Genomic DNA, 109,957 nt, shown 5'->3' on the forward strand with positions numbered 1-109,957 from the left:
TGCCCGGCGCAGACATCGCCATTGTCTATACGGGCCTGCGTGCCGGTGAAAAATTGCACGAGAGCCTGTTCTACCACGACGAAAACTGCCAGCCGACCGTCCATCCCAAGGTGATGGAGGCCGGCGTGCGTGAGTTCTCGGCTGACATGGTGCTTGGCAACGTGGCGGCGCTGCGCAAGGCCATTGCTTCCTATGATATCGAGGCGATGCAGCAGATCCTGACCGCCACCATTCCCGAGTTCAAGCCGATCGAGGAGCCTGGAGTGCCCAGTACCTCGGCCAAGATCGTGCCGTTCCCCACCAAAGAAGCTGGAAGGATTCATTGATGAGTGTTCGTATCAAAAAGGCGGTGTTTCCCGTTGCAGGCCTGGGGACGCGCTTCCTGCCTGCGACCAAGACCGTGCCGAAGGAGATGCTGCCGATCATTGATCGTCCGTTGATCCAGTACGCGGTGGATGAAGCCATCGAGGCTGGTTGCGATACGCTGATCTTCATCACCAACCGCTACAAGCATGCGGTGGCCGATTATTTCGACAAGGCCTACGAGCTGGAGCAGAAGCTCGAGCGCGCCGGCAAGACCGAACAGTTGGAACAGATCCGCCATGTACTGCCCAAGGGCGTGCGCGCGGTATTCGTGACCCAGACCGAGGCGTTGGGCCTGGGGCACGCGGTGCTGTGTGCCAAGCCGATCGTCGGAGATGAGCCGTTCGCGGTCCTGTTGCCGGACGACCTGATCTGGAATCGTGGCGACGGCGCGCTCAAGCAGATGGCCGATCTCAACGAGGCATCGGGGGCCAGCGTCATCGCGGTGGAGGACGTGCCCCACGAGAAGACCGGCAGCTACGGCATCGTCGCCACTGACAAGTTCGACGGGCGCAAGGGGCATATCACCCAGATCGTCGAGAAGCCCAAGCCGGAGGACGCGCCCAGTGACCTGGCCGTGGTCGGCCGTTACGTGCTGAGCCCGAAGATCTTCGAACTGCTTGAGTCCACCGGGACCGGAGCGGGCGGGGAAATCCAGCTGACCGATGCGATCGCGCAGTTGCTCACCAGCGAGCAGGTGGATGCCTATCGGTTTGAGGGCACCCGCTTCGACTGCGGCACGCATCTGGGGCTGGTCGAGGCCACGGTCCGTTTCGCGCTGGAGAACCCGAAGCTGGCCGGCCCTGCGCGCGAAGTCATGCAGAAGATGCTGACCGAATAAGCCCCGCGCTTGCAGGGCGTCGACCTTCAAGGTTGACGGGCAGAAGGGCAGCCACTGGCTGCCCTTCCTGCTTTCTGCATCATGCGAAGCATCAGGGCGTTGGTTTCAGGGCATCACGTCGATGCGCACAAAAAAAGGGCGGCCCGCGGGCCGCCCTTTCGGCGTCATCCGGCGAGTTGGATTACAGCGACTCGAAGATGCCGGCAGCGCCCATGCCGGTGCCGATGCACATGGTGACCATGCCGTACTTCTGCTGGCGGCGACGCAGGCCGTGCAGGATGGTCGCGGTACGGATCGCGCCGGTGGCACCCAGCGGGTGGCCCAGGGCGATGGCGCCGCCCAGCGGGTTGACCTTGCTCGGGTCCAGGCCGCAGTCGCGGATGACCGCCAGCGACTGTGCGGCGAAGGCTTCGTTGAGCTCGATCCAATCCAGCTGGTCCTGGCTCAGGCCGGCCTGCTTGAGCGCCTTCGGGATTGCGGCGATCGGGCCGATGCCCATCACTTCCGGGCGCACGCCGGCGACGGAGAAGCTGACGAAGCGGGCCAGCGGGGTCAGGCCGTAATCCTTGATGGCCTGTTCAGAGGCCAGCAGCACCGCGCCGGCGCCATCGCTCATCTGCGAGGAGTTGCCGGCAGTGACGGAGCCACCGAACTGGCCGTTGCGAAACACCGGACGCAGCTTGGCCAGGCCTTCTGCCGAGGAATCAAGGCGCGGGCCTTCGTCGGTGTCGGCGAGCTTGGTGCGGGTAATGATGCGCTTGCCATCGGCCAGATCAGGCAGGTGCGAGATGATCTCGTAGGGGCTGATCTCGTCCTTGAACTCGCCGTTCTGGATCGCGGCGATGGCCTTCTGGTGCGAGGCCAGGGCGAAGGCATCCTGGTCTTCGCGCGAGACCTTCCATTCCTCGGCGACCTTCTCGGCGGTGATGCCCATGCCGTAGGCAATGGCGGTGTGGTCGTTGTCGAACACGCTCGGCGCCATGGCGATCTTGTTGCCCATCATCGGCACCATCGACATCGACTCGGTGCCGCCGGCCAGCATCAGGTCGCTATTGCCCAGGCGGATCTGGTCAGCGGCCATGGCCACGGCCTGCAGGCCGGAGGAGCAGAAGCGGTTCACCGTCTGCGCGGCGATGGTGTTGGGCAGGCCGGCCAGCAGCACGCCGATGCGCGCCACGTTCATGCCTTGCTCGGCTTCGGGCATGGCGCAGCCGATGATGGCGTCGTCGATGCGGTTGACGTCCACGCCCGGGGCCTGGGCGACCACGCTCTTGAGCACGTGGGCGAGCATGTCGTCCGGGCGGGTGTTGCGGAACATGCCCTTGGGCGCCTTGCCAACCGGGGTGCGGGTGGCGGCGACGATGTAGGCGTCCTGGATTTGCTTGGTCATTGCAGTGATCTCTTCAATAGGTGTGAGCGTGAGGGCGGGCGAGGGCGACGCGGTGGCGTCGCGCCTAAAGCACGCTCACTCAGTTCCGCAGCGGCTTGCCGGTTTTGAGCATGTGCGCGATGCGGGCCTGGGTCTTCTCCTGCTGGGCCAGTTCGACGAAGTGCTTGCGCTCCAGGGTGAGCAGCCACTCTTCGTCCACCAGCGTGTTGCGGTCGACCTTGCCGCCGCACAGCACGGTGGCGATGCGCTCGGCGATCTCATAGTCGTAGGGGCTGATGAAGCGGCCTTCGAGCATGTTGACCAGCATCATCTTGAAGGTGGCGATGCCCACGTCGCCGGCGACGCGGATGCGGCGCGCCGGCAGCGGCGGACGGTAGCCGCCCTCGGCCAGTGCAGTGACCTCGGCCTTGGCGATGTGCAGCAGCTCGAAGCTGTTGAACACGACCTTGTCGGTGCCGCGCATCAGGCCCAGCTCCTTGGCGTTGACCGCGGAGTTGGAGACCTTGGCCATGGCCACGGTTTCGAAGGTCTTCTTCAGCTCGGCGAACACGTCGCCGTCGGCACCGGCGGCCTGCGAGGCGCGCACGGCGATTTCCTTCAGGCCGCCACCGGCCGGGAGCAGGCCGACGCCGGCCTCGACCAGGCCGATGTAGCTTTCCAGCGCGGCGACCGACTTGGCCGCATGCATCTGGAACTCGCAACCGCCGCCCAGGGCCAGGCCGCGCACCGCGGTCACCACTGGCACGGTGGCGTACTTGATGCGCTGGCTGGTGCGCTGGAAGTTGGCGACCATCGCCTCGAACTCGGCGATCTTGCCGGCCTGCAGTGCGCCCAGCGCACCGGACAGATCGGCGCCGGCGGAGAAGGGCTCCTTGTTCTGCCAGATCACCACGCCCTTGAACTGCTTCTCGGACAGGCCGATGGCGTGCTGGATGCCGTCCAGTACCTGGTCGGAGACGGTGTTCATCTTGGTCTTGAAGCTGATGACGCTGATGCCATCACCGTCGGTCCACAGGCGGATGCCGTCGTTCTCGAACACGGTCTCGCCCGGAGCGAACTTCTCGCCGAGCAGCGCATCCGGGAAGCGCTGGCGCTGGTACACCGGCAGCGACGAGCGCGGCACCAGTGCATTCTGCGACGGGCTGTAGCTGCCTTCGGCGGCATGCACGCCGTCTCGGCCGTCCAGCACCCAAGCCGGCAACGGGGCATTGCTCATGCTCTTGCCGGCGGCGATGTCCTCGGCGATCCACTGCGCCACCTGCTTCCAGCCGGCGGCCTGCCAGGTCTCGAACGGGCCCAGCGACCAGCCGTAGCCCCAGCGGATGGCCAGGTCCACGTCGCGCGCGGTTTCGGCGATGTCGGCCAGGTGGTAGGCGCTGTAATGGAACAGGTCGCGGAACGTCGCCCACAGGAACTGGGCATGCGGGTGCTGGCTTTCGCGCAGCTTGGCGAACTTCTCGGCCGGGTTCTTGATCTTCAGGATCTCGACCACTTCCGGCGCGGCGGCGCGGTCGGCCGGACGGTAGTCCTGCTTTTCAAGGTCGATGACCATGATGTCCTTGCCGATCTTGCGGAAGATGCCCGCGCCGGTCTTCTGGCCCAGTGCACCCTTTCCGATCAGCGCGCCCAGCCATGCCGGCGCGGCGAAGTACTTGTGCCACGGGTCGTCGGGCAGGGTGTCGCCCATGGTCTTGATGACATGCGCCATGGTGTCCAAACCGACCACGTCGGAGGTGCGGTAGGTCGCCGACTTCGGGCGGCCGACCAGCGGGCCGGTCAGGCCGTCCACTTCGTCGAAGCCCAGGCCGAACTGCTGGGTGTGGTGGATGGTGGACAGGATCGAGAACACGCCGATGCGGTTGCCGATGAAGTTCGGGGTGTCCTTGGCGTACACCACGCCCTTGCCCAGGTTGGTGGTCAGGAAGGTTTCCAGGCCTTCCAGCACCGACTTGTCGGTGGTCTTGGCCGGGATCAGCTCGGCCAGGTGCATGTAGCGCGGCGGGTTGAAGAAGTGCACGCCGCTGAAGCGGTGGCGCAGTTCTTCCGGCAGCACGTCGGCCAGCTTGTTGATGCCCAGGCCCGAGGTGTTGGAGGCCAGCACCGCGTGTTCGTTCACGAACGGGGCGATCTTCTTGTACAGGTCCTGCTTCCAGTCCATCCGTTCAGCGATGGCCTCGATGATCAGGTCGCAGTCGCGCAGCTGCTCCAGGCCCGAGTCGTAGTTGGCCGGGGTGATGGCTTCGGCCAGCGACTTGGACGCCAGCGGTGCCGGGCTCAACTTGCCCAGGTTGGCGATGGCCTTGAGCACGATGCCGTCGGCCGGACCTTCCTTGGCAGCCAGGTCGAACAGGACGGTGTCGACGCCGGCATTGGTCAGGTGGGCGGCGATCTGCGCACCCATGACGCCTGCGCCCAGGACGGCGGCGCGGCGGACAAGCAGGGAATTGGACATATCGATAAACCTTTGGTCTGCGATGACGGGTGGATCAGGTAAGGGACGAATCCGGCGTACGTGCGCTTGCACGGAAACCGGCTTCAGCGAAATGGATCAGTTCCTGCGCGGCCTTGCTGCGGTGGGCGGCCTCGCTGATGTTGTGCGGGCGCTTGATCAGGCCGAAATCGGCCATGGCGTAGGTGAGCGCGCCGGCCAGGAAGTCCAGGCGCCAGTACAGCTCTTCCTTGCTCAGGCCAGGCACGCAAGCGCCGATGGCCTTGCCGAACTCGCGCAGCACGTGGCCGTAGTGGTCGGACAGGAACTTGCGCAGGTTGTCGTTCTTCTCGGCGTAGGCGCGGGCGATCACGCGGACGAAGGCGCCGCCGCTCTGGCGGTCCTGTGCCAGGGCCAGCGCCGGTTCGACGAAGGCCGCCAGCACCGCGCGCAGGTCGCCGGGCTGGCTGCTGCGGGCCTGTTCCAGCTGGCCCAGGCGGGCGGCGGTCATCTCGTCCATGCGGCGGCGGAACACTTCATTGACCAGGTTTTCCTTGGACCCGAAGTGGTAATTGACCGCCGCGATGTTTACGTCCGCGTGACTGGTGACCTGGCGCAGCGAGGTACCGGCGAAGCCGTGCTGGGCGAACAGTTCCTCGGCCGCGCCGAGGATGCGGTCCTTGGTGGAGAAGCTGGCAGGTTTGCCCATGGTGGTCACAATCAATCAAACGATTGTTTGGATCCTACGCCCGGCCGGGCGCCTCGGTCATGCTGCGTCGCAACATCATTCACGTGGCGCTGTGCAAAGGGCCGGGGCACCCGGTAGAATTAGCCACCGCAATTCAGGCTAAGCCCGCGTCCGCACGCGGGTTTTTTTCATGTACCCTCGGGCCGACCGGCCCTGAACAACCGGAGAATTCCCATGGCGCTGGAGCGCACCCTTTCCATCATCAAGCCCGACGCCGTTGCCAAGAACGTGATCGGCGAGATCTACGCCCGCTTCGAAAAGGCCGGCCTGAAGGTCGTGGCCGCCAAGTACAAGCAGCTCTCGCGCCGTGAAGCCGAAGGCTTCTACGCCGTGCACCGCGAGCGTCCGTTCTTCAACGCCCTGGTCGAGTTCATGATCTCCGGCCCGGTGATGATCCAGGCCCTGGAAGGCGAGAACGCCGTGCTGGCGCACCGCGACCTGCTGGGCGCCACCAACCCGAAGGACGCTGCCCCGGGCACCATCCGCGCCGATTTCGCTGATTCGATCGACGCCAACGCCGCCCACGGTTCGGATTCGGTCGAGAACGCCGCCATTGAAGTGGCCTACTTCTTCGCCGCCACTGAAGTGGTTTCGCGCTAAGCAGTAAAGAAGGTTGAAGCCGTGAACGAGGTCGTACAGACACCCGCCATCCAGCCGCTGCCGAAAACGGCGCCGACCGCTGGCAAGCAGAACCTGCTCGACCTTGATCGCGCGGGCCTGGAGAAGTTCTTCGTCGAAACCCTCGGCGAACAGAAGTTCCGTGCCCACCAGGTGATGAAGTGGATCCACCACCGCTACGTCACCGATTTCGACCAGATGACCGACCTCGGCAAGGCGCTGCGCGCCAAGCTGCATGCCCATGCCGAGGTCGTCGTCCCCAATGTCGTGTTCGACAAGCCCTCCGCCGATGGTACCCACAAGTGGCTGCTGGCGATGGGTGTGGATGGCAAGAACGCCATCGAGACCGTCTACATTCCGGACAAGACCCGCGGCACGCTGTGCGTGTCCTCGCAGGTTGGTTGCGGCCTGAACTGCACCTTCTGCTCGACCGCCACCCAGGGCTTCAACCGCAACCTGACCACCGCCGAGATCATCGGCCAGGTATGGGTGGCCGCCCGCCACCTGGGCAACGTGCCGCACCAGATGCGCCGTCTCACCAACGTGGTGATGATGGGCATGGGCGAGCCGCTGATGAATTTCGACAACGTCGTGCGCGCCATGAGCATCATGCGCGATGACCTGGGCTACGGCCTGGCCAACAAACGCGTGACGTTGTCCACCTCCGGCCTGGTGCCGCAGATCGATCGCCTCTCGGTCGAGAGCGACGTATCGCTGGCCGTGTCGCTGCACGCGCCCAATGATGAGCTGCGCGAAACGCTGGTGCCGCTCAACAGGAAATACCCGATCGCCGAGTTGATGGCGTCGTGCGCGCGCTACCTGCGCGGCAACAAGAAGCGCGATTCGGTGACCTTCGAATACACCCTGATGAAGGGCATCAACGACCAGCCCGAGCACGCCCGCCAGCTGGCACGCTTGATGCGCCAGTTCGACAACGCGGTGCAGGCCAAGGATTCGGGCAAGGTCAACCTGATCCCGTTCAATCCGTTCCCCGGTACGCGCTACGAGCGTTCGGACGAGGGGCAGATCCGCGCCTTCCAGAAAATCCTGCTCGACGCGCAGGTGCTGACGATGGTGCGCCGTACCCGCGGTGACGACATCGACGCGGCCTGCGGCCAGCTCAAGGGCCAGGTGATGGACCGCACCCGCCGCCAGGCCGAATTCAACCGTCTGCTGGAAGCACAGGAAAACGGGGATGCGCGGGCCTGACCGGCTGCTCCTGCTGGCGGTCGTGGCGCTGCTGCTGGCCGGCTGCGGCGAGCGCAATGCGCGGATCGGCAAGATCAAGGGGTACAAGCCGGTCGCGCCGGTGTACGAGGTGCGCGATGACGCGCAGACCCGCAAACGGATGAAGTACGACGAGCTGCTGGGCGTGGCCGGCGACCGCTTCGGTCGCGGTGATCTGGAGGATGCCCAGAAGTTCGCCCGCTCCGCCCAGAAGCTGGATGCCTCGCGCCCGGAAGCGTTCACCGCGCAGGCGTTGGTGGCCTCGCAGCGCGGCCAGGACGAGGAGGCCGGCGCACTGTACCGCAAGGCCGCCGAGCTGGCGCCGAGCCGGGGCGCGGAGCTGAACAACTACGGCGTCTGGCTGTGCTCACACGGGCATCCGGCCGAGGCGCTGGTCTGGTTTGACCGTGCCCTGGCCGATGCGAACTACGGCTCCCGGGCCGAGGCGCTGGCCAACGCTGGTGGCTGTGCGCTCGATGCCGGCCAGAACGAGCGCGCCGAGGACAACCTCCGCCAGGCGCTGGCGTCGGCGCCGAACAACGCCTACGCGCTGGAATCGATGGCGCGCAACGAGGTCCTCCATGGGCGCTATTTCGAGGCCCGGGCCTTCTACCAGCGGCGTTTGGCGGCTGCGCCGGCCACGGTTTCCGTGTTACAACTTGCCATTCATATTGAAGAGCGGCTGGGCGACAGGAGTGCCGTCGGTCGATTCCAACAGCGGTTGCGCGAAGAGTTCCCTTCGGACGCGGCCTCGAAATCCCAGGGCTGATGCATTGTGATCAATGATCCGGATGTAAGCGCTTTCGAAAGTGCGGTGGGATGTGGTGAGCGGCTCCGCAAGGCGCGCGAGGGTGCCGGGTTGTCGCTCGAAGCGGTTGCCAGTCAGTTGAAAATGCCCATTCAGGTTGTGTCCGCGCTGGAGTCCGAGCAGTGGGATCGCCTGGGGGCGCCGGTGTTCGTCCGTGGCCAGCTGCGCAGCTATGCGCGCCTGCTGAAGGTGGACCTGGGGCAGTTGCTGGAGCAGGCGCGGATCGCGCCGGTCGAGCCGCCCAAGCTGGTCAGCCATACCCATACCCCGCCGATGAAGCGGATAGCCGAGAACTTGGGCCGCCGCGCGGTCTATGTGGTCATCACCGCCGTGCTGGCCGTGCCGATCTGGTACGTGGTCAGCAGTACCACCCGCAGCGCACCGCCCAGTACCGCGTCGCTGGACGTGGTGCCGCCCGCCGCCACGACGGTTGCCGCTGACCCGGCGAGCGCCGCCGCGTCGCCGGCTGCCGCGCCGGCGACGTCAACGGCACGGCAGGAAGGCCCGTACCTGGCCTCGATGGCGCCCATTGCCCGGCCCGCCGCGGCGGCATCGGCGCTGACGTTGAACTTCAAGGGCGACAGTTGGGTCAACATTTCCGCACCGGACGGTGCCACGGTCGAGAAGGCCCTGGTCCGCGCTGGTGAAACCCGTAGCTTCAACGCCGGCCAGGTCGGGCACATGGTGCTCGGCAACGCGGCCGAGGTTGAGGTCCAGCAGGCGGCCGGGAGCGTCGATTTGACGCCCTACAAGCGCGGTAATGTCGCCCGCTTTACGGTATCCTCTGACGGTTCCGTGGCGCCGGTTTCACCCTGAGGCAAGGCGCCGATCAATACAACAAGGCTCCCCGGCAGGGTGGGCGAGAGTACGCATGGCGATTGACGACCTGCTCGACGAGCACGAACAAAGCGAACGTGTCCGCACGTGGCTGCGCAAGAATGGCGCCGGAATCTTCGGCGGAGTGGTACTCGGCATCGGCGCCATCGCCGGCTGGCAATGGTGGCAGAAGGACCAGGTCGGCAAGCTGGCTGAAGCCAACGTCCGCTATGAGGCGGTGACCCGCAGCCTGCAGTCCAGCAAGCTGGACGAGGCGGCCAAGGAAGTCGCTGCGCTGGAAGGCGGCAAGGCCGGCATCTACGCCGACCTGGCGTCGCTGGAGCTGGCCAAGGCCCAGGTCGAGGCGGGCAGGAACGACGACGCGATCAAGACGCTGCGCGCGCTCAAGACCGAAGGCGAGTTCAAGACGCTGATCGACCAGCGCATCGCGCGGCTGCTGATCGAGACCGGCAAGGCCGGCGAGGCGCTGACCCTGATCGGCAACGCCGAGGACAGCGCCAGCCTGGAGATCCGCGGTGACGCCCAGATCGCGCAGGACAAGCGTGATGAAGCGCGTGACCTCTACACCAAGGCATTGGCCAAGCTTGACGTGGCTGCACCGCAGCGCCGCCTGCTGGAAACCAAGTTGATGGATGCCGGCGGCACGGTGGCCGATCCTGCGGCGGAGAAGATCTGATGAAGCTGAAGTATGTTGCAGGCGTGGTGCTGGTCGCGATGACCCTGACCGGTTGCTCGACCGTCAAGGGCTGGTTCGCGGGCAAGGACGCGGCGGCCAAGAAGGCGCTGGAACCGGCCGAGCTGGTCAAGTTCGAGCCGAGCGTACGGGTCGACCGCATCTGGTCGACCGGCGTGGGCAAGGGCGAGGGCCGCATCGGCGTGCGTCAGGCGCCGCTGGTGCACGATGGTCGCGTCTATGCCGCGGCGGTGGAAGGCGGCGTGCATGCGCTGGACCTGCAGACCGGCAAGGAAATCTGGAAGTACGTCCCGGCCAAGGAAAAGAAGCAGCCCAAGCTGCGTCTTTCCGGTGGTCCGGGCGCGGGTGACGGCCTGGTCGTGATCGGCACGCTGGACGGGCAGGTGATTGCCCTGGATGCGGCCAATGGCAGCGAGAAGTGGAAGGCCAAGGTGCCGGGCGAAGTGATCACCGCGCCGGCCGTCGCGCAGGGCCTGGTGTTCGTGCGCAGCAACGATGGCCGTACCACCGCCTTCGATGCCGCCACCGGCGAGCAGCGCTGGTTCAATTCGCAGGAACTGCCGACGCTGACCGTGCGCGGCAACGCGCCGGTGGTGACCGGCCCGGGCGTGCTGTTCATCGGTAACGACGATGGCACCCTGAGCGCGCTGGCCATGCAGGACGGCCGCCCGCTGTGGGAACAGATGGTCGGTACGCCGGAAGGCCGCACCGAGCTGGAGCGCATGGCCGACGTGGACGGCGCACCGGTGCTGGAAGGTAATACGCTGTACGTCACCAGCTTCAAGAACGAGACCATGGCGATCGAAGGCCCGACCGGCCGTCCGCTGTGGTCGCGCGACCATGGTGGCGCTGGCGGCGTGGCGATTTCGTCGGGCAACGTGGTGGTGACCGACGGCAAGGGTACGGTTTACGGCCTGGACAAGAATTCCGGTTCGGCCATGTGGTCGCAGCAGGCGCTGGCGCGTCGCTCGGTCACCGGTGCCGCCATCCAGGGCGACTACGCCGTGGTGGGGGACTACAAGGGATACGTGCATTGGTTGCGGCTGAGTGACGGTGAACTGGCCGCGCGCGCGAAGAGTGGCGGTGACGCCCTCCTGGCGCAGCCGGTCGTCGCCGACGGCATCCTGCTGGTGCAGAACGTTGATGGAAAGCTGACCGCATTCCGGTTGGCCCAATAAGGAGTAAACGCGATGCTGCCTTTGGTCGCCCTGGTAGGACGGCCGAACGTCGGCAAGTCCACCATTTTCAATGCGCTGACCCGTACGCGCGATGCGCTGGTCCATGACCAGCCCGGGGTGACCCGCGATCGCAACTACGGCGTCTGCCGCTTGGACGAGGACAATCCCTTCCTGATCGTCGATACCGGTGGTATCGCCGGTGAAGAGGAAGGGCTGGCCGGCGCCACCGCGCGCCAGGCCCGTGCCGCCGCCGGTGAGGCGGATCTGATCGTGTTCGTGGTCGATGCCCGTGATGGCACCTCCGCGCTGGATGACGAGATCCTGTCGTGGCTGCGCAAGCTTGCGCGGCCCACGCTGCTGTTGATCAACAAGATCGACGGCACGGACGAGCATGCCGTGCGTTCGGAGTTCGCCCGCTACGGGTTCGGCGAGATGCTGATGATCTCGGCCGCGCACCGTCAGGGCATCGATGACCTGGTCGAGGAAATCATCGAACGTCTGCCCGAAGAAGGCACGACCGAGGTGCTGGACAACGACCCGAACCGCATCCGCATTGCCTTCTGCGGGCGCCCGAACGTGGGCAAGTCGACGTTGGTCAATCGCCTGCTGGGCGAGGAGCGCATGATTGCCTCCGAAGTGCCCGGCACCACCCGTGACTCGATCTCGGTGGACATGGAGCGCGACGGTCAGTTGTACCGCCTGATCGACACCGCCGGCCTGCGTCGCAAGGCGCGCGTGGAGGAGGTGGTCGAGAAGTTCAGCGTGGTCAAGACGCTGCGCGCCATCGAACAGGCCCAGGTCGCGGTGCTGATGCTCGATGCCAGCGAAGGCGTGACCGACCAGGATGCCAGCGTGCTGGGTGCGGTGCTCGATGCCGGTCGTGCGCTGGTGATCGCGATCAACAAGTGGGACGGGCTGACCGACTACCAGCGCGAGCAGGCCGAAACGCTGGTGTCGCTGAAGCTGGGCTTCGTGCCGTGGGCGGAAGTGGTCCGGATCTCGGCCAAGCACGGCTCGGGCCTGCGCGAGCTGTTCCGCGCGGTGCACCGCGCGCATGCCTCGGCCACGCATGAGTTCAGCACCAGCGAGGTCAACAAGGCGCTGGAAATCGCCTACGAGACCAATCCGCCGCCGAGCATCCGCGGCCATGTCTCCAAGCTGCGCTACGTGCATCCGGGTGGCACCAACCCGCCGACCTTCATCGTGCATGGCACGCGCCTGAAGGAGCTGCCGGATTCGTACAAGCGCTACCTGGAAAACTTCTTCCGCAAGCGCTTCAAGCTGGTGGGCACGCCGGTGACGTTCCTGTTCCGGGAAGGCGCCAACCCGTACGAAGGCAAGAAGAACGTACTGACCGAGCGGCAGATCAAGGCCAAGCGGCGCTTGATGAAACACGTGAAAGGCAAGAAGTGATGCATCGGAAGGCGACCGCAAGGTCGCCTTCCGCGTTCAGGGCCCCCTGGGAGCATCCTTTGGCGCGAGGCAAGGATTCTTCCGTGTGCAGGTCTTGCGGTCCGCGGGGCGCTGGCTTTGCGGCCCAGGCCGCTCCTGCGGGGGTTGTTGGCCGATAATCGGCGGATGAGCATTCGTGAATTGACCCCGGAACAGGCCCGTGAACGGCAGCGGCAGGGCGCGTTGTTGTTGGATGTGCGCCAGGCGCACGAGCGCGCCGGCGGGATGGCGGAGGGGGCCCTGGGCGTTGCCAAGGACGAACTGTTGGCTGCGCCGGGCACCCACCTGCCGGTCCTTGATCGGGAGATCGTGCTGATCTGCCAGAGCGGCAGGCGCTCGGCCGATGCGGCATCGGTGCTGGGGGCGCTCGGCTATACGGCCGTGGCCTCGGTCGCTGGCGGCACGGTGGCCTGGCGGACGGCCGGGCTGCCACTGGTACAGCCGCAGATGGACGCGGCGGACCGCGACTTCTACGACCGCTATTCACGTCACCTGCTGCTGCCGCAGGTAGGCGAGGCGGGCCAGCGGCGCCTGCAGCAGGCGCGGGTGCTGGTGCTGGGCGCCGGCGGGTTGGGAGCGCCGGCCAGCTTCTACCTGGCCGCGGCCGGGGTGGGGCACCTGCGCATCGTGGACCACGACGTGGTCGAGCGCAGCAACCTGCAGCGGCAGATCGTCCATGCCGAGGCGGCGGTGGGCGTGGCCAAGGTGCTCTCCGCGCGCGAGCGGTTGCTGGCCCTGAATCCGCATGTCGGCATCGAGGCCGTGCAGGCGCGGGTGAGCTCGGACAACGTCGATGCGCTGTTGCAGGACGTTGACGTGGTGCTGGATGGTTCGGACAATTTTCCGCTGCGCTACCTGCTCAACGATGCCTGCATCAAGCACGCCAAACCGCTGGTGTATGCCGCCATCGAGCGTTTCGACGGGCAGGTGAGCGTGTTCGATGCCGGGCGCCAGCGCGGCGTGGCGCCGTGCTATCGCTGCCTGTTCCCGGAGCCGCCACCGCCGGAGTTCGCGCCGAACTGCTCCGAAGCCGGGGTGCTGGGCGTGCTGCCGGGCCTGGCCGGGGTGATGCAGGCCACCGAGGTGCTCAAGCTGCTGCTGGGCATGGGGGAGCCGCTGGTCGGGCGATTGTTGCGCTTCGATGCGCTGCAGATGCGCTTCCGCGAGAGCCGCGTCAGCGCCGACCCGGATTGCCCGGTGTGCGCGCCCGGCGTGCCGTTCCCGGGCTACATCGACTACGCGGCCTTCTGCTCGCACCAAGGCTGACCACGCAGCGACCGCCAGGCGCGTGCGCCGCTGCATCCCGCTTGCACAGGATGTGCTTTATCGTGTGCCCTCCAGATTGGGAGTAGCAACATGTCAGCCGAGTCCTCGACGGAACTTGTGAAGGTCGTCGCCCTGCTGGGTGCCGCCGTGGTGGTGGTCCCGCTGTTCCGGCGGCTGGGGCTGGGGTCGGTGCTTGGCTACTTCGTGGCTGGCCTGGCGATCGGCCCGTTCGGTTTCGGCTGGTTCTCCGACCCGCAATCGATCCTGCACGTGGCCGAACTGGGCGTGGTGATGTTCCTGTTCGTGATCGGGCTGGAAATGCGGCCCTCGCACCTGTGGAGCCTGCGCAAGGAGATCTTCGGCCTGGGCACGGCGCAGATCGTGACCTGCGCGGCGGTGTTGACCGGCGTGGCCATGCTGTTCGGCTACCGGCCGCAGATCGCCTTCATCGCCGCGGCCGGCTTCGTGCTGACCTCGACGGCGGTGGTGATGCAGTTGCTGGCCGAGCGCGGTGACCTGACCCTGCCCTCGGGGCAGAAGATCGTCTCGATCCTGCTGTTCGAGGACCTGCTGATCGTGCCGCTGCTGGCGCTGGTGGCCTGGATGGCGCCGACGCAGGCCGGCGTGCATGAAGGTTCGCGCTGGGTGGGGGTGGCCATCGGTGCCGGTGCCATCGTCGGGCTGGTAGTCGTGGGCCGCTACCTGCTCAATCCGTTGTTCCGCATCCTGGCCGAGGCCAAGGCGCGGGAAGTGATGACGGCCGCCGCGCTGCTGGTGGTGTTGGGGTCGGCCCTGCTGATGCAACTGGGCGGGCTGTCGATGGCGATGGGTGCCTTCCTGGCCGGCGTGCTGCTGTCCGAATCCACCTTCCGCCACCAGATCGAGGCCGACATCGAGCCGTTCCGCGGCATCCTGCTGGGCCTGTTCTTCCTCAGCGTGGGCATGGCCCTGGACCTGTCGGTGGTGGTGGCGAACTGGAAGCTGATCGCACTGCTGGTGCCGGCGATGATGGCGGCCAAGGCGTTGTGCATCTATGCGGTGGCGCGGGTGATGGGCAGTGACCACCGGCAGGCGCTGGACCGTGGCGTACTGATGGCGCAGGGCGGTGAGTTCGCCTTCGTGCTGTTCGCCGCCGCCGCGAGCGCGGGCGTGATCGATGCACCGATCAACGCCAACCTGACGGCGGTGGTGGTGCTGTCGATGGCCCTCACGCCGCTGTGCATGCTGGTGTATCGCCACCTGGTGAAGGAGGCGGAGGTGTCCACCGATGGCGTGGAGGCCGCCGACGGGCTGAGCGGTGCCGTGCTGGTGATCGGCTTCGGCCGCTTCGGGCAGGTGTCGAGCCAGTCGCTGCTGGCGCGCGACGTGGACGTGACCATCATCGACAACGACATCGAGATGATCCGCAGCGCCGCCGACTTCGGCTTCAAGGTCTACTACGGCGATGGCACCCGGTTGGACGTGCTGCGCGCGTCCGGCGCCGAGACCGCCGCGGCGATCGCGGTATGCGTGGACGACCGCGGCGCGGCCGACCGCATCGTCGAGCTGGCCATGCATGAGTTCCCCCAGGCCAAGCTGCTGGTGCGCTCGTACGACCGCGAGCACTCGTTGTCGCTGATCCACGCCGGCGTGGACTTCCAGATCCGCGAGACCTTCGAATCGGCGGTGGAGTTTGGCCGGGCGGCGCTGCTGCAGCTGGGCGTGGAGGAGTTCGAGGCGGACCTGGTGGCCCAGGAGATCCGCCGCCGCGATGCCGAGCGCTTCGAGCTGGAGATGGCCGGCGGCGTCGGGGCCGGCGTTGGCCTGCTGTACGGCAACACGGCCGGGCCCAAGCCCACGCCGTTCACGCCGCCGCGCCGGGAATCGCGCACGCTCAATCCCGACGCGGTGGCCGGGGCAGGGCAGGAGGAGGGCGATGCGGCCCGGTAATGGCGTGGATAGGCGCAGGCGAGGTGTCGCGCCTGCCGTAATCGGGGACAATACGCTTCCCCGCCATCGCCCCCACGCCCCATGACCGTTTCCGCCGCACCCGCGCAGACCTCCCGCATCCTTGACGGCCGTCGTATCGCCGAAGAACTGCTCGACGACCTGAAGGTCCGCGTGGATGCGCGCCTGGACGCCGGGCGTTCACGCCCGGGCCTGGCCGTGGTGCTAGTGGGGGGCGACCCGGCGTCGGCGGTGTACGTGCGCAACAAGCGCCGTGCCGCCGAGAAGGTGGGCATCGAGGCGTTCGATTACGACCTGCCCGAAGGCACCAGCGAGGCACAGTTGCTGGACCTGATCGACCAGCTCAATGCCGACCCGAAGATCCACGGCATCCTGATCCAGCTGCCGCTGCCGGGTATCCCCGACGCCAGCCGGCTGATCCAACGGATCGACCCGGGCAAGGACGTGGACGGTTTCCACCCGCAGAACGTCGGCCACCTGGTGCTGCGAGAGTTCGGCCTGCGCCCCTGCACCCCGCGTGGCATCACCACGCTGCTCGGCCACACCGACCAGCCGGTGCGCGGCCGCAATGCCACCATCGTCGGCGTCAGCAACCACGTCGGTCGTCCGATGGGGCTGGAGCTGCTGATCGCCGGCTGCACGGTGACCAGTTGCCACAAGTTCACCCCGAAGGACGTGCTGGAACAGGCCGTGCGCAACGCCGACATCCTGGTGGTGGCGGTGGGCATCCCGCAGCTGATCCCCGGTGAGTGGGTGAAGCCGGGTGCGGTGGTGATCGACGTCGGTATCAACCGCCTGGAGGACGGCCGCCTGGTCGGTGACGTGGGCTTCGAGGCTGCCGCGCAGCGCGCCAGCTGGATCACCCCGGTGCCCGGTGGGGTGGGGCCGATGACCGTGGCGACCCTGATGCAGAACACCATAGAGGCCGCTGAAGCCGCGCGCTGATTTCGAGCGGGCGCTTGCCCCTCGCCAGCCCTCCCTTCGCGCCCGCGGCGCTGGGGAGGGAGCCGGTGCCAGACGCTGCCGTGACCTGATCCAAGGCAGGAACCACGCCTTCCCTTGGCCATGGGCGCAGGGACGAAGAGAGGGAAGGGCTTTCCCCCACGGACGCCTGAACATCCCCTCCCGGACGCGACACTGCGTCGCACCAGCCCCCTGACATCGGTCCCCGAATAGGGGTAAAATGTCGCGCTTCCCCACAAATCGGGCACGCCGATGCTGCGCATCCAGGCTGAAGCACTCACTTACGACGACGTCTCGCTCGTCCCCGCTCACTCCACGATCCTGCCCAAGGATGTCGACCTCGGCACGCGCCTGACGCGTGACCTGCGGTTGAAGTTGCCGATCGTCTCGGCCGCCATGGATACCGTCACCGAAGCCCGCCTGGCGATTGCCATGGCCCAGCTCGGCGGCATCGGCATCATCCACAAGAACCTGACCCTGGAGCAGCAGGCCGCCGAAGTGGCCAAGGTCAAGAAGTTCGAGTCCGGCGTGATCCGCGACCCGATCACCGTGGGCCCGGAAACCAGCATCCGCGACGTCCTGGCACTGACCCAGGCGCACAACATCTCCGGCGTGCCGGTGGTGGGCAGCGACGGCCTGCTGGCTGGCATCGTCACCCACCGCGACATGCGCTTCGAAACCGAGCTGGACGACCCGGTCCGCCACATCATGACCAAGAAGGATCGCCTGGTCACGGTGAAGGAAGGCGCGGCCTCCGATGAGGTGCTGCAGCTGCTGCACCGCAACCGCATCGAGAAGGTGCTGGTGGTCAACGATGCGTTCGAACTGCGCGGCCTGATCACCGTCAAGGACATCCAGAAGAAGAGCGACAACCCGAACGCCGCCAAGGACGCCGCCACGCGCCTGCTGGTCGGTGCCGCGGTGGGCGTCGGTGGCGACACCGAGCGTCGCGTCGAGGCGCTGGTCGCCGCCGGCGTGGACGTGCTGGTGGTGGACACCGCGCATGGCCATTCGCAGGGCGTGCTGGACCGCGTGCGTTGGGTGAAGAAGACCTTCCCGAACGTGCAGGTGGTCGGCGGCAACATCTGCACCGGCGAAGCAGCGCTGGCGCTGCTGGATTCCGGTGCGGATGCGGTCAAGGTCGGCATCGGCCCGGGCTCGATCTGCACCACCCGCGTGGTCGCCGGTGTCGGCGTGCCGCAGGTGACCGCCATCGACCTGGTCGCCGAAGCGCTGCAGGACCGCATCCCGCTGATCGCCGACGGTGGCATCCGCTACTCCGGTGACATCGGCAAGGCACTGGCCGCCGGCGCGTCGACGGTGATGATCGGTGGCCTGCTGGCCGGTACCGAGGAATCGCCGGGCGAGACCGAACTGTTCCAGGGACGCTCCTACAAGAGCTACCGCGGCATGGGCTCGCTGGCCGCGATGGAGAAGGGGTCCAAGGACCGCTACTTCCAGGACGCCGCCACCGCCGACAAGCTGGTGCCAGAAGGCATCGAAGGCCGCGTGCCGTACCGTGGCCCGGTCGGCGGCATCATTCACCAGTTGATCGGTGGCCTGCGTGCGACCATGGGCTACGTCGGTTGCGCCACCATCGAGGACATGCGCACCCAGCCCAAGTTCGTGAAGATCAGCGGCGCCGGCCAGCGTGAGAGCCACGTCCACGACGTGCAGATCACCAAAGAGCCGCCGAACTACCGCGCTTGATGCGGTAAGCAGAAGAGGAACGAGGACGCTGTCCCGTTCCTCTTTCTCTATCCGCCGTTCGTTTTGCATTGCCTCCCGTTTTCATTGTTCACTTGCCGGGCTTTATGACCAACATCCATAACGACAAGATCCTCATCCTTGATTTCGGCGCCCAGTACACGCAGCTGATCGCGCGTCGCATCCGCGAGTTCGGCGTGTACTGCGAGATCTGGGCATGGGACCACGATCCTGCCGAGATCGCCGCGTTCGGCGCCAAGGGCATCATCCTGTCCGGTGGCCCGGAAACCACCACGCTGCCGGGTGCGCCGGCCGCGCCGCAGGAAGTGTTCGACAGCGGCCTGCCGCTGCTGGGCATCTGCTACGGCCTGCAGACCATGGCCAAGCAGCTCGGCGGTGGCACCGAAGCCGCCGACCAGCGCGAGTTCGGCCATGCCGAAGTGAAGCTGCTGGGCAACGACGGCCTGCTCGGTGGCCTGTCCGACCACAACGGCGAGCCGCGCCTGGATGTGTGGATGAGCCACGGTGACCACGTCACCCACGTGCCGCCGGGCTTCGCCATCACCGCCGTGACCGACCGCATCCCGGTGGCCGCGATGGCCAACGAGGACAAGCGCTGGTACGGCGTGCAGTTCCACCCGGAAGTGACCCACACCAAGCAGGGCTCGGCGTTGCTCAAGCGCTTCGTCACCGAGATCTGCGGTTGCGCCACGCTGTGGACCGCGGCCAACATTATCGACGACCAGATCGCCCGCGTGCGCGAGCAGGTCGGCAGCGATGAGGTGATCCTGGGCCTGTCCGGCGGCGTTGACTCGTCCGTCGTGGCCGCGCTGCTGCACAAGGCCATCGGCCAGCAGCTGACCTGCGTGTTCGTCGATACCGGCCTGCTGCGCTTCCAGGAAGGCGACCAGGTCATGCAGATGATGGCCGAGAACATGGGCGTGAAGGTCGTGCGCGTGAATGCCGCCGACCGCTATTTCAAGGCGCTGGAAGGCGTCAGCGACCCGGAAGCCAAGCGCAAGATCATCGGCAACCTGTTCGTGGAGATCTTCGACGAGGAGTCGAACAAGCTCAGTAACGCCAAGTGGCTGGCGCAGGGCACGATCTACCCGGACGTGATCGAGTCGGCCGGTAGCAAGACCGGCAAGGCGCACGTCATCAAGAGCCACCACAACGTGGGCGGCCTGCCGGAAGACATGAAGCTCAAGCTGGTCGAGCCGCTGCGCGAACTGTTCAAGGACGAAGTGCGTCGCCTCGGCGTCGAGCTCGGCCTGCCGCGCGCGATGGTCTACCGCCATCCGTTCCCGGGCCCGGGCCTGGGCGTGCGCATCCTGGGCGAAGTGAAGCGTGAGTACGCCGAGCTGCTCGGCAAGGCCGATGCGATCTTCATCGAGGAGCTGCGTGCGGCGGACCTGTACGACAAGACCAGCCAGGCGTTCGCGGTGTTCCTGCCGGTCAAGTCGGTGGGCGTGGTCGGTGATGCGCGTGCCTACGAGTGGGTGATCGCACTGCGTGCGGTGGAGACCATCGACTTCATGACCGCGCACTGGGCGCACCTGCCGTATGACTTCCTCGGCCGCGTGTCCAACCGCATCATCAACGAGCTGCGTGGCGTCTCGCGCGTGGTCTACGACATCTCCGGCAAGCCGCCGGCGACGATCGAGTGGGAGTGAGTTGAGCAACAAGGGCGCCGCAGGGCGCCCTTGTTGCTTCTGCGCCTTGGGAATGGGCGGTCCGGGGCTTCATCCGGTGCAGCGCGTATGCAAGGATCAACGCTTGGGCGTGCGGAGGTCGGACATCCGCAGGCATGAAGAAGTGGAGCGCGTGCGGATCGGGCGCATGCACCGTGACAAAAGAGTGGTGGGAATGAAAAGGACGTTGCCAGCGACGTTGGACGCGGAGCAGAAGAAGGTGGTCAAAGCAGTGACGGCGCAGGTCCATGCGGCGGCGTTGAATACCGATGCCATTGACCGGGCAGCCTGCCGGGCGGTCATCGAGAAGGCATATGCAGCGATGGGGTTGCCGGCACCGACGGTACGCTTCTTCGACAGCCCGCAGGCCAGCATGCGCCATTTGCGCGAATTGGCGTCCGGAGGAATGGGCGAGCCGGCACCGCTGGCGGCGGACTTCAGCCAGTTCACCGGCGACATGGACGAGCTGCAGGGTTTGCTGGCCTCGATGGCGTCGGTGCAACCGCGTGGCCTCGCCGAATGGGGTGAGGAAGTGGAGTTGCCTGCTGGTGACTTGGAGCGGGAAGTGATCCAACCGTTCACTTGGGAGGCTGGCTGGGAGGGCCTTGCCGGTGCCGTGGACAAGGCGCTGGGCAGACTGATCCATTTCGAGCACGCGGTCACCGAGGCGTTGGAAGCTTCATTGCAGGACGGGCGCCAGGAATGGCTGTTGTATTCGGGCGGTGCGGCGCATCTCTGGGGCGGTGCCGAGGCGCTTGGTCGTGCGCAGGCACTGGTGGCGCTGGGCATGCTGGATGAGGAACCGCCGGCGCTTGCCTTGGGCGGCGAAGTGTTGCGTAGCTGCGGTTGGGTGAACGCCTTCGAAAAGCTGTGCCTGGTGAGTGAGCGGCCAGCGTCGCTGTCGCTGCAGGGTCAGGCACGGGACCGGCAGGGGCTGCAGGCGCACGTGACCTGGCGCGACGGTGAAAGCAGCACGTACACCTACCGCGATTAGGGGCCGGGCGGCGGGCGGCTGACTCGGCCGGTGTCCGGGGCGCTGAACCCGCCCGCTGATATTGTCCGGGCGCTATCGCACAGACCGTTCAGGTGACCGGCAGCACAGGGGAGTCGTCAGTGCCCAGGTGCCTGATCAGCAGCTCGGCAAGGGCCCGGATCTTCCGGGCCGGATGGGCGCAGCAGGTAGATGCCACCGCAGGTACGGGGTAGTGCGGCATGGCCGCCACCAATGCCCCCGTAACCAGCGCCTGGCCGACGAGGAACCTGGGCAGGCAGGCGATGCCGAGCCCCGCCATTGCTGCCGCAGCCCGCGCCGCGCCGTTGTCAGCCCTGAACCGACCTTGCGCAGGCACGCTGATGACGCGTTGGTCGCTCATGAAGCGCCAGGTCTCCACGCCCTGGGTCAGAAGCTGATGCGCGGCCAACTGCTCAGGTGTGGTCGGCGTGCCATGCTCACGAAGGTACTGCGGGCTGGCGACCAGGCTGCCGTCGATGGGGCGATCCGACGTGCGATGAGGGTGGAATCGTGCAACGTGCCGATCCGGTTCGCGCAATCGAAGCCTTCGCCCAACAGGTCAACGAAACGGTCGCTCTAGCTGGTGAGCACGCTCAGGCGTGGGGGCGCAAGCCACAGGCGCCCGTGCACGCGGGTGGTTGTGGGGCAGGTCAGATGGCTGCGGTGTCCGGGAACACCCGCTCGCTCAGGAAATCGACCAGCGCCCGCAGCTTGGGCGAGGGGTGCTTGCTGGCCGGCCAGAGGATGTGGAACACGCCGGTGGCGCCGATGGCGTCTTCCAGCAACGGCAGCAGGCGTCCGTCGGCCAGCGGCTCGCGGATGGCGAAGTCGGGCAGGTAGGCGATGCCCAGCCCGCGCAGCGCGAAGCACAGCCGCGTCTCGATGTTGTTGCAGACCATGGTCCGTGGCAGTTGCAGTTCGCCTTCGGCGATGGGGTGGCGCAATCCCCAGGTTTCCAGCTTGCCGGTGTTGGGGAAGCGGTAGTGCAGGCACTGGTGATGCAACAGGTCGGCCGGCGTGCGCGGCGTGCCATGGCGGGCGAGATAGGCCGGTGAAGCCACGACCTGCAGCCGGAAGGCACCCAGGCGGCGTGCCGACAGCCGCGAGTCGGCCGGGGCACCGGTGCGTATCACCGCATCGAAGCCCTCCTCGATCACGTCCACCATGCGGTCGGTGAAGTCCAGGTCCAGTTCGATGTCCGGGTAGGTGCGCATGAACTCGCCCAGTACCGGCAGCATCAACGGACTGACCAGGGGCAGGCTGATGCGCAGTCGCCCGCGCGGCGCGCCGCTGGCCTGGGACAGCTCAAGTTCGGCGGCTTCGATCTCGGCCAGGATGCGCCGGCTGCGCTCCAGGAACAGCGCGCCCTCGGCGGTGAGGGTGACGCTGCGCGTGCTGCGGTGGAACAGGCGTACCCCCAGCTTTTCCTCCAGGCGCGCGACGCTCTTGCCGATGGCCGAGGCGGAGACGCCCAGTTGCCGCCCGGCAGCCACGAAGCTGCGGGTCTCGGCGACCTGCACGAACACGACGAAGCCGTTGAGGCTGTCCATCCCTGCTCCCTGACGTGGCGTGATTGCGGACGTTTGTATCCACACAGCGCGGAAATTTAGCCCACTTTTTCCCGAATGGAAGGATTTCTATCGTCACACCTCCCCCAAGCAGTGAGGTGTTTCCATGACGATGACGTCGTCCTTGCCATCGCCAGCCCCCGACCGCTCGCCGCTCAGCGCCCCCGTGAAGGCCGTCGTTGACCAGGCCATCGCCGAGCATCGGCTGGTGGGGGCGGTGGTGCTGGTGCGCCGGGATGGGCGCTGGGTGCACCGCCAGGCGGCCGGGATGGCCGATCGCGAGGCGGCGCGGCCGATGCAGTTGGACACGATCTTCCGGCTTGCTTCGGTCAGCAAGCCCATCGTGTCGATGGCGGCGCTGCTGCTGGTTGCACGTGGGCAACTGGACCTGGACGTGGACATCCGTCGATGGCTGCCGTGGTTCCAGCCTCGGTTGGCCGACGGACAGCCGGCCGTCATCACGCCCCGGCACCTGCTCAGCCATACGGCCGGGCTCGGCTATCGCTTCTTCGAAGCAGACGCGCAGGGGCCTTATGCACGGGCCGGCGTGTCCGACGGCATGGATGCGGTCGGGTTCGGCCTGGACGAGAACCTGCGCCGGATCGCCAGCGTGCCGTTGGCCTATGCCCCCGGAGCCGGATGGGGGTACTCGTTGGCCACCGATGTCCTGGGGCGGCTGGTTGCACAGGTGCACGGACAACCGCTGGCGCAGGCGGTCCGTGCGTTGCTGACCGGCCCGTTGGAGATGCGCGATACCGGTTTCGTGGTGGACGATGCCGCGCGGCTGGCCGTGGCCTATGTGACTGACCAGCCGGTGCCGCATCGGCTGGGCGAGGGCGAGGTGGTCGCCCCGTTTGAAGGCACGGTCGGCATCCCGTTCAGTCCATCACGCGTCCTGGACCCGATGGCATTCGCATCCGCGGGTGCCGGCATGGCGGGTACGGCGGGCGACTTCCTGCGCTTGCTCGAGGCGCTGCGCAGCGAAGCGCTGCTGCCGCCCGCGCTGCTGGACGAGGCCGGGCGCGACCAGACCGGGGGAGCGGAGGTGGCCGGTGCCCCCGGGTTCGGCTTCGGGCTGGGCTTCTCGGTGCTGCGCGATCCGTTGCTGGCGGGCTCGCCGGAAAGCCCCGGGACCTGGCGCTGGGGCGGCGCCTACGGGCATTCTTGGTTCGTGGACAGGCCGCAGCGATTGAGCGTGGTCGCTTTCACCAACACCCTGTACGAGGGCATGTCCGGGCGTTTCGTCGCCGATGTGCGCGATGCGGTATACGCCGGCATTGGCGGTGCCCGATGAAGGCCGGTCCGCACGACCGCCTGCCGCTGGCGTCGCTGCTGGCGCTGGCCTTGGCAGGGTTCATCACCATCCTCACCGAGGCGCTGCCGGCCGGCCTGTTGCCGCAGATGGCGCAGGGGCTGGCGGTGTCGGAAGCCTGGGTCGGCCAGACCATCACCGTCTACGCCCTGGGCTCGATGATCGCCGCGATCCCGCTGACCACCGCCACCCAGGGCATGCGCCGACGGGCGTTGTTGCTGGCCGCGATCGCCGGCTTCGCGCTGACCAACGCGGTCACCACGTTCTCTTCGAACCTTGTGCTGACGATGCTGGCGCGCTTCGGCGCCGGCGTGTCGGCAGGGCTGCTGTGGGCGTTGTTGGCAGGCTATGCCACGCGCATGGTGCCGGCGTCGCAGAAGGGCAAGGCGATCGCGATTGCGATGGTCGGCACGCCGTTGGCGCTGTCACTGGGAATCCCGGCGGGAACCCTGCTGGGCCAGGTGCTGGGCTGGCGGACCTGCTTCGGCATCATGAGCGTGCTGGCGGTGTTGTTGATGGCCTGGGTACGCCTGCGCCTGCCGGACTTCCCCGGCCAGGACAAGGGTCGAAGGGCATCGCTGCGGCAGGTGTTCACCTTGCCGGGGGTGCGGCCGGTGCTGCTCGTGGTGTTGGCTTACGTGCTGGCGCACAACATCCTGTACACCTACATCGCGCCGTTTCTGGCACGTGCGGGCATGGCGGCGCGGACGGACCTGGTGTTGCTGGTGTTCGGCAGCGCATCGTTGTTTGGCATCGTCGGCGTGGGTCTCTGGATCGACCATCATCTGCGCCTGCTCACGCTCGCCAGCACGGGGCTGTTTGCCACCGCTGCGCTTGCACTGGGAGTCCTGGGCGACATGCCCGTGGTGGTCTACGCCGCGGTGGCGATCTGGGGGTTGGCGTTCGGAGGCGCGGCAACCCTGTTCCAGACCGCGCTGGCGACAGCCGCCGGGGCGGCGGCCGATGTGGCGCAATCGATGCTGGTCACCACCTGGAACCTGGCCATCGCCGGCGGCGGCCTGATCGGTGGCGTCCTGCTCACGCACGCCGGGGCGGGGGCGTTTCCACCGGCCGTGATGATGCTGCTGGCAGTGGCGGCTTGGCTGGCCTGGCGGCAACCGGCGGACGCCTGCGCACGCGTCGCCTGACCCGCGCGGGGCGCGAGGAATGCGTCGCGACAGCGTGGCAATCCATGCAGTGCGGACACCGCCTCGCCGCGTCAGGCGGGCCCGGCTTCCGGGGCGAATTCGGCGACCAGCTGCAACCAGGCCTGGGCGGCGGCGGACAGGTATCCGCCGCGACGCCAGGTCAGTGCCATCTTCCAGTCCAGTTCGGGCGCGTCCAGCGGCACGACGGCCACGTCCGGACGTGGCCGGGCCACGGCGATCATGCGCGGCAGCAGGGCCACGCCCAGGCCGGCGGCGACCAGGGCGATGATGAAATCCGGTTGGCCGCTGCGGGTGGCCTCGCGTGGCGTGAAGCCGCGCGCCAGGCAGGCCTGGACGATGCGGCGGTTGAGCATGAAGCCCTTTTCGAACAGCACGAACGGCACCTGCGCCAGGTCCTGCAGCTGCAGCGACGGCCGCCGTGCCAGCGGGTGCGCCTGCGGCAGCAGCGCGACCAGTGGCTCGGTGCGCACGGCCTGCCATTCCAGGTCGTCGGCCACGGGCAGCAGGCTCGCGGCCAGCTCGATCTCACCGGCGCGCAGGCTTTCCTCCAGGGCCTCGCTGCCTCGCTGCTGCACGTGCAGTTCGATCTGCGGGTATTGCTGGCGGAAGCGTGCCAGCGCGGGCGCGAACAACACGTCGCTGCCCAGCGAGGCCAGGCCCAGGTGAAGCGCGCCTCGTTGCAGGCCGCGCAGTTCTTCAAGTTCGCGCAGCATGTCCTCGCGCTCGCCGAGCAGGGCCAGGGCACGCCGGTAGACGATCTGCCCGGCGGGCGTCAGCCGCACGCCGTGGCGGGAGCGCTCCAGCAGGGTTTCACCCAGCTCATCTTCCAGCTGGCGGATGGCCTTGCTGACCGTGGGCTGGGTGGCGAACAGGGTCTCGGCCGCGGCGGAGAAGCCGTCCCGCCGGACCACTTCGACCAGCATCCGGAGTTGGCGGATATCCATTCTTAATTGGAATTCATTGGATTCAATCAATTCATTTTAATTATGCAATGGGCAGGCGTACACAGGAGGGCATGGATACCTTCCTTGTTTCCCTGCGCCGCCACCGGGCAGGCCTGCGGCGTGGCTTCCGGCGCAGCCGAGTGCTGCAGATCCTGGCGCTGGTCGCGGTCTGGCTGCTGGCCGATGCCCTGATGCGGCAATGGGGCGTGCCGGTGCCGGGCGGCATCGTCGGCTTGTGCGTGCTGTTGCTGGCCTTTGCACTGGGCTGGTTGTCACCGCGTACCTTCAGCGGCGGCGCGCGCTGGCTGCTGGCCGAGATGCTGCTGTTCTTCGTACCGGCGGCGATGATCCTGCTCGACAACCGGCAGATGTTTGGCTGGCTGGGCCTGAAGCTGCTGGTGGTGGTGGTCGGCGGCACGCTGCTGGTGATGGCGGCCACGGCGATGACGGTGGAGCTGCTGTTGCGCAGGGGCCAGCGCGATGAACATTGACCCTGGGTTTGCGCATCCGGCGCAATGGCTGTGGCCGGTGTTCTGGGCCGTGGCGACGATCGTGGCCTACCTTGGCGCCAAGCAGCTGTACCGGCGCAGCGGTCGGGCATGGGCATCGCCGCTGATCGTCGCGCCGTTGGTGCTGCTGGCGCTGGCCTCGTTGCTGCATGCCAGTTACCACGACTACCTGCGCGGTACCCATTGGCTGATGGCGATGCTGGGTCCGGCGACGGTGGCCTTCGCGGTGCCCATCCACGCGCAGCGGGCCTTGATCGCACGGCACTGGAAGGTGCTCGGTGCCGGGGTGCTGGTGGGCAGTGGCATCGCCATCACGGCCGCATGGTGGATGGCCACCGCCCTGCACCTGTCGCCGGAACTGCGGCTGAGCCTGGCGCCGCGTTCGATCACCACGCCGTTCGCGATGGACGTGTCCGGCCGCATTGGCGGCATCCCCGAGTTGACCGCGGTGTTCGTGATGATCACCGGCATCTGCGGTTCCCTGTTCGGGCAACTGCTGCTCAAGGTGCTGCCGGTGCGCAGTGCGATGGCGCGTGGTGCGCTGTTCGGCATGGGCGCGCACGGCATGGGCGTGTCCAAGGCACGCGAGCTGGGGGAGAGCGAAGGCGCCATCGCCGGGCTGGTGATGGTGATGGCCGGCTTGGTCAACGTCGCTGCGGCACCGCTGTTGGCAATGCTGCTGTAGGGCTCATTCGATGGGCTTGGCGGCGGCGCTGGGCGACTGGGTGGCGGCACGGCGCGCCAGCACCGCCTCGCGGTGGGCGATGTAGGCATTGGAGCCGAGGATGATCAGTGCGCCGATCACGGTCCAGCGGTCCAACGCCTGGTCGAACAGCAACCAGCCCAGCAGCGTGACCAGCGGCAGCTGGGTGAAGCTGATCGGGGTGAGTGCGGAGACTTCGCCGAGCTTCAGGGCGCGCGTCCACAACAGCTGGCCGGCGGTGCCGAGTACGCCGGTGGCGACCAGCCATGCCCAGGCGATGGCGCTGGGCCAGACCCAGACGAACAGGGCCGGCACCAGCGACAGCGGTACCCAGAATACGTAGGTGTAGAACACCACGGTATCCGGGCCGTCGACGCGGGTGAGTTGCTTGATCTGGATGGCCACCAGCGCGCTGAGCAGGGCCGCCAGCACCGCGATCAGGCTGCCGGCGGCGAAGCCGTTCGAGCCGGGGCGCACGATCACCAGCACGCCGATGAAGCCGGCGATCACCGCCGCCCAGCGCCGGAAGCGCACCTTCTCGCCCAGCCACAGCACCGCGGCCAGGGTCACGAACAGCGGCGTGGAATACGACAGGGAGATGGCCTGCGCCAGTGGCAGGTGGCCGATCGCCCAGAAGCCGCACAGCATCGAGGCCAGGCCGATCGCGCTGCGCATGAAGTAGCGAGGCAGCTGCTTCGTGCGCAACGGGGCATGGCCCGGCCGCAGCAGCATCGGCAACAGCGCCAGCAGGCCGAAGCCGTTGCGGAAGAACGCCACTTCCTGGGTGGGCACGTAGCGGGTGGCGTAGCGGATGGCGATGGCCATCAGGCCGAACGCCATCGCGCTGCCGAACATCAGCAGCGCGGCGCGGACGGGGGCGGGCTGGGGGGCGATGGCCGCAATGCGGCTCACCAGCGTGCGCCGATGAGCCGTGGTTCCGGCTCGATGGGGACGCCGAAGGTCTCCAGCACCGAAGCCGAGACGCGCCGCGCGAAGGCCAGCAGCTGCGCGCCGCTGGCGGTGCCGTGGTTGACCAGCACCAGCGCGTGGTTCGGCGAGATGCCGGCATCGCCGTCGCGCTGGCCCTTCCAGCCGCAGGCCTCGATCATCCACGCGGCGGAGACCTTGCGGTTGCCCGGGTCATTGCCGGGAAACACCGGCAACTGCGGGTAGTGCTGCAGCAGCACGTCGACCTGTTCCAGCGGCAGGATCGGGTTCTTGAAGAAGCTGCCGGCGTTGCCGAGCACATCCGGGTCGGGCAGCTTGCGGCGACGGATCGCGATCACCGCATTGGCCACGTCGGCGGCGACCGGCAGGGCGATGCCCATCGCGTCCAGCTGCTCGCCGATGCCGGCGTAGTCCAGCCGCAGTTCGTTGAGCAGCGGCAGGCGGAACTCGACCGCGGTGATCAGGTAACGGTCGGCGTCCTGCTTGAACACGCTGTCGCGGTAGCTGAAAAGGCAGGCGTCCTGGTCCAGGCGCACCCAGGCCTGTTCGCGGGTATCCCAGGCTTCGACGGTCTGGATGAACTCGCCGACCTGTGCGCCATAGGCACCGATGTTCTGGATGGGCGCGGCACCGACGGTGCCGGGGATCAATGCCAGGTTTTCCAGTCCGGACAGGCCTTCGCCCAGCGACCACAGCACCAGTTCGTGCCAGATCACCCCGGCCCCGGCGCGGACGATGGCATGGTCGGCGCGGTGTTCGAGGATGGTGATGTCACGGTTGTCGAACGCCAGGACCGTGCCTTCGGGGTCGGCGGCGATCAGCACGTTGCTGCCGCTGCCCAGCACCAGCAGCGGTGCCTGCCCGACGACGGTGGCCAGGGCTTCGGGCAGGGCCGCCGGGTCGGCGACGCGCAACAGGCGTGGCGCATGCGCGGTGACGTGGAAGGTGTTCAGGTGCTGCAGCGAGGCGTTTTCGGTGAGCGACCAGGGGGCAACAGCAGTCGTCATAGCGGTGCGACGGCGCCGCGCGACGGGGATTCACGGCGGCGGCGGATCGCGTCGACGCAATCGCCGATCAGGGCCGGGCCACGGTAGATCAGGCCACTGTAGCACTGCACCAGCGCAGCGCCGGCGGCCATCTTGGCGACTGCGTCGGCACCGGAGCTGATGCCGCCCACGCCGATCAGTGGCACCGATTCGGGCAGGCGTGCGCGCAGGCGGCGCAGCACCAGCGTGGACTGGCCCAGCAGCGGTGCGCCGGACAGGCCGCCGATTTCCTTCGAAATCGGGTCGGCGTCGACCAATGGGCGGCCAATGGTGGTGTTGGTGGCGATCACGCCGTCGACGGCCAGTTCACCCAGCACCCGGGCCGCGGCGTCGATGTCGCGGTCGCTCAGGTCCGGGGCGACCTTGACCAGCATCGGCACGCGCCGGCCATGCTGGGCGGCCAGCCGTTCCTGCGCCTCGCGCAGGCCGGCGACCAGGTGCTTGAGCGCCTGTTCCTCCTGCAGTTCGCGCAGGCCGGCGGTGTTGGGCGAGGAAATGTTGACGGTGATGTAGTCGGCCAGCGGGTAGACCTTCTCCATGCACGCCAGGTAATCGGACAGCGCGTCCTCGTTGGGCGTGTCCTTGTTCTTGCCGATGTTGATGCCCAGCGGGCCGGGGCGATGGCGGACCTTTTCCACGTTGGCCACGAGCGCATCCACGCCGAGGTTGTTGAACCCCATGCGGTTGATGATGGCGCCGTGGTTGGGCAGCCGGAACAGCCGCGGCTTGGGGCTGCCGGCCTGCGGGCGCGGGGTGATGGTGCCGATCTCGACGAAGCCGAAACCCAGCCCGAACAGGGCCTCGATGTGCTCGCCGTTCTTGTCCAGCCCGGCCGCCAGGCCTACCGGGTTGGGGAAGTCCAGGCCCCAGACCTTGGTGGGCAGCGGCTTGACGCGGCCGGCCAGCAGCGGCGTGGTGCCGGTGCGCCAGGCCAGGTCCAGCGCGGACAGGCCAAGGCCATGCGCGCGTTCGGCGTCGAGGGTGAACAGCAGGGGACGGGCAATCGAATACATAAGCTCAATTCAGCGTGCCGGCGAAGGCGCGGGTTTGGTACTCAAAGGCGACCTTGCCGTCGACGGCATGGTCGTTGAACAACTGTTGCAGGGCCTGCAGCATCGCCGCGTGGCGCGGATGGCCGGCCTGCGGCGCGTAGGAGGAGGACAGCAGGCGGCCACGCAAGCCATCCAGGTCCAGCCACTGCACGTTGGGGAAGGTGGCGATGCCGCGCAGCCCGGCGCCGAACCACTCGCGCATCCGCGCATCGCTCTGGTAGCGCTCGGCCACTTCGGTGTAATCGGTGCCGTACTCGATCAGCAGGCGTTCGTAGCCGACCAGGAACGGCGAGGCATCGAGCAGGCGCGAGTTCCAGAACACCAGCGCGATGCCGCCGGGTTGCAGGATGCGCGCCCATTCGCCGCGCACCGCGTCGGTGTCGAACCAATGGAAGGCCTGCGCCGCGGCGACCACGTCGACGCTGGCGTCGGCCAGCGTGGTGGCTTCGGCGGTGCCATCGACCAGGGTGAGCTGCGGGTAGTCCGCGGCCAGCCAGTCGCGGGCGGCCTCGCGCATGGGCGCATTGGGTTCCACCGCGATCACCGGATGGCCGGCCTCCAGGAACAGGCGCGAGGAAATGCCGGTGCCGGCGCCGATGTCGGCCACGCGGGCACTCGGGGGGATGCCGATGTCCCGGTGCAGCCATTCCAGCAACGCCGCCGGATACCCGGGCCGGTAGCGGACATAGTCCGCCACGCGGTTGCTGAAGCGTTGGGTGGAATCGGAATGCGCCATGACGGCCTCAGGAGTTCAGTGCGGCCAGCCAGGCCAGTCCGCCGAAGAACAGGACGAAGGCCAGGATGCCCACCACCCACATCGCCACCGACAGCCAGCCCAGCACCAGGCCGGTGACGGCCAGGCCATCGCCATCGAGCTGGCCATTGCTGCGGCGGATTTCGCCCCGGGCCATGTGGCCGAAGATGATCGCCGCCAGGCTGCCGAGGAACGGCAGCAGGGTCCAGCCGAGGATGCCGGCAACCAGGCTGACCACGGCAAGGCTGCTGGTCTGGCGCGGAGTGGGGATGCTCATGATGGAACTCCATTTCAGATGTGGAAAGCGGACGGGAAGCCCGTCCGCCATGCTGCGGGCTCCCGCCGTGGCGGGAGCCGTCTCACCTTACAGGTCGAACTTGATGCCCTGGGCCAGCGGCAGCGAGTCGGAGTAGTTGATGGTGTTGGTCTGGCGGCGCATGTAGACCTTCCAGGCGTCCGAACCGGACTCACGGCCACCGCCGGTGTCCTTCTCGCCACCGAACGCACCGCCGATTTCCGCACCGGAGGTGCCGATGTTGACGTTGGCGATGCCGCAGTCGCTGCCGGCCGCGGACAGGAACTTCTCGGCGGTCTTCAGGTTCTGGGTGAAGATCGAGGACGACAGGCCCTGCGGCACGCCGTTCTGCATGTCGATGGCTTCGTCCAGGTTGCTGTACTTCATCACGTACAGGATCGGGGCGAAGGTCTCGTGCTGGACGATCTCGTCGCTGTTCTTCAGGCCGGTGACGATCGCCGGGAGCACGAAGTTGCCCGGGCGGTCGATGGCGGTGCCGCCGGTTTCAACGGTGCCGCCGGCGGCCTTGGCCTTCTCGATCGAGGCCAGGAACTGCTGCACGGCCTCCGGGCTGTTCAGCGGGCCCATCAGGTTGGCCGCGTCGGTCGGGTCGCCGATCTTGCCTTCCACCTGCTTGTACGCCTTGACCAGCGTGGCCAGCACGTTGTCATAGATGGATTCATGCACGATCAGGCGGCGGGTGGTGGTGCAGCGCTGGCCGGCGGTGCCGACGGCGCCGAACACGATGCCCGGCACGGCCAGCTTCTGGTCGGCGGTCTCGTCCAGGATGATGGCGTTGTTGCCACCCAGTTCCAGCAGGCAGCGGCCCAGGCGCTGGGCGACCTTCTGGTTGACGGTGCGGCCGACCTGGGTCGAGCCGGTGAAGGAGATCAGCGGCACGCGACGGTCGTCGACCATCTTTTCCGACAGCGCGGTGCCGGCGTCGTTGATCAGGAAGAAGATGTCCGGGAAGCCGCCGGCCTTGAGTGCGTCATTGCAGATCTTCATCGTGGCAATGGCGGTCAGCGGGGTCTTGTTGGACGGCTTCCAGATGCACACGTCGCCGCAGATGGCGGCCAGGAACGCATTCCAGCTCCACACCGCGACCGGGAAGTTGAAGGCCGAGATGATGCCGACCAGGCCCAGCGGGTGGTACTGCTCGTACATGCGGTGGCCCGGGCGCTCGGAGTGCATGGTGTAGCCGTACAGCATGCGGCTCTGGCCCAGCGCGAAGTCGGCGATGTCGATCATCTCCTGCACTTCGCCGTCGCCTTCCGGCTTGGACTTGCCCATTTCCAGCGCGACCAGCGAGCCCAGCGCGTCCTTGTTGGCGCGCAGTGCCTCACCGCACAGGCGCACGGCCTCGCCACGGCGCGGGGCCGGGGTGGTGCGCCATACCTTGTAGGCTTCCTGAGCACGGGCGATCACGGTCTCGTAATCGGCCTCGGTGGTGGCCTGGACCTCGGCGATCACTTCGCCGGTGGTCGGGTTCTGCGGCTTGAGGACGCCGGCGCCGGTGGCGGCGGACCATTCCCCCTGACCCAGGTAGGTGCCAGCGTTGGTGGCGTCCAGGCCCAAGGCCTTGAGCAGCTCGGAAGACATGCAAACTCCTGTTTCTGTGGCGTTGAATGCCCGCCGCCGGCGTGGGGGAAACGGCGGGCGGAATACAGAATGGTAACAGAGGTGCATGTCCGGCCATGGCCCGGGCCGGGGCGGCTGGCCGGTCAAAGCGGGGGGCGGAGAGTGGCCGGGTCATGTCCGGAGGCGCCTCCCTTCGATGAGTGACGCCCACGCCTTCCATTTGTTGTTCAGCAAGGGGCTTTGGGGCTTGTTTGTCTGGAACAGTGTGCTGCTGAACGTGGTGATTCGGCCTGGAGGGCATCCTTCTTCAAGCATGCGGATATGCGTCGACCCTCCGCAATGCTGGTCGTTGATCGAGCTTGCCTGTACTCTTGGCACCCAATTTCAGGCCCCGTAGCTCAGCTGGATAGAGCGGTCCCCTCCTAAGGGACAGGTCGCACGTTCGAATCGTGTCGGGGCCGCCAGCGTTCCCCTGCTGGCCATGCATGGCGCGGCCATTGCCTCCCCTTACTGCCTCGGCTGCCTCGTGATGCCATGAACGCAGGGCGTCTCGCGTCGTGGGCTGCGCGCGTGCGACGGAAGGCGGATTGCCGCAGGCAAGGCCGCGATGCAGACTGCGGCGATGTCCGCCACGTCCCGCCACTTGCGCCGTTATCCGGTTCCGACCGGACAGGAGTGCCATGACTTCTCGCAGTGGGTGCTGCCCGTACGGGGTGACCTGCAGTTCGAGGTCTCTGGCCACGGCGGTCGACTCGATCCGCTGCAGGGCGCCTTCGTCGCGGCAGGCGAAATCCATGCATTGGAAGGGCGGGGCGAGAACTGCTGCCTGATCATCGATTGCCCGCCCGGTTCATTGGACGATGACACGCTCGAGCACCTGCGCCGCGTCCCCTGGCTGGCCCTGCCCGGGCATGCGCGCCATCTGTTGCAGCACCTGCAGGACCCGCGCCACACTGCCGGGCATGACCCCTTGCCACTGCTGCTGCGCTGGTTCGCGCCAGCCGGCAGCGGTGCACGCCTGCAGGCCCTGTGCGCGCGGGTCCGCCAGACACCGGGGGCGGACTGGACGGTGGCACGGATGGCGGCCGAAGTCGGGGTCAGTGGCAGTCGCCTGCATGCGGTGTTCGCCCGCGAGTTCGGCCTTTCGCCGCTGGCCTGGGTAGGGGCAACGCGGCTGCGTTGGGCCAAGCAGCAGTTGCAGGGCAGCAACGCCAGCATCAGTGATATCGCGCTGCGGGCCGGGTACTCCGAGCACAGCGCGTTGACCCGTGCGCTGCGCCGGGAAACCGGATTGGGCCCGCGCCAGTGGCGGGCCCAGGCCAGTAGTTTCGGTCAAGACACGCCCTGACCGCGGGCCTACACTGCGCGGCCCGAAGGATGGCGTGGTGCGAGATGAATCGATCGATGGGCGTGGGCATTGCCAACGGCGTGGCCTCGGGCGCGTTGTGGGGTGTGGTGTTCCTCGCGCCAGCGATGCTGTCCGGTTTCTCGCCGCTGCAACTGGCCGCCGCCCGTTATCTGGTCTACGGATTGATCGCCATCGTGCTGCTGGTGCCGCGTTGGCCGGCGCTGCGCGCCAGCATCGGTCGGATCGAATGGGCGGCACTGACCTGGCTGAGCCTGCTCGGCAACCTCATCTATTTCGTGCTGCTGTCCATCTCGGTGCAATGGAGCGGTGGTGCCGCCGCGGTGTTGATCGTGGGCATGGTGCCGGTACTGGTGGCGGTCGTCGGCTCGCGGGAGCCTGGCGCGGTGCCACTGTCGCGGCTGGCGCCGGCACTGGTGCTGTGCGTGGCCGGGGTGGTGCTGATGGGTTACGAGGCGGTTGGCTCGACCCATGTGCACGGCAGCACGCTGCAGCGTGTGGTCGGCCTGTTGTGCGGTGTCGGCGCGTTGGTGTCATGGACGGCGTACTCGGTCTGGAACACCCGCTGGCTTGCCAGGGTGCCGCAGCTGTCCGGGCACGACTGGTCACTGCTGACCGGCGTGGCGACCGGGGCGCTGGCGCTGCTGCTGGCACCGGTGGCGTTCCTCGGTGACAGCCGCACGCACAGCGGCAACGACTGGGCCGGCTTCTGGGCGGTCGCGGCGGCGGTGGCCTTGTTCGCCTCGATCCTGGGCAACGCCTGCTGGAACCGGGCCAGCCGGGCGCTGCCGCTGGCCCTGGGGGGGCAGATGATCGTGTTCGAAACGCTGTTCGGCCTGCTGTACGGCTTCCTGTGGCAACAGCGTTGGCCGTTGCCGATCGAACTGGTCGCGGCCGCCTGCCTGTTGGCTGGCGTGGTATGGAGTGCCGCCGCGCATCGTCCGACCGGGCCAGTGGCTGAATCGGCGTAGGTCATTCCGCGCAGTTCGGTACGCTCGATGCGATCACGCGCAACGCCTGTGGCGGCGGCGTGAATGCGGTACCGGAACGCCGGTTGCGACGGCAACCAATGAGTGGGTGAAGGGATCGCGGTTCTTCATTGAACGATGCGCGAAGTTGATGCTTCGTGACATTTGCAACTTTTGACGACAGCTTCGCCGACGATGCCTTCAAACCGGTTTTTGCGTTGCAACACTTGACAGTGGCCCGACCATCGGTGTTTTCTTGAACGCATGTTCGCCGCCCTGACCACCGCCCAGCCGCTGCCATCCCACCGGGGTGTGTCGTGCCGCGCGCAGGGCCCGGCGACCTCGATTACCACCACCACTATTACCGTCACCACTTGCCCGGTGCGGCCCGTCGTCTTCGCGTAATTTCCGAAAACCACGGCCCCGCACCCGGATCAGGATGCGGGGGAACTCCATCCAGATGCGTGTCGGGGCCTCCCAACGAGGTTGATCCGATGTCGTCAGTTGCCGCTTCACTTGCCGATCCCGCCGCGGACGCCGCCGTCCGTACCGTCGTCCATAAATTCGGCGGTACCTCCGTCGCCGATGCCGAGCGCTATCGCCATGTCGCCCAGCTGCTGTTGGCGCGCCAGGAGCAGGTGCAGGTCACCGTGGTCTCGGCGATGAAGGGCGTGACCGACGCGCTGATCGAACTGGCGCGGCTGGCCGGCGCGGGTGATGCGAACTGGGAAGAACGTTGGCATGAACTGCGGGCGCGTCACCGCGCCGCCGCCGCCGCGCTGCTGGGTGAGCACTCCGGCGCCACCGTCGAATGGCTGGATGCGCGTTTCGCGCGCCTGCATGACGTGCTGGCCGCATTGGCGGTGATCGGCGAACTGCCGCAGGAAGTGCTGGACCGGGTGCAGGGCCTGGGCGAAGTGTTCTCCGCGCACCTGCTCGGCCATCACCTGCAGGCGCTGGGCGAGGACTGCGACGTGCTCGATGCGCGCGAGGTGCTGGTGGTCAACCACGGCGAACTCGGCGTGGACGTGGACTGGAAGTCCAGCGCGGCCAAGCTTGAGCTGTGGCGGCAGTCGCATCCGGCACGCCGCCTGGTGGTGACCGGTTTCGTGGCCCGTGACCGTAAGGGCCACATCACCACGCTGGGCCGCAATGGCAGCGACTTCTCCGGTGCGATCTTCGCCGCGCTGTTCGAAGCGGACGAACTGCACATCTGGACCGACGTGGACGGGGTGCTCTCGGCCGACCCGCGGGTGGTGCCCGAAGCGGTGCAGCTGGATGCCTTGAGCTACGACGAGGCCTGCGAGCTGGCGTACTTCGGGGCCAAGGTGGTGCACCCGCAGACGATGTCGCCGGCCATCGAACGGGGCCTGCCGATCATCATCCGCAATACCTTCCAGCCCGATCACCCGGGGACCCGCATCACCGGTGAAAGCTCCAGCGCCGGCCCGATCAAGGGCCTGACCCTGAGCCCGGACCTGGCCGTGCTCAACGTCGAGGGCACCGGCCTGATCGGCGTGCCGGGCACGGCCGAGCGGGTGTTCTCGGCGCTGCGCAACGCGCATGTGTCGGTGGTGATGATCTCGCAGGGGTCGTCCGAGCATTCGATCTGCTGCGTGGTCAAGCAGGGCGAGGCAGAGCAGGCGCGTGAGGCGCTGGTACAGGCGTTCTCGCATGAACTGGCCGCCGGCCAGGTGCAGCGCGTCCAGCTGACCACCGGCGTGAGCGTGCTGGCGGCGGTGGGTGATGGCATGGCCGGCCAGCCCGGCGTGGCGGCGCGCCTGTTCGAAGCGCTGGGCCGGGCGCACGTCAACATCCTGGCCATCGCGCAGGGCTCGTCCGAGCGCAATATCTCGGTGGCCATCGACGCGCGTGACGCGACCAAGGCACTGCGCGCCGCGCATGCCGGCTTCTGGCTGTCGCCGCAGACGTTCTCGGTGGGCGTGATCGGGCCGGGCAACGTCGGCGCGGCCTTGCTGGACCAGCTCAACACCGCTCAGCCGCAGTTGCTGGCCAAGGCCAAGCTCGACCTGCGCCTGCGCGCGGTCACCTCGCGCACGCGCATGTTGCTGGACCAGCGTGGTCTGCACGGTGAGTGGAAACAGGCGTTCGAGGCATCCAGGTCGCCGGCCGACCTGGACCTGTTCACCGAGCACCTGCTCTCCGCACGCCTGCCGCACACGCTGATCGTGGACTGCAGCGGCAGCCCGGAAGTGGCCGAGCGCTACGCCGGCTGGCTGGCCGCCGGCATCCACGTGGTCACCCCGAACAAGCAGGCCGGTGCCGGCCCGCTGGCCCGCTACCACGCCATCCGCGCGGCGGCCGAGGCCAGCGGCGCGCGCTTCCGCTACGAGGCCACGGTCGGTGCCGGCCTGCCGGTCATCACCACGCTGCGCGACCTGGTCGATACCGGCGATGAAGTCACCGCCATCGCCGGCATCTTCTCCGGCACGCTGGCGTGGCTGTTCAACAAGTACGACGGCAGCGTGCCGTTCTCCGAACTGGTCACCCAGGCCCGTGGCATGGGCTACACCGAGCCGGACCCGCGTGACGACCTGTCCGGCATCGACGTGGCGCGCAAGCTGGTCATTCTTGCCCGCGAGGCTGGCCACGATCTGAGCCTGGAGGACGTGGCGGTGGAAAGCCTGGTGCCGGCATCGCTGCAGCAGGCCAGCGTCGAGGATTTCATGGCGGCGTTGCCGGAGGTGGATGCCACCTTCGCCCAGCGCCTGGCCGATGCACGTTCGCGCGGCTGCGTGCTGCGCTACGTGGCCCAGTTCAAGCCGGGCCAGGCGCCGAGTGTGGGACTGGTGGAACTGCCGGCCGACCATGCCTTCGCCAACCTGCGCCTGACCGACAACGTGGTGCAGTTCACCACCGGCCGCTACTGCAACAACCCGTTGGTGGTGCAGGGCCCGGGCGCGGGCCCGGAAGTCACCGCGGCCGGTGTGTTTGCCGACGTGCTGCGGGTCGCCGCGGGCGAGGGGGCGCGCCTGTGAGTGCGGTGCTGAAGGGTTCCGGCCGATGCCAGGCGCGTGCCTTCGCACCGGCCTCGGTCGCCAACGTGGCGGTCGGGTTCGATCTGTTGGGGTATGCCGTGCCCGGCGTTGGCGACACCGTGACGGTGCGTCGCATCGATGCGCCCGAAGTGCGGATCAGCGCGATCCGTGGCACGGCGGTGGCGTTGCCAACCGATGCACCCCGTAACACCGCGGGCGCGGCCTTGATCGCGTTGCGCGACGCACTGTCGTTGCCGTTCGGTTTCGAGATCGAGATCGACAAGGGCATCCCGCTCAGTTCCGGCATGGGCGGGTCGGCGGCCTCGTGCGTGGCGGCGCTGGTAGCGGCCAATGCGCTGCTCGACGCGCCGTTGTCGCGCGAACAGTTGTACCTGTACGCATTGGATGGCGAGGCGGTGGCCAGCGGCAGCCGCCACGGCGACAACCTTGGGCCGATGTTCCTGGGCGGGCTGGTGATGTCGACGCTGGAGCGGCTGGTGCCGGTGGCGGTGCCTGACGCCTGGCACAGCCTGCTGGTCCATCCCGACGCGCAGTTGGAAACCCGTCGTGCCCGCGCCGCCCTGCAGGGCACGTACGAGCTGAAGGAGTTCGTCGCGCAGAGCACCAACCTGGCCCTGGTGCTGGCCGGTTGCCACGCCGGCGATGCCGGGCTGGTCCGTGCAGGCCTGGCCGACGTGCTGGTGGAGCCGCGCCGCGCACCGTTGATCGTCGGCTTCGATGCGGCCAAGCAGGCCGCGCTGGACGCCGGTGCGATGGGTGCCAGCATCTCCGGTGCGGGCCCCAGCGTGTTTGCATGGTTTGAAACGCGCCTGGCTGCCGAAGCCGCTGCCGCCGACGTGCAGGCGGCCTTTGCCGCGGCGGGTTTCGGCAGCCAGGCCTGGGTTACCCCCTTGAACAGTCCCGGTGCCGCGCTGCTCTGAACGCGCACTCGAACAGACATTTTCCGGAAACCGCAATGAACTTCATCTCCACCCGCAATGCCTCTCCGCCGGCCACGCTCAGCCAGGCGATTGCCGCCGGACTGGCCCCCGACGGCGGGTTGTACGTTCCGCAGCAGATGCCGGCCGCACGCACGCTACGCGCCGGCGACAGCCTGGCGGCGACCGCCACCGAACTGCTGCAGCCGTTCTTCGCCGGCGATGGCCTGGAAGCGGCGCTGCCCTCCATTTGCGCGCAGGCGTTTGATTTCCCCGCGCCGCTGCAGCCGCTGGCTACCGGCAACGATCACGTGCTGGAGCTGTTCCAAGGGCCGACCGCCGCATTCAAGGACTTCGGCGCGCGCTTTCTCGCTGCCAGCCTGTCACGGCTGCGCGCCGGGCAGGAGCGCCCGCTGACCATCATCGTGGCGACCTCCGGTGATACCGGCGCCGCGGTGGCTGCCGCCTTCCACAACCAGCCCAACCTGCAGGTGGTGGTGCTGTACCCGGACGGCCGCGTATCGCCGCGCCAGGCGCACCAGCTGGGCTGCCTGGGCGGCAACATCCGCGCGCTGCGCGTGGCCGGTTCATTCGACGATTGCCAGGCCATGGCCAAACAGGCACTCAACGATGCCGAGCTGCAGGCGCAGGTGCCAATGAGTTCAGCCAACAGCATCAGTCTCGGTCGCCTGCTGCCGCAGATGAGCTACTACGCGCATGCCGCGCTCAGCCATCAGGCCGCATACGGAACGCCGCTGAACTTCGTCATTCCCACCGGCAACCTGGGCAATGCGATGGCGGCGGTGATCGCCCGCGCGCTGGGCGTGCCGTTGGGGCGCATCGTGCTGGCGACCAACGCCAACCGGGTGTTGCCGGACTATTTCAACGGCGGCGCGTACGCACCGACGGCGAGCGTGGCGACCTTGGCCAATGCGATGGACGTGGGCGCGCCGAGCAACTTCGAGCGCCTGCGTTGGCTGTATGCCGGCGACGACGCAGCGCTGCGTGCGGCCTTCGTGTCGCGCTCGGTGGACGATGCGACCATCCGCGACACCATTGCCCGTCGCTTCCGTGATCACGGTGAGGTGTTCTGCCCGCATACCGCCACCGCCGTGCAGGTGCTGGAGCAGTTGCGCGCCAGCGGTGAAGCCGCGGCCGAAACGCATTGGGCAGTCGCCGCGACCGCGCACCCGGCCAAGTTCGAATCGGTGGTCGAGCCGTTGATCGGTCGCGAGGTGCCGGTGCCGCCAGCCTTGGCCGAACTGCTCAAGCGCCCGGCCCATGCGGACCCGTGCCCGCCGGACTATGCCGCCCTGCGCGAAACGTTGCTGGCCGGCGCGGGCTGATCGCATCGGGGCCGTCCCCGCATCGCGCCCAGGGGGCGCTGCTGTGCGGGGGCGCTCAGGCGCCGTCGTTGGCCAGCTTCTGCAGCTCGGCGAAATCCAGGATCTCCACCACGTTCAGGTGGGGCAGGGCGATCAGGCCCTGCTGGCGCAGCTTGGTGAAGGTGCGGCTGACCGTTTCCATGGTCAGGCCCAGGTGGTCGGCGATGTCGCCGCGGCCCATCGGCAGCGACACCCGGTTGCTGCTGTGGCCGGCGAGGGTTGCCTCGCGGGCGGCCAGGCGCAGCAGGAAATCGGCCAGCCGCTCCGGCGGCTGCAGGCGGGCCAGCGCCAGGGCGTTGTCCTGGGCCGCGTCCAGCTCCTGGCAGGCGCGCTGCAGCAGCTTGCGCTCCAGGTGCGGGTGGTGCTGGCGCAGGTCGCGCATCTGCGTGGTCGGCACCCGGCAGACCCGGCTGTCGGCGATGGCCTCGATGTCGTAACGGTGCAGGTCGCTGCCGCTCAGGCCCAGGTAGTCGCCCGGCAGCACGAACCCATTCACCTGGCGCCGGCCGTCGGCCAGCGTCCGCACCAGGCGCAGCGCGCCCTCGGTCACTGTATAGACATAAGTGCGCGGCTCCCCGGAACGGGCCAGGGTGGCCCCCATCGGCACCGGCAGGGACACGGTAATCCGCTCCAGCGCATGCACTTCATCGCAGGACAGCGCCGAGCAGACCGACAGGTGCCGGACCGAACAATGCAGGCATTCACGCGCGCCGCTGCTTTCCTGGGCAGCGGACGAAACGGGGGAAAGCTCGGAGCCTGGGGCAGACCGGGACATGGCAGGGGTGAGGGGAAGATGGGGCAAATGATACTTCATGCGGCCAGCGGGGCGGGCTGGCGCTAGAATTGGCGGTCGTCCACCCCACTGAGTTGCAGGAGTTTCGCCCGTGATCAAGCCCCGTACCCCGCCCGGCATCATGGAATTGCTGCCGCGCGAGCAGATCGCGTTCCAGCGCATGCTGGACGTCATCCGCCGCAACTACGAGCGCTTCGGGTTCCTGCCGGTGGAGACCCCGGTGTTCGAGCTGTCCGACGTGCTGCTGACCAAGTCCGGCGGTGAAACCGAGCGACAGGTGTACTTCGTGCAGTCCACCGGCGCGCTGGCCAATGCGGCCGAGTCCGGCGAGAAGGGCTTGCCCGAAATGGCGCTGCGCTTCGACCTGACCGTGCCGCTGGCCCGCTACGTGGCCGAGCATGAGCACGACCTGACGTTCCCGTTCCGTCGTTACCAGATGCAGCGCGTCTACCGTGGCGAGCGCGCCCAGCGGGGCCGTTTCCGCGAGTTCTACCAGTGCGACGTGGACGTGATCGGCAAGGACGCGCTGAGCATCCGCTATGACGCCGAAGTGCTGGCGGTCATCAATGCGGTGTTCTCCGAGCTGCGCATCGGCAAGTTCGCCGTGCAGCTGAACAACCGCAAGTTCATGCGCGGCTTCTTCGAGGCCCAGGGCGTGGCTGACCCGCAGCAGCAGGCACTGGTGCTGCGCGAGGTCGACAAGCTCGACAAGCGCGGTGCCGATTACGTGCGTGAAACCCTGCTGGGCCCGGATTTCGGCCTGCCGGTGGATGCCGTCGAGCGCATCCTGGCGTTCGTGGAGGTACGTTCGGAATCGCATGCCGATGCGCTGGCCAAGCTGGACGCGGTGCTGGCCGATGCCGGCCAGTCGGCCAGCGAATCGCTGCGTACCGGTGCCGCCGAGCTGCGCGAGGTGCTGGAGCTGGTCAAGGGCCTGGGCGTGCCGGAACCGGCGTATTGCCTGAATTTCTCCATCGCCCGCGGCCTGGATTACTACACCGGCACCGTCTACGAGACCACGCTGCTCGACCACCCGCAGATCGGTTCGATCTGCTCGGGCGGCCGCTACGAGGACCTGGCCAGCCATTACACCAAGTCCAAGCTGCCGGGCGTGGGCATCTCGATTGGCCTGACCCGCCTGTTCTGGCAGCTGCGCGAGGCCAACCTGATCGAAGGCATCGCCGAGAGCAGCGTGCAGGCCATGGTCGCGTTGATGGACGAGGCCGCCATGCCGCAGTCGCTGGACATCGCCCGTCGCCTGCGCGCCGGTGGCATCAACACTGAAGTGCAGATGGAGCCGAAGAAGATCGGCAAGCAGTTCCAGTACGCCGCCAAGGCGGGCATCCGCTTCGTGGTGCTGGCCGGTGAGGATGAGCTGGCGCGCGGCGTGGTCGCGGTCAAGGACCTGCTGCGTGAACAGCAGTTCGAGGTCGCCCGTGACGAGCTGGCCACCACTTTGCAGGTGGAGCTGGAGCAGGCCCGCGCGATGGTGCGCTGAGTGGGTAGGGCCTTCGGGCCCGGACAATCCTGGATCCTGCTGAACAAAGGCCCCGCATCGCGGGGCCTTTTTCGTTGCGGGTTTGACCGGCGCGCCCGCTTGGACTAATGTATTAGCACGCTAATACATTGATACGTCATGAAGCCACGTCCCGATACCGAGAAAGAGAAGGCCTCCGATGCCCCGTTGAAGGCGCTGGCGCGTGTGCTGGCCGCGCTGGACAAGCCGCAGGACGTCCAGGCCTTCCTGCGCGACCTGTGCACCCCCGCCGAGCTGGAGGCCATGGCCGACCGCTGGCGGGTGGTGCCGTTGCTGCGCAAGGGCGTGCCATACCGCGAGATCTATGACCTGACCGGGGTGAGCGTGACCACCATCGGCCGGGTGGCGCGCTCGCTCGAGCACGGCGCCGGGGGCTACCTCACCGCCATCGAGCGCCTGGCTGCGCGCAAGACCGAATCCAACTGAGACCCGAACAATGAGTGCTTCCACCTCCGCACCGGCGCGTGACCGGTTGCGTATCGCCATCCAGAAGAGCGGCCGGCTGGCCGACCCTGCGCGCAGCCTGCTGGCGGCCTGCGGGCTGAGCTGGCGGCAAAGCCGCGACAAGCTGTTCTGCTTCGGCGAGTCGCTGCCGGTGGACCTGCTGCTGGTACGCGATGACGACATCCCGGGCCTGATCGCCGACGGTGTCTGCGACCTGGGCGTGGTGGGTCTCAACGAGCTGGACGAGCAGGCCAAGGCGCGCCGCCAGATCGGCTTGCCCGATGCCTACCAATCGCTGCGCGGGCTGGGCTTCGGCCAGTGCCGGCTGATGATCGCGGTGCCGGAAGAGTGGGACTGGCAGGGCGTGCAGATGCTGCAGGGCAAGCGGATCGCCACCAGCTATCCGGCTGTCCTCAGCGCGTGGCTGAAGGAAAAGGGCGTGGATGCGCAGGTGGTCGAGCTGTCCGGCTCGGTGGAGATCGCGCCGAAGCTGGGGACCGCCGAGCTGATCTGCGATCTGGTATCCAGCGGCGCGACCCTGGCGGCCAACCAGCTCAAGCCGGTGGAGACCCTGCTCGAAAGCGAGGCGGTGCTGGCCGGCCCGGTCAATGAACTCGATGACGCCCGTGCCGGCCTGATGGCGATGCTGTTGCGCCGCCTGGATGGCCTGACCAAGGTGCAGGACCAGAAGCTGCTGATGTTCAGCGCCGCCGAGGAGCGCGTGGACGCGCTGGCGCGCCTGTTGCCCGACGCCGAACCGCTGCTGCGCCTGCCGGGTAGTGGCAGCGCGGTGCGGCTGCAGACCATGTGCAACGGGGCGCTGAGCTGGCAACGGCTGGAGGAGCTGGAGCGCGCCGGCGCTCAGGGTTTGATGGTGCTGGCCGTGGAGAAGTCGCTGGTATGAACATCCTCGACTGGAATGCGCTGGACGCTGACGGCCAGGCCCGCGCCTTGACCCGCCCGGTGCAGGCGGTGGCCGAGCAGACCCGGGCGTCGGTCACCGGGTTGATCACACAGGTGCGCGAGGACGGCGACGTGGCCCTGCGCGAGATCAGTGCCCGTTTCGACGGGGTGGCACCGGAGCGCTTTGAGGTTGGTGAATCCGAGTTTGCGGCCGCCGAGCTGGCGGTGCCGGCCGAGCTGCGCATCGCCATGCAGCAGGCGGCCGATCGCATCGATACCTATCACCGCGCCGGCATGGCTCGCCCCTACGCGGTGGAAACCGCACCGGGCGTGGTCTGCGAGAAAATGATTCGCCCGATCGGTCGCGTCGGCCTGTACGTGCCGGCCGGCAGCGCGCCGCTGCCATCGACCGCGTTGATGCTCGGGGTGCCGGCGCGCCTGGCCGGCTGCCGCGAAGTGGTGCTGTGCACGCCGCCGCGCAAGGACGGCAGTGCCGACCCGGCGGTGCTGGTGGCCGCTCGCCTGACCGGTGTGCACCGGGTCTACAAGATCGGCGGAGCGCAGGCGATTGCGGCGATGGCATACGGCACCGATACCGTCCCGTCCTGCGACAAGTTGTTCGGCCCGGGCAACAGCTACGTCACCGAGGCCAAGCAGCAGGTTGCGCAGGCCGGTGCGGCGGCCATCGACATGCCGGCCGGGCCATCCGAAGTGCTGGTGATCGCCGATGCCGGCGCCAATCCCGCCTTCGTCGCGGCCGACCTGCTGTCGCAGGCCGAACATGGCCCGGATTCGCAGGTGCTGCTGCTCAGCGACGACGCTGCGCTGATCGCCGCCGTGCAGGACGAGGTGGAGGCCCAGGTGGCGCAGCTGGCGCGCGAGGGCATTGCCCGGCAGGCGCTGGCGGCTTCGCTGTTGATCAAGGTCGATTCGATCGCCCAGGCGTTCGCCATCTCCAACCGCTACGCACCGGAACACCTGATCCTGGCCCTGCGCGAACCGCGCCGCTGGCTGGAACAGGTCGAGGCCGCCGGTTCGGTGTTCATGGGGGACTACACGCCGGAAGCGTTGGGTGACTATTGCTCCGGCACCAACCACGTCCTGCCGACCGCCGGCGCCGCGCGCGCCTACAGCGGTGTCAGCGTCGCCAGCTTCCAGAACCAGATCAGCGTGCAGGCGGCCAGTGCCGAGGGCATTGCCAATATCGGTCCATGCGCCTTGACGCTGGCGCGGGCGGAAGGGTTGGGCGCGCACGCCAACGCCGTCGCCCTGCGGCTGGGAGTGACGCCGTGAGCAGCGTGCTCGACCTTGTACGCGATGACCTGCGTGGCTTCACCGGCTATTCCTCGGCGCGCAGCGCCAAGCTCGACGGCGAGATCTGGCTCAACGCCAATGAATCGGCGTGGGCCAACCCGGGCGACCCCCTGGCCAGTTGTCGGCGCTATCCGGACCCGCAACCGCAGGCGCTGCGCGAACGGCTGGCGACGTTGTACGACTGTGCGCCGGAGCAGTTGCTGATCGGGCGTGGCAGCGACGAGGTCATCGACCTGCTGGTACGTGCGCTGTGCGTGCCGGGCCGCGATGCGGTGCTGTATACCCCGCCGGTGTTCGGCATGTATGCGGTCAGTGCCCGCCTGCAGAACGCGCCCGCACTGGAGGTGCCGTTGCAGGACTCCGCGGCGGGCTTCGTGCCGGACATCGACGCCATCATCACCACCGCCAGACAAGGCGGCGCCAAGCTGGTGTTCCTGTGCTCGCCGTCCAACCCGGCCGGGTTGAGCATCCCGCTGGCGCAGGTGGAGCGGGTGGCCGAGGCCCTGCGCGGCCAGGCGCTGGTGGTGGTTGACGAAGCGTATGCCGAGTTCGCCGACACGCCCTCGGCGACGCGCCTGCTGGCAGGCCATGACAACGTCGCGGTACTGCGGACCCTGTCCAAGGCCCACGCTCTGGCGGCAGCGCGGATTGGCTGCGTCATCGCCGATTCCGGCCTGATCGCGGTGTTGCGCCGCTGCCAGGCGCCGTATCCCGTTCCGACCCCATGCTCGGCGCTGGCGTTGGCGGGATTGGGTGAGCAGGCGCTGCAGCAGACCCGCGCGCGCATTGCCACCGTACGCAGCGAGCGCGACCGCCTGCGCATGGCGCTGTCGCTGCAGGGGCATGTGCGCAAGGTGTATGCCTCCGACGCGAACTTCCTGCTGGTGCGCTTCATCGACGCCGAAGCCGCCTTCCAGGCGCTGCTGCGCGCCGGGGTGGTGGTGCGCGACCAGCGCGCCGCGCCGCAACTGCACGATGCGCTGCGCATCACCGTGGGAACGCCCGAACAGAATGACCGCGTCCTCGACGCCCTCGCCACGCTGGAGCCCGTTACATGACCCCCATCCTGTTCGTCGATCGTGACGGCACCCTGATCGAAGAGCCGGCCGATTTCCAGATCGACGCCTACGAAAAGCTGCGTCTGGTGAAGAACGTCATCCCGGCGATGCTCAAGCTGCGTGATGCCGGCTACCAGTTCGTCATCGTCTCCAACCAGGATGGGTTGGGCAGCGAAGGCTACCCGCAGGAGCGCTTCGACGGCCCGAACAACCTGATGCTGCAGATCTTCGCCAGCCAGGGCATCGTCTTCCGCGACGTGCTGATCGACCCGAGCTGGCCGCACGACAACAGCCCCAACCGCAAGCCGGGCATCGGCATGATGCTGCCGTACCTGCAGGACCGGGGTATCGACTGGGCGCGCTCGGGCATGGTGGGCGACCGTCCCACCGACATCCAGTTCGCCGACAACTTGAAGATCCGTGGCTTCCAGCTGCGCACCGACCAGTTCGGCGGCGAGTGGGATTGGGACGGCATCGCCCATGAGCTGGCCGATGCACCGCGCCGCGCCACCGTGCAGCGCGACACCAAGGAAACCCGGATCCGCGTGTTCGTGGACCTGGACACCGTGGCCACGGCGAAGATCAGCACCGGCCTGCCGTTCTTCGACCACATGCTCGACCAGATCGGCCGCCACGGCGGCTTCGCGCTTGAAGTCGAAGCCAAGGGCGACCTGCATATCGATGAGCACCACACCATCGAGGACACCGGCCTGGCATTGGGCCAGGCCTTGCGTGATGCGCTGGGCGACAAGCGTGGTATCGGTCGCTATGGCTTCACGCTGCCGATGGACGAGACCCTGGCCAGCGCCGCGTTGGACTTCAGTGGCCGCCCGTACTTCGTGTTCAAGGGTGACTTCAAGCGCGAGCGGGTAGGGGACATGCCCACCGAGCTGGTGCCGCACTTCTTCCGCTCCCTGTGCGACGCGGCCGGGCTGAACCTCAACCTCAAGGTGGAAGGCGACAACGACCACCACAAGGTCGAAGCCTGCTTCAAGGCATTGGCCCGTGCCCTGCGCCAGGCCATCCGCCGCGAAGGCACCGAGCTGCCCTCGACCAAGGGGGCGCTGTGAGCGCGATCGGCCTGGTCGATGCCGGCGGTGCCAACCTCGGCTCGGTGCGCTATGCGCTGGAGCGGCTGGGGCAGACGGTGTGCATGGTGCGCACCGCCGAAGACCTGGTTGGCGTGCCGCGGGTGATCCTGCCCGGCGTCGGCGCCGCCGCCGAAGGCATGCGCCGGCTGCACGCGCAGGGCCTGGTCGAGCCGCTGCGCACTTTGCAGGTACCGCTGATGGGCATCTGCCTGGGCATGCAGCTGCTGTTCGAGGCATCGGAAGAGGGCAAGGTCGACTGTCTGGGACTGTTGCCCGGCGTGGTCCGTCGCCTGCATCCGGGCGTGGGCGTACGCGTGCCGCACATGGGATGGAACAAATTGTTGGCACTGCGCGAGTCGCCCTTGCTGGACGGCGTCCCCGTCGGTGCCAGTGCCTACTTCGTACACAGCTATGCCGCACCGGTGACATCGGACACGGTCGCGGCCTGCCATCACGGCGGGTTGTTCACCGCCGTGGTCCAGCGCGGCCGCCTGTGCGGCGCGCAGTTCCACCCGGAGCGCTCCGCCGGCGCCGGCGCCCGCCTCCTGCGCAATTTCATCGAGACCGACTTCCCATGAGTTTCACCGTCTATCCCGCGCTGGACATCCGCAATGGCAGCGTCGTGCGCCTGCTGCAGGGCGACTACGCCCAACAGACCACCTATGGCGACGACGCGCTGCCGCGTGCGCAGGCCTTCGCCGCCGCCGGCGCGTGTTGGATGCATCTGGTCGACCTGGATGCAGCCAAGGCCGGCGGCTACACGTTGGCAGCGCTGCTCGCGCAGATCGCCTCGACCACCACACTGAAGGTGCAGACCGGCGGTGGCGTGCGCGGTCGCGACGACGTGGCGCGCATCCTGGATGCCGGCGCCAGCCGCGTGGTGATCGGTTCACTGGCGGTGCGCGAGCCGGACGACGTATTGGCGTGGTTGTCCGAGTTCGGTCCCGAGCACCTGACCATCGCCCTGGATACCCGTCAGGGCGAGGACGGCGTCTGGCGCCTGCCGGTACATGGTTGGACCGAGACCGCCGACGTCACCCTGGATGCACTGGCCCAGCGCTATGCCCGTGCCGGCATGAAACACCTGCTGTGCACCGACATTTCCCGTGACGGCATGCTGACCGGTCCCAACATCGACCTGTACGCGCACCTGGTGCAACTGCTGCCCGGGGTGGCGGTGCAGGCTTCCGGCGGTGTGCGTGACGTCGCCGACGTGCACGCGGCCAAGGTGGCCGGTTGCGGTGGCGCCGTGCTGGGCAAGGCCTTGTTGGAAGGCCGGCTGCAACTCGACGAGGCCCTGGCATGTTGAGCCGCCGCATCATTCCCTGCCTGGACGTGCGCGAAGGCCGTGTGGTCAAGGGCGTCAGGTTCCGTGACCATGTCGACATGGGCGACATCACCGAGCTGGCATTGCGCTACCGCGACGCTGGCGCCGACGAGCTGGTGTTCTACGACATTTCCGCTAGCCCGGAAGGGCGCTCGGTGGACCGGGCCTGGATCGAACGCGTCGCCCGTCTGATCGACATCCCCTTCTGCGTGGCCGGAGGCATCCGAGACGTCGAGACCGCCCGCGCGGTGCTGCATGCCGGCGCGGACAAGATCTCCATCAACACCCCGGCGCTGGAGCACCCGGCGCTGATCGAGGCGCTGGCCGAGGCTTTCGGCGAGCAATGCGTGGTGGTCGGCATCGACTCCATCCGCGAGCCCGACGGCCAATGGCGGGTGCGTTCCTACACCGGCGACCCGGCCAAGACCCGCGCCGAGGCACGGTTGACGCTGGACTGGGTGCGTGAAGTACAGCAGCGCGGCGCAGGTGAAATCGTGCTGAACTGCATGGACAGCGACGGCGTGCGCAGGGGCTACGATATTGCCCAGTTGCGCCAGGCCCGGGCGGTGAGCACGGTGCCGTTGATCGCCTCCGGCGGTGCCGGGACGCCACAGCACTTTGCCGACGTGTTCGAACAGGCTGACGTGGACGGGGCCCTGGCCGCCAGTGTCTTCCACTCCGGCGCCATCGCCATTCCGGAACTGAAACAGTTCCTGCGCGAACAACAGATCGAGGTAAGGGATGTCTACTGATTTCACGCCGGTCGACCCGGCCACGCTGGATTGGGCCAAGGTTGACGGGCTGATGCCGGCCATCATCCAGGATGCGGCGACGCTGCGCGTGCTGATGCTGGGCTACATGGACCGCGATGCCCTGGACAAGACCCGGGCGAGCGGCAGGGTCACGTTCTTCAGTCGCAGCAAGCAGCGGCTGTGGACGAAGGGGGAAACCTCGGGGAACCACCTGGAGCTGGTCGAGATCCGTACCGATTGCGACGCCGACACACTGCTGGTCAGCGTGCGCCCGCACGGGCCGACCTGCCATACCGGTGCCACCAGCTGCTTTGGCGCCACGCCCGGCAATTTCCTCGGCGCGCTGGACGCACTGGTCAAGCAGCGCGAGCACGACCGCCCGCTCAACAGCTACACCACCCAGCTGTTCGAGAAGGGCCCGCGCCATATCGCGCAGAAAGTGGGCGAGGAGGGCGTGGAAACGGCGCTGGCCGGTGTCGTGCAGCGTGACGAAGACCTGCTCGGCGAGTCGGCCGACCTGCTGTTCCACCTGATCGTGCTGCTGCGCTCGCGCGGCCTGTCGCTGGAGGATGCGGTGGCCGTGCTGGAGACGCGCCACGCCAAGGCCGTGGAGAAGGCGGCCGGCTGAAGCAATGATGCAGGTCCTCCCGCCGGTACGGCTGAGGGAGGGCCCGGCAAACGCGGGCGGGGATGAAGCCCGGCCAGGCTCTCTCTCCGCCTGGCCGGCACTCCCTGCGGCAACGGTCTCCTCCCGTCGGCCGCCAGTTTCCGCCATGCCGCTGTCGCAACGCCGGGGCGATAATGGAGGTCCGTACATCATCCGCCCGCCGAGGATTCCATGCGTCATTCCCTGTTGACCGGCCTGTTGCTGGCCGGTGCGCCGTTCGTGGCGGCCGCCTCCTGCGGCAGCGGCAGTGTCTTCGCCGATGCGAACGGCAACGGCAGGCAGGATGCGGGCGAAACGCCGCTGGCCGGCATCAGGATTTCCGATGGCGAGCACATCGCCTTGACCGACACGGCTGGCCGTTATCAGCTCCCGGCCTCCACGCAACCGAACATCTTCGTCATCAAGCCTGCCGGCTACGCTGCGGCCGCCCGTGCTGATGGGTTGCCGGACATCTGGCGCCCGCGTGATGGGCAGGGTGGGCAGTGCAGGCCGTTTGCACTGGTGCCGCAGCCGGACGCGCCGGACAGCTTCCAGGCGCTGGTCATGGCCGACAGCCAGACCGGCAGTGCGCTGGACGTGGGCTATTTCGAGCGCGACATCATCGAGCCACTGCGTGGCAAGCATCAGGCGCGGCTCGGGATGACGCTGGGGGATGTCACCAATGACGATCCCTCGCTGTATCCGGCGCTCACCCGTGCGGTGACGTCGCTCGGCGTGCCGTGGCTGCATGTTCCCGGCAATCACGACATGGACATCGGCGCGAGCAGTGATGCGACGTCGCTGGCCAGTTACCACCGTTACCTCGGGCCGGACACCTACGCCTGGGAAGAGGCATCGATGGTGTTCATCGGGCTGGACGACATCCTTGCCCAACCCGGGCAGAAGCCGGCCTACATTGGCGGCCTGCGCGAGGACCAGTTCGCCTTCCTGGAGCGCTACCTGCCCACGGTTGGCCGCGACAAGCTGGTCGTGCTTGGCCTCCATATCCCGCTGTTCGACCACGTCTTCCGTGAGCAGGACCGCGCCCGCCTGTTCGCCCTGTTGGAGAAGGTGGAGCACCCGCTGATCCTCAGCGGACACACCCACAACCAGAGCCAGGTGTTCTGGTCGGCCGCGCAGGGGTGGAAGGGGGCGCGTCCGTTGCACGAATACAACGTCGGCGCCGCCTGCGGCGCGTTCTGGTCCGGCGTGAAGGATGCGCAGGGCATCCCCGATACGACCATGGCCGACGGCACGCCCAACGGCTACGGCCTGCTCAACGTGCAGCCGCATGGGCAGTACAGCGTCGAGTACCGGGTCGCGCGTGCGCCGGCGGACCATCAGATCGCGCTGCATGCGCCCAAGGTGCTGCGCCAGGGCGCTTATCCGGCCTGGGGTGTGTACGCCAACGTGTTCATGGGCCACGACGGGCTGCCGGTGGATTTCCGTGTCGACGGTGGCCAGTGGCAGGCGATGAAGCAGGTCCGCCAGCCCGACCCGCGGCTGCTGGTGGAGAACATCGCCGACGACCTGGCCGAAACGCTGCGCGGCTACGATCGCTCCCCCGAAGCCGTGCCCTCCACGCACCTGTGGCGCGCCGCGCTGCCGACCGGGCTGGCCGAGGGCGAGCACACCGTCGAAGTGCGCACCACCTTGAACGGCAAGTCTTATACCGCCACCACCGGTTACCACCTGCAGTCCGCCAGTCCCTGACGACGAACACGCCAATGGGCGGGGCCGCTCGGCAGGAACCGCCCCGGCCGCGACGCACGCACGGCCTGCTCCGCGCGGCGCCCTCAACGGCAAGGGAGTGCCCCGCCAAATCCCGTACCCTTCACCATTCCAGTACCCGCACCGCAAGAGAAAAGAGCATGCGCAACAAGGAAGTGAAGTGCGTCACCCTGATGGCATGGATGCTGGCCAGCAGCGCCTGTTCGTTGCCTGCGACCGAGACGGTGGTCGAACCCATCGATCCGGCACGCAAGCTGATCGGCGCGGTGCAGGGCACCGGAGCCGTCAGTCCGCTGCTGGGTAGCGATGTGCTCGTCGAGGGCGTGGTCGTGCGCAACCTGATGGGTGACAGCGATGACGTCGGCCAGGAAATGAAGGAAACCCTGGGTGAGGGAGTAGGCAGCGCCGCGCCGCCGATAGGCTGGTTCATCCAGGACGAAGGCGATGGTAATCCGGCCACGTCCGACGGGGTGTTCGTGCTCGACCAGGGTTACGACACGTCGATCAACATGCCGGCCGACGCCGAGTACACGATGCGGCTGGGTTCGCGGGTACGGACCGGCGACCGGGTGACCGTGCGCGGGCGGGTGGTCGAGTTGCCCCAGGCGCAGGCTGCCGACCAGCCGCGCAGTACCGGGCATCCGGTGTCGCGTGGCGACGCCGACGGCAGCGTCACCGCGATCGCGGCGACGTCGGTGACGTTGGTGGCACCTGCGGAGCGGGCCAGCCCGATCACCGTACTGCCGGCCTCCGCCGTCAGCGAGGCTACCGAAGCCATGCGTCGCTGAAGCCACGGTAGCAGCGACCTCGATTGCGAACCCCATTGCAGTGCTTCGCCGGCAGTGCCAAACCCCTGCATGCCGCGGCCCTGTGCATCTGGATGCCCACCGGCCGCCTACAAGCCGTTCTTGTTGGCGCGACCGTCAGCCGGTGCCTTGGTGCGTAGCGCGCCCGTCGGGGCCCGCGGCACATGCACGTACGGGTAGGGCACGGCGGCCGTCTCTGGCAGGCCCAGCCGCCATTTGCCGAGCACGCTGCTGACGCGTTTGCCGGCATCGAGCTGGGGTTCGGATGGCAACTCGCCTTCTTCCTTTTCACGCTCGCGCACGGTGGCGCTGGCACGCGAGAAGGCATCGGCGAAATCGCTGGTGGCGTTCATCGCTTCCACCAGGAAGGCACGCCCGAACCAGGTGGCACTGTCGGTGTTGCCGCAGCCGAAGGAGGGACGGTCGTGGCGCGCCGCGGTGATGATCATCCGGTTGGGGGCTTTCAGGGCGGGGATGAAGCCGCCGGAGTAGCAGGCGGAGACCACGATCACCGCGTTTCCGATCCCCGCTTCGTTCAATGATTCGGCCAGGTCCCCGGGCGTGAGGTAGTCCTCCTGGCCCGGTCCGGTATGCAGGTAGAAGCTGCTGTCGTCCAGGCCATGGCTGCTCAGGTAGACCAGCAGCACGTCCTCCTTGGGGTCCAGTCGCTGGCCTAGCGCATCAAGCGCGTAGCCAATGCTCTGGTAGGTCGCCAGCGGTTGTGCCTGCGCCCCGGCGCGCGTATCGGGGTGATTGACCAGGCTGAGCATGCGGCCTTCGGCATCCCAGCGTTGGGCCGACAGTTGGCGCAGGTACAGCACTTCGTTGCGGAAGACGTCTTCATCGACATCCCCGGCCACGCCCAACACGTACAGGTCGGTGACGCCCGGTCGCTGCGCGGCCAGGGCATTGATCTGGCTGTCCAGCAATGCCTTCTGTGCGCGCCCGAACGCGGGCGTGGTGGGTTGCCAGTCCGGTGCTTCCGGTGTGCGCGCCAGCGCAGGCCAGATGCCGAACAGCAGGACAGCGGACAAGGCCAGAGGACGCAGGCGCGACAGCAGGCAGCGGAGCGGGGATCTGGCCATGGCCACAGGTCGCGGAGGAGTTGCCTGGATTCTATCGACTCCGTGCCCTTCAGCGTCCAGCCCCTACCAGCAGGCGGCATGGACCTGGTTGTCCCAATGGCTTGAGAGCGCGAAGTCCCGTTTCAGCCCGGCCTTGGCATAGGCCTGGCTGCGACCGCGCCGCGCCAGCTCACAGGCACCTGCCGCGGGTGTGGGTGGTCGGCCGGAACGCCGTGTCCGCTGTGCCGGAACGGCATTGGCGCGCTTGAGTTCACGCTCGATGGCCTGCAGGCGCGCCTGCGCGTGCCGGTCGAACGGTTCGGGTGCCGCCGTCCATTGCTTCAACGGCGGGCCGTCGCAGGGCAGGGACTGATAGGCGATCCCATCGTCGGTGCGGCACTTGAACACCTGTTGTGCATGGGCCGGTCCGCAGCCCAGGTTGATGAAGATGAAAGCCAGCACGATGACCACGACCGGCATGCGATGCTCCTCGCAGGGATTGAGCCGATACGTTGCCGCGTGCTTCCTGCCGGGGCAGCCGGGAAGCCCATCCCATGTGCGTAGGAGTTCAGCCAGTTGCCCCTGGGCGCGATGACCTGTTCGCTGGCGAGATGTGAAGAAATTTTTTCACAAATGTCTTGCGGGCCTAAAAAAGCCGGGCTATTATTTCTTTCTCGGCGACGTCGGGGCCATAGCTCAGCTGGGAGAGCGCCTGCATGGCATGCAGGAGGTCAGCGGTTCGATCCCGCTTGGCTCCACCAAATCCGGACATTAGGCCGTTCGGATCGTCGGAAACAACTTGATGAGTATAACGCGTCCCCATCGTCTAGAGGCCTAGGACATCACCCTTTCACGGTGGCGACCGGGGTTCGAATCCCCGTGGGGACGCCATTCATCACTGTAGTACGGTCCCGGTCATGTGCCGGGATCCTGTTGAAAAGATCATCCTCCCAGGATGGTCCGAAAGGAAAAAAGAGTTTCCTTTCCAACAGAAAGTCTGCCATAATGGCGGGCTCGCGGTAACAACGTGGGGCTATAGCTCAGCTGGGAGAGCGCCTGCATGGCATGCAGGAGGTCAGCGGTTCGATCCCGCTTGCGGGAATAGCTCAGTTGGTAGAGCGCAACCTTGCCAAGGTTGAGGTCGCGAGTTCGAGTCTCGTTTCCCGCTCCAGTAGAAGAAAAGCCCCGCTACGCGGGGCTTTTTGTTTCCCGGTCTTCGGGACTGTCGAGGCTGGGAGGGGCGGTCAGCGGGCGTGTTTTGCGCTAGAATCGGGCCAGTTCCCCCGGCTGACAGGTGGCCCGCGCCAACGCGCCGGCCGAGAGTGTGACATGAGCACTACCACTGCCCATCGCTGATCTTCCGCCACCGCCCTGATCCCAGGCGCCGTCGTGGCGCTTTTTTATTGCCCGCAAATCCCCATCGAAGCCGCCCGTCGGGCTGTTTCCAGGCCCGTCCGCCGGGTCGTGACTCCAGGTGAATCCCATGATCAACATCACTCTCCCCGACGGCAGCGTCCGTCAGTTCGAAAACCCGGTCAGCGTCATGGATGTGGCCCAATCCATTGGTGCCGGCCTGGCCAAGGCCACCATCGCCGGTGCCGTGGATGGCGTGCAGGTCGATGCCAGCGACGTGATCGACCACGATGCCTCGCTGCGCATCATCACTGCCAAGGACGAGGAGGGTGTGGAGATCATCCGCCACTCCTGCGCCCACCTGGTCGGTCATGCGGTCAAGCAGCTCTACCCGGACGCCAAGATGGTGATCGGCCCGGTCATCGCCGAGGGCTTCTACTACGACATCTACAACGAGCGTCCGTTCACGCCGGACGACATGGCGGCGATCGAGAAGCGCATGGCCGAGCTGATCGCGCAGGACTACGACGTCATCAAGAAGATGACGCCGCGCGCGGAAGTGGTCGAGATCTTCAAGGCCCGCGGCGAGGACTACAAGCTGCGCCTGATCGAGGACATGTCCGAGGACATCACCGCGATGGGCATGTACTACCACCAGGAATACGTGGACATGTGCCGCGGCCCGCACGTGCCGAACACGCGTTTCCTGAAGTCCTTCAAGCTGATGCGCATCTCCGGCGCGTACTGGCGCGGCGATGCCAAGAACGAGCAGCTGCAGCGTATCTACGGCACGGCCTGGGCCGACAAGAAGCAGCTTGAGGCCTACATCAAGCGCATCGAGGAAGCCGAGATGCGCGACCACCGCCGCATCGGCAAGCAGCAGGACCTGTTCCACCTGCAGGAAGAGGCCCCGGGCTTGGTGTTCTGGCACCCGAAGGGCTGGTCGATCTGGCAGGTGGTCGAGCAGTACATGCGCAAGGTCTACCGTGACAGCGGTTACGGTGAAGTGCGTTGCCCGCAGATCCTGGACGTGAGCCTGTGGAAGAAGTCCGGCCACTGGGACAACTACCAGGACAACATGTTCTTCACCGAATCGGAGAAGCGCACCTACGCGGTCAAGCCGATGAACTGCCCGGGCCACGTGCAGGTGTTCAACCAGGGCCTGCACAGCTACCGCGACCTGCCGATCCGCTACGGCGAGTTCGGTTCGTGCCATCGCAACGAGCCGTCCGGCGCGCTGCACGGCATCCTGCGCGTGCGCGGCTTCACCCAGGACGATGGCCATATCTTCTGCACCGAGAACCAGATCGAGGCGGAGGTGACCGCGTTCCACCAGCAGGCGCTGGCGGTGTACCAGCACTTCGGCTTCGATGACATCCAGATCAAGATCGCGCTGCGCCCGGAATCGCGCCTGGGCGATGACGCGACCTGGGACAAGGCCGAAGGCGCGCTGCGTTCGGCGCTGACCCATTGTGGCGTGGAGTGGCAGGAGCTGCCGGGCGAGGGTGCCTTCTATGGCCCGAAGATCGAGTACCACCTGAAGGACGCCATCGGCCGTACCTGGCAGCTGGGCACGATGCAGGTCGACTTCATGATGCCCGGCCGCCTCGGCGCCGAGTACGTGGACGAGAACAGCCAGAAGAAGCACCCGGTCATGCTGCATCGCGCCATCGTTGGCTCGATGGAGCGCTTCCTGGGCATCCTGATCGAGCACCACGCTGGCGCCTTCCCGACCTGGCTGGCCCCGGTACAGGTGGTGGTGGCCAATATCACCGACGCTCAGGCCGAATACGTCGAGCAGGTTCGCAAAACCCTTGCAAATCAAGGCTTCCGGGTTGACGCCGATTTGCGCAACGAAAAGATCGGCTATAAGATTCGCGAGCATACCCTGCAGCGGGTGCCCTATCTGTTGGTCGTGGGTGACCGCGAAAAGGAAAACGGCGCCGTGGCTGTCCGCACCCGCTCGGGTGAGGACCTCGGTTCGATGTCGGTGGAAGCCTTCGTCGAGCGGCTGCAGGCTGAATTGAAGTAAGCAAGAGCCCCGGCCCCGCGGATACGTCCGCCGGGGCCGGTTCGATTCCATTCGGAGATTGCAATATCAGTACCCCTGACAACAAACAGAACCGTCGTAATCATGAAATCCGTGTGCCGCGCGTCCGCGTGATCGGCAGTGACGGTGAAATGATTGGCGTGTTGTCGCGCGACGAAGCGCTGTCGATGGCCGAGGAAGAAGGCCTGGACCTGGTCGAAATCCAGCCGCAGGCCGACCCGCCTGTGTGCAAGATCATGGACTTCGGCAAGTTCAAGTTCGAGATGCAGAAGAAGGCCAATGAGGCCAAGAAGAAGACCAAGCAGGTCGAGATCAAGGAAGTGAAGTTCCGTCCGGTCACGGACGAGGGCGACTACCAGATCAAGCTGCGCAACATGCGCCGCTTCCTCGAAGAGGGCGACAAGGTCAAGGTCAACATCCGCTTCCGTGGTCGCGAAATGAGCCACCAGGAGCTGGGTCGCGAGATGGCGACCCGCATCGAGACCGATCTGGGCGAAGACATCGTCATCGAATCGCGTCCGCGCCTGGAAGGCCGGCAGATGGTGATGATGATCGCGCCGAAGAAGAAGTAAGCCGGCGGCCTTCGGGCCTTCGCTTTGCTGAACGGGGAGGGGTTTCGACCATCTCCCCGTTGGCGTGCCTGTTCAGCCAGGATCCGCTTCCGCTTGCCTGTGATTGCAAGTGGCTGGGAGGAAAGGCATAATGGGCGGCCCGGTTCGCCGGGTTTGTTGTTTGCGTCAAAACAGGACCTGCCTGCCTCCTTCGGGGAGTGTGGGCTTTAGACAGGCAAGGGCAAGGACGGAAAGCGTGGCCACGGCCACCGCCCAGCCAGTGAAAAGAGACCATCAAGGACATAGCAATGCCCAAGATCAAGACCAACCGGGCGGCGGCCAAGCGTTTCCGCAAGACCGCTTCCGGCAAGTACAAGGCTGGCCACGCCAACCGTAGCCACATCCTCACCAAGAAGGCGACCAAGCGGAAGCGTAACCTGCGTCAGACGAACCACGTCCGCGCAGAAGACGCAGGCCGTCTGGACCGCATGCTGCCCTACCTCTGAGGAACTGAACCATGGCACGAGTTAAGCGTGGTGTGCAGGCGCGCCGCCGCCACAAGAAAGTATTGGATCTCGCCAAGGGCTATTACAACGCCCGTCGCAAGGTTTTCCGCGTCGCCAAGCAGGCGGTCATCAAGGCACAGCAGTACGCCTACATCGGCCGTAAGCAGAAGAAGCGCAATTTCCGTTCGCTGTGGATCACCCGCATCAATGCGGCTGCCCGCATCAACGGCCTGAGCTACAGCCGTTTCATGAACGGCCTGCTGAAGGCTGGCATCACCCTGGACCGTAAGGTCCTGGCTGATATCGCCGTGCACGACGCAGCCGGTTTTGCCGCTCTGGCAGAAAAGGCCAAGGGCGCACTGGCGGCATAAGTTCTTTCCATGGCCATTGTGCGTTCACGCACGGCGGCCTGAGTGAGACAATGCATGGGGAAGGGCGCGAGTCCTTCCCCATTCTTTTTTGTGGCCTTCCAGTGCTGTTGGGGTGGTGGAGGGTCTGCGGTGCGACGGGGTCGGCCCGGCGCGAGGCCGCTGAAGGCAAACCGATCCGAGGTCCGTCGATTCCATGAGTGACATCCAATCCTTGACCGCCCAGGCGCTGGCCGATGTGGCCGCCGCGCAGAACCCGGAAACGCTGGAAAACCTGCGCGTTTCATTGCTGGGCAAGAGTGGCAGCATCACCGCGCAGCTCAAGCAGCTGGGCACCCTGCCGCCGGACGCGCGCAAGGCCGCCGGCGAGGCGATCAATGTCGCCCGCGACGCGGTGTCCACCGCGCTTGCCGAGCGCAAGGTGCTGCTCGAAGATGCCGCCCTGGATGCGCGCCTGGCGTCGGAGCACATCGACGTCACCCTGCCGGGTCGCCATGGCGAGCGCGGTGGCCTGCACCCGGTGACGCGCACGCTGGAGCGCATCACCGAGATCTTCGGTCGCCTGGGCTACGAGCTGTCCGAAGGGCCGGAAATCGAGGACGACTGGCACAACTTCGAGGCGCTGAACTTCCCGCCGCACCATCCGGCGCGTGCCATGCACGACACCTTCTATTTCGGCGACGGCCGCCTGCTGCGCACGCATACCTCCGGTGTGCAGGTGCGCTACATGGGCGACCACGCGCCGCCGTTGCGGATGATCGCCGCCGGCAAGGTGTACCGCAGTGACAGCGACCAGACCCACTCGCCGATGTTCCATCAGGTCGAAGGGTTGCTGGTGGACGAGCATTCCACCTTCGCCGACCTCAAGGGCACGCTGTCCGAGTTCGTGCGTGCGTTCTTCGAGCGCGATTTCGAGATGCGGTTCCGCCCGAGCTATTTCCCGTTCGTGGAGCCGGGTGCGGAAGTGGACATCGCCTGGCAGCAGCCCGATGGCAGCACCCGCTGGCTGGAAGTACTGGGCTGCGGCATGGTCCACCCGAACGTGCTGCGCAGCGTGGGCATCGACCCGGAGCGTTACACCGGCTTCGCCTTCGGGCTGGGCGTGGAGCGCTTCGCGATGCTGCGTTACGGGGTGAACGATCTGCGCGCGTTCTTCGAGAACGACGTGCGCTTCCTCAAGCAGTTCGCGTAAGCGACGGGCCGTCGCGTCGGGGTTTGCCCGGCGCCGCTTGAACGTCGGTCCGCCCCGGGCGCAATGCGCTGGGCACCGGCACAAAAGAAACCGCAACGGGAGGCCCGGCCTCCCATCAGGGTGACAACATGAAATTCTCCGAAAGCTGGCTGCGCAGCCACGTACCGACCACCGCTTCGCGCGACGAACTGAGCGCGGTGTTGACCGCCATCGGCCTGGAGGTCGAGGAGGTCACGGCGCTGGGTGATGGCTTGGACAACGTGGTCGTCGCGCGCATCGTCGAAGCCGTGCGCCACCCGGAGGCCGACCGCCTGCAGGTGTGCAAGGTCGATGCCGGGCAGGGCGAGCTGCTGCAGATCGTCTGCGGTGCGCCGAACGCGCGCCCGGGTCTGGTCGCGCCGCTGGCAATGGTGGGCGCACAGATCGGCGAGCTGAAGATCAAGCCGGCCAAGCTGCGTGGCGTGGAGTCCAGCGGCATGCTGTGCTCGGCCAAGGAGCTGGGCCTGGATAACGACGCCTCCGGCCTGCTGGAGTTGCCGGACGACGCGCCGGTTGGTACGTCGCTGGTCGATTACCTCGGCCTGCCGGACGCGAGCATCGAGATCAAGCTCACCCCGAACCGCGCCGACTGCTTCAGCGTGCGCGGCATCGCCTTCGACGTGGCCGCGGCCACTCGCAGTGAAGTGAAGCCGTTCGCGGCCGATGCCGTTGCCGCGCAGGGTTCGCGCGAGCTGGCGATCCAACTCGACGCCGGTGCCGAAGCGCCGCGCTACCTTGGTCGCGTGATCGAAGGCGTCAACGCCCGCGCCACCACGCCGTTGTGGATGGCCGAGCGCCTGCGCCGCAGTGGCGTGCGCCCGGTATCGCTGCTGGTGGACATCACCCAGTACGTGATGCTGGAACTGGGCCAGCCGATGCACGCCTATGACCTGGACACCCTCAAGGGCAGCATCGGCGTGCGCCGTTCGCGCGCCGGTGAGTCGATCAAGCTGCTGGACGGCCGCGACGCGGCGCTGGATGACAGCTTCCTGGTGGTGACCGACGCCGACCGTCCGGTCGGCCTGGCCGGCCTGATGGGCGGCTTCGATACCCGCGTCACCGACGACACCACCAACGTGTTCCTGGAGGCCGCGCACTTCGCGCCGGCCGCCATCATGGGCCGTGGCCGCAAGCTGGGCCTGCATACCGATGCCGGCCATCGCTTCGAGCGTGGCGTGGACCCGCAGTTGCCGCGTACCGCCATCGAATACGCCACCCGGCTGGTGCTGGACCTGGCCGGCGGTACGCCGGCGCCGGTCACCGAGGCCGTGCGTGAAGCCGACCTGCCGGTGGCGGCCGTGATCGGCCTGCGCCGTGCGCGCATCCAGCGCGTGCTGGGCATCCAGATCGCCGATGCCGAAGTCGAGCGCATCCTGCGTGGGCTGGGCATGCAGGTCGAAGCTGCGGCGGACGGCTGGCGTGTGACCGGCCCGAGCAGCCGCTTCGATATCGCCATCGAGGAGGACCTGATCGAGGAACTGGCCCGCATCCACGGCTACGAGACGATCCCGACCACCTTGCCCGGTGGCGCAGCGCGCATCGCCATGCCCAGCGAAACCCGCTTGGACGAGCTGAGCGTGCGTCGCCAGCTGGTGGCGCGCGAGATGCTGGAAACCATCAACTTCGCCTTCGTCGATGCGCAGCTGCTGTCGCAGTGGCGGCAGGACGAAGGGCTGGTGCCGCTGGCCAACCCGCTGTCGGCCGAGCTGGCGGTGATGCGCCCGCTGCTGCTGCCGGGCCTGGTGGCCACGCTGGGCCGCAACGTGGCCCGCCAGGTGGGGCGTGTACGACTGTTCGAGATCGGCCGCGTATTCGCCCGGCAGGCGGGCGACGGCCAGCCCGCACCGCTGGAAACCGTGCGCGTGGCCGCTGCGGTGTGCGGCGATGCCGCCGCCCTGCAGTGGGGCGAGAAGGCGCGCAAGGTCGATTTCCATGACCTGAAGGGCGACCTGGAGTCGCTGGCACATGCCTCCGGGGCGGTGCTGGAGTTCCGCGCCTCGCAGCGTCCGTACGCCCATCCGGCGCGTTCGGCCGACGTCTGGCGCGACGGCCAGTGCATCGGTTGGATCGGTCAGGTGCACCCGCGCCTGGCCAAGGCGATGGACATTGACGTCGACGTGATTGGCTTCGAGCTGGACCTGGCGCCGTTGGCCGCGCGCAACCTGCCGCGTTCGGGCGAGTTGTCGCGCTTCCCGGCGGTGCGCCGCGACCTGGCGGTGCTGGTGGCTGAACAGGTCAGCTGGACTGACTTGGCGGCGACGATCCGCCAGGCCGGCGGCGAACTGCTGCGGGATGTCGTGCTGTTTGACCGGTATGTCGGGCAGGGCGTCGAACCGGGTTTCAAGAGCTTGGCTATGGGCTTGATTCTGCAAGACAAATCGCGCACCCTGACGGACCGTGACGTGGAGGCCGTGGTCACCGATGTGGTGGCGGCGATCGATCACGGGCACGGCGCAAAGATCCGTGGCTGAGGCGGGATACAGGGAGCAGGCATGGCATTGACCAAGGCGGAGATGGCGGACCGGTTGTTCGACGAGGTCGGTCTGAACAAGCGTGAGGCCAAAGAATTTGTCGACGCGTTCTTCGATGTGTTGCGTGATGCGTTGGAACAGGGACGTCAGGTAAAGCTGTCCGGTTTCGGTAACTTCGACCTGCGGCGCAAGAACCAGCGCCCGGGCCGCAACCCCAAGACCGGCGAGGAAATTCCGATTTCCGCCCGTACGGTGGTCACCTTCCGTCCGGGCCAGAAGCTCAAGGAGCGGGTGGAGGCATATGCTGGATCCGGGCAGTAACCGCGAACTTCCGCCGATTCCGGCCAAGCGCTACTTCACCATTGGTGAGGTCAGCGAGCTGTGCGACGTCAAGCCGCACGTGCTGCGCTACTGGGAGACCGAGTTCCCCAGCCTTGAGCCGGCCAAGCGCCGTGGCAACCGTCGTTACTACCAGCGCCATGACGTGCTGATGGTGCGGCAGATCCGCGGCCTGCTGTACGAACAGGGCTACACCATCGGCGGCGCGCGACTGCGTCTGGAAGGCGAGGGTGCCAAGGAAGAATCGGCACTGAGCAACCAGATCATCAAGCAGGTGCGGATGGAGCTGGAAGAAGTGCTGCAATTGCTGCGGCGCTGAACTTTTCGATGTGAAAGCCGGTATAATCACCAGCTCGCCTCACGGCGAAGCAGTAGATGTTCGGGGCGTAGCGCAGCCTGGTAGCGCATCTGCCTGGGGGGCAGAGGGTCGTCGGTTCGAATCCGGCCGTCCCGACCAATTACTGCATTAAGAACAAGGGCTTGCGGCTTTCGTCGCGAGCCCTTTTTCGTTGTGGCCACTAAGTGGCCACTATGCGTCCACTACTTGGGCAACGAAATGCCGGTGCTGACGGCTTGCCATGGGGCCTCGTGACCGCCCAGATAGTGCTCGGTCATGGCCACGTTGCTGTGGCCCATCAGCGCTTGGATCTGCTCATTCGTCCAGCCGGCTTCCTTCAACAAGGCACCGCCCAGGCTTCGGATCTCATGGAAGGTCGGCGGGTTGTCCGCTTCGATGCCGGCGGCGTCTCGGGCTGTAGCGAACGCGCGCGATAGTTGCTCGGGGAGAACCTGGGTGTGGTGGTCCCGGTCCTTGGCCCGCATGTTGCTGGGGCGCGCCTTCTCGGGCAGCCGGTGGATGAGGTAGGGCGACACGACCGAGTCACGGCAGCGGGCAAGCAGCTCGCCAAGGGGGCCGGTGGCAGCGATCTGCAGGCGGACGTTGGTGGAACCCTCGGTCTTCGACGGCACCACCCAGAGCGCGCCATCGCGCACGTCAGCGAACCTGGCCGATACCACGTCTTCCCGGCGCAGCAGCGTCAGCAGCGAAAGGTCCATGGCGTTGCGCACCCATTGGGGCGCCTGGTCCCAGATGGCGCGGTAGACGTCGATCGATAACCGCTCGCGCTTCCGGCTGTGAGAGAACTTGCGGGTGGACAGCGCGGGGTTGGTGTCGATCCAGCCTTCCTCGACCGCACATGCCAGAATCCAGCCCAGCACCAGCCGGAACTGCTGGCGCGCGCGCTCGGACTCGGTGACCTCTCGAATGAAGGTGGCACAAGCCTTCACCGTCACGTCGGCCACGGCGGTACCGCCCAGCCCGGCTTCGATTCGGCGAATCACGCTTTCGTAGACCTCGGCGGTCTTCGGCGCCCACTTCCGGCCGGGGATGTCGTCGGTCCTGAACACCTTGATGGCATCGGCCACCGTCTCGCCAGGGGTCAGCACCTTGCCCACCAGGTCATTCCCGGGCATCAGCAGGGCGTTGAGCTTCTTGGCGGCGGCGAAGGCCTTGGCCTTGTCCTTGCCCATGGAGTGTTCTTTGCGGGTGATCGGGTGCCGATACTTGAACCCGTCGCGGTGGGCATAGAGGTTGGCCGGCCAGTCGCGGCGGCTCGGATGGCGTGCACGTCCCATCATGGCAAGTTACGCCGCCGCCAGTACGCTGGCGACCAGGTCGTCACCGCCGGCCAGCCAGGCGTGTTCATCGACATACCACTGGCCGACGACCTTCTGGCACGGGAGGCGACCTTCGCGGCACCAGCGGCCGATCAGCTTTTGGTCTGGCCGGCTGTCTTTATCGAAGTACTTTTCAGCCCATTTGTGGGCCAGCATCAGCTTCATGCTGCCTCTCCTTCCAGCGCCGCACGGGCGCTCTTGTTGCGGTTGAATGGCCGCATGATCTTCTGGGCCTCAGCTAGGTCGCCGCGGGCAAGGGCGATCACGGCCAGGCCGCGCGCCTCCCACATGCGGCGGGTACGTGGCCGGGCCTTGTCCAGGTTGACCCCGGCCTTGCGGGCCAGGTCGTGACCGATGGCAATGTGGTCGATCGCTTCAGCGGCGCTCATACGGCATGCCTCAGCATTGGCCGCACTGGCCCGAACCACAGGGCGGCCGGCTTGGCTGCTCGGGCGGCGACTGGCGTGTTTTGGCTAGCCTTTCCTGCACCCAGTGCCACTTCGACTGGATGGCGCTTCAGTCTGCGATGCAATCCAGCCGGGCTGATCTGGAGCTCGCGCGCCCACTGTGAAAGCGTTTGTGTTCTGCCCTGGAATGTCAGATGGACGTTGTCGCGCCTGTTGCTTGACTGCTGTTCAGTCGTGGCCCAACGGCAATTTGATGGCTCGTAGTTGCCGTTATTGTTGACCCGGTCAATCGATAGGTCTGCCGAGGGTCGTGCGCCCATATCAGCGAGGAAGTTCTCGAACGATGCCCAGCGCTCACAGACGCGAATGCCGCGCCCGCCGTATCTATCCCATCCCCTCGCGGAAGGATCATTGCATCTGGCGAGCATTCCGGCCCATGCTTGGTACTCGGCCGAATGGCTGAGTCCGTGGATTGTGTGTGTTTCGTTCCACAAGCATCCACAGGACCGGGTATGCCCGGTTCGGGCATGTGACGCGAGAGTGATGGTCTCTCCACCGCACACGCATGCGAAAAGCCACAGCGCCCCACCGGACTTGTAGGTGCCGACCCTGCGCACAGCAGTCAGCCGTCCGAAGGTTTGGCCGCAAATGTCGGAATGCTTCATCAGATCCTCCAGCCTGGATTGGGCCGCACAAAGCCATACCAACGATCCGCGCGGTTGTTGAGGTCGATTTGGACGGGGTCGCGGGGGATCGGAGGCAGTGGCATGCGATAGCGCCTCCGGTCGTTGACGCAGACGGTGCAGGTGCCGGCACGGCCCTGGCGGCCCTTGCTCGGGAAGGCCAGATCGGGAAGCAGGCGCTGGCAGGCGTTGCAGTTACGCATCGCTCGCCTCCTGCGGGCTGTCCGCGTCCAGATAGCGCAGCTTCCACGTAGGGTGCAGCCTGACGGCGCGAGGCCGGCTGTCCAACTCGACCTTCAGGTGCCCGCTCGGCGTTGCAGAGATGATCGTCCCAGGCTCAGGCCTGCCATCCCCGGTGTACTCGACACGACCACCGCGCTTGGCTGGCACGCCATAGTTCTTGCGGACCCACTCCATGCCGCCGGCCATCACTTCACCCCCTGCGGGCGGGCGGCGAGCATTGCGGCCCATGACCCATGGACGAAATCGGCGGAACTCTCCCCAAGGGGCGCGAACAAGCCTGCATTGAACATCTCGTCGGTCAGCTCCACCGGCACCAGCACGAACCCCTCCGACGCGGCGCGCAGGGCGGAAATAATCTCGATGGCATCAGCTATAAGAATGGCGCAGTAATTCTCGCCGCGTTCACGAAGTATTCCTTTCGCTTCAGTAAGCGACAAAATGGCGCGCTGCTGGTCATAGGTCATGTTCGTACCCCATATCCCAGATGATGTGCATGAACCCGACCTTGTGGCTTGGAAGATCGGAGAGCGAATTGAGCGCGGCCACGAAAGCGGCAGTGACGCGGCCGCACCCGACCACCTCACGCATGAACTTATAGCGCCGCTTCATTCCGACACCCCCGCGCCGTGGCTGGTGGGCTGCTTGTGGAACTCGCGGTTACTGCACGCAAGAATTCCCGCAAGATCGTTCGGTCTGCGTCCGCAGTTCGGGCACCAGTTTTTGTGCTGCTCAAGATTCCTCAGCGCCAAGCCGAGAGCCATTGCTATGACGGCACGATTGACATTCACGACCCCACCTCGGCGCTGGTGGCCTGCAGGGCGGCATCAAGATCGCGACGAGCTGAATTCCTGCGTGCCATCACGGACTCGTACAGATCCCGATTAGGCCCAGCCGTCTCCCAGTTATCCAGCGCGTCCTGCGCCTCAAGAAACCCGTTCAATTCTTCACGCAGGTCCACATCGCTGCCGCCCTTGGGGCTGGCGTCGATCAGGGGCAGCTTGCTCGTCCAGCGCTCGATGGCCTCCAGCATCTGCATGGCGCAATGGTTCTGCGCGTCTGCCGAAGCTCCTGCTGCTTCGACAATCCAGCTTGCCGCCACCATCGACAAGTCGCTCAGGATGTCGGACACGAGGTAGATCCCCGGCGCTGCGGCGACGGGGGCGATTCGCTTGCCCGCTGCACGAATAGCCTCTCCGATATCAATGGTTTCTCCGGGGGCGTCGTACATGCAGCCGGCCCACTGCTGTGCGATCTGTTCAATCACCGCCGCCTCCTGCGCTGCGGCGGGCTTGGGCAGGCATTCGTCCAGGGCCTGCTGCATCCATTGTTCGGCGGCGTTGCGGTCGAAGTGATCGGAAGCCGAGTTGCCGCTGTTGCGCGCGAACGCTTCGAACATGGCTGCGGCCAGCGGGCTGGCGTGCGGATTGGTGCTCATGCTGCTTGCTCCTCCAATGCGGTCAGGTCGATCTCGTCCACGCGGTCGCGCAGCTGGCGCTTCAAACTGCGCAGGACCTTGGCGACGTGCGCCGGCTCGCTGCCGGTGAAGAACGTGCGGGCTTCCATGTGCAGCTTTCCGGTCAGCTCGCGGCGGAAGATGCGGTAGACCACGGCCGAGCTGTCATCGGTCGGATACCGGCCCCAGCTCAGTCCCTGGTTGCGCTTCGGCGCGCGGCGGGTGAATCGGTTGCGGTCAGCCATTGCTCTGCTCCAGCAGAAATTGCGGATCGATCGACCAACCGGCCTCGCGTGCAGCACGCAGGCGCAGCTCGTTGGCGTCGAACTCGTCCAAGGAAAGGGCGGTGATCGCGCCCTCGACGTGATGCGGCTGCAGGGGCCGCTCGGTACGCTGGAAGATGCGCCACACGCTGAACCGCTTGCAGTTCCACGCAGTGGCCAGGGAATCCAGCGTCCGGCCGGCGTCGTGCAGATGGCGGCGCAGGATGTCTCGCGCCGTGATGTGCGCGGGCAGCGGCTGGCGCAGTGCGGCGAGCATGCCGGCGGTTCGGTAGGTGGCGCGCTGCATGGTCAAGCCACCCCCGGCAGGAACTTGGCCCGTGCGGCGTGGTACTCGCGCACGAACCGATCGAGGTGGCCCTGCAGCTTCTCGGTGAAGCCATCGGGCGTGACGCGCACAAGGAGCGGCTCGTAGCCGGGGCAGTACGAAAGGAAGTCCCACCAGGCGCGGCCGGTGATGATCAGGCTGCCGTGCACCTGCGGCTTGTGCTCGTCGGGGATGCCGCCGGCGCGAACCCACTTCACGTGCGTGGGGCCGTCCGGGCACTTGATCTCCAGGCCGCCGTCGGCGCCGATCAGGCTGTCCGGGCTGCAGCCGAGCGTACCGGCGTCGTTAAGGATGAAGCCGACCTGCTGGGGCACCACGTCCTGCTCGAAGGCGTAGTACTCGCGGGCGTCCGGCTCCAGTTCCTTGCCGCGCAGGGTGTGCCGGTTGCCGCCGAACGATTCGGCAGCCTCCGGTCGCATCAACTCATCGATCAGCTGGTTGATGTACGTGTCGGCGGCCGCGGCGTACTCGCCCTTCTTGGGCGTGATGATGCTGCCGAACTCGCTGGCGGTCGGGACCCCAAGTCGGGCGGCGTACCAGGCCTGTGAACCTTGCTCAATGTCGAGGATGCGCATGTCAGTCCCGCGGCTTGGTTGCTGTGCCGGCCCGGTTGAACGCAGCGCGCACACTTGGCGGAAGGTCAGAGGCATTGCCGCCGTAGTCGGCCAAGACCTCGGCCTTCTTCGCCTTGTAGACCTCATGCGATTTCAGCCCGTCAGCGACGGCAACCCACCGCTTTGCCTTCTCGCGTTCGGCGCGCTTTTCCTCCGTCTCGGCAGTAGCGAATGCATCGTCGTCCTCGCCGTGGCTGGTGAGATTGAGCAAGGCGCCGGCCGCATATCGCTTGCCGTAGCTGACGCTGGAGGCAACGGCTTGCACAGCGTTCTTGTTGCCGCTGGGGTCGGCCGGCAGCTTGATCGTTGTTTCCTCCCGGTGGCCGCCCTTGTGGGACAGCACGCCAGTTACCGCGATGCCGTCTGCAAAGTCGGTGCGGAAGGACAGGGCAAAGCCGAAGCGCTTCAGGATCGGCTTGACCGCGGTGTTGATGTCCTCCCACAAGGCATAGGTGTACCGGCCTGCGGCATTGCCGCGCTCGCCGATGCTGGGCAGGGCATCCTGCATTTCTGCAAGGTCAGCGGCGAAGTCAGCTGCGGCCTGGCGCGCCTGGATGCGTTCATGCATTTGCAACAGTCGCTCCATCTTCTCGATGTCGCAGTTGGGGTCTGCGGCGGCACGCGAGATAACCGCCAGGATGGTCGCGCCCTCATTGCTGGGCTGCGGGAAGTTGTCGGGTTCAATCGCGACTACTGCGTTCACGGATAGCTCCTGCCGGCGGTGCCGGCGCGGTGGGAATGAGGTGCCGGCACAATCACCTGCCGGCTGGTGTCGAAGGATTGCCGCCTCCGATCAGCACCTTTGGTCCAAGGCCGGCGTTGCTCGCTCTCGCGGGGTGTATGGAGGAGAGGGCCGGTGCTGATCTCCGGCTTGAACTATTTCCGGCCTAGTTGCACCCGATGGGCTGGGGTCGTCGTCCGGTATTACTGGTTGGTCGCGGCTTACCGGGCAGTTAGGCAACTTGTCTTACAGCCGCGCTTGTTCCACCAACCATTCGCATCCCTCAATGCTGCGCATCAGCCTGCGCATTCCTCTCCGTAGGTGGTCAGGCGGCCAGGTCGGTCTGCTGTGCAGCAGCCTTCGGCGGGGTCAGGGTCAGCAGCACGTCTTCGCGGATCAGGGCTTCGGACAGCTCGGCCAGCTCGTCGGGCGTGACGTTGGCCGAGGCGGTGAACGACAGGCCGACGCTGCCGCCTTCCTTCGGTTCAATGACGAAACGCTTCAGCTTCACGTCGACCAGCACGATGGGATCCACGCCTTCCAGCAGGCCATCGATCTGCAGCTCGTAGCCGGTGAACTCGTGGGCCAGCTTCAGCGGCTCCAGGCTCGGGAACTTCACGGCCGACAGCGGCGTGTCACCGATGGGCAGGTCCTGCTGCTCACCCTTGCCGGGCTTGCGGAACAGGGCTTCCTTCAACCCCTTCTCGATGCTGTCCAGAAAGTTGTTGCCGGCGCTGGTGGTGAACTTGATGTCGGCCGCCAGCTCGCGTTCCTCGCCATGGCGCTCGATGCGCTGGTTGACGTTGGCGATGGCCGAGTCGTGCTTTTCCAGTTGGAACATGGGTATTGCCTCGGTAGGGCCGGCCGCGCCGGCGGGGATCAGCGGATGTCGCGCTTGCGCTGGGCCGGGAAGCCACCGCGCGGGCGGATGAAGGAGGTCTGGTGCGGACGAATGCGACGCCACTGCTTGCGGGTGTGCTTGATGACCAGGAACAGGAACACCAGCACCACCACGGCGATGGGCAGCAGCAACGAGTCGGCGTGGACCTTCACCGCGCGACGCAACATGTCGGCGAAGAAGGTCATCAGCGCGGCGTAGATGCAGAGACGGATCACTGGTCTTCCTCCTGCGCGCACACGCCTTCAGCGGCTTCGAGCACGTCCAGCGGGTCGGGCGCCTTGATCGGCGGCAGGCCGCGCTGCATGGCGGCGATGAAGTCCTTGTCGTCCATCACGAGGCACCTCCCACGCGGACCAGCAGCACCACCAAGGCACCAAGCACCAATGCAGCGGCGCCGGCGAACAGGGCCAGGTCGAACATCGCGCGCCGGCAGCTCATGCAGCACCGCCCGTCGCGCTCGACAACTCAGCGCGCAGTTCGGCAATGCGTCGGCGGTCCTTCGCTGCGTCGGCTTGGTAGCCAGCTGCGACGCGCGCAGACGCGGCCCGATTGGGGTTGCGAGGGTTGTTGGCCCGTCGCTCGAAGTAGCGGGCGCGTCGGCTCGCCCCTCGCTCCAGAAGCAAGCACCAGGCGAGGCTGTTTCGCACACGCTGCACATCGACAGAGGCGCTCATGCAGCACCGCCCGGGCCAAGGGGGCCAGACCGATAGCTGTTGCGGACTTCCCAAGCCTTGCGGCGCAGCGCCCCGGCGATGTCGTTGCCGTCGCGGCCCTCGGCCTGCTCGTGGACGATGCTGCGGATGACCAGCTTGTCGTCCCAGCCAACCTTTCGGGCAGCGTCGCGGGCGGTCTGGAAGGGGCGCAGCGAGAGGATGACGGCGCTCATGCCTGCTCTACCATGCGAGCGATGGCGCGCTGGGCGTCCCATACGCGGTAGTCCATGGCTTCTTCGTGGTAGGCCTGCGAATGGGCCAGCATCGTGCGGAAGCCGTTCATCGCAGCGTGGTCGCCACGGTCACCGCGCTCCTGAATCTCCCGGACAACTGCCGCCATCTGCATGCACAGCTTGTAGCCGGCGATTTCGTCCAACTTGGCGAAGAAGTCCGCCTGCTGCTCAGAGTTCATTTCCCAGAACATCTCAGCCAGTTCGGCAGGACCGATAGAGACGCTCGTCATCACGTCGATGGCGCTCATGCGGCCACCCCATAGCGCGCTTCCTGACCAGCCTGTTCGGCCTTGAACGCTTCGTGCTCGGCGTCGGTGCTGGCGTCGCGCTCGATGCGCTCACGGGTGAGCTCGGTCAGTTCGGCGAACAACACCCGGCCAGCCTCGGCCATGCCGCAGTCGGTCACCGCGAGGTCGTAGGCGGCACGGAAGCGGGCCAGCTGCTTGGCCAGGCCTTCGCCACCGTCCTCGCCCATGTACTCGGCAATGGCGTCAGCGAACAGGCCTTCGTCGGCCAGCCGCTGGCTGGTCAGTTCGGCGGTGCGCTCGGCGACGAACTCAGCCCGGGCCTGTTCACGGGCGCTGATCCGGTCGTCGGTGGTCTTCCAGTGGTCGTAGGCCGTAGCCATGTCTCTTGCCCCGTGGATGGCCCGGGTGGGCCGACGGGGTAAAGATATGCACAACGGGATATCAATGCAATCCCGAAAGGGATATTTTTATGCAATTCCCGACGAACGGTAGGTTCGAACGGGTGTGCTTACCGCACCAGCTTGGCTCCGCCGCCGTGGACGATGTAGAGGATCACTCGCCAAACGCCCGCTGCGAGCAGTCCAGAAAGAACGACTGCAAGCAGGAAGGCGCCCGCTGAAAGAGCCACGTTGCGCGGCGAGAGCTTGGGGTCGGTCCGGTAAGTCTGGGGGTATCGCGCTAGGAAGTCGGCCATCGTCTTGGCCTTGTCATGCTCCGACAGCGCGCCGAACTCTCCCGTGTCTGCAATCTTTCCAGCCTCGACCAAGGAATAGTAGAGCGCCTCCGCAGAGTAGAGATCGCCGCAGATTACGGTTGACGCGGGCGGACTGTCGTAGGTGGTGATCGAGCAGGGAGTCCAGGGACCAGTGTCCTCTGTAACGCTGTTCCAACTATAGGTTGATGCCGGCGGTGCCCAGGTGACTGCCGAGACGGCTAGGGTTGCGAGGGAAGCCATCACAACGCCGCCAATGAGTGCGATCTTTGTCAGGCGGTGCCACCAGCTCTCTATGATCTCCATGCTAGAGGCTCAACCGTTGTGCTCGAACCAAGCCAGCATCATCGAAGCTGATCCCCTCAACGCAACACTCGCGTGCGCGCTCAACCCGTTCTTTCAGATCCAGCAGATCCTCGTCCGTCAGGCACTCGATCGTGCCATTCACGTGTGCCGTTTCCTGTCGAATCAGCCACGAAAGGCAGTACATCCGCGCCAGATCACGGATGCGGCTGTAGACGATGTCACGCGTAGCGGGATCCATTCCCTTTCTCTGGAAAGGAACTACTTTCCCCCGACGGACGAGCATTGGCGAGCCTGACTTCTTGGGCGCAATGCCCATAGCTGCCGCCATTTCCGTGGCCAGTTCCTTCAAACGCGCATCGCTGATCGTCATTAGCTCACCCTGTTTTGCGGAGTTCAGCAGCGAAGCGACGCAGTGCAACTATTACGTTGCTGTCATCGAGGATGCCGTTGGCACCCTCGTCGCGAACCACTTTCATCGCGACGAAAAGGCGCTCGGCAAGGTCGCCTGGCGACGAGGGCTCGGGGGACATCGCCTCCAGTTCGCGCACCAGCTTCACTGCTGCCTCAACTATGGCCCGTTCAGATCCCACCGGCTGAGACTCGACTGGGCGATCGGTGGCGGTCAGGTCCCGCCACATCAGATCGCTGGCCGAGACACCGAGGTGGGCCGCCAGCAGGCCCAGTTTCTCGGGGTTCGGCTTGCTGATCTTGCCCGATAGGTAACGACTGACCCACGACTGGCCAATGCCGGAGGCCACTGCGGCGTCGGCGGCGGTTGTCTGCCTCAAGTGGAGCAGATGCCGGATGTTTCGACGGGGGAGGTCATCTTCATGCATATGCGGATGATCCCGCATACCGCTCGTCGGGGAAAATGCATTTGGGGATTCCAATACTATCCCGAACGGGATATCTTCCGGCTCCATGAACCCTTCAACCGCCATCGATGTCCTCCGCGCTGCGGGGCTCACGGAGCAGGCCATTGGGGCCGCCGTGGGCGCTCGTCAGTCCACCATCAATCGGATTCGCCGGAACCAGATGCAACCGACCTATGAGATAGGGAAGGCGCTGGTCGACATGGCTCAGGCTGCAGAGCAACTGGCCCGGCGGGCGGCACGCCGGAAGGCCGCGAAATCCCGCCCGGCCCCGGAAGGGGAGGCGGCCTGAGATGGATGCCGATCGGCAGAAGCTATCTCGGCTCCTGGAACTCAGGGCAGCTTTCGACTCCAAGCGTCGAGCTGTTCCTTCAGTCGGGCGGACACTTCGCTGGTGCTCTGCGCTGGCGTCCCTTTGTCGAAGCCTACGTCGCCAAGTTGGGTTAGCCGGTAGTTCGCCACGCTCTGGAAAGTCTCCCGGAGCGCAGGGTGATCGGGATGGGTCGCTATGAGCGCGATCAACACGCAGTCCTGCGCGATCTCGGCTGACAGCCGCTCCATCTGGTCGAGTTCGAGCGCCTGCAGGCGTTCTTCGAAGTTCATGTCCGTCTCCGGTAGTGGTCTGGTTGGGTCGCACCACCAATCCTACCGGCTGACGGGCACCCAATGCCCAAGCCACTCAACGCCCTCCTGGGAACGGCACAACGACGCAGGGAAGGGTGGGGCGCTCCCGTTTGCGCGGCTCGACAAGACGCGCATGCACCCGATCACCACGGCGGCTGATCACGTAGATCCGGCCGCACATCCGCTGAAGCGTCAGGACGTTGGCTCCGGCTCTTTGAACTGATTTCCGCACTGGCTGCACTCCGATTGGGGTGCGGCCATTTTCAGAACCATCCAGGGGAACGCAGGGGAAAACGTGTTCCCAAGGATTCCCCTCAACGAGGCAAGTGCATGAAAAGCCTGCAAATTACCTACGAAGACGGCCTCACGCGCAACCGATCACTGCGCGAACACATCGCGGCTCAGGTGTACGCCGGCGCCGGTGTCACCGCAGTGGCCGGCCGGTTGGACATGGCCCCGTCGAAGCTCAGCGAGAAGCTGGCCGGCAGCGACAGCAGTGGGAAGCCGCGCGGCCTGTCGATCGATGACCTGGAGAAGTACATCACCGAGACCCGCGACGTGTCCCCGATTCACTACCTGATCGAGCGGTTCCTGATCAGCCCCGAGGCTGCCACTGCCGAGGCGCTGGCCGAGCTGCAGCAGCAGCTTGCTGGCCTCAGCGGGACGCTGGCAAAGCTGGGGGTGCGCTGGCCATGAACGCTACCGAGCGCGCCATGATCGTCGTCCGCCAGCTCTGGTACATCGCCGGCTGCCTGCAGCTGCTGCGGGGTGCGTGATGGCCGAGATTGAAACCCGGCAAGCCAAGGGCCGTTACCGCAAGGTGGAGGTACGTACCTGGGGCGATGAGAAGTTCCGCAGGCTCAGCCCTATGCCGCCGTGCGGACAAGGCCTGTGGTTGTTCCTGATCACCGGTCCGCACACTGGCCCGATCCCCGGCCTGTTCCGTGCTGGTCGCGCGGCGATGGCTGAAGAGCTGGACTGGGACGTGGAAGCCTTCGACAAAGCCTTCGGGGAAGCCTTCCGGGAAGGCATGGTGAAAGCTGACTTCAAAGCCCGCGTGGTGTGGGTGCCGAAGGCTATCAACCACAACCGCCCCGAGTCGCCGAACGTGGTGCTGAGCTGGGCGGCAGAGTTCGACCTGATCCCCGAATGCCCCCTGAAATGGGAGGCGCTGGACTACCTGAGAGCCAGTGTTTACGGGCTTGGAGAGGCTTTCACTAAGGCCTTCGATAAGGCTTTCGGCAAGCCTTCTGGCAAGCCTTCCCCGAAGGCTATGCCTAATCAGGAACAGGAACAGGAACAGGAGAAAGAACCCCCCCATACCCCCCCGGCTACCGCCGAGGGGGCGAAGCCTGGGCGGAGGAAGCGGGAGAAAGTCACCTTCGCTGCATTCCTCGACGCCTGCCAGGCGGCGGGTGAATCCGCGATCCCGAAGACCGACCCGATCTTCACCTTTGCCAAGGACACCGGCATCCCGAAGGACTACCTGCACCTGGCCTGGCGCGAGTTTGCCGGTCGGCACAAGGACAGCGGCCGGATGCAGAAGGACTGGCGGGCCCACTTCCGCGATGCCGTGCGCCGGAACTGGTTCAAGCTCTGGTGGTTCCCGGATGCCGGCTCCTGCGAGCTGACGACTGCAGGCGTGCAGCTGGCCCGGGAGCGTGATGCGGAGCGCGCCCGTGAGCAGGAGCAGGCCGCATGAACGCCATGCCTTCCTACCTCGATGACGGAGCAGTTCTGCGCGTCCCTCCGCATTCCGTCGAGGCCGAGCAGTCGGTGCTGGGGGGTGTGATGCTGGCGCCGGAGGCGCTGCGCGACGTCCGGGACGTGCTGACCCCGGCCGACTTCTACCGTCGGGACCACCAGCTGATCTTCGAGGCCATCTGCGACCTGGCCGACCGCGAGCAGCCGTTCGATACCGTGTTGCTGATCAACTGGTTCGAGAACGCGGGGAAACTGGATCTTGTCTCGAACGGTGCCTACCTGGTTGAGCTGTCCGCTACAGTGCCGTCGGCGGCCAACATCAAGGCGTACGCCGCCGTGGTGCGCAACAAGGCATTGCTGCGCGGCGTGATCACTACTGCCACCGACGTGGCCAACGACGCATACGCTGCGGACGACGCAGAGGCCGAAGCGGTGGTTTCCGGTGCGGCATCGAAGTTCGCCAGCCTGACGGTGCAGTCCAGCGGCACCGGCGGCTTGTTACTGCTGCGCGGCGACATCCAGGGTATGTGGGAGGAAATGGAGGCCCGCTACAACGGCACGGCCGAACTCGGGCTGGTCCCGCCGTGGAAGAGCGTGGCCGTGAAGCTGCCGGGCCTGGAGCCGACCGACCTGATGGTGATCGCCGCCCGGCCCTCGATGGGCAAGACCGCCAACATGCTGGAGTGGTGCTACAGCGCCGCAGCGGAGCAGGGCAGGGCAGTGGCGGTTTTCAGCTTGGAGATGGGGCGGCGGCAACTGCTGGCCAGGTTGATGAGCATGCACTCGGGCGTTCCCCTGTCGCGGATGCGGGTGAAGGGGGAGTTGACCAACGACGACTGGCACAAGCTGGCCGTGGCGCGGAATCACCTCCAGGGCTTGCCGTTGGCGATTGACGATTGCGGGTCGCTGCCCGTCGACGCGCTGGTGGCGCGCGCATCGCGCATGCACGCAAAGGTGCCTGGCGGCCTGGGGCTTGTGGCGCTGGACTACCTGCAGCTCGTGTCTGGGCCAGCCAAAGTCGGAAACCGCACGGAAGAGGTCTCCTACATCTCGCGGACCCTGAAGCAGCTCGCCAAGAACCTGCAGTGCCCGGTCATCGCGCTGTCGCAGCTGAATCGCGGCGTTGAGACGCGCACCGACAAGCGCCCCGGCATGGCGGACCTACGCGAGTCGGGCGCGATCGAGCAGGACGCTGATGTGATCGCGATGCTCTACCGCGACGATTACTACACCAAGGACGCTTGCGGTGCCCCGGGCGTGTCGGAATTCATCCTGGCCAAGAACCGGCAGGGTGAGACCGGCACCGCGTACCTGCGGCACCACCTCGAATGCAGCCGGTTTGAGAGCTACTTCGGCGACAAGCCGAACTACAGCCTGCGGACGGCGGCACGCAGGGATGATGACGACGGCTTCGATGTGCCGCGCAGTCGTCGTAGCGGGAAGGACCTGGCCGCAGGAGCAGTCGAATGACCCTCACCCCTGCAGCAAAGAAGATCCGCGCCAAGCGCGCCCGGCGGCCGGTGTACCTGATGGTGCGCCGGCTCATGGACCCGGCTACCGGCGAGCTGGTGGGCGCGCTGGTTCCGGCCAACGACATCGACCAGCGGCTGCTGCGCGATCGCCGATTCGTTGTCGGGAAGGAGATCCGCGCCGAGATGAAGCAGAGCCGGAACCCTGCCTTCCATCGGCTTGTGCACGCCGTCGGCTACCTGCTGGTGGACCACGTCGACGGCTTCGAATCGATGACCGCCCACGATGCGGTGAAGGAGGTCCAGAAGCGCGCCGGCGTGTTCTGCGACCCGATGGCGGTGGACCTTGGCCAGTTCGGGACGGTTGAGGTGCAGGTGCCCCGGTCCATCGCGTTCGATGAGATGGACGAGGGAGAGTTCCACGAGTTCTTCCGTGGCTTGACGGACTACATCGACCGGCACCTGATCAGCGGTGTGGCCGATGCGGTCCGCGCGGACTACCTGCTGATGACCGGCGGTGGTGAGCAGCCGCGGAGGATTGCCTGATGCGCACCAAGAACGCCAAGGCCATCACCCCGGCAGAGCGCGCGCACCTGGAGGCCGTCAAGTTGCTCCCGTGCAGCATCTGCGATGCGCCGCCGCCCAGTGACGCCCACCACATCAACCAGGGCCAGCACTTCACGACCGTGGCCCTGTGCAAGGACTGCCACCAAGGCAGCTTCAACGGCTGGCACGGCCAGAAGCGCATGTGGCTGATCAAGAAGATGGACGAGTTGTCCGGCTTGAACGTGACGCTCAGGCGTCTAAGGGAGGCAAAGTGAACAAGGCTGGAAGTCGCCTTACTCATGGGCATCGCCGAAATGGCGCGACAAGTGCTGAGTACAACATCTGGATGAAGATGCGTTCTCGGTGCAACAACCCCAAGGATCGCGCATACGCGGACTACGGCGGGCGAGGTATTTCCATCGAGCCGCGGTGGGATTCATTCGAGGCATTTCTCGAAGACATGGGGCGCCGCCCTTCGCCAGCTCACAGCATCGACCGCGTGGACAACAACAAGGGTTATTGCGCCGCGAATTGCCGCTGGGCCACCTGGAAGCAACAGCAGCGGAATCGTCGTAACAACAAGATCTACACCATCGACGGCGTGACAGCCACGTTGCCGGAGCATTGCGAACGCACTGGCGTCAAGTACAAAACCGCCCATATGCGCTTGTCAAAAGGGGCGCCATTGAGAGTTGCCATTAGTCCGGAGCGCCCGAAGTACGGAACCCTGCGCCGGCTCAACCAGAGGAATGCAGCATGAGCGAGAACGAGATCAAGCCGGTGCTTTGGGATGTCACGGAGGCCATTGGATTCGATGGCTCAAGGGTTGAGGACATCACGCCCTGTCCGGATGGCCGATTCGTCCATGTGGACGACTACCAATCCGCCATCGACCGCCTGAGAGAGGATTTGGCGGAGATTCGCTCTCAGCGCGATAGGGCTGAGCTGCTAGTCGAGGCACGCGGGACTTGCATCGACCGCCTGACGGCAGAGCGGGATGCGGCCGTGGCTGATGCAGGCCGGTGGCGGCACATTACGGAGGAGCTGGACCGGTCGTACGGCGATGGCTACACCGAGCCCAAAGAACGCTGCATTGTTCTTGAATGGCAGCAAGGGCCTTGGATTCGAGACGGAAGCAATGGCGGCGCAGGACGGCCCGATACGTTCCCGGGCTGGAATTCAATCGTTGACGAGATGATGGCCGAGACTCGCAGAGTGCTCGCCGAGCTTGATCATGACGATTGCGCGGAGGGCTCGGCATGAGCGCCTTGCGTCTGACTTTCGGAATCGACCCGGGCCTGACCGGTGCCATTGTGACCCTGCTGGACGGCGTGGCCGGCCCGATGATCGACATGCCGACCCGCCGTGTGGACGGTTGGGGTGAGATTGATGCGCGGGCCCTGGCCGTCTTCATTCGCGAGCAGCGCACCGCCCACCCCGGGGCCTACGTGTCGGCCTGCGTCGAAAAGGTCGGCGCGATGCCGGGGGACGGCGGCACCAGTGCCTTCCGGTTCGGCGAGACCAGCGGCGGCATCCGCTTCACCCTGGACGTGCTGGGCGTTCCTTACACCCGCGCCATCCCGGCGGTGTGGAAGCGGCAGTTCGCCCTGATCGGCAAGGACAAGGACGCCGCTCGGCAGCTGGCCATCCAGCGGTTCCCCGAGGTCGCGCACATGCTGACCCGCAAGAAGGACAACGGCCGGGCCGATGCGCTGCTGATCGCCCTATACGGAGAGCAGGCGCTGGCGAGCGGGGTGGCGGCATGAAGCTCTACCTGTTCTTCCGGCCCGAGGGCTTCTACCCGCTGCAGCTGTCGGACGACGAGACGGCCGTCGCGCATGCGGAGTGCAACCCGGGGACCGTCAAGGTTGAGGAATGGACCGGCCGGCTGGTCTGGCCAGTGCCCGTCGAGGTGGCTGCGTGAGCCGCTCCGTGTTCGAGAAGCGCTATGCCGCCCGGCTGCGCCGCTACGGCCGGTGCTCGGTTTGCCAGTTCCGAGAGGTGACCGACGGCACCTACCACTGCCGGCGGAACCCCGACCGGCAAGGCAGCTGCGACAGCGACGGCCGGCTTCCGGCGTTCCGCGTGGATACCGAGGTTCTTGATCAGTTGCGAGACGAGTAGCGCAGGAGAAGACGATGACCCCGTCCAACCATGGCAGCAACCGTGACCCGACGCCTTGCCGGCAGATCGAACGGCGTATCAAGCCGGCGTTCCTGCTGGAGGAGTGCCCGACCTTGCAGGTCCTGGCGGCCAAGCTACAGAAGCGAATCAGGCAGACCCTGCACGGTCGTGGCGCGGGAACCATGGTGGCCATCAACGGCAGTGGTGAGGTGTTCCTGCTGATGGCCGGCGAGGCCCGGACCGAGAAGTTCTTCGCCGAGAACTACGGGATCGTGATGGGTATCTATGCCGAGCTCCCGATGGGTGGTGGAGAGGCGATGGTCCCTGACGTCGATGTGCTGGCCGAGGACATCAGGTTCCACCTGCCCGCCGGCGCCATTGTTGACGCGCCAATCGAACTGTCGATCCAGCTGGAGCTGGAATTCCCTCCGTTGAACCTGCTCCCCATTGCGGCGTAATGGCGTCATGAGCGACCGCCAGACGCCCAACACCATCGAACCGATCACAGGAGCGCCGGCCGGGGCGCTATGGGTAATTCCGGCACGACCAGCGGGCAGGTGTCGTCAACAGTCCGCAGCCGACACGGAGGGGGCCGCGTGCGGCCGGCCGGGGGCCATGACCCACGGTGACGCCATGCCTTCCGGGAATCGGCGAACCATCCGCGCTGTCGCCTATGGCGGCCCTTTGGACGGGCGGGTGGTGCAGATACTGGCCTCGCTCCAGCATTTCCGCGTTCCTGAGGCCAATGCGGACGGCCGCTTCACTGTGGTCACCTACGTGGTGCACCTGTACGTCGATCCGGCGCGCGATACCCGCTACTTCGCATTGGTGGTGGACAGCGTGCCACTGCCCGACCCGGATCAGGTGGTCCGTGACGGAAAGCGGCTCCGTACTGGGGTTTGGTAACCATGCCCGTTCCTAAGAAGGCTCGCGCCACGGCAGCCAAGAAGACGCCGGCCAAGAAGAAAGGCGCGGGCGGCAGGCCCAGCAAGTACAAGCCCGAGTTCGCCAAGCAGGCCAAGTTCCTCGCCGACAAGGGCTGCACCGACCCTGAGGTGGCTGCGTTCTTCGAGGTGGCGCTGTCCACTGTCTCCCTGTGGAAGCTGAAGCACCCTGAGTTTTCGGAAGCCCTAAGGCTGGGCAAGGCCGAGGCAGACAGCCGGGTGGAGCGGGCGCTGTTCGAGCGCGCTACCGGCTACAGCCATCCGGACACCCACGTCAGCAGCTACCTGGGCGAGGTGACCCTCACTCCGGTGATTAAGCACTACCCGCCGGACTCCACGGCGATGATCTTCTGGCTGAAGAACCGCAAGCCGGAGCACTGGCGCGACAAGCCGGAGGGCTTCAACGACGACGCGCCGCCGCCGGCAGCCGTGACGGTCACCGTGGTGAGCGGGCGCAAGCGTGCCAACACTTAACGAACCGCAGGCGGCCTTTCTCCAGCTGCCGCACAAGTTCCGGGCGTTCGTGGGCGGCTTCGGCTCGGGCAAGACCTGGGTAGGCTGCGGCTCGCTGTGCCGCCACGCATGGGAGTTCCCGCGCATCCCGACGGGCTACTTTGCCCCGAGCTACCCGCAGATCCGGGACATCTTCTACCCGACGATCGAGGAGGTGGCCTTCGACTGGGGGCTGCGCGCCCAGATCAACCAGTCGAACAAGGAAGTGCACCTGTACGCCGGCCGGCAGTACCGCGGCACGGCCATCTGCCGATCGATGGACAACCCGGCCAGCATCGTGGGCTTCAAGATCGGCCGCGGCCTGGTGGACGAGATCGACACCATGAAGCGGCGTAAGGCGCACGACGCCTGGCGGAAGATCATTGCCCGCCTGCGCGTGAAGGCTCCCGGCCTGCAGAACGGCATCGACGTGACGACCACGCCCGAGGGCTTCAACTTCGTCTACGAGCAGTTCGAGAAGATCCCGAGCGAAAACCCGAGCAAGGCTGAGCTGTACGGGAAGGTGCACGCCAGCACCTACGACAACGAGGCCAACCTTCCGGACGACTACATCCGGTCGCTGTTCGAGACCTACCCGGCGCAGTTGGTCAAGGCCTACATCAACGGCCTGTTCGTGAACCTGGCCGCCGGTTCGGTGTACCCGGCCTACGACAGGAAGCTCAACGGCACTCTGGCCACCATCGGCGACGAGGAGCGGCTCCACATCGGCATGGACTTCAACGTGCTGAACATGACGGCCATCGCGTGCGTCATCCGCGCCGGCCAGCCCTACGCGCTGGAGGAGTTCACCGGAGTGCGCGACACGCCGGCCATGATCCAGACGCTGCGGGAGAGGTTCGGAGAGCGGCAGATCGCGGTCTATCCGGATGCCAGCGGCGAGAGCACGCACACCAACAACGCAAGCGTCTCGGATCTTGGGTTGCTGCGTGCCGCAGGGTTCATCGTGCGCGTGCCGCCGTCCAATCCCCGCATCCGTGCCCGCGTGGTCAGCGTCAACGCGATGCTCTGCAACGCCAAGGGCGCCCGGCGCCTGCGGGTGAATCCCGTTGGCTGCCCGAAGCTGACCGAGGCGCTGGAGAAGCAGGCCTACGACGCGAACGGCATGCCCGACAAGACCACCGGCTTCGACCACCCGCCGGACGCCCTGGGCTACTTCATCCACTCGCGCTTCCCGGCCGTGGCCAGTGCGCGCGCTCCAACCTCCGTTGAACGGCCTCGGGTGATCACGCCTCATAGCCGCCAATGGCTCGAATACAGCGACGCCGCAGCCGACGCAACGCAACGAAAGAGGGAAATGCTATGACCGGTCCCGGCGACCAGCTGGTGCAGGCAATCGAAGCGGACGAGATGGAGCAGGCCGAAGCCGAGCGCCGCGCCGCTGCCGCGCTGGAGGAGGAGGGGGCGGTTAAGGCCTGGCTGAAGCGCATCGAGGAGGCCCGCGAGTTCGACAAGGACGCGCGCAAGGGCTACGCGCTGGACCGTCGGTATTGCCAGGAGCAGGCGAACTCGGACGTTTTCGACGTGCGTGTGCCGATCGCCGGCACTTACGTCGGCATCCTCACGACCTTCCTGTTCGCCCGCGACCCTGAAGTCAGCGTGGAGCTGGCCGAGGCGGTGTCTGTACGGATCAAGGAAGACGCCAAGGCCTTCGCAACCACGTTGGAGATTGTCGTCGGGCGGCTGTGGAAGAAGGGCAAGCTCAAGGCGGCGGCAGACCCGCTGGTCCGCTCGGGCCTGAGCGTCGCCATCGGCTGGATGAAGGCGGCATGGCACCGCGAGACTGGCAACAACCCGGCGCTGCAGCAGGAGATCGCCGGCCTGCGGTCCAGCCTGGCCGCCATCGACCAGCTACAGGCCGAACTGGCCGAAGGCATGGTGGGCGACGACTCGGCCCAGCGCGCAGAGCTGGAGCAGCGGCTGCAGCAGGCTGAGGACGAGGCCGAGCGCATCATCTTCAACGCCCTGTGCCTGGACTTCGTGCGGGCTGACGACATCCAGGTCGCGCCCGAATGCGCATGCCTCCAGAACTACGTCGACAGCCCGTGGATCGCCCAGCGGCTGTTCATGCCGATGGCGAAGGCCAAGGCCGCGTATCCCGAAGCCGCAGAGTTTCTGGGCTCGGCCACGGCCTACTTCCGCGTCCCGGGCAGGACGGCAGACGGGGCAGGGTTCAGTGGTACAGCCGGCGCCGAGCAGACGGATGAGTACAGCAAAGTCCCAGCCGGGGCGGCTGACACCAGCAAAGCCTGCGTGTGCGTCTGGGAGGTCTGGAACAAGGAAACGGGCCACGTCATCACGGTCGCAGAGGGCTGCCCGCGATACCTGCGTCAGCCGTTCAAGCCCGATCAGCGCACGACGCGCTTCTACCCGTTCTTCAGCTGGGCGGTGATCTGGAACGACGGGGCGCGCCACCCGCAGTCGCTGGTTGACCGCTCCCGATCGCTGCTGGACGAGTACAACCGGGTCCGCACGAACTACCGCGAGCACCGCCGCCGCGCCATCCCGAAGACGGGCTTCGACAGTGGTTCTCTCGATCCCGTGGAAGCCAACAAGATCGCAGACGCCGCTTCTGGCGAAATGGTGGGCCTGGACCTCAAAGGGGTGCCGCCCGCGCAGGTGCTGTTCCCGATCAGCTACAACCCGGTCGACATGGCGCTGTACGACACCCAGGTGATCCGATCGGAGCTGGAGATGATCTGGGGCGTACAGGAGGCGCTGTCTTCCAGCATCCAGGTGGCCAAGACCGCCACGGAGGCCGACATCCAGCAGCAGGGCACCGAGTCGCGAATCGGCTACGCCCGCGACAGTCTGGACGAGATGCTGTCCGACCTTGCGCGCTACACCGCCGAGCTGGCTGTCTCGCCCAACGGGCTGACGCCCGAGGATGCTGCAGCCATGGCTGGCGACGAGGCACTGTGGTTCAACGTGCCCGAGCCCGAGATGCTGGACATGGTCGTGCAGGTCGACATTCGCGCGGGATCGTCCGGCAAGCCGGCCACGGCGCTGCGCCAGCAGCAGTGGTCGATTCTGCTGCCCCAGCTGCAGCAGGCCGCCATCCAGATTGGCCAGATGCGCGGCGCGGCCTTGCCGGACATCGCCAACTGCCTGGAGCAGCTGACCGTTGAGACGGTCAAGCGCGCCGGCGATACCAGCATCGACCCCTACAGCTTCATTCCGCAGGCACCTGCACCAGTTGCCCCGGGCCTGCCGGGCGGCGCTGCCGTTGACCCGGCGATGCTGGCCGGTGCCGCCGGCGGTGAGCCGCCCATCGATCCCGCAATGCTCGACCCGGCAGCAATGGCGCCGCCGGCAATCACCCCTGTTTGACCCGACACGCCGCCAGCGAGGAGACACACGTGCGTATTGACCACAACGAACCCGACACCACCACCGTCGAGGACGACGGCACCGCCGCAGCTGCCGCGCAGGCCGCTGCCACCGTCGCCAGCAATGACGGTGCCACCGACACCGGGGCCATGGATGCCTTCAGTCAGGGCGTGGAAGTTGCCCGCGAGCAGGAAGTGCGGGAGGAGGGCGGTGCGCCCGCCGCTGCCGCTGATGGCCAGGCTGCTGCCGGTGCTGAAGTCGATGCTGCTGGCGGCGAAACCGTTGGCGCAGCAGCACCTGCTGGTGGTGCTGAGGGTGGCCAGGGCGGTGAGCCCGATGCCGCTGCAGCAGCTGCCGCCGCATCTGCCGCGAGCCAGCCCGACGCCATCGATGCCGAGATCAAGGACCTGGGCATCAACAACGAGCGGACCCAGAAGCGTTTCCGCGAACTGAGCGAGCGCGCCGCGGAGGTGGAAGCACTCCGCCCGGACGCCGAGCGCGGCCGGCAGTGGGAGGAGACGATCAAGTCCACCGGTGCCGATCCGCAGCAGATGGGCAACGCCCTGAACTACCTGGCCGCCATCAACTCCGGTGACCCGGCCGCGATGGGGCAGGCCTACGACTTCATGCAGCAGGAGATGGCATGGCTGGCCAAGCAGCTGGGCCGGCCGGCACCGGGCTATGACCCGCTGAGCGAGCATGCCGACCTGGCCAAGCAGGTTGCCGACGGCGACATGACCCGCCCGGCCGCCGAGGAGCTGATCCGCAGTCGTCGCACCACCGCGCTGCAGCAGGACAGCCAGCAGCGGCAGCGCCAGCAGATGGAGCAGCAGGCCACCGCCGAGCAGGCGCACCAGCAGGCCCTGCAGCAGGTCGGTGCGCTCGGCCAGCAGCTGCGCGCTGCCGATCCGCACTTCGACGCCAAGTTCAAGGCCATCCAGCCGATGGTCGCGGTGATCCAGAGCACGCTGCCGCCACAGGAGTGGGCCGGGGCCATCCAGCGGGCCTATCTGGCCGCTCCTGCACCGGTGGTCGCGCCGCCGGCACAGCGCCAGCCCGCAGCTGCCCCGAACAACCCCGCGCGCGCCACGGGGCTCGACCTGAGCCAAGCCCCGACGAAGGAGAACGCCTTCACGTTCGGTGTGGCCGCAGCCAAGGCGCAGGGCCGCTGATGCGCCGCCATCCCCTCGCGCTCGCCATCTGGCGGGCGCTCAACGACTGGAGCAGGAAATGAGCGAGCAGAAGGCAGTCCGCTGCAGCTTGGGCGTGACGACCGATGAGGTCGAGGCCCAGGTATTCGACATCGAGTACTTCACCGCGCGGGATGGCGTGGCGGGTTCGTATCAAGGGACGGACGTGCAACCGGAGATTGATCCGGACTTCGCACGTTTCACGTTCTGCATCGTCCGCCTGCGCAATGGTTTCATCGTCACCGGGCAGGCTGTGCACCTGCACACCAGCGAGGCTGATGTGGCCCTCGGACGCCACTTCGCACGAGCAGACGCCCTCGCCAAGGTGCGGCAGATTCTCGGGTTCCAGCTGCGTGAAAAGCTCGACAGGGACGAGCGCAGCAGGCCGGGCCTAACTGCGTTGAGCGAAGCCGATGCGCGCGCGGATGTCGCCGGCACCCCGCGCCCCGACAATCCCGGCCTCAACACGAACGCCGCATAACCCCGTTGACTGGCATGCCGGCTGGCGCATATTGCGATCCAGCCGGCCAACGCCGGCATCGCGAGTGACGTAAGCCGGGTTCGCCGCCGGTAGCGCTGAAACGAGAGTCGCGCCCTCGGAACGCGAGAGACCACGCCCATTCGGGCTTCCTCTTTCCCTCCGAGGTGCGATATGCCATTGACCCCCGCCCAGTTGGCCAGCGGCGCCAACTACCAGATGCAGTCCTATGCGACTGACGACCCGATCGACCAGTTCACCAGCGAGCGCCCGCTCGCCCAGTGGCTGATCTCCAAGAAGACCGATACGGTATTCGGTAACGGCATCTTCAACGAGAAGGTGCGGTTCACCAACGACAGCAACTACCAGAACTACTCCGGCGACGACCAGGTCAACTTCAACCGGAAGGACACCGTCCGCCTGGCGCCGTACCAGCACTACGAGGCCCACGACGGCTTCAGCCTCAACGAGACCGAGCTGGCCAACAACGGCATCATCCTGACCGACGACAAGTCGGCGCAGATGACCGACGCCGAGCATATCCAGATCGTGGACAAGCTGAAGGAAGGCTGGGACACGCTGAAGGATGGCTTTCAGGAGAACTGGGACCGCGAAATCCACCTCGACGGCTCGGCGAACCCGAAGGCCGTGCCGGGTCTGGACGCGCTGGTCAGCACCACGCCAAACGTGGGCGTCATCGGTGGCCTGGATGCAGCCAACGCGCCGTGGTGGCGCAACTGGGCGGTGATGGGGATCAGCACGGCCACGGCTGGCAACCTGATCTCGACGCTGGAGAAGATCTGGCGTCAGACCATCACCTACGGAAAGCTGGGGGCGCCGGACTTCATCCCCGTGGGCTCGGATATGTACGACGCGCTGCTGGCTGACGCGCTGAAGGTCATCGGGCGCCAGATCAACATGGGCGGCACTTCTACCGGTGGCGTGACGGTCGACCCGAGCACCAAGGCGCTGGCCTTCAAGGGCGTGCAGGTGGTCTGGGATCCCACCTTCGACGCGCTGGACGAGGAGCAGGGTGCGATCACGTATCCGTGGAAGAAGCGCGGCTATTTCCTCAACAGCAAGGCCGTCCGCCTGCGCCCCGTGAAGGGGCGCTGGATGATCCGCCGCACCCCGCCGCGTGTGTACGACCGCTACACGTACTACTTCGGCCTGACCGCGGACTACGGCCTGACCTGCCGCAAGCGCAACTCGAACGCGGTTTTCAGCATCGCCTGATCACCCCCAACGTGCCGGCGGGGTACGCCTCGCCGGCCAGGAGAAAGAAATGCCGAACACCATCACCATCGCGGGGGCGGCCATCGTCGCCCTCAACAAGACGCCGCTGCTGGGCGGCGAAGGTCGCGAAGGCCTCGCTCATCTGGGCGAGAACGTCGCGGTCACCACTGGCGTGCTGCTGCAGGGCCATCCGGGCCTGGCCAGCGGTGCGACCCCGGAAGCCGGTGACGCCGGCTGGGTGACGCTGCTGAGCGCCACTGCGACGCAGGGCCCGGTTGTCGAGATCGCGGACCTGCCCAAGTTCGTGAAGCTTGGCGCGGCTGCCGCCAATCCCATCACCCTGGAGGGCGTGCAGTAATGGCCAAGATCACCCTGACGCTGGTCACGCTGCTGATCGACCGTGACGCCAGCACCAAGCTGCCGACCACCGTGCCGGAATACGAGCAGTCCATCCTCGAAGAGATCTACGGGGAGGAGCTGGTGACCGAGCTGTCCTCCGATGAGGTGCAGGTGGAGGACTTCGACGTGGGTACTGCCTTCGCCGGCCTGGTCAAGAAGTACGGCGGCAATGCGGACTCCGACGCGGCGCGCGCCCGGTACTTCAATCGCGAGCGTGACCTGGAGAAGTTCATCGGCAACCGCCAGCCGTTGGGCACCAAGGCCGCAGCCAAGGCCCCGGCACCCACCGCAGCCGAGAAGAAGGCAGCCAAGGCCGCAGCCAAGGCCGGTAAGGACGCGCCGCAGGCTACCGACTTCACCGAGCTGCTGGCCGGTGACGTGGCCTCGATCACCGAGAAGCTGAAGGACCTGACCGATGCGGACCTGGTTGCCATCGAAGCGGCGGAGACCGAAGGACAGGCCCGCGAGGATCTGCTGGCCGCGATCGATGACGAGAGCGAGTCCCGCAAGCAGTAACCCGACCCGCTGGCGGCGGTGACGGCGGCCGGTCGGGGGTGACTCCGGCCGGCCATTTTCATTGGAGGAGAGCGAAATGCTTGATGTCCACGTGCTGGTGATGGACTACACGCCGGCGGAGGTTGTGGCGCGCTGCAAGGCGTCGATCGAGGCGGCAGCGGCGCGCGCGGGCTACCCCGTGGCGGTGCACTACCTGCCGGGCGTCGTCGGGCATCTCGGCAAGGCCCGGGCCAACGGATATGCCCTGGGGGCGTTCCCCTACGTGACGCACGTTGATGACGACGACTGGGTGCAGCCCGACGCATTCGAGGTGCTGGCCGACCAGCTGGCCGCGGGCGTCCTGGCGATCACCACCGGCGAGAACCACGTGCATGCGGCAGCGGCCGTGCCGGCGCCGGACTCGCGCCACCACCTGGCCGTGTTCCGCCGCGAGTTCGTGAAGGGCCTCGGCTACGACAGCTTCCGCTTCTACCCCGACCAGTACCTGCTGAGCATGTGCGAGCCGGTGCATCTGCCTGTCTGCGTCTACAACCACTGCATCGACATGGAGAGCGGCAGCCGCCGGCAGCGCCGCGCCCATGCAGGCGAGGCCCGCAGGGAGCTAGCCGCGATTCGGCGCCCGGACCTGGCGGTGCTGGAGAACGCCACCCCGGCCGAGCTGGCCGCCGCCATCGACCGTCACGTGAGGGAGCCGTAATGGCCAATCTTCTGAACAACAGCAATCTCTGGACCGCCACGGGGGCCGAGCGGGTCGACGGCACGTGGCAGTTCAACATCGATGGCGCCCATTCGGACCGCGCCAACGGCAACATCACGACCATAGATTCACCCGGCGCCGGGAACATCGTTGCCGGCACGGTCGCCTATGAGGTCACCGACTACGACTCCCCGCTGGATTACCTGTACTTCGTGGTCTTCGTCAGCGGCACGCTGGGTTTCAGCCAGCTGATCTACTCGCCGGGTGACCCGCTGCCCAAGGTCGGCAGCTTCGACTTCAACGTGTCGACGGATGGCGGCGACTACGTGTCGATTGGCGCCGGCAGGGAGGCGAGTAGCGACCCCGCGCACAACGTCACCGGCCAGTACATCAGCATCGGCGACTTCACCATCGTCCCGACCCCGGAACCGCCGGAGCCTGGCACCCGCTACAACTGCGAGTGCGACGACGCGCAGCCCACGGTGACGCTGGAGCAGATGCGCAACCGCCTCGCGCGCCGCCTTGGCTTCGCCGTGCAGGTGAGCATGGGTGCACTGCCGCCGGGCATGCCGGAGCTGCTGGACGACTTCATCCGAAGCGCTCACGACTTCATGTACCACCGCTACTCGGTGATGCGCCTGCGTCGGATGTTCACCTGGGACCTCGCCGCCGGCGTGCGGTTCTATGACGTCGACGGCAACGTGGACGACTGCCCCCGCGTGCTGAACCCCGACAAGCTCGAATGGGTTGGCATCTCCCAGGGCGATTCGAGCTGGCAGCCGCTGATCTGCGGCATCAACCCCGTGCTGTACGGCTCGGCCATCACCGGCATCCCATCGCACTACGAGATTCGCCAGTGCATCGAGATCTGGCCGGCGCCCGCGGACGACAGCTGGAAGCTGCGCATCAAGGGCGACTTCGGGCCGTCCCCGATCGAAGCCGACGGTGACGTGCTGACGGTCGACCCGGAGGCGGTGTTCCTGCAGGCGCTGGCCAACGCGAAGGCGCACTACGGCCAAGCCGACGCCGGCAACTATGCCAGCCAGGCCACGGCCTACGTTCGCAGCAAGGTGGCCGGCTCGCACCAGACCCGCAGGTACATCCCGGGCAGCTGTCCGCAGCCTCCGGCTGTGCGGCCGGTCCTGAAGGAGGATTGAGGATGCGCTCCCAAGCACTCACCGCGGTCAAGGCCGGCATCACCCGCCTACGCGACAAGGGTGGGGCGTCGGCCGATTCGCTGTTCGACCTGCTCAACGGCTACGTCACCGCGGCGCGCACGATCGCCTGCCGGCCAGGCTCCCGCATCCATGTCGACCTGCCGCCCGGAACCAAGGGGCTGGTGTGGTTCCAGGGCGTGTTCGTCGCGTTCTCGCATCTGGTGACCGTGTCGCCGGACCCGGCCGTCGAGATCGAGGTGATCCGGCACCCGACCATCGACGCCATGCCGATCAAGGACATCCACTTCGCGCTGCCATTCCTGGGCTACCTGTACGTGGTCGCGGAGTTCGAAGACGGTCTGGTGCGGCACTACTGGCTGGAGAAGGGCGAGATCTGGCAGCCCAACCACGTCTACGTGCCCGGCACGCTGGTCCGTCCGACCAACGGCAACGGCATGGCCTACCGGGTCGAATCCAACCGCGCCGGCCTGACGCCGTGGTCGCCGAACGTGGCCAGGGCCATGGGAGACGTCGTCGTGCCGACTGTCGACAACGGCTACAGCTACGTGGTCACCGAGCTGACCGGGGACAGCCCCCGCTCGGGCACCATCGAGCCGACGTGGCCAACCAACACCGGTGAAACCGTGGTGGAGGACGTGAACGGGCAGGGCACGGTTGACCCGATCGAGGACACCACGACCAACACGACGGTGCCGCCCAGCGTCAAAGACCGCTACGGCAGCGGCTCGTCTTCCACGGAGGTCGTCTGATGGCATACCCCATTTGGCAGCCCGGCACGCTCTACCAGCCTGGCGACATCGTCGTGCCGATCACCATGCCACCGCCCAGCTCCACGGTGGTGCAGAACGGCGGCTTCAACTCGGGCTCCAGCGGCTGGGATTACGGCGGCGACGTCGAGTACTTCAACGGCTACGGCTTCAGCGGCAACGCCTGCCTGCGCCTGGCCGGCAACCTGCCCGGCGGCACCGCGCTCAACCAGACGCAGCTGGTGGTGCCGGTGGGCAAGCAGATCACCGCCTCGTGCATGATCCAGCAGGGCGCGGCCATCGCCGGTGCAACGCGCGGCTGGGTCGAGGTCCAGTGGTTCGACGCCAGCGACACGCCGCTGGGTTCCCCGAACAAGGGCAACGTGGTCGACGACGGCCGCGGCGGGCGGTGGAACAAGTCCTCGGTCACTGCGACGTGCCCGGCTGGCGCTGCCTACTGCCGCGCCGGCATCACGCTCTGGTCCGTTGCAGACCACAACCACCCGGTTTGGGGTGACGAGCTGCAGGTGCAGGGCACCTTTGCCGGCCTGCCGGACAGCTTGGCCTACCGCGCCGTGCAGCCCGAGTCCGGGTTCTCCGCTGCAAACGAGCCGGCCTGGCCGCCGGTCCTGGGCCAGACGGTGGTCGACAACGAGGTCACCTGGGAAGCGATCAGCTCCACCCGCGTGACCTGGACGGCCCAGCCGCTCTACGTCAGCGGTGCGACCGAGCCGGATTGGCCGGAAGGCGCGGGTGAGTACGTGCTCGACGGCTCGGTGCTGTTCCGCGCGGTGTCGCGCCGGGTGGAGGACGTGAACTGCCCGAACACGAAGATCGTGGCCATTGCCTCATCCAAGGTGTACTGCGCCGACGACGACATCGTCCGGTACAGCGCCACGGTCAACCCACTGGACTGGAGCAGCGCGGATGATGCCGGCTACCTGCCGACAGGGCTGCAGAACTACGGCTCCAACCCCGTGGCAGCCATGGGCCTGTATCGCGCCAACCTGATCCCGTTCAACGCGGAGGCCTTCCAGCTTTGGCAGCTGGACGAGGATCCCGCCAACATGGCCCTGCTGGACGCACTGCCGATGGGCAGCACCCAGCACCATGCCATGGCCGCGGTGTCGAACGACCTGTTCTTCCTCGCTTCCCAGGGCGTTCGTACGGTCGGCATCGCCGCCAGCAGCACCAACTTCCAGGCCGGCGATGTGGGCATGCCCATCGACCCGCTGGTGCAAGCGGCCATGGCCACCGGTGCGGTGCCGCTCGGGTTGTACTTCCCGGCCGCCGGCCAGTACTGGCTGATGTTCCCGCGGGAGACGGACACGCACGTCTTCGTGTACAGCATGACGGTGATCGGGCAGGTGGGCGCCTGGTCGCGTTACGAGTTTCCGTTCGTGGTCGAGGACTGGGCCATCGCCGGCGACTCGCTGTACCTGCGCTCGGGCGACTACGTGCACCGGGTGGACGAGGCGGTGCTGGGCGACGAGGTTGTCGTGCTGCCGTCGGGCGGTGGTGACCCAGTGCGCGAGGTGCGCCCGTTCCCGGGCCTGATCCGCTGGCCATGGCTGGATTTCGGGCAGCCAGGTGTCACAAAGGCGGTGTACGGGTTCGACATCGTCGGTACCGGCGCGGTGTCGGTGTCCTTCGGCATTGACCAGAGCAACGGCGGCTTGTTCACCCCACCGTACCGGGTGCCGGCCGACACCGTACCGGGCATGGTGATCCCGATGCCACTGGCCGCGCCGTCGCTGGCGGTGGAGCTGCGCTACGACGGCTCCGAGCGTTGGCAGTGGAACGCCCTGCAGCTGTACCTGCAGGACAACCGCCCGATGTCCTGATGCTCCGTTGAACCCAAAGCGGGCTGGCCGAGCATATCGGCATGAAAACAGCCCGCCTTCCCTCGAATGTGGTCCCGTGCAGGCCCGGGCACATCGTCTACCTGGTCCAGCACATGCGCGAGGACGAGCGCGCGCAGTTCGTTGCGCTCAGCGGCCTGCAGGAGTTCTCCGAAGACGCTGCCATCCGGTGGTTCATCGATGCTGCTGCACAGAGCGGCGTCTTCGCTGTGACGGTGCTGCAGGCGGACAACCTGCCCGCGGCTGCCGGCGGCTTCCACCCCGCAGGTGCCGGCGTCTGGCAAGCATGGATGGTGGGAACGACCGATGGCTGGGCGCAGCAGTGGCGCGCCCTGACGAAAGCCACCCTGTGGCTGATGGACCGGCTGTTCGAGGACCGAGCCCATCGCCTGCAGACCACCGCCATCACCAGCAGGGAGCTGGCCATCGAGTGGTTCGAGCGCTCGCTGGGGTTCAAGCCGGAGGGCGTGTGGCGCCAGTACGGCATCCGGGGCGAGGACGTCGCCCACTTTTCCCGACTGCGAGGTGAGTGATGGGCGGCGGCGGATCCAGCAAGGCCACCAACAAGGCCACGCAGGCCGAGAACCTGCGGCAGGCCAACATCGGCCGGAACGTGGACCTGGTCAATCAGGTGTACGGCAGTCCGCAGCGTGAGGCGGACTACAACGACTTCCTCGGGGCCAGTCGCAGCTTCTACCGGCAGAACCTGGACCGGCAGAAAGCCACGGCCGACCGGAGCCTGAAGTTCGCGATGGCGCGCAATGGCCTGGCTGGCGGCTCTGCCTCGGTCGATGCCAACCGCCGGCTGGGCGAGGACTTCCAGCAGGGCGTGCTGTCGGCAGATCGCCTGGCTCAGAAGGCTGTCAACGACCTGCGCAACGCCGACGAGCAGAGCCGGCTGAACATGATCTCGCTGGCCCAGTCCGGCGGGGACATGACGACCGGCGGCATGCGCGCCGCGCAGCAGCTGCAGGCCAACCTGGCCGGGGCACGCGCCGGCATGAACGCCGATGCCCTCGGCGACGTGTTCAGTGGCCTGTCTTCCATCTACGAAACCAGCCGCAACAACGCGGCCGAGCGTCGCGGCAACCGCGACATCTACAACCTGCTGTACACGCCCGGTTTCGGGCAGGGGAGCCGCTGATGGGCGTCGGACTTGCACTCGCGTTGGCGTCCTACGGCGTCAACCAATACAACAACGATCAGGTGGCCAAGAAGCAGGACAACATCCTGGCCAACCAGATCACCCAGCAGGGCCGGCGGCAGGCCGAGGCCGATCAGGCTGTCTCCGATGCCATGCGCGAGCGCGCCCTGTCCACCAGCGAACAGGACCGCACTGGCGCGGCGAACCAGTACCTGCAGCAGGTGCGGGCGGCGCAGTCGAACGCCACGCAGGGGCTCGGGCAGGTTGGGGCGGTCAGCAATGCCTACCAGCAGTCGGCCAACAACGCCGCGCTTGGCATCGGTGATTACGCGAACACCACGGCGAACCTGATGGCACGCATCGACGCACCGCTGCAGCAGCGCCAGCGTGAGGCCCAGGCCACGGACCGGCTGCAGTCCGACCTCGGCCTGCTCGGCCGCCGTGCCGAAGGGGACGACTACATCGCCCAGCTGAAGCTGCGCAACGTGCGCGCCAATCCGTGGCTCACCGCGGCGGCGCAGCTCATGGGCGGCGCAGCCCAGGGCATGGCCGGCCGGGCAGGCGGGGGCGGCGGTGGGATGTCCGGCGCGGCCGCAGGCGGCACGCAGAACTTCGGCAACAACGCGGGCAGTTGGTTCAGCGACCCGTCTCTGTGGAGGACCTCGTAATGGCAGGCTGGGATGATCTGGGACGAGTGCTCGCCGGCGGCGTGCGAACGGATGACGCCTACAACCGCGGCGCCAGCAAGGCGGCACAGCTGGAAAACTTGATCGCGCAGGCGCGAATCAAGAAGTCCGAGGCGGACGCGATCGCCAACATGCCCGGGGCGCTGGTCAAGCTCAACGCGCCGGCCGATCTGGCTACCGTCCTGGCCGCCGGGTACGACCCGACGAAGCTGTCCGGGTACACCGGCGACATGCAGCTGCAGGACATTCGCTCCCGCGCACTGGATGCGCCGGACTGGAGCACTCGCAACGAGCTGCTGGCCGTGCTGGAGGGTAAGCCGGTGCAGCTGGCCAAGGTCGAAGACCAGAACCTGCTCAGCAACGTGTTCCAGGAGGGTGGCGGCGGCATCACGACCACCGAGCAGGGCAGGGCGAGCATCGCAGCGAACGCCGCCCGCGCGCGCGCCTCCGACGCCAGTGCAGCCAGCAGCTATGCCAGCGCCGACTCCACGCGGCGCCGGGCTGCCATTGCCGAGAACCAGTTCGCCCTGCAGCGTGCAGGCCAGTGGAACCCCAGCGGCGCCGGTGGCGGTGGTGCTGCAGGAGGTGCTGGTGGTAGCGGAGCGGCCAAGCAGTCCTCCGACGAGTTGAAGGCGTCGTTCGCCGGCCAGGCCATGGCGCAGGATGCGCGTGCATTCGCGGCGGCCTTCCTGGGCAAGACGATCGCCGACGTGGAGGCGATGTCGCCGGAGGACATCCGCGCCGAAGTGGCAAAGGGCGGGCGCATGATGGCGGGGCCGATCATGGGGCGTATCCCCGGGGCTGGCGCGTTGTTCAACGCCGACCTGGAGGCCTACAGCAACTCCGCCGCAGGCAAGCAGGCGCGCATCAACAACCCGAGCGGTCCGGTGTCGAATGCCGATTTCGACGTAGCCCGTCGCTCGGTTTTCAGCTCCGACAAGCCGGCAGGGGTGAACGCAGATCTGCTCTACCAGGCACTGACGCGAGGCATGCCTTCGGCGACGCCGGCGCCGTCCGAATTGCCCGCAGCGGCGCCTGGAACCCGCCGCCGGTTCAACCCGGTCACTGGGAGGCTTGAATAATGCCCATCGAGATTGAGCTGCCCGACGGCAGCATTGCCGAGTTCCCCGATGGCATGGCCGATGCGGACATCGAGTCGGTGATCCAGAAGCAGTTCCCAGCGCCTTCTGCCGCTGCGGCCCCAGCGGCCCCGGCAGCACCGCAAGCGCCTCGGGCAACCGACGACATGAGCGGCCTCGATCGCTTCCGGGCCGGCATCGGCAAGGGACTGGTCGACACCGGCGAGGGCATCCTGCAGACGGTCATTGACCAGTTCAGCCGGCCGGCCAACATCACACAGGCCGCGGTCGATCGCTTCGCCCCGGGCGGGATGCTCGCCGATGCCGTGAAGCGCACCAACGACCTGTGGCTTCAACCGCAGCGGGCCATGCGTGAGCATGTGGCAGAGCGTCGGGCGCTGGACGAGGACCTCACGGATACCGGTGCCGGGTTCGCTGGAAGCTTGGCTGGCGCGCTTGCCGGGAGCTTGCCGACCCTCGGCGTAGGTGTTGCCGCCCGCGGCGCGGGGGCAGCAAACGCAATCGGAAACGCGGCGCTGGGGGGGGCCTTTCAGGGCGCCTTGCAGCCGAGCGTGAGCGAGACCGAGCGACTGGGAAACAGCGCGCTGGGCGCAGCGTTCGGCGGCGGACTGTCCGCAGCAGGCCGTGGCGTCATGCGGGTAGCCGAGGAACTCGTGCCATCGAACACTTTGGCTAGGGTGATGAACTACTTCGGGAACAAGGCGAATCAGTCGCCCTACGCTGCCGAGAGCGAGGCGCTGGCCCAGCGCACTGGCATCGACTTCACCCCCGGCATGGTCTCCGGGGGCAAAGCGCAGACGGCCGTGGAGAACATGGCTCGCCAGAGCGTCTTTTCAGCAGATACCGCCTTCGAGGCCGACAAGCGCATCGCCGAGCAGGCCATTGCCAACGTGAACCGGTTGATGGATCGGATCACGCCGGATGGCGCGTCCGGCCAGACCGTCGGGCACCGTGTACAGCAGGCCGTCGACAAGGCCATCGACTCGGTGGTGGAGCGGCGCGACCAGATGGCCGCCCAGCAGTTCGGGGCTATCCGCCGGATGGTTGGCGACGCCAAGGTGGTCGATTACGCCGCCACGCGTCGCGTGCTTCAGGACATGATCCAGGAGAATGCGGACGTGCTGGGCGCCGACCCCCGCCGGATCCGAATGCAGGCGCAGCGGATGCTGGACGAGTTGTCCGGCAAGGATGGATTCACGCTGGAGTCGGCTCGGAAATCACGCAGTTCCTACGGCAAGGCAGCCAGGGGCCAATCGAACCTACTGAACAACGTCGATCGGTCCGTGAATCAGACCTTCGCCAAGCGAATGTACGCGGCGATCTCGGACGACATTGACGCAGCGGGCGCCCGCCTGGATGAGGCAGCAGGTTTCGGCCAGAACGGCGTTGCTCCGCTGGGGGCAAACACTACTCGGCCAAGCGAGCTGCTGAAGCAGGCAAACGACGAGTACCGCAACCACTCCGACCTTCTGCGGCTGATCCAGCAGAGTCCCATGCGCCGGCTGCTAGGCGACAAGGTGGACGTAGACGGGTTCACGCAGTACTCGCTGCCGCCCGAGAAAGTCATAGAGAGCATGCGGTCGATGAAGCCGTCCGAGCTGGAGCAGGTGCGGCACTTCATGGAGCGTCAGGAACCGGAGGTGTGGCAGCAGTACAAGCGCCTGCTGGTGGACGATGCATTGGCCGCGGCGGAATCGGCCCCCACGTCGGCGGGCGCCAACCACATCCCGTTCAATGCGAGCGGGTTCATGAGGGCCTTGGGTGGCGACAAGCCGGACAAGGTCGACCAGCTTAGGGCGATCTTCAATCCGGGTGAGATGTCCGAGGTCATGGATGCCATGCAGGCAGCCCGGCGGTTGGGCGACAAGTTCGGCGCCAACTTCAGTGGCACCGGCCCATTCAATGAGGTTGCGCAAGCCTCGCGCGGATTCGTTGAGGGCATCAAGAACATGAGCCTGAACGCGGTGGTAGGGGCGGCATCACCGGCGATGGGGCTGCGGGGCGTGGCGAGGATGATGCTCAACTCCGACGGTCGGAAGGGCCTGATCGAGCTGGCGCGGCTGCCGCCCGGGAGCAGGCGTGCCAACGACCTGGCGGCCTACCTTGCAAGCATTGCGGCGGTGCGCACGGATGCGAACAATGAGCCGTTGGAGATCGAGGTGACCGGCGGTCAGCCGGGTGCAGCGCCTACCCAGGAAGAAATGGACGCGCTGCGAGCCCAGGTCAGGGCCAACGCGCAGATGGGGCAGTAATCAGCGGCTACGGAAATGGCGGGTATGCCACCACCCGCCTGCTGTCAGGACCAGAGCGATGACCAGTAGCGCGGCAGCTGAACACAGGGCCCAGGCTCCCGCCGTGGCGCCAACGCGCCACCATTCGAATCCGTAATTTCGCATCTGGACCGCTGCGATGACGGGGATTCCCAAGGTGATCATCCCCACATACCGCTTCGCCCAATAGCCGAACTTCGACCGGACGTACTGTCCGATGGTGGCGGGGGCGATTCCGGCATCCTGAAAATGTGTCACGGCAATTTTTCCCATTCCTCAAGAATTGCGCGAGCCCAAATGGTTGCGGGCAGATTTTCCTGAATCCAGGCCACGCGATCTTGGATCATCTCGAACTTTGTCTGGAAGTTCGGATCCGACGCCCTAAGCCTGTTGCCGAGATCGCCGACCTGTTTAAGCCCAATGGGACGCGATTCCGCTGGGCAGGCCATCGCCCACGCATTCTCACCCATCGAATCGGGAACAACTGGGAGCATGTTCACGCTCGAAGGAGTGTTGGTCGAGCTGACTGCGCCGGAAGGCGCGTACGAGACAGACGTGATGGTTCCAATCTGCCTCCCCGGGCAATCGAACCTGTACTGCGTCCGCCTAACCACATGTGAAGTCGAATCCTTAGATTCTTCGCGGACCCATGCCTGAGTGAAGGCAGAGCTACGCTCCACCGACTGCGTGTCTAGAGCCATATGGCTTTCAATGCTCGTGCCAACATAGCTCCACCGCGAATCCTGCGCGGACACCTGGCCGGCTGCCACTGACAAGCCGCCGATCAGTACTGCCAAAATGCCCCTGTCCATGCCCACGTCAAAGCCCCGCTTCCTCGCTGATGCGCGGAGGATAGCAGGGCTTCGGAGGGGGTGCCTCTGGGGGTGAGGCAGGCTGGTCAGATGGCCGGATCGTAGCACCGGTTGGGGTGGGGCGTTGCTCGAACGGGAGTTGGCTGGCACTATCCGCACAGATTCCCGCGGATCGGATGGACTGTCGTGTGATCGTTCAGCACTTGGATCGATGCCTCCGGGCATCGGAGCAAACCTGAACGAAGGCGTCGTCTCATCTGGTGAAATTGCCATCAGGTACCATGTTCCAAGCGACCCGCCAAGTTTTGGCTAGGCACTTAGCTTAATGGCTTAATCCGGCGTAAGCGCCGCAACCTGACATGTGGCAAGAGTTATCTTATGAATGAAGAGAGGGCAAGGGCGAACAGGCTGCTGATAGATCAGTGGAGCCCGCGCGGGCTGCCGATTGATCCTGCAGAGATTGCGCGCTCGCTCGGAATTCTGGTTGAGGGTACTGTCTTTGACTTCGAGGACGACACTTCTCTCCATGGGGTGAGCGGTCAGTACATTGGGGGATTCATTCCCACGATCCGTTACGAAGCGACCGATAGCCCAAATCGCCAGAAATTCACAATCGCGCATGAGCTGGGACATCATGTAATGGGACATGGTGATCGTTTTCGCGACACTGCGAAGTCGTTCTATTCGAACAATTGGGATCCCGTAGAGGTCTCGGCAAATCGTTTTGCTGCCGAGTTGCTGATGCCCCACAAGGTAATGGAGAATTACGTTGTGAGGCAGGGGATTACTGATTTGCATCAGCTGGCATCCATATTTGGTGTCTCTGATGCTGCAGTGAAGTATCGATTGATCAACCTAGGATTATTGTGATGGCAAATGGAGAACCGGCATTTGATATCGCCGGCGAATTGTCTGACAAGGATGGCGCGCTCGTTACTGCTGAGCTGGAATCGCGAAAGGATAGGCGGGAGTTTCGTAAGTCTGCGTTTGCGCTGATCAAAGAGATGATATCGATCTATTTGGTTGCCCTCCTTTTTGTTTTGATGGGCATCTGTCTTTTTGCCTATAAGATCATCCAGGTTGGTAAGTCTCCCGGTTTGATTTTCTTTGGTGGGGCGCTGGCGATTTTTGCGGCGATTCCGCTGTCGCTCGCAATGACTATGAGGCATCTGGCAACTGATACGGATGACTCCAAAGGTGACAAGAGGAAGCAGGGATCCGGAGACGCTGATATACCTGTAACGACGGCGCAACTTGGGCTAATGAAGGCTTTCTTCGATCTGGTTACCTCCGGGAAAAAGGCTTCTTCGTAGTCAAAATTGAATGAATCAGAGCAGGTCACTTGCCGCTGAAGTCGTTTAGACCCCGCTCCGGCGGGGTTTTTCATTGCCCCGTTGAACCCCCTCCCTGTCGGCTCAGCATGTCCCCCATCCAACAGGGGCATGCATCGAGATGGCCGAAATTTCCGAAACCGCAGCGGGTGGCCGTAACGTCCAGGCATTCCTGGACATGCTGGCGTGGTCCGAGGGTACCGATAACGGCCGGCAGCCGACCCGCGACCGCGGCTATGACGTGATCGTCGGCGGGCAGCTGTTCGGCAGCTATGCTGACCACCCGCGCGTGCTGGTCGACCTGCCGAAGCTGGGCATACAGTCCACGGCCGCGGGCCGGTACCAGCTCCTGCGCCGGTACTACGACGCCTACCGCAAGACGCTGAACCTGCGCGACTTCTCGCCGCTGAGCCAGGACCTGATCGCGCTGCAGCAGATCCGGGAACGCCGGGCGCTGCCGCTGATCCAGGCCGGCAAGATCGCCGATGCCATCGCCAAGGTGCGGAACATCTGGGCCAGCCTGCCGGGTGCCGGCTACGGCCAGCACGAGCAGAAGCTGGACCGGCTGCTGGACGTTTATCGCCAGGCCGGCGGGGAGGTGTCCTGATGATCGACTCGGCGCCGGGTGCAACTGCCCCGTGGTGGGCCGCTGGTGGCCTGTTTGCCATGTGGGCCGTTCGCGAGATATGGGGCGTCCTGAAGACGCGGAAGAAGGACCGCACTGAGACGGACGCGAACATCGACCTGTTGAATCAGCTCCGGGAAGGGCTCGCATCCATGGGCGAGCGGTTGAAGATCACCGAGGAGGGGCACCAGCAGCTGCGGAAGCGCTTGGAGGAGGAGATCACGTTGCGGATGCAAACCCAGGAAGAAGCCCATCGGCTTCGCATGCGGGTGCAAACGCTGGAATCGGCGATGCGCAAGGTTGGCGCGGTGATCCCGCCGGAGGCCCCATGATCAACTTCGATCCGCTGCGCCCCTACGCAAACCTCATCCGCTGGGGCCTGATCGCGTCGGTGGTCGTGCTGTTGGTGGCGCTCGGCTACCGCTGGGGCGCTGGCCACTGGAAGGGCGAGTACGCGGCCGAGGTTGCCGCACGCGCAGCCGACAACGCCGCACACGCCACTACCCTGCAGCGCCTGGCCGACTCAACTGCCGCCGTTGCGGCCAAGGCGAAGGCTGCGTCCACTGCCCTGGCCAAGAGCCGGGCCGAATCCGATACCCAGTACCAGAAGGCCCTCGACGATGCGAAACGTGCCGAACGTGATCTTGCTGCTGCTCTGCGCCGCGGTGATGTGCAGCTGCAGCCACAGTGGTCCTGTCCTGCGACCGGAACCGGCGCCGGTGCTGCTGCCCCCGATGCCGTCCAAGCCAGTGCCGCAGGGCGCTTCAACAGCGCGGCGCGAATTGTTGCTGCAGCAGACGCCGACGCCGCGGTGATCGACTGGTTGTGGAACAGCTGGCAGGCCGACCGAACCGCTGTGATCGCAGGGGGATGCGCCGTGGAGGCGGCGCGCTGATGGCCGGCCAAAAGGTCAAGTTGAAGGACCAGCTCGGGCGTGTGGTGCGCCTGGGCAGCGATGCCACCGGAGCGACCGTCGGAAAGGACCTGCGCTGGCCAGACGGGACGGTGGTCAAGCCGTCTGACATCCGCAACCCGTCGACCGACACTGGTTCGACTGGCGGTCTGGCCCCGACGGTCTGGAAGCTGATCCGCGAGATCCCGGCCAACATCCAGAAGCTCGCCAAGCTGGCCGGCACTGGCTTCACCACCCGCGGCGGCGACGGCGAGTGGTACCAGCGGTCGATCGCGCAAGGCGAGGGCATTGCGGTCACGAACGGTGACGGCGTGGCCGGCGATCCCACCGTCGCCCTTGCTGAGCTGGACAACGCCGGCGGCGGGGCACTGCAGAAGACGGCGCGAGACGGCTACGGGCGCTTGGCTGGGACCAGCGCTGCGACGACCGATGACCTGCCAGAAGGCTCGACCAATCTCTACTTCACGACAGGTCGTGCGGCGGCGGCAGCGCCGGTCCAGTCGGTCAATGCCCACACGGGGGATGTTGTCCTTGGACCGTCCGACGTCGGAGCCCAGCCGGCGTCCTCGAACCTGACGGCATGGGCGGCGATAGCACCTGCATCCAAGGCAGACGATTTGTCGGTCGTCCACAAGGCCGGCGCTGAAACGATTTCAGGCCGGAAAACAGTCACGGAGCCGGGTGTCGCTTCCCAGTTCATCGTAAAAGGTGACATAGGATTCAACGTCAACTTCATCCTCGACAAGGGTGTTTCCAATGGATTCAATACGCTCCTTGGCCGGTCTGTCGGAGTCAATCGTTGGGCCATGCTGTTCGGAGGTAATGAGCCAGAGACTGGGAGCAATGCAGGGTCGGATTTCGTAATCCAGCGCTACGACGACGCAGGGAATGTGATCGCACGAGCATTCACCCTGGTTCGCGCCACTGGGACTATGGCCCCTGGGCTGGATAACTCCCAGCAGCTTGGGACGGCATCATTCAGATGGTCTGAGCTGTTCGCAGCAAACGGCACAATCAACACCTCCGACGCACGCGAGAAGACGTCAGTACGTCCGTTCACCCCTGCTGAGCTGGCTGCCGCTGTCGAGTTGGGGAGAGAGATCGGGGCCTATCAGTGGCTTGCGATGATCGAGGCCAAAGGTTCGGCAGCCCGCCAGCACATCGGCATGACCGTCCAGCGGGCCATCGAGATCATGCAGAGCCATGGCCTCGACCCGTTCGCCTATGGCTTCATCTGCTATGACCAATGGCCGGAGCTGCTGGAGGTAGTAGGTGAAGACGGAGAGATCGTGCAGGAGGCCCGCCCGGCCGGTGATCGGTACAGCTTCCGCATGGACGAGCTGCTGGCATTCATTATTGCTGGGGAACGAGCCGCTCGGCAGGCGGGCGAGCAAGCCATGGCCGCCAAGATCGAGGACCTGTTGCAGCGGCTGGCTGCCGCCGGCCTGTAGCCTCAGACCTTGCCGTGCAGCGACGCCTCGGGCTGCACCCCCATGTGCACCAGCCTGGCTGCGATCAGGCGCTCGGTTGGTCGCCTGTCATCGCTCTGATCTGTTGGATTGCACGAATCACTAGCCCTCTCGGCTCAACAAGAGCATTGATCGCTTGTGCGGGCCTTGCCGATGGCGGGATGTGTGTTGAACTGAACACCGTCTCGATAGTGGGGGCATAGAACGCCATGTTGCAGCGGCGTTGTTCCTCCGCCGACCTCGTGGTCGGGGAAAATCGTAGTTTGGCTAGATAGCGCAGCAGCACCCATCGAGCTCGGCTGAGCTCGACGTCCTGTTCTATGTGGTGATGATGACTTGATTGAGCCAGCTCGATCACTTCGTCCATTAGCTCCAAGAGAGCAAGTAGGGTGGAGAGTTCGGGTTGAAGAGGTCGACTTTCTTGGGCTTCCATGCACTGCCCCTGCTTTGCGTATCTGCACGCGGTCACTGTAGCGCAACTTTTCAGTCAGCCTGGCGCTCCACGAAATATTCGACGACAAGCGGCACCCGTTCTACGAGCACAGAATCGCCGCTTAGTTGAGGGTGGGCCAGCTGCCCTTTGCGCATTCGCGTTCGACACGCTGGCGATACGCACTCGCGGCCATGGGCTTCGCGGATCGATGGCGCTGCTGGTTGCAGTAGAGGCAGGCCGCAGCGATGTTTGATTGATCGTTCGAGCCGCCGTCGCCCCGTGCCTGAAGGTGCTCGGCGGTGCATTGGCGCATCGCGGCTTTCTTGCTGCTAATCCGGAGCTTCCGCGCAAATTGCTTCGGCTTGTTGAGCCACATGAGCTGCCCGCAATAGAAGCAATTGCCCGATTGATTTGCGAACGCCACAGCGCGGCGCTTCGCTATTGTCTTTGATGACATGGCGGAGAACTCTTAAAGGGAAATTTAAGAGTCCTGCGCACCCCGTAGGTGGATTGCAGGAGGCCTGTCCGCGGGAATCCGTCGGGGGCATTCGCAGAAGTGGGGTGAACCCTCCGACTCCATCTGCGTTACTGCGCCACTCGTTTTAGGCGCAGGCAAATAGTAACCAGACGGCCACGGCCATCGTCAAGGGGGGGGTGTAGGCATGCGAGAAGTTGGTGGCAGTCCGAGCCCGTGAGACGGCCGTGCCTATCCTCTCCGGCCATGACCACCTACACCCGACACCCCGACCTGGCACCCGAGTTCGTTTGGGGGCCACGCACCAGCTTCGACACCCTGCCGACGGCCCTCACGCTGCACGGAGAAATCCTCGTGTCGATGCTCGACGGCGTGCATGGCCAGTGGACCGCCCGCCTGCACCTCGAAGACGGCATCCACGCCCCGCTGATCTTGCGCAGCTGCACGGACTTCAACTCCGGCCGGCACGGCGGGGAGCGGTGGGTGCTGCGGCACGAGGCTGAGCTGCGGGAGAAGGTCGCACGGAAGCTGGAGTGGATTCAAGAGCACGTGGCCCAGCATCCAGCGAGCAGGGCGGCCGCTGGCCTGCCTCTGGACAGGTAGGTGGATTGCCCGGTTGGGCAGGAGGGTCGTAGCACCGGCCGGGGCGGGGCGCCTCTGGGACGGATCGGAGCGTTGCCGGCGCGCAAGCGTACTGGCAGTATCCGGAAGAGCGGCATGGGGGGCTGCGGCTGGGCATTACATTGCCTTCGGACCTCTTTGGCCGCTGTCCGCGTAACAGTGAGCCCAAGGAGGGCGCCTTGACGATCAATATTGCATTGGCCACTTACGACAGCATCGTTCTTGGCTGCGACAGTCTGTCCAGTATGGTGGACAGCGTTATTTTCCCATTCGCCCCGGGAACTGACTTTGCGCGGGACGCCAATGGCGAAATGATCAGGGATGCCAACGGCAACTTTGTAATTGCACTTGATCATCGACAAGTTTCCCAGGTCGCGACGACTGTTTTTGGCGGCGTCAGCAAGATGTTCTGCGTCTACGACTCGGGCAACAATGACGATGGTGGGACTTCAGTTGGGGCAGTAACGGCCGGGTTGGCAATCTTGGGCGGGGTAACCATCGCCGAGCAGGCCAAGCGATTTCGTCGCCTGCACAAGAACGAGCAGTACGACAACGTGGAGGATGTGGCCACGGCCTTCTACGACTATTTTTGCGATCTCTGGGACGCCCAGTTCGGCGATGTGGATGAGACTCAGCGGGCATTCCTCCCGACTATCCAGTTCATCATCGCTGGCTATGGCAAGGACGATGACCACGGCAAGGTGTTCAAAATCGATGTTCAGGCACGATCCTTGCAGGAGCAGTTTCCTGACGGAGATCATTCCGGAATCTGCTGGGGTGGAATGGCCAACTACGTTGAACGGTTGACGAGAGGCGTCGATCAAAGCCTCATGTACACCGCCACAAGGCAGGTGGCGGAGGCCATCGTTGCGCAGCGCCTATCCGTGCTGGACGAGATGTCCGCTGCCCTGGCTGAGGCCGGGATTGCGCTGCCGGAGGGTCTGCGCCTTGACATAACTGAACAAACTGAGCCCACCCTGCCCTGGGATTCACAGCAGGCAGACATCGACTTCGGGAACCTTTCCACCCAGTACGCAGTCGAACTGGTCGAGCTTCTTGTCAATACCCAGTCGGGCATGCAACGATTCGCCCGCGGAATCCCGACAGTCGGCGGCAGGACCCATATTGGCGTTCTCAAGCGCGGCGAAGGGTTCAGGCTTTTGAACGAGCCTCAACTACAGCATCTCCACACGGGATACAGCCATGATTTCTAGTCTCGTCATGAACAGCGGATCGCAGCGATTCACTGCGAAAAAGGTTCGTTCTGCCCGGGCCGATGAGCGCTCGGGTTCGTTGCGCAACAACGAGAAGAACGAAGGATCGATCAAGACGAAGACTTACGAGGTCAAAGTTAAAAACGGTCGCTTCGTGCTAACGGGGTCACCGAAACGTAAGTCGCCGGAACCAGCCTGACGAATGAACCCCGCTTCGGCGGGGTTTTTCTTTACCCGTTGAACCCCTCCCTGCCTGCCCAGTGGCAGGCGGCGGGGAGGGCGGGTCTGGCCATGGCAGGGATGATGCGCCCGGGCCGGATCAGCGGATGAGACGATGAGGGCATGCACCCTATCGACCTGTAACCTATTGATCCGTGTAGGTAGGAAATCGGGCTTTCGTGCCTGTATGCAGAGGGCCAGTTCCTTATATATATGAGTAGCTTAGGCGGATCAGCGCCGATGCCTGGGGGGCAGAGGGTCGTCGGTTCGAATCCGGCCGTCCCGACCAATTACTGCAATCAAGATCAAGGGCTCGCACGTGGTGCGGGCCTTTTTTCGTTGTGCACACCAGCTTTGCTAGCCTGCGCCGAGCGGGCAGTCCGGCCTGCAGCCTTCTGGGGAGTTGACATGAAACGAGGGATCCATTGCATTGCCATCCTGGTCATCGCCGGGGCGCTGTCGGCCTGCGCGGCAGGCGAGGGCACACGCGGTACGGCGGAGGTGCCACGCGTGGGCATGGCCAATCCGGCCTCGGTGCATTGCGTCGACAAGGGGGGCAAGGTCGAGATCAGGAAGAACAGCGAAGGCGGCGAGTACGGGATCTGCCATTTGCCGGACGGCACCCAGGTCGAGGAGTGGGAGCTGTTCCGGCGGGACAATCCGGCGGGCAAGGACTGAGTGGGACGGCGGCGCGCCGCCGTCCCGGGTGCTGGGAATTCATCCGGGCCTGCGTGGGGCGGCTGGCTTTCTTCTGCGGCGCAGCCGGTTGGTCGGCGTGGATGAAATCCCGGTGTGGGAATGCAGGGCGTGGCTGACCTGATTCCGGCTGAAGGGCGTTTGCCCGTGCGCAAGCCGCTCAAAAGAAAAGCCCCGCGATGCGGGGCTTTTTTCAGCTCGCCGCGCTGAGTGGCGCCGCGGTGTCTTTCAGCTTGGGCCAGCGCTTGAGCAGGGCGGCGCGGATGCCGCTGGCATCAATGCCGGCTTCGGCCAGCAGGTCTTCGCGGCTGGCGTGGTGCTGGTAGCCGTCGGGCAGGCCCAGGTGCAGCATCGGCATCGTCACTGCTTCGGCATTGAGCAGTTCGGAGACACCCGAGCCGGCGCCGCCGGCGACCACGTTGTCCTCGATGGTGACGAAGCCGTCGTGGGTGCGGGCCAGTTCCAGCAGCATCGCCTTGTCCAGCGGCTTGATGAAGCGCATGTTGACCACGGACAGGCCCAGCTCGCGGCCGACCTGTTCGGCCGCCGGCACGGTGGCGCCGAAGGCGAGCAGGGCGATGCGGCTGCCGGCGTGGCGCAACTGCGCCTTGCCGATCTCCAGCGTCGACAGGTCGTTGCCGATGGCGGCGCCGGGGCCGGTGCCGCGCGGGTAGCGCACCGCGGCTGGCCCCTTGTACTGCAGGCCGGTGCTGAGCATCTGCCGGCATTCGGCTTCGTCGCCCGGGGCCATGATCAGCATGTTCGGCACGCAGCGCATGAAGCTCAGGTCGAGGTTGCCGGCATGCGTGGCACCGTCGGGGCCGACGACGCCGGCACGGTCAATGGCGAACAGCACGTCCAGGTCTTGGATGGCGACGTCATGGACCAGCTGGTCGTAGGCACGCTGCAGGAAGGTGGAGTAGATGGCAACGACCGGCTTGGCGCCCTGGGTCGCCATGCCGGCCGCCAGCGTGACCGCGTGCTGCTCGGCGATGGCCACGTCGAAGTAGCGCTCCGGGTACTCCTTGCTGAAGCGCACCAGGCCCGAGCCTTCGCGCATCGCCGGGGTGATGCCCATCAACAGCGGTTCGGCGGCGGCGGCATCACACAGCCAGTCGCTGAAGATGTCGGTGTAGGTCGGCTTCTTCGGCGCGCCCTTGGCGGGCAGGCCCTTGCTGGGGTCGAACGGGCCGACGGCGTGGTAGCCGATCTGGTCGTCCTCGGCCGGCTCGTAGCCCTTGCCCTTGGTGGTCATGATGTGCAGCAGCTGCGGCCCCTTGGCGTCCTTCAGGCGGGCCAGGGTGGACAGCAGCAGCGGCAGGTCGTGGCCGTCGATCGGGCCGGTGTAGTGGAAGCCCATCTGCTCGAAGGCGGTGGACGGCACGAACATGCCCTTCCACTGTTCCTCCCAGCGCTTGACGAAGCGCGCCGGCGGGCTGTTGCGCTTGTCGCCGAGGATCTTCTTGCCCCCTTCGCGCAGCGCGTTGAGCGTGCGGCTGGCGGTGGCGCGGCCGAGCATCTTGGTCAGCCCACCCACCGCTTCGGAGATGGACATGTTGTTGTCGTTGAGGATGACCAGCACGTTCGGCTCGTCATCCATGCCGCCGGCGTGCGCCAGCGCCTCGAAGGCCATGCCGGCGGTCATCGCGCCATCGCCGATCACGGCCACGGCCTTGCGGGTGTCGCCCTGGCGCTGGCGCGCGATGGCCATGCCCAGCGCGGCGGAGATGGAGGTGGAGGAGTGGCCGACGCCGAAGGTGTCGTACTCGCTTTCCTCGCGCTTGGGGAACGGCGCCACGCCGTCCTTCTGCTTGACCGTGTGGATGGTGTCGCGGCGGCCGGTGAGGATCTTGTGCGGGTAGGTCTGGTGGCCCACGTCCCACACCAGCTGGTCCACCGGCGTGTTGAACAGGTAATGCAGGGCGACGGTCAGTTCGATCACGCCCAGGCCGGCCGCGAAATGACCCCCGCTCTTGCCTACCGACTCGATCAGGTAGGCACGCAGTTCTTCGGCGACCGCGACCAGTTCGCTTTCGTCGAACCTGCGCAGGTCATCGGGAGTCTGGATGCGCGACAGGCGCGGATAGGAGGCAGAGTCGATCATTTTCGTGGCGTTTCAATCGAAACGGTATTTTCGCCGCCAAAAGGGGGTGGGGCAAGCAAACCGCAACAATTGTGAGCGTGAAATGACGAGGTTTGCCAGCAATCTGAAGTACCTGTTCAGACTGTCGATGCCGAATGCGGTGTCCGGGGCGGTTCAGGCGCTGCGCTGCAGGGCCTTCTTGGGCAGTTGCGCCTTCAGGAAGGCCATCTGGTCGGCCAGGATGTTGCGGTTGGACAGGATCAGGTGTTCGATCCAGCTGGGCCGGTAGGGCACGGCCAGCAACGGCATGTTCGCCTGCTGCGGGGTGCGGTTGCTCTTGCGCGAATTGCAGTGGAAGCAGGCGGTGACGACGTTCTCCCAGGTGTCCAGCCCCCCCTTGGAGACCGGCAGCACGTGGTCGCGGGTGAGTTGCGGGCGGCTGAACTGCTGGCCGCAGTACAGGCACAGGTGCGCGTCGCGCGCGAACAGCGCCGGGTTGGTCAGGTTTGGCGTCGGGTCGATGGCGCGCGAGCGGGCATGGCCGCGCGAGGCGATGATCGGGTGCAGGTCCAGGCCGCTGCGCTGGCCACTGTCGCGGTTGGTCGCCCCGTGCACGTGCAGGCAGGGGTCGCCGAGCGTCCAGGCCACCGCGTCGCGGGCGTAGAGGCAGGCGGCGTCCTGCCAGGTGATCCAGTCCAGCACGCGTCCGTGCGCATCGAGCGACAGCAATCGCACGGTACCGAGGCGGTGGAAGGAGGGGGGAAGTGAAAACCCGGCTGTCGGAGCGGAAAGGTCGGCTCCGGTATCGATCAGACTACGCGGTGTAGTGTCTGTCTCCATCGGGAAAACAGCTTATACACGAAGCGTGACAGTTTGTGT

122 protein-coding genes and 5 tRNA genes (1 of these 127 only partly in view) are annotated in these 109,957 nt (G+C 66.2%); 87 read left to right on the forward strand and 40 right to left on the reverse strand.

Features of this window, described 5'->3' with window-relative positions; genetic code table 11:
- A protein-coding gene (locus ATCM_RS03315) for a nucleoside-diphosphate sugar epimerase/dehydratase (protein WP_165931110.1) crosses the window boundary here: on the forward strand, positions 1–326 show its 3' end. The gene continues 1,588 nt to the left of window position 1, outside the view; only the last 326 of its 1,914 coding nucleotides appear in the window; its start codon lies beyond the left edge, outside the window; the stop codon is at positions 324–326.
- Positions 326–1,204 carry a UTP--glucose-1-phosphate uridylyltransferase GalU gene (galU, locus tag ATCM_RS03320; protein WP_132862830.1) on the forward strand — a complete coding sequence of 293 codons (879 nt, stop codon included), beginning with the start codon at positions 326–328 and terminating at the stop codon, positions 1,202–1,204. The genes ATCM_RS03315 and galU overlap by 1 nt, the downstream gene beginning before the upstream one ends.
- 181 nt (positions 1,205–1,385) lie before the next feature.
- Here the strand turns inward: galU and ATCM_RS03325 are convergent, their stop codons facing one another.
- The 3 genes from ATCM_RS03325 to ATCM_RS03335 all read right to left on the reverse strand — a co-directional run bounded on the left by ATCM_RS03325 (position 1,386) and on the right by ATCM_RS03335 (position 5,731).
- Complete coding sequence (locus tag ATCM_RS03325) at positions 1,386–2,594, reverse strand: acetyl-CoA C-acyltransferase (RefSeq protein ID WP_132862831.1); 1,209 nt, start codon at positions 2,592–2,594, stop codon at positions 1,386–1,388.
- Positions 2,595–2,673: 79 nt separating this feature from the next.
- Positions 2,674–5,046 carry a 3-hydroxyacyl-CoA dehydrogenase/enoyl-CoA hydratase family protein gene (locus ATCM_RS03330; protein WP_132862832.1) on the reverse strand — a complete coding sequence of 791 codons (2,373 nt, stop codon included), beginning with the start codon at positions 5,044–5,046 and terminating at the stop codon, positions 2,674–2,676.
- A gap of 34 nt (positions 5,047–5,080) precedes the next feature.
- Entirely contained in the window at positions 5,081–5,731 is a 651-nt protein-coding gene (locus tag ATCM_RS03335) for a TetR family transcriptional regulator (RefSeq protein ID WP_132862833.1), read from the reverse strand.
- Positions 5,732–5,944: 213 nt separating this feature from the next.
- Here ATCM_RS03335 and ndk point away from each other — a divergent pair, with 213 nt between their 5' ends.
- The 13 genes from ndk to ATCM_RS03400 all read left to right on the forward strand — a co-directional run bounded on the left by ndk (position 5,945) and on the right by ATCM_RS03400 (position 21,152).
- Complete coding sequence (ndk, locus tag ATCM_RS03340) at positions 5,945–6,370, forward strand: nucleoside-diphosphate kinase (protein WP_108749396.1); 426 nt, start codon at positions 5,945–5,947, stop codon at positions 6,368–6,370.
- A gap of 21 nt (positions 6,371–6,391) precedes the next feature.
- Positions 6,392–7,597, forward strand: a complete 1,206-nt coding sequence (rlmN, locus tag ATCM_RS03345; RefSeq protein WP_132862834.1) for a 23S rRNA (adenine(2503)-C(2))-methyltransferase RlmN — start codon at positions 6,392–6,394, stop codon at positions 7,595–7,597.
- Positions 7,584–8,384 (forward strand): type IV pilus biogenesis/stability protein PilW, encoded by an 801-nt coding sequence (locus tag ATCM_RS03350; protein WP_132862835.1) that lies wholly within the window; start codon positions 7,584–7,586, stop codon positions 8,382–8,384. The genes rlmN and ATCM_RS03350 overlap by 14 nt, the downstream gene beginning before the upstream one ends.
- Before the next feature lie 6 nt (positions 8,385–8,390).
- Complete coding sequence (locus tag ATCM_RS03355) at positions 8,391–9,239, forward strand: helix-turn-helix domain-containing protein (RefSeq protein ID WP_132862836.1); 849 nt, start codon at positions 8,391–8,393, stop codon at positions 9,237–9,239.
- Between the two features lie 55 nt (positions 9,240–9,294).
- A complete protein-coding gene (locus ATCM_RS03360; RefSeq protein WP_132862837.1) occupies positions 9,295–9,936 on the forward strand; it encodes a tetratricopeptide repeat protein in 642 nt (213 codons plus the stop codon).
- Positions 9,936–11,132 (forward strand): outer membrane protein assembly factor BamB, encoded by a 1,197-nt coding sequence (gene bamB, locus ATCM_RS03365; RefSeq protein WP_132862838.1) that lies wholly within the window; start codon positions 9,936–9,938, stop codon positions 11,130–11,132. Before ATCM_RS03360 ends, bamB begins: the two co-directional genes overlap by 1 nt.
- Before the next feature lie 12 nt (positions 11,133–11,144).
- Positions 11,145–12,545 carry a ribosome biogenesis GTPase Der gene (der, locus tag ATCM_RS03370; RefSeq protein WP_132862839.1) on the forward strand — a complete coding sequence of 467 codons (1,401 nt, stop codon included), beginning with the start codon at positions 11,145–11,147 and terminating at the stop codon, positions 12,543–12,545.
- Between the two features lie 165 nt (positions 12,546–12,710).
- Complete coding sequence (gene moeB / locus ATCM_RS03375) at positions 12,711–13,850, forward strand: molybdopterin-synthase adenylyltransferase MoeB (protein ID WP_132862840.1); 1,140 nt, start codon at positions 12,711–12,713, stop codon at positions 13,848–13,850.
- Positions 13,851–13,940: 90 nt separating this feature from the next.
- Positions 13,941–15,779, forward strand: a complete 1,839-nt coding sequence (locus ATCM_RS03380; protein WP_132862841.1) for a monovalent cation:proton antiporter-2 (CPA2) family protein — start codon at positions 13,941–13,943, stop codon at positions 15,777–15,779.
- An 81-nt stretch (positions 15,780–15,860) separates the two neighbouring features.
- Positions 15,861–16,742, forward strand: coding sequence for a bifunctional methylenetetrahydrofolate dehydrogenase/methenyltetrahydrofolate cyclohydrolase FolD (gene folD / locus ATCM_RS03385; protein ID WP_132862842.1), 882 nt, complete (start codon positions 15,861–15,863; stop codon positions 16,740–16,742).
- 270 nt (positions 16,743–17,012) lie between these two features.
- Positions 17,013–18,470 (forward strand): IMP dehydrogenase, encoded by a 1,458-nt coding sequence (gene guaB / locus ATCM_RS03390; protein WP_132862843.1) that lies wholly within the window; start codon positions 17,013–17,015, stop codon positions 18,468–18,470.
- 104 nt (positions 18,471–18,574) lie between these two features.
- Positions 18,575–20,140 carry a glutamine-hydrolyzing GMP synthase gene (gene guaA, locus ATCM_RS03395; RefSeq protein ID WP_132862844.1) on the forward strand — a complete coding sequence of 522 codons (1,566 nt, stop codon included), beginning with the start codon at positions 18,575–18,577 and terminating at the stop codon, positions 20,138–20,140.
- A gap of 1 nt (position 20,141) precedes the next feature.
- Complete coding sequence (locus ATCM_RS03400; RefSeq protein WP_165931111.1) at positions 20,142–21,152, forward strand: hypothetical protein; 1,011 nt, start codon at positions 20,142–20,144, stop codon at positions 21,150–21,152.
- A gap of 88 nt (positions 21,153–21,240) precedes the next feature.
- Here the strand turns inward: ATCM_RS03400 and ATCM_RS03405 are convergent, their stop codons facing one another.
- Both ATCM_RS03405 and ATCM_RS03410 read right to left on the reverse strand, forming a co-directional pair.
- A complete protein-coding gene (locus ATCM_RS03405; RefSeq protein ID WP_132862846.1) occupies positions 21,241–21,708 on the reverse strand; it encodes a LysR substrate-binding domain-containing protein in 468 nt (155 codons plus the stop codon).
- Positions 21,709–21,820: 112 nt separating this feature from the next.
- The gene (locus ATCM_RS03410) at positions 21,821–22,720 is read right to left on the reverse strand and encodes a LysR family transcriptional regulator (RefSeq protein ID WP_132862847.1); all 900 of its coding nucleotides are present in this window, start codon (positions 22,718–22,720) and stop codon (positions 21,821–21,823) included.
- Positions 22,721–22,904: 184 nt separating this feature from the next.
- Here ATCM_RS03410 and ATCM_RS03415 point away from each other — a divergent pair, with 184 nt between their 5' ends.
- The gene (locus tag ATCM_RS03415; protein WP_243693945.1) at positions 22,905–24,032 is read left to right on the forward strand and encodes a serine hydrolase domain-containing protein; all 1,128 of its coding nucleotides are present in this window, start codon (positions 22,905–22,907) and stop codon (positions 24,030–24,032) included.
- Positions 24,029–25,198 carry an MFS transporter gene (locus ATCM_RS03420; protein WP_132862848.1) on the forward strand — a complete coding sequence of 390 codons (1,170 nt, stop codon included), beginning with the start codon at positions 24,029–24,031 and terminating at the stop codon, positions 25,196–25,198. The genes ATCM_RS03415 and ATCM_RS03420 overlap by 4 nt, the downstream gene beginning before the upstream one ends.
- A gap of 71 nt (positions 25,199–25,269) precedes the next feature.
- On the opposite strand, the gene ATCM_RS03425 is transcribed toward ATCM_RS03420, so the two are convergent.
- Entirely contained in the window at positions 25,270–26,163 is an 894-nt protein-coding gene (locus tag ATCM_RS03425) for a LysR family transcriptional regulator (protein WP_132862849.1), read from the reverse strand.
- A gap of 71 nt (positions 26,164–26,234) precedes the next feature.
- Here ATCM_RS03425 and ATCM_RS03430 point away from each other — a divergent pair, with 71 nt between their 5' ends.
- Together ATCM_RS03430 and ATCM_RS03435 are read left to right on the forward strand one after the other, a co-directional pair.
- Positions 26,235–26,654 carry a CidA/LrgA family protein gene (locus ATCM_RS03430; RefSeq protein WP_132862850.1) on the forward strand — a complete coding sequence of 140 codons (420 nt, stop codon included), beginning with the start codon at positions 26,235–26,237 and terminating at the stop codon, positions 26,652–26,654.
- Positions 26,644–27,357: an LrgB family protein gene (locus ATCM_RS03435; protein ID WP_132862851.1), complete on the forward strand. Its 714-nt coding sequence runs from the start codon at positions 26,644–26,646 to the stop codon at positions 27,355–27,357. The genes ATCM_RS03430 and ATCM_RS03435 overlap by 11 nt, the downstream gene beginning before the upstream one ends.
- Before the next feature lie 3 nt (positions 27,358–27,360).
- On the opposite strand, the gene ATCM_RS03440 is transcribed toward ATCM_RS03435, so the two are convergent.
- From ATCM_RS03440 to ATCM_RS03465, 6 genes are all read right to left on the reverse strand, one after another.
- A complete protein-coding gene (locus tag ATCM_RS03440) occupies positions 27,361–28,230 on the reverse strand; it encodes a DMT family transporter (RefSeq protein ID WP_132866056.1) in 870 nt (289 codons plus the stop codon).
- Between the two features lie 53 nt (positions 28,231–28,283).
- Positions 28,284–29,330, reverse strand: coding sequence for a UDP-N-acetylmuramate dehydrogenase (murB, locus tag ATCM_RS03445; RefSeq protein WP_132862852.1), 1,047 nt, complete (start codon positions 29,328–29,330; stop codon positions 28,284–28,286).
- On the reverse strand, positions 29,327–30,382 hold the full coding sequence (locus tag ATCM_RS03450; RefSeq protein WP_132862853.1) for a quinone-dependent dihydroorotate dehydrogenase: 1,056 nt from the start codon (positions 30,380–30,382) through the stop codon (positions 29,327–29,329). The genes murB and ATCM_RS03450 overlap by 4 nt, the downstream gene beginning before the upstream one ends.
- Before the next feature lie 4 nt (positions 30,383–30,386).
- The gene (locus ATCM_RS03455; RefSeq protein WP_132862854.1) at positions 30,387–31,157 is read right to left on the reverse strand and encodes a class I SAM-dependent methyltransferase; all 771 of its coding nucleotides are present in this window, start codon (positions 31,155–31,157) and stop codon (positions 30,387–30,389) included.
- 7 nt (positions 31,158–31,164) lie between these two features.
- On the reverse strand, positions 31,165–31,452 hold the full coding sequence (locus ATCM_RS03460) for a DUF4190 domain-containing protein (RefSeq protein WP_132862855.1): 288 nt from the start codon (positions 31,450–31,452) through the stop codon (positions 31,165–31,167).
- A gap of 87 nt (positions 31,453–31,539) precedes the next feature.
- Positions 31,540–33,072 carry an aldehyde dehydrogenase family protein gene (locus ATCM_RS03465; RefSeq protein ID WP_132862856.1) on the reverse strand — a complete coding sequence of 511 codons (1,533 nt, stop codon included), beginning with the start codon at positions 33,070–33,072 and terminating at the stop codon, positions 31,540–31,542.
- Positions 33,073–33,438: 366 nt separating this feature from the next.
- Here ATCM_RS03465 and ATCM_RS03470 point away from each other — a divergent pair.
- From ATCM_RS03470 to thrC, 6 genes are all read left to right on the forward strand, one after another.
- A tRNA-Arg gene (locus ATCM_RS03470) sits at positions 33,439–33,515 on the forward strand.
- A 158-nt stretch (positions 33,516–33,673) separates the two neighbouring features.
- Positions 33,674–34,399: an AraC family transcriptional regulator gene (locus ATCM_RS03475; protein ID WP_132862857.1), complete on the forward strand. Its 726-nt coding sequence runs from the start codon at positions 33,674–33,676 to the stop codon at positions 34,397–34,399.
- Between the two features lie 44 nt (positions 34,400–34,443).
- Positions 34,444–35,388: a DMT family transporter gene (locus ATCM_RS03480; RefSeq protein ID WP_132862858.1), complete on the forward strand. Its 945-nt coding sequence runs from the start codon at positions 34,444–34,446 to the stop codon at positions 35,386–35,388.
- Between the two features lie 491 nt (positions 35,389–35,879).
- Entirely contained in the window at positions 35,880–38,384 is a 2,505-nt protein-coding gene (thrA, locus tag ATCM_RS03485) for a bifunctional aspartate kinase/homoserine dehydrogenase I (protein WP_132862859.1), read from the forward strand.
- 5 nt (positions 38,385–38,389) lie between these two features.
- Positions 38,390–39,325, forward strand: a complete 936-nt coding sequence (locus tag ATCM_RS03490) for a homoserine kinase (protein ID WP_132862860.1) — start codon at positions 38,390–38,392, stop codon at positions 39,323–39,325.
- A 35-nt stretch (positions 39,326–39,360) separates the two neighbouring features.
- On the forward strand, positions 39,361–40,668 hold the full coding sequence (gene thrC / locus ATCM_RS03495; RefSeq protein ID WP_132862861.1) for a threonine synthase: 1,308 nt from the start codon (positions 39,361–39,363) through the stop codon (positions 40,666–40,668).
- Positions 40,669–40,723: 55 nt separating this feature from the next.
- Here the strand turns inward: thrC and ATCM_RS03500 are convergent, their stop codons facing one another.
- A complete protein-coding gene (locus tag ATCM_RS03500; protein ID WP_132862862.1) occupies positions 40,724–41,482 on the reverse strand; it encodes a helix-turn-helix domain-containing protein in 759 nt (252 codons plus the stop codon).
- A gap of 109 nt (positions 41,483–41,591) precedes the next feature.
- Here ATCM_RS03500 and hisS point away from each other — a divergent pair, with 109 nt between their 5' ends.
- The 12 genes from hisS to ATCM_RS03560 all read left to right on the forward strand — a co-directional run bounded on the left by hisS (position 41,592) and on the right by ATCM_RS03560 (position 53,091).
- Positions 41,592–42,998 (forward strand): histidine--tRNA ligase, encoded by a 1,407-nt coding sequence (gene hisS / locus ATCM_RS03505; RefSeq protein WP_132862863.1) that lies wholly within the window; start codon positions 41,592–41,594, stop codon positions 42,996–42,998.
- 138 nt (positions 42,999–43,136) lie between these two features.
- The gene (locus tag ATCM_RS03510) at positions 43,137–43,463 is read left to right on the forward strand and encodes a YerC/YecD family TrpR-related protein (protein WP_132862864.1); all 327 of its coding nucleotides are present in this window, start codon (positions 43,137–43,139) and stop codon (positions 43,461–43,463) included.
- A gap of 10 nt (positions 43,464–43,473) precedes the next feature.
- Positions 43,474–44,385 carry an ATP phosphoribosyltransferase gene (gene hisG, locus ATCM_RS03515; RefSeq protein ID WP_132862865.1) on the forward strand — a complete coding sequence of 304 codons (912 nt, stop codon included), beginning with the start codon at positions 43,474–43,476 and terminating at the stop codon, positions 44,383–44,385.
- A complete protein-coding gene (hisD, locus tag ATCM_RS03520) occupies positions 44,382–45,677 on the forward strand; it encodes a histidinol dehydrogenase (protein ID WP_132862866.1) in 1,296 nt (431 codons plus the stop codon). The genes hisG and hisD overlap by 4 nt, the downstream gene beginning before the upstream one ends.
- Entirely contained in the window at positions 45,674–46,756 is a 1,083-nt protein-coding gene (hisC, locus tag ATCM_RS03525) for a histidinol-phosphate transaminase (RefSeq protein ID WP_243693946.1), read from the forward strand. The genes hisD and hisC overlap by 4 nt, the downstream gene beginning before the upstream one ends.
- Complete coding sequence (hisB, locus tag ATCM_RS03530) at positions 46,753–47,826, forward strand: bifunctional histidinol-phosphatase/imidazoleglycerol-phosphate dehydratase HisB (protein ID WP_132862868.1); 1,074 nt, start codon at positions 46,753–46,755, stop codon at positions 47,824–47,826. The genes hisC and hisB overlap by 4 nt, the downstream gene beginning before the upstream one ends.
- Complete coding sequence (gene hisH, locus ATCM_RS03535) at positions 47,823–48,425, forward strand: imidazole glycerol phosphate synthase subunit HisH (protein ID WP_132862869.1); 603 nt, start codon at positions 47,823–47,825, stop codon at positions 48,423–48,425. Before hisB ends, hisH begins: the two co-directional genes overlap by 4 nt.
- Positions 48,422–49,156: a 1-(5-phosphoribosyl)-5-[(5-phosphoribosylamino)methylideneamino]imidazole-4-carboxamide isomerase gene (hisA, locus tag ATCM_RS03540; RefSeq protein ID WP_132862870.1), complete on the forward strand. Its 735-nt coding sequence runs from the start codon at positions 48,422–48,424 to the stop codon at positions 49,154–49,156. The genes hisH and hisA overlap by 4 nt, the downstream gene beginning before the upstream one ends.
- On the forward strand, positions 49,150–49,926 hold the full coding sequence (gene hisF, locus ATCM_RS03545) for an imidazole glycerol phosphate synthase subunit HisF (RefSeq protein ID WP_132862871.1): 777 nt from the start codon (positions 49,150–49,152) through the stop codon (positions 49,924–49,926). Before hisA ends, hisF begins: the two co-directional genes overlap by 7 nt.
- Positions 49,916–50,554 carry a bifunctional phosphoribosyl-AMP cyclohydrolase/phosphoribosyl-ATP diphosphatase HisIE gene (hisIE, locus tag ATCM_RS03550; RefSeq protein WP_132862872.1) on the forward strand — a complete coding sequence of 213 codons (639 nt, stop codon included), beginning with the start codon at positions 49,916–49,918 and terminating at the stop codon, positions 50,552–50,554. The genes hisF and hisIE overlap by 11 nt, the downstream gene beginning before the upstream one ends.
- A gap of 210 nt (positions 50,555–50,764) precedes the next feature.
- Positions 50,765–52,285 carry a calcineurin-like phosphoesterase C-terminal domain-containing protein gene (locus ATCM_RS03555; RefSeq protein WP_132862873.1) on the forward strand — a complete coding sequence of 507 codons (1,521 nt, stop codon included), beginning with the start codon at positions 50,765–50,767 and terminating at the stop codon, positions 52,283–52,285.
- A 158-nt stretch (positions 52,286–52,443) separates the two neighbouring features.
- A complete protein-coding gene (locus tag ATCM_RS03560; RefSeq protein ID WP_243693947.1) occupies positions 52,444–53,091 on the forward strand; it encodes a hypothetical protein in 648 nt (215 codons plus the stop codon).
- Between the two features lie 107 nt (positions 53,092–53,198).
- On the opposite strand, the gene ATCM_RS03565 is transcribed toward ATCM_RS03560, so the two are convergent.
- Entirely contained in the window at positions 53,199–54,194 is a 996-nt protein-coding gene (locus ATCM_RS03565) for a C13 family peptidase (RefSeq protein ID WP_132862874.1), read from the reverse strand.
- A 63-nt stretch (positions 54,195–54,257) separates the two neighbouring features.
- Complete coding sequence (locus ATCM_RS03570) at positions 54,258–54,653, reverse strand: hypothetical protein (RefSeq protein WP_132862875.1); 396 nt, start codon at positions 54,651–54,653, stop codon at positions 54,258–54,260.
- Between the two features lie 205 nt (positions 54,654–54,858).
- Between ATCM_RS03570 and ATCM_RS03575 the strand changes: the two genes are divergently transcribed.
- The 12 genes from ATCM_RS03575 to ATCM_RS03635 all read left to right on the forward strand — a co-directional run bounded on the left by ATCM_RS03575 (position 54,859) and on the right by ATCM_RS03635 (position 63,499).
- Positions 54,859–54,934, forward strand: a tRNA-Ala gene (locus ATCM_RS03575).
- 54 nt (positions 54,935–54,988) lie between these two features.
- Positions 54,989–55,064 (forward strand) — tRNA-Glu (locus ATCM_RS03580).
- Between the two features lie 204 nt (positions 55,065–55,268).
- Positions 55,269–55,344, forward strand: a tRNA-Gly gene (locus ATCM_RS03590).
- A 312-nt stretch (positions 55,345–55,656) separates the two neighbouring features.
- The gene (gene thrS, locus ATCM_RS03595) at positions 55,657–57,558 is read left to right on the forward strand and encodes a threonine--tRNA ligase (protein ID WP_132862876.1); all 1,902 of its coding nucleotides are present in this window, start codon (positions 55,657–55,659) and stop codon (positions 57,556–57,558) included.
- 65 nt (positions 57,559–57,623) lie between these two features.
- Positions 57,624–58,148 (forward strand): translation initiation factor IF-3, encoded by a 525-nt coding sequence (gene infC, locus ATCM_RS03600; protein WP_243694071.1) that lies wholly within the window; start codon positions 57,624–57,626, stop codon positions 58,146–58,148.
- A 287-nt stretch (positions 58,149–58,435) separates the two neighbouring features.
- Positions 58,436–58,633 (forward strand): 50S ribosomal protein L35, encoded by a 198-nt coding sequence (rpmI, locus tag ATCM_RS03605; protein WP_010342861.1) that lies wholly within the window; start codon positions 58,436–58,438, stop codon positions 58,631–58,633.
- 11 nt (positions 58,634–58,644) lie between these two features.
- Positions 58,645–59,004, forward strand: coding sequence for a 50S ribosomal protein L20 (rplT, locus tag ATCM_RS03610; protein ID WP_054657697.1), 360 nt, complete (start codon positions 58,645–58,647; stop codon positions 59,002–59,004).
- Between the two features lie 193 nt (positions 59,005–59,197).
- Positions 59,198–60,193: a phenylalanine--tRNA ligase subunit alpha gene (pheS, locus tag ATCM_RS03615; RefSeq protein ID WP_132862878.1), complete on the forward strand. Its 996-nt coding sequence runs from the start codon at positions 59,198–59,200 to the stop codon at positions 60,191–60,193.
- A 128-nt stretch (positions 60,194–60,321) separates the two neighbouring features.
- Positions 60,322–62,703, forward strand: coding sequence for a phenylalanine--tRNA ligase subunit beta (gene pheT, locus ATCM_RS03620; RefSeq protein WP_132862879.1), 2,382 nt, complete (start codon positions 60,322–60,324; stop codon positions 62,701–62,703).
- Between the two features lie 21 nt (positions 62,704–62,724).
- The gene (locus tag ATCM_RS03625; protein ID WP_054657702.1) at positions 62,725–63,024 is read left to right on the forward strand and encodes an integration host factor subunit alpha; all 300 of its coding nucleotides are present in this window, start codon (positions 62,725–62,727) and stop codon (positions 63,022–63,024) included.
- Positions 63,005–63,361 (forward strand): MerR family transcriptional regulator, encoded by a 357-nt coding sequence (locus ATCM_RS03630; RefSeq protein WP_132862880.1) that lies wholly within the window; start codon positions 63,005–63,007, stop codon positions 63,359–63,361. Before ATCM_RS03625 ends, ATCM_RS03630 begins: the two co-directional genes overlap by 20 nt.
- A 61-nt stretch (positions 63,362–63,422) precedes the next feature.
- Positions 63,423–63,499, forward strand: a tRNA-Pro gene (locus ATCM_RS03635).
- Positions 63,500–63,582: 83 nt separating this feature from the next.
- On the opposite strand, the gene ATCM_RS03640 is transcribed toward ATCM_RS03635, so the two are convergent.
- The 20 genes from ATCM_RS03640 to ATCM_RS03735 form a co-directional block, all read right to left on the reverse strand.
- Positions 63,583–64,680: a tyrosine-type recombinase/integrase gene (locus ATCM_RS03640; RefSeq protein ID WP_132862881.1), complete on the reverse strand. Its 1,098-nt coding sequence runs from the start codon at positions 64,678–64,680 to the stop codon at positions 63,583–63,585.
- A gap of 6 nt (positions 64,681–64,686) precedes the next feature.
- Entirely contained in the window at positions 64,687–64,884 is a 198-nt protein-coding gene (locus tag ATCM_RS03645) for a hypothetical protein (protein WP_132862882.1), read from the reverse strand.
- Positions 64,881–65,108, reverse strand: a complete 228-nt coding sequence (locus ATCM_RS03650) for a hypothetical protein (protein WP_132862883.1) — start codon at positions 65,106–65,108, stop codon at positions 64,881–64,883. The genes ATCM_RS03645 and ATCM_RS03650 overlap by 4 nt, the downstream gene beginning before the upstream one ends.
- Positions 65,109–65,790: 682 nt before the next feature.
- Positions 65,791–66,012, reverse strand: a complete 222-nt coding sequence (locus ATCM_RS03655; RefSeq protein ID WP_132862884.1) for a hypothetical protein — start codon at positions 66,010–66,012, stop codon at positions 65,791–65,793.
- Positions 66,013–66,237: 225 nt separating this feature from the next.
- Complete coding sequence (locus tag ATCM_RS03665) at positions 66,238–66,516, reverse strand: hypothetical protein (RefSeq protein WP_132862886.1); 279 nt, start codon at positions 66,514–66,516, stop codon at positions 66,238–66,240.
- On the reverse strand, positions 66,506–66,661 hold the full coding sequence (locus ATCM_RS19220; protein WP_207911770.1) for a hypothetical protein: 156 nt from the start codon (positions 66,659–66,661) through the stop codon (positions 66,506–66,508). Before ATCM_RS19220 ends, ATCM_RS03665 begins: the two co-directional genes overlap by 11 nt.
- 175 nt (positions 66,662–66,836) lie before the next feature.
- Positions 66,837–67,487, reverse strand: coding sequence for a hypothetical protein (locus ATCM_RS03670; protein ID WP_132862887.1), 651 nt, complete (start codon positions 67,485–67,487; stop codon positions 66,837–66,839).
- Entirely contained in the window at positions 67,484–67,750 is a 267-nt protein-coding gene (locus tag ATCM_RS03675; protein ID WP_132862888.1) for a hypothetical protein, read from the reverse strand. Before ATCM_RS03675 ends, ATCM_RS03670 begins: the two co-directional genes overlap by 4 nt.
- Positions 67,743–68,075: a hypothetical protein gene (locus tag ATCM_RS19310; protein WP_243693948.1), complete on the reverse strand. Its 333-nt coding sequence runs from the start codon at positions 68,073–68,075 to the stop codon at positions 67,743–67,745. The genes ATCM_RS03675 and ATCM_RS19310 overlap by 8 nt, the downstream gene beginning before the upstream one ends.
- Before the next feature lie 2 nt (positions 68,076–68,077).
- Positions 68,078–68,689, reverse strand: coding sequence for a lambda exonuclease family protein (locus ATCM_RS03685; protein WP_165931112.1), 612 nt, complete (start codon positions 68,687–68,689; stop codon positions 68,078–68,080).
- Between the two features lies 1 nt (position 68,690).
- A complete protein-coding gene (locus tag ATCM_RS03690; RefSeq protein WP_132862890.1) occupies positions 68,691–69,431 on the reverse strand; it encodes an ERF family protein in 741 nt (246 codons plus the stop codon).
- A 343-nt stretch (positions 69,432–69,774) separates the two neighbouring features.
- On the reverse strand, positions 69,775–70,290 hold the full coding sequence (locus tag ATCM_RS03695; protein ID WP_132862891.1) for a hypothetical protein: 516 nt from the start codon (positions 70,288–70,290) through the stop codon (positions 69,775–69,777).
- 38 nt (positions 70,291–70,328) lie between these two features.
- Positions 70,329–70,565: a hypothetical protein gene (locus ATCM_RS03700; protein ID WP_132862892.1), complete on the reverse strand. Its 237-nt coding sequence runs from the start codon at positions 70,563–70,565 to the stop codon at positions 70,329–70,331.
- Positions 70,566–71,020: 455 nt separating this feature from the next.
- Positions 71,021–71,236, reverse strand: coding sequence for a hypothetical protein (locus ATCM_RS03705; protein WP_132862893.1), 216 nt, complete (start codon positions 71,234–71,236; stop codon positions 71,021–71,023).
- Positions 71,233–71,544, reverse strand: coding sequence for a hypothetical protein (locus ATCM_RS03710; protein ID WP_132862894.1), 312 nt, complete (start codon positions 71,542–71,544; stop codon positions 71,233–71,235). The genes ATCM_RS03705 and ATCM_RS03710 overlap by 4 nt, the downstream gene beginning before the upstream one ends.
- Positions 71,541–71,924 carry a hypothetical protein gene (locus ATCM_RS03715; RefSeq protein ID WP_132862895.1) on the reverse strand — a complete coding sequence of 128 codons (384 nt, stop codon included), beginning with the start codon at positions 71,922–71,924 and terminating at the stop codon, positions 71,541–71,543. The genes ATCM_RS03710 and ATCM_RS03715 overlap by 4 nt, the downstream gene beginning before the upstream one ends.
- A 128-nt stretch (positions 71,925–72,052) precedes the next feature.
- Positions 72,053–72,562: a hypothetical protein gene (locus ATCM_RS03720; protein ID WP_132862896.1), complete on the reverse strand. Its 510-nt coding sequence runs from the start codon at positions 72,560–72,562 to the stop codon at positions 72,053–72,055.
- A 1-nt stretch (position 72,563) separates the two neighbouring features.
- The gene (locus ATCM_RS19315) at positions 72,564–72,932 is read right to left on the reverse strand and encodes a hypothetical protein (RefSeq protein ID WP_243693949.1); all 369 of its coding nucleotides are present in this window, start codon (positions 72,930–72,932) and stop codon (positions 72,564–72,566) included.
- 4 nt (positions 72,933–72,936) lie between these two features.
- On the reverse strand, positions 72,937–73,503 hold the full coding sequence (locus ATCM_RS03730; protein WP_165931113.1) for a helix-turn-helix transcriptional regulator: 567 nt from the start codon (positions 73,501–73,503) through the stop codon (positions 72,937–72,939).
- Positions 73,504–73,767: 264 nt separating this feature from the next.
- A complete protein-coding gene (locus ATCM_RS03735) occupies positions 73,768–74,037 on the reverse strand; it encodes a hypothetical protein (RefSeq protein WP_132862898.1) in 270 nt (89 codons plus the stop codon).
- Positions 74,038–74,388: 351 nt separating this feature from the next.
- On the opposite strand from ATCM_RS03735, the gene ATCM_RS03740 reads away from it, so the two are divergent.
- The 29 genes from ATCM_RS03740 (at position 74,389) to ATCM_RS03875 (ending at position 98,169) form a co-directional block, all read left to right on the forward strand.
- Complete coding sequence (locus ATCM_RS03740) at positions 74,389–74,754, forward strand: hypothetical protein (RefSeq protein WP_132862899.1); 366 nt, start codon at positions 74,389–74,391, stop codon at positions 74,752–74,754.
- Between the two features lie 79 nt (positions 74,755–74,833).
- Entirely contained in the window at positions 74,834–75,760 is a 927-nt protein-coding gene (locus ATCM_RS03745; RefSeq protein ID WP_132862900.1) for a hypothetical protein, read from the forward strand.
- Positions 75,757–77,232, forward strand: coding sequence for a replicative DNA helicase (gene dnaB / locus ATCM_RS03750; protein ID WP_132862901.1), 1,476 nt, complete (start codon positions 75,757–75,759; stop codon positions 77,230–77,232). Before ATCM_RS03745 ends, dnaB begins: the two co-directional genes overlap by 4 nt.
- Positions 77,229–77,777: a hypothetical protein gene (locus ATCM_RS03755; RefSeq protein WP_132862902.1), complete on the forward strand. Its 549-nt coding sequence runs from the start codon at positions 77,229–77,231 to the stop codon at positions 77,775–77,777. The genes dnaB and ATCM_RS03755 overlap by 4 nt, the downstream gene beginning before the upstream one ends.
- Entirely contained in the window at positions 77,777–78,052 is a 276-nt protein-coding gene (locus ATCM_RS03760; RefSeq protein ID WP_132862903.1) for a hypothetical protein, read from the forward strand. Before ATCM_RS03755 ends, ATCM_RS03760 begins: the two co-directional genes overlap by 1 nt.
- A complete protein-coding gene (locus ATCM_RS03765) occupies positions 78,049–78,537 on the forward strand; it encodes a hypothetical protein (RefSeq protein ID WP_132862904.1) in 489 nt (162 codons plus the stop codon). The genes ATCM_RS03760 and ATCM_RS03765 overlap by 4 nt, the downstream gene beginning before the upstream one ends.
- Positions 78,534–79,040, forward strand: coding sequence for a hypothetical protein (locus tag ATCM_RS03770; RefSeq protein ID WP_132862905.1), 507 nt, complete (start codon positions 78,534–78,536; stop codon positions 79,038–79,040). Before ATCM_RS03765 ends, ATCM_RS03770 begins: the two co-directional genes overlap by 4 nt.
- Positions 79,037–79,543: a hypothetical protein gene (locus ATCM_RS03775; RefSeq protein WP_132862906.1), complete on the forward strand. Its 507-nt coding sequence runs from the start codon at positions 79,037–79,039 to the stop codon at positions 79,541–79,543. The genes ATCM_RS03770 and ATCM_RS03775 overlap by 4 nt, the downstream gene beginning before the upstream one ends.
- Positions 79,540–79,701 carry a hypothetical protein gene (locus ATCM_RS19060; protein ID WP_165931114.1) on the forward strand — a complete coding sequence of 54 codons (162 nt, stop codon included), beginning with the start codon at positions 79,540–79,542 and terminating at the stop codon, positions 79,699–79,701. Before ATCM_RS03775 ends, ATCM_RS19060 begins: the two co-directional genes overlap by 4 nt.
- Positions 79,698–79,901 carry a hypothetical protein gene (locus ATCM_RS03780; RefSeq protein ID WP_132862907.1) on the forward strand — a complete coding sequence of 68 codons (204 nt, stop codon included), beginning with the start codon at positions 79,698–79,700 and terminating at the stop codon, positions 79,899–79,901. The genes ATCM_RS19060 and ATCM_RS03780 overlap by 4 nt, the downstream gene beginning before the upstream one ends.
- 14 nt (positions 79,902–79,915) lie before the next feature.
- Positions 79,916–80,359: a hypothetical protein gene (locus tag ATCM_RS03785; RefSeq protein ID WP_132862908.1), complete on the forward strand. Its 444-nt coding sequence runs from the start codon at positions 79,916–79,918 to the stop codon at positions 80,357–80,359.
- Between the two features lie 157 nt (positions 80,360–80,516).
- On the forward strand, positions 80,517–80,807 hold the full coding sequence (locus ATCM_RS03790) for a hypothetical protein (RefSeq protein ID WP_165931115.1): 291 nt from the start codon (positions 80,517–80,519) through the stop codon (positions 80,805–80,807).
- Positions 80,808–80,809: 2 nt separating this feature from the next.
- A complete protein-coding gene (locus ATCM_RS03795; protein ID WP_207911771.1) occupies positions 80,810–81,319 on the forward strand; it encodes a hypothetical protein in 510 nt (169 codons plus the stop codon).
- Positions 81,306–82,661 (forward strand): terminase family protein, encoded by a 1,356-nt coding sequence (locus ATCM_RS03800; protein ID WP_132862911.1) that lies wholly within the window; start codon positions 81,306–81,308, stop codon positions 82,659–82,661. The genes ATCM_RS03795 and ATCM_RS03800 overlap by 14 nt, the downstream gene beginning before the upstream one ends.
- Positions 82,658–84,685 carry a hypothetical protein gene (locus tag ATCM_RS03805; RefSeq protein ID WP_132862912.1) on the forward strand — a complete coding sequence of 676 codons (2,028 nt, stop codon included), beginning with the start codon at positions 82,658–82,660 and terminating at the stop codon, positions 84,683–84,685. The genes ATCM_RS03800 and ATCM_RS03805 overlap by 4 nt, the downstream gene beginning before the upstream one ends.
- Positions 84,686–84,714: 29 nt before the next feature.
- On the forward strand, positions 84,715–85,857 hold the full coding sequence (locus tag ATCM_RS03810) for a hypothetical protein (protein WP_132862913.1): 1,143 nt from the start codon (positions 84,715–84,717) through the stop codon (positions 85,855–85,857).
- A 58-nt stretch (positions 85,858–85,915) separates the two neighbouring features.
- Entirely contained in the window at positions 85,916–86,356 is a 441-nt protein-coding gene (locus ATCM_RS03815; RefSeq protein WP_132862915.1) for a Gp49 family protein, read from the forward strand.
- A gap of 171 nt (positions 86,357–86,527) precedes the next feature.
- Positions 86,528–87,589 (forward strand): phage major capsid protein, encoded by a 1,062-nt coding sequence (locus ATCM_RS03820; protein ID WP_132862916.1) that lies wholly within the window; start codon positions 86,528–86,530, stop codon positions 87,587–87,589.
- Positions 87,590–87,638: 49 nt separating this feature from the next.
- Complete coding sequence (locus ATCM_RS03825) at positions 87,639–87,947, forward strand: hypothetical protein (protein ID WP_132862917.1); 309 nt, start codon at positions 87,639–87,641, stop codon at positions 87,945–87,947.
- Positions 87,947–88,504 (forward strand): hypothetical protein, encoded by a 558-nt coding sequence (locus ATCM_RS03830; protein ID WP_132862919.1) that lies wholly within the window; start codon positions 87,947–87,949, stop codon positions 88,502–88,504. The genes ATCM_RS03825 and ATCM_RS03830 overlap by 1 nt, the downstream gene beginning before the upstream one ends.
- Before the next feature lie 76 nt (positions 88,505–88,580).
- Positions 88,581–89,201, forward strand: coding sequence for a glycosyltransferase (locus tag ATCM_RS03835; RefSeq protein WP_132862921.1), 621 nt, complete (start codon positions 88,581–88,583; stop codon positions 89,199–89,201).
- Positions 89,201–90,358: a hypothetical protein gene (locus tag ATCM_RS03840; protein ID WP_132862923.1), complete on the forward strand. Its 1,158-nt coding sequence runs from the start codon at positions 89,201–89,203 to the stop codon at positions 90,356–90,358. Before ATCM_RS03835 ends, ATCM_RS03840 begins: the two co-directional genes overlap by 1 nt.
- Before the next feature lie 2 nt (positions 90,359–90,360).
- A complete protein-coding gene (locus ATCM_RS03845; protein WP_132862925.1) occupies positions 90,361–91,128 on the forward strand; it encodes a hypothetical protein in 768 nt (255 codons plus the stop codon).
- Positions 91,128–92,969 (forward strand): hypothetical protein, encoded by a 1,842-nt coding sequence (locus tag ATCM_RS03850; protein ID WP_132862927.1) that lies wholly within the window; start codon positions 91,128–91,130, stop codon positions 92,967–92,969. The genes ATCM_RS03845 and ATCM_RS03850 overlap by 1 nt, the downstream gene beginning before the upstream one ends.
- 41 nt (positions 92,970–93,010) lie before the next feature.
- Positions 93,011–93,520, forward strand: coding sequence for a hypothetical protein (locus ATCM_RS03855; RefSeq protein ID WP_132862929.1), 510 nt, complete (start codon positions 93,011–93,013; stop codon positions 93,518–93,520).
- Positions 93,520–94,131, forward strand: coding sequence for a hypothetical protein (locus ATCM_RS03860; RefSeq protein WP_132862931.1), 612 nt, complete (start codon positions 93,520–93,522; stop codon positions 94,129–94,131). Before ATCM_RS03855 ends, ATCM_RS03860 begins: the two co-directional genes overlap by 1 nt.
- Entirely contained in the window at positions 94,131–94,799 is a 669-nt protein-coding gene (locus ATCM_RS03865; protein WP_132862933.1) for a hypothetical protein, read from the forward strand. Before ATCM_RS03860 ends, ATCM_RS03865 begins: the two co-directional genes overlap by 1 nt.
- Positions 94,799–95,899 (forward strand): hypothetical protein, encoded by a 1,101-nt coding sequence (locus ATCM_RS03870; RefSeq protein WP_132862935.1) that lies wholly within the window; start codon positions 94,799–94,801, stop codon positions 95,897–95,899. Before ATCM_RS03865 ends, ATCM_RS03870 begins: the two co-directional genes overlap by 1 nt.
- The gene (locus tag ATCM_RS03875) at positions 95,899–98,169 is read left to right on the forward strand and encodes a hypothetical protein (RefSeq protein WP_132862937.1); all 2,271 of its coding nucleotides are present in this window, start codon (positions 95,899–95,901) and stop codon (positions 98,167–98,169) included. The genes ATCM_RS03870 and ATCM_RS03875 overlap by 1 nt, the downstream gene beginning before the upstream one ends.
- 272 nt (positions 98,170–98,441) lie before the next feature.
- Here ATCM_RS03875 and ATCM_RS19475 read toward each other — a convergent pair whose 3' ends face one another.
- Positions 98,442–99,272 (reverse strand): surface-adhesin E family protein, encoded by an 831-nt coding sequence (locus ATCM_RS19475; protein ID WP_343145076.1) that lies wholly within the window; start codon positions 99,270–99,272, stop codon positions 98,442–98,444.
- Between the two features lie 105 nt (positions 99,273–99,377).
- Here ATCM_RS19475 and ATCM_RS03885 point away from each other — a divergent pair, with 105 nt between their 5' ends.
- From ATCM_RS03885 to ATCM_RS03910, 6 genes are all read left to right on the forward strand, one after another.
- The gene (locus tag ATCM_RS03885) at positions 99,378–99,869 is read left to right on the forward strand and encodes an ImmA/IrrE family metallo-endopeptidase (RefSeq protein ID WP_132862941.1); all 492 of its coding nucleotides are present in this window, start codon (positions 99,378–99,380) and stop codon (positions 99,867–99,869) included.
- The gene (locus ATCM_RS03890) at positions 99,869–100,312 is read left to right on the forward strand and encodes a hypothetical protein (protein WP_132862943.1); all 444 of its coding nucleotides are present in this window, start codon (positions 99,869–99,871) and stop codon (positions 100,310–100,312) included. Before ATCM_RS03885 ends, ATCM_RS03890 begins: the two co-directional genes overlap by 1 nt.
- A 139-nt stretch (positions 100,313–100,451) precedes the next feature.
- Positions 100,452–100,937, forward strand: coding sequence for a glycoside hydrolase family 104 protein (locus ATCM_RS03895; RefSeq protein ID WP_132862945.1), 486 nt, complete (start codon positions 100,452–100,454; stop codon positions 100,935–100,937).
- On the forward strand, positions 100,937–101,287 hold the full coding sequence (locus tag ATCM_RS03900; protein ID WP_132862947.1) for a hypothetical protein: 351 nt from the start codon (positions 100,937–100,939) through the stop codon (positions 101,285–101,287). The genes ATCM_RS03895 and ATCM_RS03900 overlap by 1 nt, the downstream gene beginning before the upstream one ends.
- Positions 101,284–101,850, forward strand: a complete 567-nt coding sequence (locus ATCM_RS03905) for a hypothetical protein (RefSeq protein WP_132862948.1) — start codon at positions 101,284–101,286, stop codon at positions 101,848–101,850. The genes ATCM_RS03900 and ATCM_RS03905 overlap by 4 nt, the downstream gene beginning before the upstream one ends.
- On the forward strand, positions 101,850–103,319 hold the full coding sequence (locus ATCM_RS03910) for a tail fiber domain-containing protein (RefSeq protein ID WP_132862949.1): 1,470 nt from the start codon (positions 101,850–101,852) through the stop codon (positions 103,317–103,319). Before ATCM_RS03905 ends, ATCM_RS03910 begins: the two co-directional genes overlap by 1 nt.
- 64 nt (positions 103,320–103,383) lie before the next feature.
- Here ATCM_RS03910 and ATCM_RS03915 read toward each other — a convergent pair whose 3' ends face one another.
- Both ATCM_RS03915 and ATCM_RS03920 read right to left on the reverse strand, forming a co-directional pair.
- On the reverse strand, positions 103,384–103,704 hold the full coding sequence (locus ATCM_RS03915; protein ID WP_132862950.1) for a hypothetical protein: 321 nt from the start codon (positions 103,702–103,704) through the stop codon (positions 103,384–103,386).
- 187 nt (positions 103,705–103,891) lie between these two features.
- Entirely contained in the window at positions 103,892–104,227 is a 336-nt protein-coding gene (locus ATCM_RS03920) for an HNH endonuclease (RefSeq protein ID WP_132862951.1), read from the reverse strand.
- A gap of 264 nt (positions 104,228–104,491) precedes the next feature.
- Here ATCM_RS03920 and ATCM_RS03925 point away from each other — a divergent pair, with 264 nt between their 5' ends.
- The 3 genes from ATCM_RS03925 to ATCM_RS03935 all read left to right on the forward strand — a co-directional run bounded on the left by ATCM_RS03925 (position 104,492) and on the right by ATCM_RS03935 (position 106,977).
- Positions 104,492–104,848 (forward strand): hypothetical protein, encoded by a 357-nt coding sequence (locus ATCM_RS03925; RefSeq protein WP_132862952.1) that lies wholly within the window; start codon positions 104,492–104,494, stop codon positions 104,846–104,848.
- 197 nt (positions 104,849–105,045) lie between these two features.
- Entirely contained in the window at positions 105,046–106,080 is a 1,035-nt protein-coding gene (locus tag ATCM_RS03930) for a hypothetical protein (RefSeq protein WP_132862953.1), read from the forward strand.
- A 627-nt stretch (positions 106,081–106,707) separates the two neighbouring features.
- Positions 106,708–106,977, forward strand: a complete 270-nt coding sequence (locus ATCM_RS03935) for a DUF333 domain-containing protein (protein WP_132862954.1) — start codon at positions 106,708–106,710, stop codon at positions 106,975–106,977.
- A 211-nt stretch (positions 106,978–107,188) separates the two neighbouring features.
- On the opposite strand, the gene dxs is transcribed toward ATCM_RS03935, so the two are convergent.
- Positions 107,189–109,099, reverse strand: a complete 1,911-nt coding sequence (gene dxs, locus ATCM_RS03940) for a 1-deoxy-D-xylulose-5-phosphate synthase (protein WP_132862955.1) — start codon at positions 109,097–109,099, stop codon at positions 107,189–107,191.
- A gap of 153 nt (positions 109,100–109,252) precedes the next feature.
- Positions 109,253–109,918 (reverse strand): HNH endonuclease, encoded by a 666-nt coding sequence (locus ATCM_RS03945; protein WP_132862956.1) that lies wholly within the window; start codon positions 109,916–109,918, stop codon positions 109,253–109,255.
- Positions 109,919–109,957 lie beyond the last annotated feature (39 nt).

Source organism: Stenotrophomonas sp. ATCM1_4 (genome assembly GCF_004348115.1).
Classification (GTDB): Bacteria; Pseudomonadota; Gammaproteobacteria; order Xanthomonadales; family Xanthomonadaceae; genus Stenotrophomonas; species Stenotrophomonas capsici.

Coding starts and splice junctions, on each gene's coding strand:
- ATCM_RS03460 (WP_132862855.1), bottom strand. CDS start 31,452: ATGAGCATCCCCACTCCGCGCCAGACCAGCAGCCTTGCCGTGGTCAGC.
- ATCM_RS03455 (WP_132862854.1), bottom strand. CDS start 31,157: ATGGCGCATTCCGATTCCACCCAACGCTTCAGCAACCGCGTGGCGGAC.
- ATCM_RS03450 (WP_132862853.1), bottom strand. CDS start 30,382: ATGTATTCGATTGCCCGTCCCCTGCTGTTCACCCTCGACGCCGAACGC.
- ATCM_RS03425 (WP_132862849.1), bottom strand. CDS start 26,163: ATGGATATCCGCCAACTCCGGATGCTGGTCGAAGTGGTCCGGCGGGAC.
- ATCM_RS03760 (WP_132862903.1), top strand. CDS start 77,777: ATGCGCACCAAGAACGCCAAGGCCATCACCCCGGCAGAGCGCGCGCAC.
- ATCM_RS03885 (WP_132862941.1), top strand. CDS start 99,378: ATGAATGAAGAGAGGGCAAGGGCGAACAGGCTGCTGATAGATCAGTGG.
- murB (WP_132862852.1), bottom strand. CDS start 29,330: ATGACGACTGCTGTTGCCCCCTGGTCGCTCACCGAAAACGCCTCGCTG.
- ATCM_RS03785 (WP_132862908.1), top strand. CDS start 79,916: ATGACCCCGTCCAACCATGGCAGCAACCGTGACCCGACGCCTTGCCGG.
- ATCM_RS03410 (WP_132862847.1), bottom strand. CDS start 22,720: ATGGACAGCCTCAACGGCTTCGTCGTGTTCGTGCAGGTCGCCGAGACC.
- ATCM_RS03770 (WP_132862905.1), top strand. CDS start 78,534: ATGAGCGAGAACGAGATCAAGCCGGTGCTTTGGGATGTCACGGAGGCC.
- hisA (WP_132862870.1), top strand. CDS start 48,422: ATGAGTTTCACCGTCTATCCCGCGCTGGACATCCGCAATGGCAGCGTC.
- ATCM_RS03905 (WP_132862948.1), top strand. CDS start 101,284: ATGATCAACTTCGATCCGCTGCGCCCCTACGCAAACCTCATCCGCTGG.
- ATCM_RS19060 (WP_165931114.1), top strand. CDS start 79,540: ATGAAGCTCTACCTGTTCTTCCGGCCCGAGGGCTTCTACCCGCTGCAG.
- ATCM_RS03565 (WP_132862874.1), bottom strand. CDS start 54,194: ATGGCCAGATCCCCGCTCCGCTGCCTGCTGTCGCGCCTGCGTCCTCTG.
- pheT (WP_132862879.1), top strand. CDS start 60,322: ATGAAATTCTCCGAAAGCTGGCTGCGCAGCCACGTACCGACCACCGCT.
- ATCM_RS03500 (WP_132862862.1), bottom strand. CDS start 41,482: ATGTCCCGGTCTGCCCCAGGCTCCGAGCTTTCCCCCGTTTCGTCCGCT.
- ATCM_RS03480 (WP_132862858.1), top strand. CDS start 34,444: ATGAATCGATCGATGGGCGTGGGCATTGCCAACGGCGTGGCCTCGGGC.
- ATCM_RS03830 (WP_132862919.1), top strand. CDS start 87,947: ATGGCCAAGATCACCCTGACGCTGGTCACGCTGCTGATCGACCGTGAC.
- rpmI (WP_010342861.1), top strand. CDS start 58,436: ATGCCCAAGATCAAGACCAACCGGGCGGCGGCCAAGCGTTTCCGCAAG.
- ATCM_RS03860 (WP_132862931.1), top strand. CDS start 93,520: ATGGGCGGCGGCGGATCCAGCAAGGCCACCAACAAGGCCACGCAGGCC.
- ATCM_RS03850 (WP_132862927.1), top strand. CDS start 91,128: ATGGCATACCCCATTTGGCAGCCCGGCACGCTCTACCAGCCTGGCGAC.
- rplT (WP_054657697.1), top strand. CDS start 58,645: ATGGCACGAGTTAAGCGTGGTGTGCAGGCGCGCCGCCGCCACAAGAAA.
- ATCM_RS03920 (WP_132862951.1), bottom strand. CDS start 104,227: ATGTCATCAAAGACAATAGCGAAGCGCCGCGCTGTGGCGTTCGCAAAT.
- ATCM_RS03730 (WP_165931113.1), bottom strand. CDS start 73,503: ATGGCGGTTGAAGGGTTCATGGAGCCGGAAGATATCCCGTTCGGGATA.
- ATCM_RS03835 (WP_132862921.1), top strand. CDS start 88,581: ATGCTTGATGTCCACGTGCTGGTGATGGACTACACGCCGGCGGAGGTT.
- ATCM_RS03825 (WP_132862917.1), top strand. CDS start 87,639: ATGCCGAACACCATCACCATCGCGGGGGCGGCCATCGTCGCCCTCAAC.
- ATCM_RS03735 (WP_132862898.1), bottom strand. CDS start 74,037: ATGAACTTCGAAGAACGCCTGCAGGCGCTCGAACTCGACCAGATGGAG.
- ATCM_RS03360 (WP_132862837.1), top strand. CDS start 9,295: ATGGCGATTGACGACCTGCTCGACGAGCACGAACAAAGCGAACGTGTC.
- ATCM_RS03895 (WP_132862945.1), top strand. CDS start 100,452: ATGGCCGAAATTTCCGAAACCGCAGCGGGTGGCCGTAACGTCCAGGCA.
- ndk (WP_108749396.1), top strand. CDS start 5,945: ATGGCGCTGGAGCGCACCCTTTCCATCATCAAGCCCGACGCCGTTGCC.
- dnaB (WP_132862901.1), top strand. CDS start 75,757: ATGAACGCCATGCCTTCCTACCTCGATGACGGAGCAGTTCTGCGCGTC.
- ATCM_RS03875 (WP_132862937.1), top strand. CDS start 95,899: ATGCCCATCGAGATTGAGCTGCCCGACGGCAGCATTGCCGAGTTCCCC.
- ATCM_RS03775 (WP_132862906.1), top strand. CDS start 79,037: ATGAGCGCCTTGCGTCTGACTTTCGGAATCGACCCGGGCCTGACCGGT.
- ATCM_RS03350 (WP_132862835.1), top strand. CDS start 7,584: ATGCGCGGGCCTGACCGGCTGCTCCTGCTGGCGGTCGTGGCGCTGCTG.
- ATCM_RS03745 (WP_132862900.1), top strand. CDS start 74,834: ATGGCCGAGATTGAAACCCGGCAAGCCAAGGGCCGTTACCGCAAGGTG.
- ATCM_RS03650 (WP_132862883.1), bottom strand. CDS start 65,108: ATGAGCGCCGCTGAAGCGATCGACCACATTGCCATCGGTCACGACCTG.
- ATCM_RS03790 (WP_165931115.1), top strand. CDS start 80,517: ATGACCCACGGTGACGCCATGCCTTCCGGGAATCGGCGAACCATCCGC.
- ATCM_RS03440 (WP_132866056.1), bottom strand. CDS start 28,230: ATGTTCGGCAGCGCGATGGCGTTCGGCCTGATGGCCATCGCCATCCGC.
- ATCM_RS03380 (WP_132862841.1), top strand. CDS start 13,941: ATGTCAGCCGAGTCCTCGACGGAACTTGTGAAGGTCGTCGCCCTGCTG.
- ATCM_RS03465 (WP_132862856.1), bottom strand. CDS start 33,072: ATGTCTTCCGAGCTGCTCAAGGCCTTGGGCCTGGACGCCACCAACGCT.
- ATCM_RS03840 (WP_132862923.1), top strand. CDS start 89,201: ATGGCCAATCTTCTGAACAACAGCAATCTCTGGACCGCCACGGGGGCC.
- pheS (WP_132862878.1), top strand. CDS start 59,198: ATGAGTGACATCCAATCCTTGACCGCCCAGGCGCTGGCCGATGTGGCC.
- ATCM_RS03870 (WP_132862935.1), top strand. CDS start 94,799: ATGGCAGGCTGGGATGATCTGGGACGAGTGCTCGCCGGCGGCGTGCGA.
- guaB (WP_132862843.1), top strand. CDS start 17,013: ATGCTGCGCATCCAGGCTGAAGCACTCACTTACGACGACGTCTCGCTC.
- thrA (WP_132862859.1), top strand. CDS start 35,880: ATGTCGTCAGTTGCCGCTTCACTTGCCGATCCCGCCGCGGACGCCGCC.
- ATCM_RS03815 (WP_132862915.1), top strand. CDS start 85,916: ATGAGCGAGCAGAAGGCAGTCCGCTGCAGCTTGGGCGTGACGACCGAT.
- ATCM_RS03510 (WP_132862864.1), top strand. CDS start 43,137: ATGAAGCCACGTCCCGATACCGAGAAAGAGAAGGCCTCCGATGCCCCG.
- ATCM_RS03915 (WP_132862950.1), bottom strand. CDS start 103,704: ATGGACGAAGTGATCGAGCTGGCTCAATCAAGTCATCATCACCACATA.
- dxs (WP_132862955.1), bottom strand. CDS start 109,099: ATGATCGACTCTGCCTCCTATCCGCGCCTGTCGCGCATCCAGACTCCC.
- ATCM_RS03630 (WP_132862880.1), top strand. CDS start 63,005: ATGCTGGATCCGGGCAGTAACCGCGAACTTCCGCCGATTCCGGCCAAG.
- ATCM_RS03715 (WP_132862895.1), bottom strand. CDS start 71,924: ATGGCTACGGCCTACGACCACTGGAAGACCACCGACGACCGGATCAGC.
- hisD (WP_132862866.1), top strand. CDS start 44,382: ATGAACATCCTCGACTGGAATGCGCTGGACGCTGACGGCCAGGCCCGC.
- thrS (WP_132862876.1), top strand. CDS start 55,657: ATGATCAACATCACTCTCCCCGACGGCAGCGTCCGTCAGTTCGAAAAC.
- ATCM_RS03430 (WP_132862850.1), top strand. CDS start 26,235: ATGGATACCTTCCTTGTTTCCCTGCGCCGCCACCGGGCAGGCCTGCGG.
- ATCM_RS03720 (WP_132862896.1), bottom strand. CDS start 72,562: ATGGAGATCATAGAGAGCTGGTGGCACCGCCTGACAAAGATCGCACTC.
- ATCM_RS19475 (WP_343145076.1), bottom strand. CDS start 99,272: ATGGCAATTTCACCAGATGAGACGACGCCTTCGTTCAGGTTTGCTCCG.
- ATCM_RS03685 (WP_165931112.1), bottom strand. CDS start 68,689: ATGCGCATCCTCGACATTGAGCAAGGTTCACAGGCCTGGTACGCCGCC.
- hisB (WP_132862868.1), top strand. CDS start 46,753: ATGACCCCCATCCTGTTCGTCGATCGTGACGGCACCCTGATCGAAGAG.
- ATCM_RS03755 (WP_132862902.1), top strand. CDS start 77,229: ATGACCCTCACCCCTGCAGCAAAGAAGATCCGCGCCAAGCGCGCCCGG.
- ATCM_RS03625 (WP_054657702.1), top strand. CDS start 62,725: ATGGCATTGACCAAGGCGGAGATGGCGGACCGGTTGTTCGACGAGGTC.
- ATCM_RS03420 (WP_132862848.1), top strand. CDS start 24,029: ATGAAGGCCGGTCCGCACGACCGCCTGCCGCTGGCGTCGCTGCTGGCG.
- ATCM_RS03655 (WP_132862884.1), bottom strand. CDS start 66,012: ATGCGTAACTGCAACGCCTGCCAGCGCCTGCTTCCCGATCTGGCCTTC.
- ATCM_RS03945 (WP_132862956.1), bottom strand. CDS start 109,918: ATGGAGACAGACACTACACCGCGTAGTCTGATCGATACCGGAGCCGAC.
- ATCM_RS19315 (WP_243693949.1), bottom strand. CDS start 72,932: ATGACGATCAGCGATGCGCGTTTGAAGGAACTGGCCACGGAAATGGCG.
- ATCM_RS03335 (WP_132862833.1), bottom strand. CDS start 5,731: ATGGGCAAACCTGCCAGCTTCTCCACCAAGGACCGCATCCTCGGCGCG.
- ATCM_RS19220 (WP_207911770.1), bottom strand. CDS start 66,661: ATGAAGCGGCGCTATAAGTTCATGCGTGAGGTGGTCGGGTGCGGCCGC.
- galU (WP_132862830.1), top strand. CDS start 326: ATGAGTGTTCGTATCAAAAAGGCGGTGTTTCCCGTTGCAGGCCTGGGG.
- bamB (WP_132862838.1), top strand. CDS start 9,936: ATGAAGCTGAAGTATGTTGCAGGCGTGGTGCTGGTCGCGATGACCCTG.
- ATCM_RS03820 (WP_132862916.1), top strand. CDS start 86,528: ATGCCATTGACCCCCGCCCAGTTGGCCAGCGGCGCCAACTACCAGATG.
- ATCM_RS03570 (WP_132862875.1), bottom strand. CDS start 54,653: ATGCCGGTCGTGGTCATCGTGCTGGCTTTCATCTTCATCAACCTGGGC.
- guaA (WP_132862844.1), top strand. CDS start 18,575: ATGACCAACATCCATAACGACAAGATCCTCATCCTTGATTTCGGCGCC.
- ATCM_RS03710 (WP_132862894.1), bottom strand. CDS start 71,544: ATGAGCGCCATCGACGTGATGACGAGCGTCTCTATCGGTCCTGCCGAA.
- ATCM_RS03935 (WP_132862954.1), top strand. CDS start 106,708: ATGAAACGAGGGATCCATTGCATTGCCATCCTGGTCATCGCCGGGGCG.
- ATCM_RS03640 (WP_132862881.1), bottom strand. CDS start 64,680: ATGATGGGACGTGCACGCCATCCGAGCCGCCGCGACTGGCCGGCCAAC.
- ATCM_RS03900 (WP_132862947.1), top strand. CDS start 100,937: ATGATCGACTCGGCGCCGGGTGCAACTGCCCCGTGGTGGGCCGCTGGT.
- ATCM_RS03645 (WP_132862882.1), bottom strand. CDS start 64,884: ATGAAGCTGATGCTGGCCCACAAATGGGCTGAAAAGTACTTCGATAAA.
- thrC (WP_132862861.1), top strand. CDS start 39,361: ATGAACTTCATCTCCACCCGCAATGCCTCTCCGCCGGCCACGCTCAGC.
- ATCM_RS03330 (WP_132862832.1), bottom strand. CDS start 5,046: ATGTCCAATTCCCTGCTTGTCCGCCGCGCCGCCGTCCTGGGCGCAGGC.
- ATCM_RS03560 (WP_243693947.1), top strand. CDS start 52,444: ATGCGCAACAAGGAAGTGAAGTGCGTCACCCTGATGGCATGGATGCTG.
- ATCM_RS03675 (WP_132862888.1), bottom strand. CDS start 67,750: ATGGCTGACCGCAACCGATTCACCCGCCGCGCGCCGAAGCGCAACCAG.
- ATCM_RS03475 (WP_132862857.1), top strand. CDS start 33,674: ATGTCCGCCACGTCCCGCCACTTGCGCCGTTATCCGGTTCCGACCGGA.
- ATCM_RS03555 (WP_132862873.1), top strand. CDS start 50,765: ATGCGTCATTCCCTGTTGACCGGCCTGTTGCTGGCCGGTGCGCCGTTC.
- ATCM_RS03855 (WP_132862929.1), top strand. CDS start 93,011: ATGAAAACAGCCCGCCTTCCCTCGAATGTGGTCCCGTGCAGGCCCGGG.
- ATCM_RS19310 (WP_243693948.1), bottom strand. CDS start 68,075: ATGCAGCGCGCCACCTACCGAACCGCCGGCATGCTCGCCGCACTGCGC.
- ATCM_RS03665 (WP_132862886.1), bottom strand. CDS start 66,516: ATGACCTATGACCAGCAGCGCGCCATTTTGTCGCTTACTGAAGCGAAA.
- hisG (WP_132862865.1), top strand. CDS start 43,474: ATGAGTGCTTCCACCTCCGCACCGGCGCGTGACCGGTTGCGTATCGCC.
- ATCM_RS03910 (WP_132862949.1), top strand. CDS start 101,850: ATGGCCGGCCAAAAGGTCAAGTTGAAGGACCAGCTCGGGCGTGTGGTG.
- hisIE (WP_132862872.1), top strand. CDS start 49,916: ATGTCTACTGATTTCACGCCGGTCGACCCGGCCACGCTGGATTGGGCC.
- ATCM_RS03925 (WP_132862952.1), top strand. CDS start 104,492: ATGACCACCTACACCCGACACCCCGACCTGGCACCCGAGTTCGTTTGG.
- folD (WP_132862842.1), top strand. CDS start 15,861: ATGACCGTTTCCGCCGCACCCGCGCAGACCTCCCGCATCCTTGACGGC.
- ATCM_RS03705 (WP_132862893.1), bottom strand. CDS start 71,236: ATGAGCGCCGTCATCCTCTCGCTGCGCCCCTTCCAGACCGCCCGCGAC.
- ATCM_RS03325 (WP_132862831.1), bottom strand. CDS start 2,594: ATGACCAAGCAAATCCAGGACGCCTACATCGTCGCCGCCACCCGCACC.
- ATCM_RS03695 (WP_132862891.1), bottom strand. CDS start 70,290: ATGTTCCAACTGGAAAAGCACGACTCGGCCATCGCCAACGTCAACCAG.
- ATCM_RS03865 (WP_132862933.1), top strand. CDS start 94,131: ATGGGCGTCGGACTTGCACTCGCGTTGGCGTCCTACGGCGTCAACCAA.
- ATCM_RS03890 (WP_132862943.1), top strand. CDS start 99,869: ATGGCAAATGGAGAACCGGCATTTGATATCGCCGGCGAATTGTCTGAC.
- ATCM_RS03435 (WP_132862851.1), top strand. CDS start 26,644: ATGAACATTGACCCTGGGTTTGCGCATCCGGCGCAATGGCTGTGGCCG.
- ATCM_RS03740 (WP_132862899.1), top strand. CDS start 74,389: ATGAAAAGCCTGCAAATTACCTACGAAGACGGCCTCACGCGCAACCGA.
- ATCM_RS03845 (WP_132862925.1), top strand. CDS start 90,361: ATGCGCTCCCAAGCACTCACCGCGGTCAAGGCCGGCATCACCCGCCTA.
- ATCM_RS03795 (WP_207911771.1), top strand. CDS start 80,810: ATGCCCGTTCCTAAGAAGGCTCGCGCCACGGCAGCCAAGAAGACGCCG.
- ATCM_RS03670 (WP_132862887.1), bottom strand. CDS start 67,487: ATGAGCACCAATCCGCACGCCAGCCCGCTGGCCGCAGCCATGTTCGAA.
- ATCM_RS03805 (WP_132862912.1), top strand. CDS start 82,658: ATGACCGGTCCCGGCGACCAGCTGGTGCAGGCAATCGAAGCGGACGAG.
- hisF (WP_132862871.1), top strand. CDS start 49,150: ATGTTGAGCCGCCGCATCATTCCCTGCCTGGACGTGCGCGAAGGCCGT.
- der (WP_132862839.1), top strand. CDS start 11,145: ATGCTGCCTTTGGTCGCCCTGGTAGGACGGCCGAACGTCGGCAAGTCC.
- moeB (WP_132862840.1), top strand. CDS start 12,711: ATGAGCATTCGTGAATTGACCCCGGAACAGGCCCGTGAACGGCAGCGG.